The organism is Streptomyces sp. NBC_00986, assembly GCF_045162565.1.
Classification (GTDB): domain Bacteria; phylum Actinomycetota; class Actinomycetes; order Streptomycetales; family Streptomycetaceae; genus Streptomyces.
The window spans coordinates 7746993-7862335 of the sequence record NZ_CP108733.1 but is presented as its reverse complement, the minus strand read 5'-3'; the positions used below and the strand labels follow the sequence as shown (position 1 = coordinate 7862335).

Here is a 115343-nt window from a genome sequence, read left to right as displayed (position 1 = left end):
ACCCTCGTACGCCATCGACACGGTGACCGGTGAGTGCCAGCCGGGGACCGTGCGGGAGGCGGAGAGGTCGATGCCCTCGCCCTGCGCGAGCGCGTCCCAGCAGTACTCGCCGTAGTGGTCGTCGCCGAAGGCCGCGGCGAGCGAGGTCCGCAGGCCGAGCCGGGCCAGCGCGGTCGCCATGTTGGCGACGCCGCCCGGGCTCGACCCCATCCCGCGTGCCCAGGACTCGGTGCCGCGCACCGGCGCGGATTCGAGCCCGGTGAAGATGATGTCGAGGAAGACGGTGCCGGTGAGGTACACGTCCCAGGGCGGATCGTCCGCCGCGCGCAGCCCGGCCAGCGGGTCGACCCCGCAGGACGGCCCTTCGCTGCGGGACGACGGTCCCTTTCCGGTGGACGCGTTGGACGCGGTCACGGTGCGCTCCCTGACGTGATACGGATCAGGCCAGTGTGCACCACCACGCGCGCGTGGGGGCGGCTCCCGCTCCGGGACCACCCGCCACACCGGTACCGGGCAACCGCAGGTCCGGGCTCTACGGTGCCTGCCGCCCCCGGTGACGGCCCGGGCACCGGTGCCGTACCGGGCGCGTCCGGATCCGGCCGCTACCAGCGCGGCATCGACGGCGTGACCCACTCCGGGTCCGTGATCCGCATCGCCGCCGCGTCGTCGCGTTCGCGCAGCGCACCGTCGTCGTCGAGCCAGCGCCGGTGCAGGAACTCCAGCTTGGCGCGGTCGAGTTCGACGCCGAGGCCCGGGGCGTCGGAGACGGTGACCTTGGCGTCGGTGAAGGTGAGGCGTTCGGTGAGGACGTCCTCCGACTGCCAGGGGTAGTGGGAGTCGCAGGCGTGATGGAGGTTCGGGACGGTCGACGCGACGTGGGTCATCGCGGCGAGGCTGATCCCGAGGTGGGTGTTGGAGTGCATGGAGATGCCGACGCCGAACGTGCGGCAGATGGCGGCCAGTTGCTGGGTGTTGCGCAGCCCGCCCCAGTAGTGGTGGTCGGAGAGCACGACCTGTACGGCGTCCTTCGTGAAGGCCTCTTCGATCTCCGCGAACGTCGTCACACACATGTTGGTGGCGAGCGGCACATCGGTCCCCGCGGACACCTCGGCCATCGCGGGGGTACCCAGGGCCGGGTCCTCCAGGTATTCGAGGACGTCCCCCAGCTCCTTCGCCACCTTCAGCGAAGTCTCCACGGACCAGGCGCCGTTGGGGTCGAGGCGCAGGGGGTGGTCGGGGAAGGCCGCGGCCAACGCCCGTACGGCGGCGATCTCCTCGTCCGGCGGGAAGACCCCACCCTTGAGCTTGAACGAGGTGAAGCCGTACCGCTCCTTGAACTTCCGTGCCTGCTCGACGACTCCGGCCGGGTCGATCGCGGCGCCCCAGTCGTCCTTCTCGCTCGCCACGCCCTCTGGGTGGTCGGCCCACTTGTAGAACAGGTACGCGCTGTACTCGACCGCATCCCTCAACTTGCCTCCGAGCAGGGCGTGTACGGGCAGCCCGAGCGTCTTGCCGAGGGCGTCGAGGCAGGCGACCTCGAAGGCGGAGACGACGGACAGGCGCAGCTTGTCGGCGGTCTGGACACCGCGCAGCCCGCCGACGTCGACCTGCGCGGAGACCCGCGAACTGTCGACGGCCAGCTCGTCGGCGACCGTGAACAGGCCGTTCAGGTCGCTGACTTGACGGCCGATCAGCTTCTCGGCGAAGGGGCGGGCCAGTTCCAGGTACTTGGTGTCGCCGTAGGTCTCGCCGAGGCCGGTGATCCCGTCGGCCGTCTCGATCTCGACGATCAGGCGCGGGGTGTAGGGCTGGTGAACGCCCTGGGTGTTCAGCAGGGGCGGGTCTGCTACCAGGATCGGGGTCAGGCGGACGTCGGCGATGGTGAGGTTCACAGCGCGGCTCCTACGAGGTCGAGTCCGGTGGTGAGCAGGGTGGCGAGTTCGGCCAGGTCCGCGGCCGAGGGGTCGGTGAGCGGGGCGCGCACAGGTCCCACCGGCTGGCCGCGCAGCCGGGCCGCCGCCTTGACCAGCGACACGGCGTATCCCGGTACGCGGTCGCGGAGTTCGACGAGCGGGACGTAGAAATCGCGCAGCAGCCGCTCGATGGTCTTGTCGTCGCCGTGCCCGTTGTCTCCGTCGTGCAACGCGGTGAAGAAGGCGTTCGCGATCTCGGGGGCGAAGGCGTGGACGGCGGAGGAGTAGGCGGGGACGCCGACGGTGGCATAGGCGCGGGCCTGGATCTCGGCGGTCGAGGCGCCGTTGAAGAAGAGGAAGCCCTCGGGGGCGGCGAGCGTGAGGCGTTGCAGGCGGTCGAGGTCGCTGTGGCCGTCCTTGAGGCCGATGACGCCGGGGATCGCCGCGATCCGCTTCAACGAGCTTGCGGTGAAGGCGACTTGGCCGCGCTGGTAGGCGATGAGCGGGAGCCGGGTGCGGGCGGCGAGTTGCTCGAGCTGCGCCACCAGACCGTCCTGCGGGGCGGCGACGAGGTAGTGCGGCAGGACGAGGAGCGCGTCGGCGCCCGCCTCCTCCGCGATGCGCGCGAAACGGGCCGCCTGCGCCCAGCCGTAGCCGACACCGGCGACGACGGGGACGCGGCCGGCCGCCTCCTCGACGGCGATGGTGACGACCGTGCGGTACTCGTCCTCGTCGAGCGAGAAGAACTCGCCGGTACCACAGGCGGGGAACACGGCGCCGGGGGCGGTGGCGATCCGGGCCGCGACATGGGTGCGGAAGCCGACGGGGTCGAGGGAGCCGTCGTCGTGGAAGGAGGTGAGCGGGAAGGAGAGCACGCCGCCCGCCATCCCGTCCCGGAGCCTGCGCACCACGGTCTCCGTGTCGCCGTTCACTGTGCCATCTCCCCATGTAGACGTCATCCACGTATGAAGACAGAGATTAGATACGCGAACCTCGACCGTCAATGGGGCCGTCGCGTCTCCGGTGCCCCTCGCTACCATCGGCGCATGTCAGAGCCCGGTGGCGTCCGCGAGGTGAAGTCCGCCGCCCGTACGGTCGAGCTGCTCGAACTGCTCGCCGCGCGCGGCGACCGTCCCGCGCGCCTCCAGGAACTCGCCGACGAGCTGGGCGTGCCGCGCAGCTCGATGTACGCCCTCCTCCAGACCCTGATCGCGCACGGCTGGGTCCGCACGGACATCACCGGTTCGCTCTACGGCATCGGCATCCACGCCCTGCTCACCGGCACGACCTATCTGGACTCCGACCCGCGCGTGAGGGTCGTACGGCCGTATCTCGACGAGGCGTCCCAGGCGCTCGGCGAGACGATCCATCTGGGGCGGCTGGACGGACGGGACGTGGCGTATCTGGCGACGCGGGAGTCGCACGAGTACCTACGGACCATCAGCAGGGTGGGGCGACGGCTGCCGGCCCACGTCGGTGCCCTGGGCAAGGCGCTGCTCGCCGAACGGCCGGACGCCGAGCTGCCGACCGGGCCGTACGAGGCGGCGACCCCCAACACCCACACCTCCCGGGACGCGTTGGCCGCGGACCTCGCGGGTGTCCGTGCCCGGGGCTACTCGGTCGACCGCGAGGAGGGCGTCCTCGGGATCGTCGGGTTCGGCTTCGCGCTGCGGTACGACAACCCGCCGCTGGACGCGATCAGCTGCTCGGTGCCGGTGGCTCGGCTTACGCCGGAGCACGAAGGGCAGATCGTTGCCGTGATGCGGGAGATCCGGGCGAAGATCGAGGGTGCGTCGTCGCCTGCGGCTGGCGGATCGGTGCATTGGCGTTAGCGCCGGTTGAGTTGACGCCCTGTGTTGGCGTGGGCGTCTTCTGGGGGCTGCGCCCCCAGACCCCCGCATCGGCCCTGAAGGGGCCTCGTCCTCAAACGCCGGACGGGCTGAGTATTGCCGACCTGCACCGAGAAGCACCGAAGCGGGCTTGGTATAGCTGACCTGGGTAAAGAGGCGCCGTACAGACCGGATGACGCCCCCCGGCACCACAAATTCGGCGCTCGTTTACCCGGCTCCCCCGACCCCAAACTGAACGTGCCCCAGATCACACCCCCCGCCCTTCTTTCGTGAACCGCGTGCTTGATACAAATTGGCCGCGCGTTCCTGTCCGTCGACGGTCGTCGCCCAATCCCCTTTTTGAGCCGCTTCTTTCGCATGCCCTGGGAACGCCCGTGTTCGCCCGCACCACCACGCCCTGGCCCCTCGTTGCCCTTTTCACGGCCGGGTATCTGGCCCCCTACCTCCTCCCCACCACCGTCGGCAGGCTCGACGCGGGGCTGCCGCTGTCCGCCACGCAGGCCGGTGCCGTCGGCAGTGCGCTGCTGCTGAGTTCGGCCGCGGCGGGGTTTCTGCTCGCCTCGCGCGTCGACCGGGTCGGGCCGCGCACCCTCGCGCGGATCGGCCTTGCCCTCGCCGTCCTCGGGTACGGCTCGGCCGCCCTCACCCACGCCGTCCCCGCGGTCATCGTGGGCGCGGTGGTCGGCGGCTTCGGATCGGGTACGGCCACCACGGTCGCCGCGTCCGGGATCGCCGCCGAGCGGGACCCCCATCGCGCTTCCACGCTCGGTCTGTTGTGCGTGTCGGCGCTCGCGGGTGCCGTCTATCTGACCGTCCCGCACCTCGGCGCGGGCCACGGCCAGCCGCTCGCCGCGATCGCCCTCACCGCACTCGCCGTATGGCCACTGACCGGACGCCTCCCGATCCGTACGGCGAGAGGACACGCGCGCGTGGAGACCGCCGGGCTCCCCCACCGCCGCGCCGGACTGGTGCTCGCCGGCACCCTGCTGTGCTGGTCCCTCGCCCAGAACTCCCTCTGGGGCGTCAGCGGCCGCATCGGCATCGACCAGGCCCACCTCTCCGAGGTCACCGTCGGCGCGGTCTTCGCGATCGCGCTCGGCACGGGGCTGGTGGGCGTGATCGGCGCCGGCGCGCTCGGGGCCCGGCTGGGGCGTGCGGTACCGATCGGCGCGGGGACGGCGCTCATCGCGGGCTGCATCGTGCTCAGCGCGTCCGCGCACGACCTGAGGACGTTCGCGACCGGCGAGATCGCCTGGAACACCCTCTACCCGATCGTCCTGTCCTACGTCCTCGGCCTCGCCGCCTCCCTTGATCCGCGCGGGCGTTGGGCCGTCCTCGTCGGCTCGGCCTCGTCGCTGGGTACGGCGGCGGGGCCCCTGGTCGGCAGTCTGCTGTCGGCGCGGGCCGGGTTCCCGGCGATGGGCGCGATCCTCGCGGTGGGGCTCGTCGTCATCGCGGTACCGATGACCGGAGTCGCGCTCCACACCGGCGGCCGGTTGCTGGTGCCGGGCACGGTCCGGCGGCGCGGGGGCACCCCGGCCGCCGTCATCGCCTCGTCGACCGGCTCCCCCGAGCAACCGGTCGTCGAGATCCCCCTGGACACCGCGGCCGTACCGGCGCAGGGCGCCTACGACACGGCAGGCCCCCGGCAGGCGGCCACAGCAACCGGCGGCTGACCAGCACACCGACACAGGCCCAAGCCCCCCCCCAGGGGCGCGGGGAACTGCGCGACCAGCCCCCACCGGCCCGCAGGTCACCAACTACCTACGAGAACTCGTACGCCTCCACCTCGGCCAGATATCGAACCCGCCGCTCCTCGTCATCCTCCAAGAAGGACGCCACAAAGGAGTTCCGGGCCAGCTCACGCAGCCTCTCCTCGGTCAAGCCAAGGGCCTCCCGCACCGCGTCGAAGTTGTCGCCCGCGTACCCGCCGAAGTACGCCGGGTCATCGGAGTTCACCGTGCAGAGCAGCCCCGCGTCCAGCATCGCCGGCAGCGGGTGCTCGGCAAGGACGTCCACCGCTCGCAACCGGACGTTCGACAGGGGACAGAGCGTCAGCGGAATCCGGTCCCGCACCAACCGCGCCACCAACTCCTCGTCCTCCATGCACCGCAGCCCGTGGTCGATCCGCTCGACCCCCAGAACATCCAACGCCTCGGTGATGTAGGCCGGCGGACCCTCCTCACCCGCATGCGCGACCCGCCGTAGACCCAGCGCGGCGGCGGCCTCGTAGACCTCGCGGAACTTCACCGGCGGGTGGCCGACCTCGGCCGAGTCGAGGCCGATGCCGGTGATGCGGTCGAGGTACGGCTTGGCCGCGTCCAGGGTTTCCAGGGCCGAGTCGGCGGACTCGTCGCGCAGGAAGCACAGGATCAGCCGGGTGGAGATGCCGTGGTTGGTCTCGCTGCTGCCCAGCGCCCGCCACAGGCCCTCCACCACCGTGCCCATGTCCACGCCCCGCGCGATGTGCGCCTGCGGGTCGAAGAAGATCTCCGCGTGCCGTACGCCCTGCGCGGCGGCGCGGGCGAGATAGGCGTTGGCGAGGTCCTCGAAGTCCCGCTCGGTGCGCAGGACGGCCATCAGCTCGTAGTAGAGGTTCAGGAAGGTCTGGAGGTCCTCGAAGAGGTACGCCTTCCGGAGTTCCTCGGTGTCCGCGTACGGCAGCTCTACGCCGTTGCGGGCCGCGAGCGCGAAGGCCAGCTCGGGTTCCAGGGTGCCTTCGATGTGCAGGTGCAGTTCGGCTTTGGGAATGGGCATCGAAGTATCGTACGGGTGTTTTATCGCCGTTTCGGAACCGGCACCCTGAGTAGATCGTGCGCCACGGTCAGCTCCCCCTCGAACCCCGCCGCCCGCGCCTGCCGCTCGAACTCCTCCGGCTCGGAGTAACGCTGGCTGAAGTGCGTGAGGACCAGATGCCGTACGCCTGCCTCCTGCGCCACCCTCGCCGCCTGCCCGGCCGTCAAGTGGCCATGGTCCACGGCCAGTTGCTCGTCCTCGTCCAGGAACGTCGACTCGATGGCCAGCAGGTCGCAGCCCTCCGCCAGGGCGTGCACCCCGTCACAGAGGCGGGTGTCCATGACGAACGCGAAACGCTGGCCGTGCCGTACCTCACTGACGTCGTCGAGGGTCACCTCGCCGATCGTCCCCTCGCGCTGGATGCGGCCCACGTCCGGGCCCTTGATGCCGTGCGCGGCGAGGCGGTCGGGGAGCATGCGGCGGCCGTCGGGTTCGGTGAGGCGGTAGCCGTAGGACTCGACGGGGTGGGAGAGCTTGTGGGTCTCCAGGGTGTAGGAGGGGGTGGTGGCGAGTACGCCGTCCTCCGACACCGGGGACTCCGTGATGCCGACCGTCTCGCGGTACGCCGTCGCGTAGCGCAGGCGGTCGAAGAAGCGCTGGCCCGACTTCGGGTAGTGCGCGGTGACCGGGTGCGGGACACGGTCCAGGTTGATGCGCTGGATGACGCCCGCGAGGCCGAGGGAGTGGTCGCCGTGGAAGTGGGTGACGCAGATCCGGTTCAGGTCGTGCGCGGCCACCCCGGCGCGCAGCATCTGACGCTGGGTGCCCTCACCGGGGTCGAAGAGGATGCCCTCGCCGTCCCAGCGGAGGAGGTAGCCGTTGTGGTTGCGGTGGCGGGTGGGGACCTGGCTTGCGGTGCCGAGGACCACGAACTCGCGTACGGACATGGCTGGTTATCCGGGCGGCCACTGCATGCCGCGGCCGCCCATGACGTGGGCGTGGGCGTGGAACACGGTCTGGCCCACGCCGCTGCCGGTGTTGAAGATGACGCGGTAGCTGTCGAGCTTCTCGTCGGTCGCCACCTCGCCGGCTTCGCGCAGTACGTCTGCGGCGATTGCCGGTTCGGCGGCGGCGAGGGAGGCGGCGTCGGGGTAGTGGACCCTGGGGATCACCAGGACGTGGGTCGGGGCCTGGGGGTTGATGTCCCGGAAGGCGACTGTGGTGGCTGTCTCTCGGATGATCGTCGCCGGGATGTGGCCTGCGACGATCTTGCAGAACAGGCAGTCGTCCTGTGGGTCCCCTGACATGGACGTTCCCTCCGAGGCTGGGGGTGCTTTTACGCGTGCATCGTATCGTCGTTGGGTGCGGGTGCTCTGTGGCTGGTCGCGCAGTTCCCCGCGCCCCTAGGTGGGCAAGACTGGGGGTGTTTTAGCCGGTTCGGTCTCCAACGCCTCCAGCGCCAAACGGATTGCCTCGTCCAGCTGGGTGTCTCTTCCCGCCGCGTAGTCCTGAGGCCGCTGCACCACCTCTACGTCCGGATCGACGCCGTGGTTCTCGACCCCCCACCCGTAACCCTCAAGCCAGAACGCGTACTTGGGCTGGGTGATCAACGTGCCGTCGACCAACCGATACCTGCTGTCGATGCCGATCACGCCGCCCCAGGTGCGGGTGCCGACGACCGGGCCGATCCCGAGTGCCTTGATCGCCGCGTTGACGATGTCGCCGTCGGAGCCGGAGAACTCGTTGGCTACGGCGACCACGGGGCCGCGGGGTGCGTCCTCGGGGTAGCTGTAGGGGCGCATGCCGCGGGGGAGGTCCCAGCCGACGATGCGGCGGGCCAACTTCTCGACGACCAACTGGGAGGTGTGGCCGCCGCGGTTTTCGCGGACGTCGACCACCAGGCCCTCTCGGGCCACCTCCACGCGCAGGTCGCGGTGGATCTGGGCCCAGCCGGGGGCCTGCATGTCGGGGACGTGGAGGTAGCCGAGGCGGCCGTTGGATTTTTCGTGGACGTAGGCGCGGCGGTCGGCGACCCAGGCGTGGTAGTAGAGGGGTTCCTCGTCCGCCAGGGGGATGACGACCGCGTGGCGGGGGTCGCCGCCGCCTGCCGGGGAGATGGTCAGCTCGATCGGTTTGCCCGCCGTGCCGACGAGGAGGGGGGCGGGGCCCGTCACCGGGTCCACGGGCTGGCCGGCCACCGCGAGGATCGCGTCTCCCGCGCGGACTGCCACGCCGGGGGCGGCGAGCGGGGCGCGGGCGTGCGGGTCGGAGGTCTCCGAGGGCAGGATGCGGTCGATGCGCCAACTGCCGTCCTCGTGACGGGAGATGTCGGCGCCGAGCAGGCCCTGGCGCTCGCCGTGGCCGTGGCCGCCGCGCGGGGTGACGTAGGCGTGCGAGGTGCCGAGTTCGCCGTGCACCTCCCAGAGGAGGTCGACCATGTCGTCGTGGGTGGCCACGCGGTCGAGGATCGGGCGGTAGCGGTCGAGGACGCCGGTCCAGTCGACGCCGCTCATGTCCTCGCGCCAGAAGTTGTCGCGCATGATGCGGCCGGTCTCGTCGAACATCTGGCGCCACTCGGCGGCCGGGTCGACGGTCTGGCGGATGCGGGACAGGTCGACGTTGATGTTCGTGTCGCTGTCGTCGTCCTCGGAGGAGGCCCGGCGGTCGCTCGGGACGACGCGGAGTTTGTGGTCGGTCCAGAGCAGGACTCGCTTGCCGTCGCCGCTCACCTCGAAGTGGTCGGCGTCCCCGGCGAGGTGCTCGATGCGCTGCTGGGCGAGGTCGTAGCGCTCCAACTCCGTTTTGGGGTCCGGGTCTTCGGGGGTCGCGCGGGTGGCGCCGAGGACTCCCTGCACCGGGTGGCGCAGCCACAGGACGCCGTCCTTGGCCGTGCGGAGGTTGGAGTAGCGGCCGGCCTCCACCGGGAAGGCGACGATGCGGTCGGCCAGGCCTTCGAGGTCGACGCGGGTGGTGGGGCGGCCCTCACTGTCGGGGGTCTCCTCCTTGTCCGGGGCCTCGAAGGGGCGGCCGTGCCGCTGCGGTCCGAACGGGGACGGGGTCGTCGCGGCGAGGGTGATCAGGTGCGGGCGGTCGCCGACCACGAAGGCCAGGTCGAAGACGTGCTCGTCGTAGACCGGGTCGAAGGAGCGGGTGGAGAGGAACACCAGGTGCTTGCCGTCGAGGGTGAAGGCGGGGGCGTAGTCCTGGAAGCGGAGCGGGGTCGCCTCGGTGACCGACAGGTCCGTGGTGTTGGCGAGCTTCAACTGGCGTAGCGGGCGCGGGCCCGGGTGCGACCAGGCGAGCCAGGCCGAGTCCGGGGAGAAGGCCAGGCCCGACGCGTCGCCGTCCTCGCTGCGGTCGACCTCGCGGACCTCGCCGGTCTCGCGCTCGACGAGGAGGACGCGTCCGTCGTGCGACCCTACGGCGACCCGGCTGCCGTCGGGGGCCACGGTGAGGGCGAGGACGCGGCCGAGCTGTCCGGCGGCGAGCCTGCGTGGGGTGGCGCCGGGGGCGAGGCCCGTCGCGGGGGCGAACTCCAGGGCGTCGTCGCCCTCGGCGTCCGTCACCCACACCACCCACTCCTCGCCGTCCGTGCGGAAGGTGCGGGGCAGCCGGGCGCGGACGCCGGGGGTGGCGGCGAGCGCGCGGGCCGGGCCGGAGCGGTGGGTGACCCAGTGGACGGCGCCGCGTACGGCGACCGCGCTGCCGCGTGCGGTGTGGTCGGGGGACGCGGATCCGAACCAGCGGGCCGCGGGCACCGGGAACGGCTGCTGGTCGATGCGCTGGCCGCCGAGCCGGATGTCGAGGCGGCGGGGCTCGGTGCCGTCCAGGTCGTCGAGGAGCCAGAGTTCACCGGCGGAGGAGTAGACGATCCGGGTGCCGTCACCGGACGCGTGCCGGGCGTAGAAGCCGTCGAGGGGGGTGTGGCGGCGGAGGTCCGAGCCGTCCGCGAGGGAGGAGTACAGGGCGCCGGTGCCCTCGTGGTCGGAGAGGAACGCGATCCGCTCCCCCGCCCACACCGGGTACTCGATGTTGCCGTCCAACTCCTCGTGCAGGCGCGTGAATTCGCCGTCGCCGTCGCGGTCGATCCACAGCTTGCCCGCCGTACCGCCCCGGTAGCGCTTCCACCAGGCGGCCTCGCGGCCCATGGGCGCCGAGAGGAGGACCGTCCCCGGCTCACCGTGGGCGACGTCGCCCACCCAGCCGTACGGGAGGGTCGTCGCCGGTCCGCCGTCCAGCGGGACCGAACGGGCCCAGTTGCGGCGGAGGTTGGCCTGGCCGTGGGTGCTGAGCGCGAGGACCTGGCCGTCCTGTGTCCAGCCGCGCACCTGGGTGCGTGAACTGCCCCAGTACGTCAGGCGCTTGGCGGGTCCGCCGTCGACCGGGGCGATGTGCACCTCGGGGGCGCCGTCGCGGGTGGAGGTCCAGGCGACGGTGGCGCCGTCGGGCGAGATGCGGGGGTGGGTCACCGGCACGTTCTCCGCGCTGACCCGCCAGGCCCGGCCGCCGCTGTCGAGGGACGCCAGCCACACGTCGTCCTCGGCGGTGAAGGCGACCAACTCGCCGTGCAGGTGCGGGAAGCGGAGATAGGCCTGGGCTGCGGACGCTGAGGGCTGAGTCACCTGATCAGGTTATGCATCGGCGCTATCCGCCGACAGCCCTTTGGATCACTTGCCTTCGACAGGCCAGCAGGTCGGGTCGCCCTTGCACCAGATCGTCTTGGTGACCGTGACGGTCGGTCCCGGGCCGTAAGTCAGCGTCGGATTGGGGTTGTTCACGGACGACGGCGTCGCCGCGTTGCAGTCGCCGAGCCCCGTCACGTGGAAGACCTGCTTGCCGGCGACCTTGCCGACCAGGTCGCCGCGCACACACGCGCCGTCGACGGCCCGGGTGACCTTGCCGGTGACGGTGATGTCCCGGTTGTCGCTGGTCTGCCCCTGGCAGTCGACACTGACGACCGTGGTCTCGGTCGGTGAGGGCGTCTTCCCGGGCGTGTAGGCCTTGTTGTTGCTGCCGTAGTTGCCCGTGCAGGTCAGCCAACGCACGCTCACATGGTCCCGCTTGAGCTCCGCGGTCGCCGTCTTGTCCGTCGTGTACGCGACGGTCGCCGAGCTGAGATCGCCGGGCTGGCACGCGACGGCCCCGCCCACGGCGACCACCGCGAGCCCCGCCACAGCGGCCACCCGCCGCCCGCGCGGCCGAAGCAGGTTCCGTCTCAACACCCTCATGGGCGGCAGCCTGTCACCGTCCGGGCGCACACGGAAGAGCGCATACGGCCACCCGCGCGCCGGGGGCGCAATTCCCCGGCGGACAGCCTCAGCCGCGCAGCAGCAGCCACTCCTGAAGCTCCACCACATTGCCCTCGGGGTCCTTGAGATGGGCGACCCGCATCCGGTCCGTCATCGGCGCGGGCCCGTGCAGCAGCTCCGCGCCCCGGGCGGTGATCTGCCCGCAGTACCCGTCCAGGTCGTCCACCCGCAGCACCACCAGCGAGCGGTGCCCGGTCGCCAAGTCCCCCAGCTCACCCAGGACTTGGGCCATCATCGCCCGGTCCTGCAGAGCGATCCCGGCGGACCCGAGGGAGGGGGAGAACTTCTCGTACGGTCCCTCGGCCGCCCCCGACTGGGGCTTCAGGCCGAGGACTTCGGCGTAGAAGCGGTAGCAGGCGGCGAAGTCGGTGACAAGCAGCCGTACTTGGGCGAGTTCCACGGCGATCCCCCCTGGTTCAGGACCAGCGTCCGGTACGGCCCAGGAGCAGGGCGGTCGCCGCGGTCCCGGCCGTCGATGTACGCAGCACGCTACGCCCGAGCCGGTAGGCCTTCGCCCCCGCGTCCTCGAAGAGCGCCAACTCCTCGGGGGAGACGCCTCCTTCGGGGCCCACGACCAGCACGATCTCGCCCTCGGCGGGGAGTTCGGCGGTGGCCAGGGGCTCGCTGCCGTAGTCGCGGTCCTCGTGGAGGACGGCGGCGAAGTCGGCTTTGGCCAGAAGTGCCGCAACCTGTTTGCTCGTTGCCGCGTCCGCGACCTCCGGGAAGCGCAGCCGGCGGGACTGCTTGCCGGCCTCGCGTGCGGTGGCGCGCCACTTGGCCAGGGCCTTGAGACCCCGGTCGCCCTTCCACTGCGTGATGCAACGGGAGGCCGCCCAGGGGACGATCGCGTCGACGCCGGTCTCGGTCATCGTCTCCACGGCCAGCTCGCCGCGGTCGCCCTTGGGGAGGGCCTGGACGACGGTGATGCGGGGCGTGGGCTCCGACTCGGCGGGGAAATCGTGGAGTTCGACGATCAGGCGGTCCTTGCCCTCGGCCCTGAGGACGACACCGGAGGCGCCCCGGCCCTGTCCGTCCGTGAGCACGACGTCCTCGCCGGGCTGCAGCCGCCGTACGGAGACGGCGTGCCGTCCCTCGGGGCCGGCCACCTCGGCGATGGAGCCGGGGCCCACACCCTCCAGGGACTCGACGACGAACACCGGCGCGGTCATCGGAGGTCGCCCCCGGACGACAACGCTGTCCGGGCGGAGGCGAGTTCGGCGACCAGGACCTCGACCAGCTGGCCGGCGGGCAGTTCGCGGGCCATGCGGTGGCCCTGTCCGGCCCACAGGGCCATGCCCTGCGGGTCGCCGGACGCGGCGGCCTTCTTGCGGAGCGGGGAGGTCAGGTGGTGGATCTCCGGGTACGCGGCGGGGGCGTACGGGCCGTGCTCGCGCATGAAGCGGTTGACCAGGCCGCGGGCCGGGCGGCCGGAGAAGGCGCGGGTCAACTCGGTACGGGTGAACAGGGGGTTGGTGAGCGCCTGCTTGTGCAGCGCGTGGGCGCCGGACTCGGGGGCGGCGAGGAACGCCGTGCCGAGCTGGGCCGCGCTCGCGCCCGCCGCGAGGGCCGCGGCGATCTGGCTGCCGCGCATCAGACCGCCGGCGGCGACTATCGGGAGGTTCACGGTCTCGCGGATCTGGGCGACGAGGGAGAGCAGGCCGAGGCTCGCGCCGTCGTTCTCCGGGAGGTCGCGGTGGGTGCCCTGGTGGCCGCCGGCCTCGACGCCCTGCGCGATCACCGCGTCGGCACCGGCCCGCTCCACGGCGAGGGCCTCCTCGACGGTGGTGACGGTGACGAGGGTGAAGGTGCCGGCCCGGCGCAGCGCGTCCAGCACCTCCGGCGTCGGGATCCCGAAGTGGAAGGAGGCCACCGGCACCGGGTTGTCGAGCAGGACGGACAGCTTGGCGTCGTAACCGTCCTCACGGCCGCTGTCCGGGTCGCCGAGCTCCGTGTCGTACCACTGGGCCTCGCCGGCCAGCTGGTGGGCGTAGACGTCGACCGCGGCCTTGTCCGCGTACTCCGGCTGCGGCATGAAGAGGTTCACGCCGAAGGGGCGGGCCGTCAGGCTCCGCAGCTGCTTGATCTCCTGGTACATGCCGTCGGCCGTTTTGTACCCGGCGGCGAGGAATCCCAGCCCGCCGGCCTCGGCCACGGCGGCCGCGAGACGCGGGACGGAGACACCGCCCGCCATCGGGGCCTGCACGATCGGATGAGGGAAGAGATCGGTCAGTGCGGAGGACATGACGGCATGTTGTCACGTCCTCCGAACAAGTCCGAATCCGGCCTTGGCGCTGGCACATGCCAGTACTTTCAGCCGGTTCGGCCGGGGAGGGCGAGGCCGTTCGGACCGGAGCCGGCTCAAAGAGAGGGTCCGGGGGCGGCTGCCCCCGGACCCTCTCAGCGACCGTTGAAAGCGTCCTTGAGGCGCGAGAACAGCCCCTGCTGACCCGGCTGGAACGTCCCCGTGGGCCGCTCCTCGCCGCGCAGCTTGGCCAGTTCGCGCAGCAGGCGTTCCTGCTCCACGTCCAGCTTGGTCGGGGTGGTGACCTCGACGTGGACGATGAGGTCGCCCCGGCCGCCGCCGCGCAGATGTGTGATGCCGCGGGTGTGCAGCGGGATCGACTGGCCGGACTGGGTGCCCGGCCTGATGTCGACCTCCTCCATGCCGTCGAGCGTCTCCAAGGGCACCTTCGTGCCCAGGGCCGCCGCCGTCATCGGAAGGGTGACCGTGCAGTGCAGGTCGTCGCCGCGGCGCTGGAACATCGCGTGCGGCAGCTCGTGGATCTCGACGTACAGGTCTCCGGCGGGGCCGCCACCGGGGCCGACCTCGCCCTCGCCCGCTAGCTGGATCCGCGTGCCGTTGTCCACGCCCGCCGGGATCTTGACGGTGAGCGTGCGCCGCGAGCGGACGCGGCCGTCGCCGGCGCACTCCGGGCACGGCGTCGGCACGACCGTGCCGAAGCCCTGGCACTGGGGGCAGGGGCGGGACGTCATGACCTGGCCCAGGAAGGACCGGGTCACCTGCGAGACCTCACCGCGCCCGCGACACATGTCACAGGTCTGCGCGGAGGTGCCGGGGGCCGCGCCCTCGCCGTTGCAGGTGTTGCAGACGACGGCCGTGTCGACCTGGATGTCCTTCGTGGTGCCGAAGGCAGCCTCGTCGAGCTCGATCTCCAGCCGGATCATGGCGTCCTGGCCACGGCGGGTGCGCGAGCGCGGTCCGCGCTGCGACGCCGTACCGAAGAACGCGTCCATGATGTCCGAGAAGTTCCCGAAGCCACCGGCCCCGAAGCCCGCGCCCGCGCCGCCGGCCTGCGAGAGGGGGTCGCCGCCGAGGTCGTAGACCTGCTTCTTCTGCGGGTCCGAGAGCACCTCGTAAGCGGCGTTGATCTCCTTGAACCGCTCCTGGGTCTTCGGATCCGGATTCACGTCCGGGTGCAGCTCGCGCGCGAGCCTACGGAAGGCCTTCTTGATCTCATCCTGCGACGCGTCGCGACGCACGCCGAGAACGGCGTAGTAGTCCGTGGCCACTTAGGACTCCGCCAGGATCTGTCCGACGTACCGTGCCACTGCGCGTACCGCTCCCATCGTTCCCGGGTAATCCATGCGGGTCGGTCCGACCACGCCTAGCTTGGCGACTGCCTCGCCGCCCGAACCGTAGCCGACCGACACCACCGACGTGGAGTTGAGTCCCTCGTAGGCGTTCTCATGACCGATCCGTACGGTCATGCCCGAATCCCCCGCCTCACCAAGCAACTTGAGGAGGACGACCTGCTCCTCGAGTGCTTCCAGGATGGGGCGGATGGTGAGGGGAAAGTCATGTCCGAAGCGGGTGAGATTGGCGGTGCCGCCGATCATCAGCCGCTCCTCGGTCTCCTCGACGAGGGTCTCCAGGAGGGTGGAGAGCACCGTCGCGACCGTGCCGCGGTCCTCGGCCTCGAAGGCCTCCGGCAGGTCCTGCACGAGCAGCGGTACGTCGGCGAAGCGGCGGGCCGCGACCCGGCTGTTGAGCCGCGCGCGTAGATCCGCGAGCGAGCTCTCCCCGAAGGGCGCCGGGCAGTCGACCATGCGCTGCTCGACCCGCCCGGTGTCGGTGATCAGCACGAGCATCACGCGCGCGGGAGCCAGCGACAGCAGCTCCACGTGCCGGACGGTCGAGCGGGTCAGGGACGGGTACTGCACGACGGCGACCTGCCGGGTGAGCTGCGCGAGCAGCCGTACCGTGCGGCCGACGACGTCGTCGAGGTCGACCGCGCCGTCGAGGAAGTTCTGGATGGCCTTGCGCTCGGGGCCGGTCATCGGCTTGACGCCGGCGAGCTTGTCGACGAAGAGCCGGTAGCCCTTGTCGGTCGGGATGCGCCCGGCACTCGTGTGCGGCTGGGCGATGTAACCCTCGTCCTCCAGGGCCGCCATGTCGTTGCGCACGGTCGCCGGGGAGACGCCGAGGCTGTGCCGCTCGGTGAGCGCCTTGGACCCCACCGGCTCCTCGGTGCCGACATAGTCCTGGACGATGGCGCGCAGCACCTGAAGCCTGCGTTCGCTGAGCATCGCGCACACCTCCAGTTCTGGTCGCCGTTTTGGTACCGGGCTGCCCTTTCCTGGCACTCTGTGCGCGTGAGTGCCAGCGTTCCCCGGCCCAGTGTACGGCCGTGAGGTACACCCCGGGCAAGGCCGGTCCTGCGATGTCACGCCCTGAGTGCCGTCACCGTTAGCGTCGCCGTATGAGGGTGACTTGGGAAGAGGCGGGGTGGGAGCGGCTGGCGGACGGGGTGGGCCGGTGCCGGCTGCCTGGCTGGGACTGCACGGTCGGGCTGGTCGTGGGGGCGGGCTCGGCGCTGATGATCGACGCCGGGTCGAGCCTGGCGGAGGGCGCGCGGTTGCACACGGAGGCGCGGGCGCTCGCCGGTCACGCTGTGACCCATCTCGCGCTCACCCACGCCCATTTCGACCACGTCTTCGGAGCGGCGGTGTTCGCGGACGCGGAGGTGTACGGCGCGGTGGGCGTGGAGCGGGTGTTGACGCGTGAGCGGGAGGCGCTGCGTAAGGACGCCGTTGAAAACGGGCTCCACGCGCGTGTGGCCGACGAGGCCGTAGCCGCCCTGACGTACCCGCGTCACCTGGTGCCGGACGAGCAGACACTCTCCCTGGGCGGCGACCGACAGGCCCTGCTCGCGAATGTCGGCCCCGGACACACGGCCCACGACCTCGCCGTCCTGGTCCCCGGCTCCCGGCCGGTCGTGTTCTGCGGCGATCTGGTCGAGGAGTCCGGCGAACCACAGGCGGGCCCCGACGCCGTACCGCCCCACTGGCCTGCGGCGCTCGACCGTCTCCTCGCCCTGGGCGGGGAGGACGCGCTGTACGTGCCCGGTCACGGAACGGTGGTGGACGCGGGGTTCGTGCGGGCCCAACGGGACGCGTTGGCAACGCGTTTCGGCGTGTCGTGACGGCCGTCGCCCCGGTTCTCCTATCGTCATCCGAATGCGCCAGTACTCCGCCGATCTGACCCCGCCGTGGAAGAAGCCCAAGCCGGCCCCCGAGGTCCCCGCGGAGGCGGGCCTGGTGGTCGAGGAGCCGGGCACCGGTTTCTGCGGCGCGGTGATCCGCTGCGAGGCCGGCACGGTCACCCTGGAGGACCGCTTCGGCAAACACCGGGTGTTCCCGATGGAACCGAGGGGCTTCCTGCTGGAGGGCCGCGTGGTGACCCTGGTGAAGCCCGTATCGAGTCCCCTACGGCCCACTCGTACGGCATCCGGTTCGGTGGCCGTCCCGGGTGCACGCGCGCGTGTGGCTCGCGCCGGGCGGATCTACGTCGAGGGCCGGCACGACGCCGAGCTCGTCGAGCGGGTGTGGGGCGACGACCTGCGTATCGAGGGCGTGGTGGTCGAGTACCTGGAGGGCGTCGACGACCTCCCGTCGATCGTCGCGGAGTTCGATCCCGGCCCGGACGCGCGGTTGGGCATCCTGGTGGACCACCTGGTGCCGGGCACCAAGGAGTGGCGCATCGCCCAGTCGGTCACCAGCGAGCACGCGCTCGTCGTGGGCCACCCGTACATCGACATCTGGGAGGCCGTGAAACCGTCCTCCGTGGGCATCACCGCATGGCCCCGCGTCCCACACGGGCAGGACTGGAAGACGGGCGTGTGCCGTTCCCTGGGTTGGCCGGAAAACACCGGTGCGGTGTGGCAGGCGATTCTGGCCAAGGTGGGGTCTTACAAGGACCTGGAGCCGGAACTGCTGGGGCGGGTGGAGGAGTTGATCGACTTCGTCACGGTCGGCGGTGAGGCCTGACTCCGGGAAGCGTGCCGAACCCACTGGTATCCAACTCGACGTCGAGCAGGTCCAAGGGCACGGGGTCGCCGAACTTGGTGATGCGTTGCACCTGATAGTCGGCCGCGTCACCCACACCTTGGGGTTCGGTGAGCAGCACGCATTGGGCCATGACCGGGTCAACGATCAGATAGGCCGGTACTTTGCCCGCGGCGTAGACCGAGCGCTTGACGCCGTAGTCCCGGTCGACGCTGGTCTTGGAGACGACCTCGACCACCAAGGTGATCAGCCGACACGGCAGCAGGCGCCCTGACTCCGGGCTGACGCCACGCTCCAGCACGACCAAGTCCGGTACCGGCTCGCTGGCTTCGTCGATGATGTCAACGTCCTGAGTCTGCAGCCGCTCCCAACGCCGATGCGGGATCTGGTCCTGCACCTCCGCGACGATCCGGTTGTGCACCAGATCAGGGCTGGACATCATCACGACTTCCCCCCGGAGAAGCTCCGCCTTGATGCCGTCGGGAGGCTCGAACCCCGCGAAGAACTCGGCCATCCCACGCTCATCCACAGCGGTCATCTCCGTGGTCCTCCACATCCGCCGCGTTCTGTCGACGGCAGCCTAGGAACCAGCGTAAGGACCGAACCGACGTTCCGCACTGATTCACTCCCCCGGGTGAATCAGTCCACCAAGTCCCTGACCACGGCGTCGGCCAGCAACCGCCCCCGCAACGTAAGCACCGCACGCCCCGCCTCATACGGCCCCGCCTCCAGCAGCCCCTCCCCCAGCGCCCGGCGCGAAGCCGCGAGCCCCTCCGGGCGGAGCAGGTCCAGCGGTGCGCCCTCGCGGAGTCGTAGCTCCAGGAGGATGCGTTCTACGCGGCGGTCCTCCTCGGAGAGGATTTCCCGCCCCGCGCCCGGTGAGCGGCCCGCCGCCAGTGCCCCCGCGTACGCGCCCGGGTGCTTCACGTTCCACCACCGGACCCCGCCGACGTGCGAGTGGGCTCCGGGGCCCGCGCCCCACCAGTCGGCGCCGCGCCAGTAGAGCTCGTTGTGGAGACAACGGCCGGAATTCGACGTTGCCCAGTTCGAGACCTCGTACCAGTCGAAGCCCGCCGCCGACATCACCTCGTCGGCGATCAGGTAGCGGTCGGCGTGGACGTCGTCGTCCGTCATGGGGACCTCGCCGCGGCGGATGCGGCGGGCGAGCTGGGTGCCCTCCTCGACGATCAGGGCGTAGGCGCTGATGTGGTCGGGGCCCGCGCCGAGGGCGGAGTCGAGGGAGGCGCGCCAGTCGTCGTCCGTCTCGCCGGGGGTGCCGTAGATCAGGTCGAGGTTGACGTGGTCGAAGCCGGCCGCGCGGGCCTCCGCGACGCAGGCCTCGGGGCGGCCGGGGGTGTGGGTGCGGTCGAGGATCTTCAGTACGTGCTGTTTCGCGCTCTGCATGCCGAAGGAGACGCGGTTGAAGCCGCCGTCGCGGAGGGCCGCGAGGTAGGCGGGGTCCACCGACTCCGGGTTCGCCTCCGTCGTGATCTCCGCGTCCGGTGCCAGGCCGAACTCGTCCCGGACCGCGCCCAGCATCCGTACGAGATCGCCCGCCGCGAGCAGCGTGGGGGTGCCGCCGCCGACGAAGACCGTGCGGACCGGGCGGGGGTCGTCGCCTAGGACCTTGCGGGCCAGGCGGATCTCGTCGATCAGGGTGTCCGCGTAGTTGTCGCGGGAGGCCAGCACTCCGCCCGTGCCGCGCAGCTCGGTCGCCGTGTAGGTGTTGAAGTCGCAGTAGCCGCAGCGGGTCGCGCAGTACGGGACGTGCAGATAGAACCCGAGGGGGCGGTCGGCGGCCCCGGCGAGCGCCTGTGCGGGCAGGGAGCCGTCTTCGGGGACGGGTTCGCCGTCGGGGAGTGCGGAAGGCATGTCCTCCATTGTCCAGCACCGGTACGGCTACCTACTCCGCCTGTTCCGCCTGGAGCACCAGCAGCGCCATGTCGTCCTCCGGCGGGCGGCCGCCGAACTCGTGGACGAGGCGTTTGATGCGCTCCGCGATCAGCTCGGCGCTCAGCCCCGCGCACCCGGCGAGCGCGGTCGCCAGCCCGTCGCCGTCGTCGAACTGGACCGACCCCGAGCGCCGCTCGGTCACCCCGTCCGTGACGCACAACAGGCTGTCGCCGGGCCGGAGTTCGAAGGTCTCGCTGGTGTACGTCACGTCCTCGATGACCCCGAGGAGGGTCTGCGGGCGGGCTGCCGTGCCGACGCTGCCGTCCGGGCCGAGGAGGAGGGGCAGCGGGTGGCCGGCGGAGGCGAGGGTGCAGCGGACGCCGCCGTCGAAGGGGACCAGCTCGCCGTAGAGGAGGGAGAGGAAGCGGGGGCCGTCGCCGACCGGGCCCGGCATGCCGCCCGCGGCCACGAGGGCGTGGGCGGCCGCGTCGGCGGCCTCGGTGGCGTCGTCGAGGAGGAGCTGGTTGAGCCGGTCGAGGACGTCGCCGACGCCGTAGCCCTCGCGGGCGAGGAGCCGTAGCCAGGGGCGGGCCAGGCCGATCACCACGGCGGCCTCGGGGCCCTTGCCCTGGACGTCGCCGAGGGCGAAGCACCAGCGGCCGTCGCCGGCGGGGAAGAGGTCGTAGAAGTCGCCGCTGGGGCCGCCCTTGTCGCACGGTTCGTAGACGAGGGCGCTGTGCACGCCCGGGATCTCGGCGACCGCGCCGGGGAGCAGGCCGCGCTGGAGTACGCGGCTGATGGTGGCCTGGCGGGCGTACTGGCGGGCCGCGCCGATGGCGAGCGCGACGCGGCGGCTGAGGTCCTCGACCAGGCCGGTGACCTCGTCGGGGAAGCGGGGCAGCCCGGACCGTCCGATGACCAGCGTGCCGAGCGGACGGCCGCCCGCGATCAGGCGGTACGACAGTGCCGCGCCGTGGGTGCCGTGCGGGCCGAGCGCGTCGGCGGGCCAGGGGTAGGACACGGGCCGCAGGGTGTCCGGCGGCCGGGGCGGGTCCTTCTCCAGGGCGACGCGCAGCTCCTCGATGCGGTTCTCGCTGCCGTGCCAGACGCGGGCGAGGCGCGGCCCGGTGCCGGTCCCGGCGCCCTCGCCCCAGCCTCCGCCGCGGCCCATCGCCTCGTCCTCCAGCCATACGGCGCACCAGTCGGCCAGCCTCGGCACGATCAGCTGTCCGGCGAGCGCGGCGACGAGGTCCTCGTCGAGCTGTCCGGCGAGGAGGTCGGAGGCCTCGGCGAGGAAGGAGAGGGCGCCGCGGCCGAGCCAGTCCCGGTCGCGTTCGGCGCGCTGGGGTTCTGGGGCGAGGTTCTCGGCGACGCGGAGGCCTCGTTCACCGGCGTAGGTCTCCAACTCCTCGGCGGCCGGGGTGCCTTCGGCGGGCAGGCGGGCCCAGACGGTCTTGACGCCGGTGCGATAGGTGACGCCCCAGGCCTCGGCGAGCGTGGAGACGAGGCGCAGGCCGCGGCCGAACTCCGGTGTCTCGTAAGCCGGTTCGGCGTTGTTGTCGCGTGGGGCGCGGGAGGGGTGGTGGTCGGCGACCTCGACGACGATCGAGTCCGTCTCCTCGAGGCGGCACACCAACTCGACGTCCGTGCCCGCGTGCACGACGGCGTTGGTGACGAGTTCACTGACGACGACCATCGCGTCGTCGGCCAGCCGGTCGGTGAGCTTCTCGGTGCCGGGCAGGCCGAGTTCGGCCCACTCACGGAGTGCGGAGCGCACCAGGCCGCGGGCGGAACCGGGCGCGAGGGGGCTGCCGGAGAGCGTGGCGCGTACCGTCGTACGCCGGTCCGCGCCGTGGTGCGCGGGCGCATCGGGAGCAAGCCAAGTGGTCTCCCGTTGCGTCGGTATGGCCCCCATGCGCAGCTCCCCGAGCAGTTCGGACGAATACGCCTCGATCGATGCGGACAGAGTGACAGACTGACCGCGCGCATAAGCGCCGAGTTACCGAAGTGGGCCGCCATGAGTGAGAACAGTGCTACGCGTGTGCTCGAAGACGGTCACAAAGACGACTGGATTCGAGCATCCGATCTCCGTCCGCTGCTCGCCGTGATGACGGCCGCCCGCGACGGCGACTTCACGAAGGCGCCGGAGACGGGCCACGGCATGGTGGCCGAACTGACCGCCGCCTTCAACCAGATCATGGACCGCAGCACCCACTTCAACTCCGAGACGCAGCGCGTCAGGCGGGAGCTGATCCGCCACGGCCGCCTGGACGAGCGTCTCTCGGCCAGCCCCGGCCAGGGCGGCTGGACCTCCCGCGTCAACGACGTCAACCAGCTCCTCGACGCCCTGGTCGCCCCGGCGGCCAACGCGACCCGGGTCCTGGACGCGGTGGCGGGCGGCGACCTGACCCAGCGCGTCGATCTGCACGACGGCAGCAGGCAGTTGCGCGGTGATCTACGGCATCTGGGCCGGGCCGTGAACAAGATGGTGGACCAACTCTCCCTGTTCACCGGCGAGGTGACCCGGGTGGCCCGCGAGGTCGGCACCGAGGGCAGACTCGGCGGCCGGGCCAAGGTGACGCGGCTGTCCGGCAGTTGGCGCGATGTGACCGAGGCGGTCAACACGATGGCGTCCCGGCTGACCGCGCAGGTGCGGGACATCGCCCTGGTGACGACGGCGGTGGCGCGCGGCGACCTGACGCGTACGGTCACCGTCGAGGCGACCGGCGAGCTGCTCGAACTCAAGCTCACCGTGAACACGATGGTCGACCAGCTCTCCGCCTTCGCGGACGAGGTGACGCGTGTCGCCCGCGAGGTGGGCACCGAGGGGCAGTTGGGCGGTCGCGCGCAGGTGCGGGGCGTGTCCGGGGTCTGGAAGGACCTCACCGACAACGTCAACTTCATGGCTTCGAACCTGACTTCACAGGTCCGCAACATCGCCCAGGTGACGACCGCCGTGGCGAACGGCGACCTGTCACAGAAGATCACCGTCGACGCGCAGGGCGAGATCCTGGAGTTGAAGTCGACCATCAACACGATGGTGGACCAGCTCTCCGCTTTCGCCGACGAGGTCACGCGCGTGGCCCGAGAGGTCGGCACCGAGGGCAACTTGGGCGGGCGCGCGCAAGTGCGAGGCGTCTCCGGCGTCTGGAAGGACCTCACCGACAACGTCAACTTCATGGCGGACAACCTGACTTCACAGGTCAGGAACATCGCCCTCGTGTCCACCGCCGTCGCGCAGGGCGACCTCGGTAAGAAGATCACGGTGGAGGCCAAGGGCGAGATCCTGGAGTTGAAGTCCACGATCAACACGATGGTCGACCAGCTCTCCGCCTTCGCCGACGAGGTCACACGCGTCGCCCGCGAGGTCGGCACGGAGGGCAACCTCGGCGGTCAGGCGCAGGTGCGGGGCGTCAGCGGGGTCTGGAAGGACCTGACGGACAACGTCAACTTCATGGCCCTGAACCTGACTTCGCAGGTGCGGAACATCGCTCAGGTGACGACCGCCGTGGCCAACGGCGACCTGTCGAAGAAGATCACCGTCGACGCCCGCGGGGAGATCCTCGAACTCAAGGACACCGTCAACACGATGGTGGAGCAGCTGCGCGCCTTCGCCGACGAGGTGACCCGGGTGGCCCGCGAGGTCGGCACCGACGGCCGACTCGGCGGCCGCGCCCAGGTGTTGGGCGTCTCCGGTGTCTGGCGCGACCTGACCGACAACGTCAACTACATGGCCGACAACCTGACTTCGCAGGTGCGGAACATCGCCCAGGTCGCGACGGCGGTGGCACAGGGCGACCTGTCGAAGAAGATCGACGTGGACGCGCGCGGCGAGATCCTGGAGCTGAAGACCACCATCAACACGATGGTCGACACCCTCTCCTCCTTCTCCTCCGAGGTCACCCGGGTGGCCCGCGAGGTCGGTTCCGAGGGCCAACTCGGCGGCCAGGCACGGGTGGAGGGCGTCTACGGCACCTGGAAGCGCCTGACGACCAACGTGAACGAACTCGCGCTCAACCTCACCACCCAGGTGCGCGCGATCGCCGAGGTGGCCTCGGCGGTGGCCCAGGGCGACATGTCCCGCTCGATCACGGTGGAGACCCAGGGCGAGGTCACCGAGCTCAAGGACAACATCAACCTGATGGTGGCCAACCTCCGCGAGACGACCCGCGCGAAGGACTGGCTGGAGTCCAACCTGGCCCGCCTCGCCGCGCTGATGCAGGGACACCGGGACCTGATGGAGGTCGCCGACCTGATCCTGCGCGAGCTGACACCGCTGGTGAACGCGCAGTACGGGGCGTTCTTCCTGGCCGATCCCGACGAGGACAGCCTGCGAACGGCCATCCCCGCCAAGGGACTTGCGTTCATCGCCGGGTACGGGTCGGCGCAGGCCGCGACCGTGGACACGGGCGCCATGCCGGTGCACGGGCTGGTGCGGCAGGCGGCGCGGGAGAAGAAGCGGATCCTGGTGGAGGAGGCCCCGCCGGACTACATCAAGATCAACAGCGGGCTCGGGGAAGCCGCCCCGGCGAGCGTGGTCATCATCCCGATCATCTTCGAGGACAAGCTCCTCGGCGTCATCGAACTGGCCTCGTTCTCCCGCTTCTCCGACGTCCACCTGGCCTTCTTCGACCAGTTCGTGAACACCATCGGCGTCGCGATCAACACCATCATCGCCAACTCCCGCACGGAGTCCCTGCTCGGCCAGTCCCAGCGGCTGGCCACGCAGTTGCAGGAACGTTCGGACGAACTCCAGAAGCAGCAGGCCGAGTTGCAGCGGTCCAACGCCGAACTGGAGGAGAAGGCAGCCCTGTTGGCGACCTCCTCGCAGTACAAGTCGGAGTTCCTGGCGAACATGAGCCATGAGCTGCGGACCCCGCTCAACTCCCTGCTGATCCTGGCCCGGCTGCTCTCCGACAACCCGGACGGCCGACTCTCCGACCAGGAAGTGCAGTTCGCGACCACGATCCACCGCTCCGGCTCGGATCTTCTCCAGCTCATCAACGACATCCTCGACCTGTCGAAGATCGAGGCCGGCCGCATGGACGTACGCCCGAAGCGGCTCCCGCTCATCAAGCTCCTCGACTACGTCCACGCCACGTTCCGCCCGCTCACCCTGGACCGGGGGCTCTCCTTCGAGGTGTCGGTCGGCGAGGACGTACCGCGCGAACTGTGGTCGGACGAGCAGCGGCTCCAGCAGATCCTGCGCAACCTCCTTTCCAACGCGATCAAGTTCACCGCCACCGGCCGGGTCGAACTCCGCGTCAACCGGGTCAAGGACCCCGAGCACCGCTACTCCGACGACAGCGACGAGGTCATCGTGTTCGCCGTCTCCGACACCGGGATCGGCATCGCCGCCGAGAAACTCCCGGTGATCTTCGAGGCGTTCCAGCAGGCCGACGGCACGACCAACCGCAAGTACGGCGGTACAGGGCTCGGGTTGTCCATCAGCCGTGAGATCGCGGGCCTGTTGGGCGGCCGTATCGTCGCCGAGAGCGAGCCGGGGCGGGGGTCCACCTTCACCCTCTACGTCCCCGTCGTCAGCCCCGGGCACGCGGCGGGCGGCGCGCCGCTCACCGAGGACCTCGAACTGCCGCTGCTGCACGAGCAGTTGTCCAGCGAGCCGTACACCTCGACCGAGGTGGACGACTCGTGGCCGACGCCCACGAAGCTGGAGGCGTGGAAGGCCGGGCGGGCGGGTCAAGTGCTGCCCGGGCGGCGGGTGTTGATCGTGGACGACGACATCCGCAACGTCTTCGCGCTCACCCATGTGCTGGGGCGGGTCGGGATGCCGGTGCTCTACGCGGAGAACGGCCGCGAGGGCATCGAGACGCTGGAGCGCAATCCCGACGTCGAACTCGTGCTGATGGACATCATGATGCCGGAGATGGACGGGTACGAGACCATCGCCGCCATCCGCCGCGCCCCGCGCTGGACCGGACTGCCCATCGTCGCGCTCACCGCGAAGGCGATGCCGGGCGACCGGGAGAAGTCCATCGCTCGGGGCGCCAACGACTACGTACCCAAGCCGGTGGATGTCGATCAGCTGCTGACCGTCGTCTGCGCGCTGCTGGATCCCGAGGGCGGGGCCGGGGCCGCGGTCGGGGACATCACGGTGGCGGATCCGGGTACTTCAGGTTCAGGTACTTCAGGTTCAGGTACTTCAGGCGAGACGGCGGCACCGCCGACGACTGAGTGAGGCACAGCCATCATGAGCGCTGAGGCAACGACCCACGAGAGTGCCGGCATCCTCCTGGTCGACGACATGGAGGACAACCTGGTCGCGCTGGAGGCCGTCCTGGGGTCCCTCAACGAGCCGCTGGTACGGGCTCGTTCGGGCGAGGAGGCGATGAAGGCGCTGCTGCGGCAGCGGTTCGCGGTGGTTCTGCTGGACATCCGGATGCCGGGCATGGACGGGTTCGAGACCGCGGCCAACATCAAGCGGCTCGATCAGACCAAGGACGTGCCGATCATCTTTCTGACCGGCACGGATGCTGATGCGGGGTATGCGTTTCGTGGCTATGCCACGGGTGCCGCCGACTACTTGACCAAGCCGTTCGACCCCTGGGTGCTGCGGGCCAAGGTGAGCGTGTTTCTCGAACTGCACCGTAAGAACCAGTTGTTGGAACGGATGCTGGCGCGGGAGCAGGGGCAGTTCGATGAACTGGCGTTGCGGCTCAAGGAAGTTGAGGCGCGGATGGCTGCGAGTGCAGTGGATGAGGTGCGGGAACTTCGGTACCAGGTGCGGGAGATGGGGCAGCTGGTGCGGGACATGCGGCGGCACTAGGCGGCCCGTTGGGTGCGTTGTTGGGTGCGGGTTCGGTGGGGGCTGGGCGCCCACGCGGCGGAGCCGCAAATAGACACAGCCCCGCGCTCCTGATGGCCCGCGGCCCCTTCGGGGCGCGGGCCATCAATATGGTTACGCCTCGCGTGAGCCCGCGTACATCTCGTCGATCAGGTGCTTGTACTCCCGTTCCACCACCGGGCGCTTGAGCTTGAGGCTCGGGGTGATCTCGCCGTGTTCCACGTCGAGGTCGCGCGGGAGGAGGCGGAACTTCTTGATGGTCTGCCAGCGCTGGAGGCCCTCGTTGAGTTCCTTGACGTAGGCCTCGATCATGGCGACCGTCGCGGGGGCGGCCACGACCTCGGCGTAGGACTTGCCCTCCAGGCCGTTGTCCTTGGCCCACTCCAGGATGGACGGTTCGTCGAGGGAGATGAGGGCGGTGCAGAAGTTCCGGTCGGCGCCGTGCACCAGGATGTTGGAGACGTAGGGGCAGACGGCCTTGAACTGGCCCTCGACCTCGGCCGGCGCGATGTACTTGCCGCCGGAGGTCTTGATCAGGTCCTTCTTGCGGTCCGTGATGCGGAGGTAGCCGTCGGGGGACAGCTCGCCGATGTCGCCGGTGTGGAACCAGCCGTCCGACTCCAGGACTTCGGCGGTCTTCTCGGGCAGGCCGTGGTAGCCCTCCATGATGCCGGGGCCGCGCAGCAGGATCTCGCCGTCGTCCGCGATGCGCACCTCCGTGCCGGGCAGCGGCTTGCCGACCGTGCCGGTGCGGTAGGCCTCGCCGGGGTTCACGAAGGAGGCCGCGGAGGACTCGGTCAGGCCGTAGCCCTCAAGGATGTGGATGCCGGCGCCGGCGAAGAAGTAGCCGATGTCGGGCGCGAGCGCGGCCGATCCGGAGACGCACGCGCGCAGCTTGCCGCCGAAGGCCTCGCGGATCTTCGCGTAGACCAGCGCGTCGGCGACCTTGTGCTTGGCGGCGAGACCGAAGGGCGCGGTGGCCGTGCCGGTGCGGCGGAAGTTGTCCTGGGTGACCTTGGCGTACTCGCGGGCGACCTCGGCGGCCCACTGGAAGATCTTGTACTTGGAGGCACCGCCTGCGCGTGCCTTGGCCGCGACACCGTTGTAGACCTTCTCGAAGATGCGCGGGACGGCCGCCATGTACGTCGGCTGTACGACCGGCAGGTTCTCGATGATCTTGTCGACGCGGCCGTCGACGGCGGTGACGTGCCCGATCTCGATGTGCCCGGAGGTGAGCACCTTGCCGAAGACGTGGGCGAGCGGGAGCCAGAGGTACTGCACGTCGTCGGGGCCGAGCAGTCCGGTCGCGGCGATGGCCTTCGCCAGGTACGACCAGTTGTCGTGCGGGAGGCGGACACCCTTGGGGCGGCCGGTCGTACCCGAGGTGTAGATGATCGTCGCGAGCTGGTCCTTGGTGATGGCCGCGACCCGCTCCTTGATCAGGTCCGGGTTCTTCTCCAGGTACGCGGCGCCGCGCTGCTCCAGCTCGGCGAGGGTGAGCACCCAGTCGCCCTCTTCAACTCCGGTGTCCACGCCGGTCGGGTCGATGACCACCACGTGCGTCAGCTCTGGCAGCTCGGCGCGCTTCTCCCGCGCCTTGGCGAGCTGGGCCGCGTCCTCCGCGATGAGGACCTTGCTGCCGGAGTCGGCGAGGATGAAGGTCGACTCGTCGGCGTTGGTCTGCGGGTACACCGTGGTGGTGGCGGCGCCGGCGCAGAGGATGCCCAGGTCGGCGAGGATCCACTCGACGCGGGTGGCGGAGGCGAGCGCGACGCGCTCCTCGGGCTGTACGCCCAGTTCGATCAGACCGGCCGCGATCGCGAAGACCTGCTCGGCGGCCTGCGCCCAGGTCAGCGACTTCCAGTCGTCGGGGCCCTCACCGGAGGCCGCCGGCACCGGGTAGCGGTAGGCCTCGGCATCCGGCGTGGCCGCCACGCGCTCCAGGAAGAGGCCCGCCACGGACGGCGGACGGTTCTCGATCAGGGTCTGTGTGTCGCTCACGACATCCTCCGGGGCCCGCGACAGTGCGGCTACTGGCTCATTGCTGCGGCGGTTGACTCAATGCGGCTGGTGGCTCATGCGGCTGTTGTTTAACTCACGAGTAACTATGGAGCAGTGATCAGAGTAAGCCGCGACCGGCCGGTGCGTAAGGGGCGGTGGACGGTCACTTCGAACAGAGCCATGACCACTTCGTACAGAGCCAAGACATAGGGCCCGCGGCGCCGAAGCGCAACGGGCCCTGTGAATCGTCTGGCTATCGTCCGGAATTTCGGTGTACGGGGCCGCTACTTCTTGCCCTTGGCTCCGCCGCCGCTGTCGTCGCTGGACAGCACCGCGATGAAGGCCTCCTGGGGAACCTCCACGGAACCCACCATCTTCATCCGCTTCTTGCCCTCCTTCTGCTTCTCCAGCAGCTTCCGCTTACGGGAGATGTCACCGCCGTAGCACTTGGCGAGGACGTCCTTGCGGATGGCGCGGATGGTCTCGCGGGCGATGACCCGGGAGCCGATGGCGGCCTGGATGGGCACCTCGAAGGCCTGCCTCGGGATGAGCTCCCGCAGCTTGGCGACCAGCCGCACGCCGTACGCGTACGCCGCGTCCTTGTGCGTGATCGCCGAGAAGGCGTCCACCTTGTCGCCGTGCAGCAGGATGTCCACCTTGACCAGGCTGGACGTCACCTCGCCGGTGGGCTCGTAGTCGAGCGAGGCGTAGCCGCGGGTCTTGGACTTCAGCTGGTCGAAGAAGTCGAAGACGATCTCCGCGAGGGGGAGCGTGTAGCGGATCTCGACGCGGTCCTCGGAGAGGTAGTCCATGCCGAGCAGGGTGCCGCGCCGGGTCTGGCACAGCTCCATGATCGCGCCGATGAACTCCGACGGCGCGAGGATCGTCGCGCGGACGACGGGCTCGTAGACCTTGTCGATCTTCCCCTCGGGGAACTCGCTCGGGTTGGTGACGACGTGCTCGCTGCCGTCCTCCATCTCGACCCGGTACACCACGTTCGGTGCGGTCGCGATGAGGTCGAGCCCGAACTCGCGCTCCAGCCGCTCCCGGATCACGTCCAGGTGCAGCAGCCCGAGGAAGCCGACGCGGAAGCCGAAGCCCAGCGCCGCCGAGGTCTCCGGCTCGTAGACGAGCGCGGCGTCGTTGAGCTGGAGCTTGTCGAGGGCCTCGCGCAGCTCCGGGTAGTCGGACCCGTCCAGCGGATACAGGCCCGAGAAGACCATCGGCTTCGGGTCCTTGTACCCGCCGAGCGCCTCGGTCGCGCCCTTGTGCAGGGTGGTGATCGTGTCACCGACCTTGGACTGGCGGACGTCCTTCACGCCGGTGATCAGATAGCCGACCTCGCCGACCCCGAGCCCGTCCGCGCCGAGCATCTCCGGCGAGTTCGTCCCGATCTCCAGCAGCTCGTGCGTGGCGTTCGTGGACATCATCCGGATCTTCTCGCGCTTGGTGAGCTGTCCGTCGATGACCCTGATGTACGTCACGACACCGCGGTAGGAGTCGTAGACCGAGTCGAAGATCATGGCGCGGGCGGGCGCGTCCGCGTTCCCGACGGGCGCCGGGATCTCCTTGACGACCTTGTTCAGCAGCGCGTCGACACCGATACCGGTCTTCGCGGACACCCGCAGCACGTCGTCGGGCTCGCACCCGACGAGGTTGGCCAGCTCCTCGGCGAACTTCTCGGGCTGCGCGGCCGGCAGGTCGATCTTGTTCAGTACGGGGATGATCGTGAGGTCGTTCTCCATCGCCAGGTAGAGGTTGGCGAGGGTCTGGGCCTCGATGCCCTGGGCGGCGTCCACGAGCAGCACGGTGCCCTCGCAGGCGGCGAGCGACCGCGAGACCTCGTACGTGAAGTCGACGTGTCCCGGGGTGTCGATCATGTTGAGGATGTGGGTACTGCCCTGGTCGTCCCCGAGGGTCGGGGCCCACGGCAGACGCACAGCCTGGGACTTGATCGTGATGCCACGCTCGCGCTCGATGTCCATGCGGTCGAGGTACTGAGCACGCATCTGCCGGCTGTCGACCACTCCGGTCAGCTGGAGCATCCGGTCGGCGAGCGTGGACTTGCCGTGGTCGATGTGCGCGATGATGCAGAAATTGCGGATCAGCGCCGGGTCGGTACGGCTCGGCTCGGGCACATGGCTGGGGATCGCGGGCACGCAGGGTCCTGATTCTTGAGGCGTCCGCAGTGTCTGCGGTCTCGGGTCGGATCGATACGTAGCTTCCATCGTCCCACGCGCGAGAGGTGCGGTCCGGTTTGGGACGGTGCGGGTGGGTGGGGGTGGGGGTTTGGGGGGCCGTTTTGGGGCCGGTATTGGGGCCGGTTCGGGGTGAGCTGGGGTGGGATTGGGGTGGGATTGGGGCTCTGGGGCTGGTCGGGAAGTTGCTCGGGTGGACTGGGGGCTTCTCGGGGAGTGGCTCGGGTAGAGCCTGGCCCTGCGGGCTACTCGGAGGTCGGCTTGGGCGGGCCCGGGGCTGCTCGGGGAGTAGGCCCGGGAGGCTTAGGGGCATCTCGGGAAGTGGCTCGGGTAGAGCCTGGGCCTGCGGGCTACTCGGAGGTCGGCTTGGGCGGGCCCGGGGCTTCTCGGGGAGTAGGCCCGGGAGGCTTAGGGGCATCTCGGGGAGCGGTTCAGGTAGGCCTGCGGGCAGTCGGAGGCCGGCTTGGGCCGGCCCGGGGCTGCTCAAGGAGTAGGCCGGGAAGGCTTAGGGGCTTCCGGGGGGCCGGTTTCGGGTAAGCGCGGGTTACTCGGAGGTCGGCGTAGGTGAGCTCGGGATTGCCCGGAGAGCAGGCCCGGGGACCTGGGGCTTCCCGTGGGGTGATTCGGGTAGGGCCGGGGCTGCCTGCGGAGTGAGTTTGGGGGCCCGGCCAGCCCGGGAGGGTGGGGCCCGGGAGGGTAGGGCCCGGGAGGGTAGGGCCCGGGAGGGTAGGGCCCGGGAGGGTAGGGCCCGGGGCAGCCCGCGGGGTTTGAGGAAGTAGTTCGGGTGGGTCTGGGGGCTCCTCGGAAAGTGACTCGGGTAGACCTGCGGGCCACTCGGAGGTCGGCTCAGGTGGGATCGGGGCTACTCGGGAAGTGGCTCGGGTAGGTCCCAGGTTGCTCGGGTAGGTCCCGGGTTGCTCGGGTAGGTCCCGGGTTGCTCGGGACGTGCGCCGGGGAGGTCTGGGGGGCCACTCGGAGGCCGGCTCGGGTAGGTCCGGGGTTGCTTGGGGACTGAGCCGGGGAGGCCTGGGGGCTTCTCGCGGGAGCGGTTCGGTCAGGTCTGGGGACCTGCTCGGGGTCGGCTGGGCTCGGCAGGCAAGGGGTGTCGTCCGGTTTGTCGCGGCATGGGGCGGTCGTCGATAGCCCTCGGCGGCCAGTTTGGGTGGGCCGGTGGGCGGCTGGTAACCTGGGTGGCTGTGCCTCATCCCTGACCGGTATCTCCGCTCGGTGCGAGACACACCCCAAGGAAAATCATCGGCCCGGGACCCGTGCGGCCCCGTGCCAGAACCTGCAAAGGCTCATTCGTGGCGAACATCAAGTCCCAGATCAAGCGGATCAAGACCAACGAGAAGGCTCGGCTGCGCAACAAGGCCGTCAAGTCCTCCCTGAAGACCGCGATCCGCAAGGCCCGCGAAGCCGCTACCGCGGGTGACGTCGAGAAGGCCACCGAGTACCAGCGCGCTGCCGCGCGTCAGCTCGACAAGGCCGTCGCGAAGGGCGTCATCCACAAGAACCAGGCCGCCAACAAGAAGTCGGCGCTTGCTTCCAAGGTCACCGCGCTCAAGGGCTGATCCTCCGCACTTGCCTCGGCCCGCGCTCGCGCGGACCGGACCAGTAGCAATCCACCGTGAGGACAACGTCGAGCCCTCTACCTCGATTCACGGACAGACATCGTGGTCGCCACGCCACGTACAGTGCCCCCGGACCCACTTCGGGGGCATTGCTGTTTCTCGGGGCGCCTGCGCCGCTTGCGAGTCGAGGCGGAGCCGAGGTCAGGCCTGGCCCCGGGACCGAGCGGCCCGGGCGATCGCGACGACCGCCTTCTCCAACGCGTACTCCGGATCGTCCCCCCCGCCCTTCACTCCCGCGTCCGCCTCGGCCACCGCCCGCAGCGCGACGGAGACCGCGTCCGGTGTCCACCCCCGCATCTGCTGCCGTACCCGGTCGATCTTCCACGGCGGCATCCCCAGCTCACGCGCCAGATCCGCCGGCCGTCCCCCACGCGCGGACGACAGCTTCCCGATCGCCCGCACCCCCTGCGCCAACGCGCTGGTGATCAGCACCGGCGCCACCCCGGTGGACAACGACCACCGCAACGCCTCCAGCGCGTCCGCCGCCCGCCCCTCCACGGCCCGGTCCGCGACCGTGAAGCTCGACGCCTCGGCCCGCCCCGTGTAGTACCGCCCGACGACCGCCTCGTCGATGGTCCCCTCGATATCGGCGACCAACTGGGAGACAGCGGACGCCAGTTCCCGCAGATCACTGCCGAGAGAGTCGACCAGCGCCTGGCAGGCCTCCGGCGTGGCGGATCTCCCGGTCGCCCGGAACTCACCCCGCACGAACGCCAACCGGTCCGCCGGCTTCGTCATCTTCGGGCAGGCCACCTCCCGCGCCCCCACCTTGCGCGCGGCATCGAGCAGCCCTTTGCCCTTGGCCCCACCGGCGTGCAACAGCACCAGCGTGATCTCCTCGGCGGGCGCGCCGAGATACGCCTTCACGTCCTTGATCGTGTCCGCGGACAGATCCTGCGCATTGCGTACGACCACGACCTTGCGCTCCGCGAAGAGCGACGGGCTGGTCAACTCGGCGAGCGTGCCGGGCTGCAGCTGGTCCGAAGTCAGGTCACGTACGTCCGTGTCGGCGTCGGAGGCCCGAGCAGCGGCCACCACCTCCCGCACGGCACGGTCGAGCAGGAGGTCCTCCTGGCCCACGGCAAGCGTCACCGGGGCGAGAGGGTCGTCATTCGCAGTCTTCCTGGCCATCTCGTAAAGCATCGCACGCGCCACTGACAACGCGTCCCGCGTGCCGGGTCGGGTGGGGGTGCCGGTGCGGGTGTCTTGCGTCGGCACCGACGGGTGCCGGTGCGGGGTGGGCGGCGTGCCGGGGGGCGCGGGGTGGGGCGGCGCGCCGGGGGGGGGCGGCGCGCCGGGCGGGCAGGGCGCGAAGGTACGAGGGTGCGAGTCCGACAGCGGATTCGGCCGCTGCTGCGGCTCCTCCGCTACGGCTCCTCGCGCCAGCCGTCCCACTCCCCCGCGAAGGCGTCCAGCTCCGCGGGGTCGAGCCGCCCGTCCTCGTCCCGCAGAACGAGCAGCCACTGCGCGTCCTCGGCATCGTCCTCACCGGCCAGCGCGTCCCGCACCAGCCGCGGTTCCTCGTCGAGCGCGAACCGCTCCCCGAGCACCTCCGCCGCCTCCTGAGCCGCGTCACGGTCGGGCAGCACCAGCACATGTCTCACATCACTCACAGGGACATTTTCTACCCCTGCCCCCGCACCTCCGGAACCGACCCCAGCTCGATCCCGAACCACTCCCGGTACGCCCCCAACACCTCCTCGTCCGTCGTCAGTTCATGTACGTCCCGCGTCCCCTCCCCACTGGTCGTCGTGAGAGTCCGGCCGGCGAGCGTGATCCTCCCGCCGTCCTCCAGGAGCCGTGAACAGACGAGTGACTGGGTGAAATGCGAGGCCGGTGACGTGCTGTGCCACCACGCCCCGGCCACGAAGTCACCGAGCACCCGGGGCCGCACCTCCAGGCGGTACTCGGGCCCTCCGTTCCGCATCACGTCCAGGTCGGTCACCTCCTCCGAAACCGCTCCCGCTCCGGATGCCCCGCCCCGCACCCCGGCCGCATCCGGTCCCGACCCGACGACCCTGAACGTGCCGCCGGGATCCTTCTGTTCACCCCGCTCCTCGAAGGCCAGCGGATAGTGACTGTGCGTCCCGAAGCCCACGTCGGCCAGCCACACGCCCCCGTCCACCGTCCGCACCCGCAGCGCGAGATGGTCGTACGGAATCCCCGTCCGCCCCTCGTCCCCGTACACCCGCGCCGCGAGCAGCGTGACGTCGAAGCCCAGCGCGGTGAGCAACGCGCCGAACAGTCCGTTCAGTTCGTAGCAGAACCCGCCCCTGCCCGCGCCCACCACCTTGTCCAGCAGCCGGTTCTCCTCCAGCACGATCTCCTCTCCCAGATGGATCGACAGATTCTCGAACGGCACGGTCTGCAGATGGCGCAGATGCAACTCGCGGAGGACATCGACGGTGGGCGACGCCGGGTGCTGGGCTCCCAGCCGGCGGAGGTAGGCATCAACCTGTGCGGGATTCATGTCCTCAGTCTCGCGCCACCCGCAGCCCGTCTCCTTCCCCGCTCACCGCCAACGCCCCGTCCATATCCGTCCGGAGGACCACCGCCCCCATGGCCCGCAGCGCCGCGACCGTGCTGGGGGCAGGGTGCCCATAGCTGTTGTTCTCTCCACAGGAGATCAACGCCAGCCGAGGCGCCACCCTGCGTATCAGGTCCGGATCTTGAAAAGCCGAGCCATGATGGGCGACTTTGAGAACGTCGACGCCTCCCAGCAAAGCGGCCGCCGGTGACCTCAACAGCTCCTGCTGGGCCGGGGGTTCGAGGTCCCCGAGCAACAGCAGTCGCAGCCCGGCCGTCCGTACCAGCAGGGTGACGCTCGCGTCGTTCGGCCCGTCCGGGTCCGATGCCGGGCGCGGTGGGGGCCACAGCACCTGCCAGGCGAGCGGACCGGTGCGTCGCTGTTCCCCGGCCACGGCCCGGGTGATCGGGATGTGCCGTTCCGCCGCCGCTCTCCGTACGGACTCGACCTGGTCCGCCGGCTCCTCGAAGGACGTCGTCTCGATCGCGCCCACCGAGCGGCCCCGCAGCACACCGGGCAACCCCGCTACGTGGTCGGCATGGAAGTGGGTGAGGACGACGAGCGGGATCCTGGTGATGCCGAGCGTGCGCAGGCACTGGTCGACCAGCTTCGGATCGGGCCCGGCGTCGACGACCACGCCGGTGCCCTTGCCCGCCGCGAGGACCGTCGCATCGCCCTGCCCGACATCTTCTCTGTCAAGTCGTGCGTGTTGAGAAACGTAGAAGATGCAACGAAGACCTCACTCTCCCAGCAATCCGAACTGGGGAGCGAGGCCTTCGCCGACTAGGGGCTACTGCGGGCAAAGCGTCACCACGGAAGCTGGGTCGTCTTGGCGATGAACGGAATGGCCATCACCACCCACATGGCCGCTGTGAGGTAGAAGTAGTGGCTCTTCTGCTTGATGGTAGTGATCATTTCGCGCAGCTCGCGTCGGCGACGGCGAGACTTCTTGAATGTCCCCCTCTGCGCCTGGCGCATGAGTGCGATCCGGATTCGGGTCACGGTGAAGTGCCACATCACGGTGCGTTCCTGCTCCAACCCGCATGCCGACAGGAAGATGTACAGCCATTCCGTGGTGGGGAGCTGGTTCCCGCTGAGGACCTGCGCGAAGGTGGTGTCGGAGATGGGGAAGTGCTGGCGGCTGCGCTCTTCGAGTGCCTGGATCGACAGGTTCTTGTCGTCCACGAGCTCGTTCATCAGCTCGATGACGTCCTCGGGCGTCGTGCACAGCGCGAGCGCCGTGTGCATGTGGTCGGCCGAGGTGACGGAGCTGACCCGCTTGTCACGGCGTTCGAATCGACTGGCCTGCTGAACAAGTGCAAGCAGACCATCGGGCGGCAACGCCATGCTTGTTGCCGGCTGGTTGGCAGAGTCGGAAGCCCGTCTCAAGAGGGGAACGATGTTGGTGAGGCGCGGCAGCTGGTGCTCGCCGGTGTCCTCGGACGCACTGCTGCCCTTCACGTCGCGGGACGCGGCCCGGTGGGCGCGCTTCCAACGCTCCATGTCGCCCTTGTAGCCGCAGCCCATGACGAACGCCGCAGTCAACTCCCAGGATGGAACCTTCTTGCCGGCGGTGGCGCCCGAGAGCGCGGCGGTGGAGTAGCCGGTCTTCGTGGCCAGCGCTTGGATGGTCAGAGTGCTGTCCCGACGGATGTTGCGCATCTCGGTCACAAGGGACTTAAAGGACAGGGGGATGTCGGCGGGGAGTTCTTTCTCCGGACGCGCCACGGCGCTGCTCCTTCTGACGGATCAGAGTCTGTTCGTGCTGGTTCGTCCTGGGCCTGAGCTGTGCCCGCCCGGGGATGATCCCGGGCGGGCACAGCTCAGCGGGGCCTCAAGGACCTGGAGGTGCCACAAGTGCTCTCGGTCAGGAGGCGCCGTGGCCCTCTTCCTTCACGTGGCGCTCATTGCGCTCGCGGCGCTCGATCCGTCGGCGTGCGGCTCGCTGACGCTTACGGTGCCGAGGGTGCTTGACGTCCCGGATCTGCATGTCGCCCGCAACGGGCGGCTGCGGAGCAGGGGCCGACGGGGTGGTTTTGGCCGTCGCGTCCGCCGTGTCCGGGGAGGGGGTCTCGACGTTGATGATGTCGTTGGACACTACGACCGCGCCCGCCGCCTCCGTCGAGATGTTCGTCGTCTCGACGATGCTGTTGGAGTCCGCCGAGGAGTCCTCGATCCCGGCCGTCTCCGTCCCCGAGGAACCGCCGTCGGCGATGTCGTAGGAGGTGAGGCGGAACGTCTGGAAGAGGAGGTTGCCGACCGCGGTGGCGACACTGCCACCGACGCGGACGGACTCATCGGGGCCCAGCCCGAAGTGGGCTGCCGTCATTCCTGCGGCGACACCGGTCGCGCTGGAGATCGCGGCAGCCGCGGCGGCGCGTTTCTTCTTACCCATGTGGGTAGTTCCCATCCGCGCCCGACCCTTCGGCCTGGCGCTGGTGAAGGCGTCCCCGCCCTGGCTGGACGGGGACTCATTGGCGTGGGTGACTTGGACTGGCTCCGCGTGACTGTGTGTCACGCGGTCGTACTGCGGCACTCGTTGGAGAAGCGACGGCCGCTGCAAACGACCGTCACATGAGCGCTACGGAACCATCATGCCCTAGCGGATCCGCGCGTGGATGGCGAGACAGGAGAGCCCATCCGACGGACAACGATATCGCCCGTGCGACGAGGCGCCGACGGTTGAACGTGCAACATGTGAAGTACACGAAAACGCCCATCGACCGTTCAGGTGTGATCCAGTTTGATCAGCTTTGGTCGAACGCTCGATCCAGCTCGAACAGAGGTCCCGCGGCGCCCCAAAAGGCCCGATTAGTTAGATCACAAGGGCGAGTGACGAACCTCTCCGCCCGGCACTGAACAACAGCGCCGCCTGATCCGTATGTCAGGACGTACCAGCTCAGACGTGGGTTCATTCCGGAAGCTCCAGGTCAGGAGTTGTCCACAAGGTTTGTTACCTTCAACATGGCTACTATGAATAGGGCAAGAAACGCGCTTTCTACCCCATTGACTCCCCATGGTGCGCAACCATGGGGACACCGGCCGGTGCAGACCGGCCCCATCCGAGGCGTCAACTCACTGGCGTGGGTGCACCTTGGGCTGGCCTCCCGACTGCAAACGGGAGGCCAGAGGCTTCCGCTCCAAGCGAGCGATGAACGAGCGGCCCCTCATTCGGAGGGGTCGCCGCGGGGTGAAGAACTCGATCACCGACCACCAGGCCTCGACCGCGCAGGTGTGACGCATACCACCGCTTCGAGTCGACCAAGGTTGAGCGATCGAACCTTCGGCACTACCCATGTAGGTTTCGCGCCGACGCAAACCGGGTGACCCACAGTGCCTGACGGAGATCTACTGCCGATGCCAAACTTTCGCCCGGCGAGTGAGCAGTAGTCCCGAGTTGAAGCGAAGCGACTCCGGCCTGACCCCGCTCGGAGTCAAGCCGGAGTCGTTGGTCAGCGGCGCGGCAGCAAGGAGTTGAGCCGGGTGAACAGCTGATCGGCGCGGGCGATGGTGGTGGTGCCGATCTGGGGAGTGAGCGACACCTGCTCGTGGAGGAGGACAGCGGCCGGCTTGTAGTGGTTGAACCTGCCTCCGGCGATCGCTCGTTTCTTGAACACCGCTTCAATCTGACGGACGACGCGCGGGTCGTTCGCGTTGAGGTCTGCTGCGGTGATCGGAGGGGTGAGCTCCGCTGAGTAGGCGCGGTTGACGAGCTCCAGGTAGAAGTCGCGGTCGAACAGGTCCTCGACGTCCGCGTCGCCCGTGCCGGTGAACTCGCTGATCTCGACGAGTCCGTTCCTGGCGAGCTGTCCGTTGTCCCGGAGCCGTTGCACTGCGCCGACGTCCTTGGTGCTGGAGTCGACGAGCACCGCGACGTTCAGCTTGTTCGCGCCGAGGAGCGTCACGAAGGTGGAGAGCTTGCCCGCGCCTCCGATGGGTGTCTTGACCCAGCGGGGGTCGAGTCCCGTGGAGCCGTTCGCCTCGGCGATGTCCGTCAGGACGTCCAGATAGATCAGGTCACTCGGGCCTTCGAGGAGCAGGATGTGCTCGCCCACGAAGAGCGTCTGCGTCATCTCGATGCCCATCGCCGTCAGGAGCGGGAAGGCCGTGTCCTCGTCGGCCTTGAAGATCTCCGAGGAGACCTTCGCTCCGCCGCGCTCCAGGTCGATGACCGTCCTGACCCTCTGGAGGTTTCCGGGGTCGACCATGAATGGCGAGTGCGTGGTGTAGATGACCTGATGCTTGGGGGCCAGCCGCTCGTCGATCAAGCGGAGGAGGTCCCCCTGGGCTCGGCCGTGGAGGGAGAGGCCCGGCTCGTCCAGCAGCAGGATCAGGTTCGTGGTGCCTGCGTCCTCCAGCTCGTTGAAGTAGGCCAGGAAGGAAAAGAACCAGACGAAACCGCGGGACCGGTCATCGAAGGGAACCGAGGCCCGGTGGCGGGTGTTGAAGACGCGGACCTGGAGGATCGGCCCCTCGTGGAAGGGCGGCTGGGCCCCGGCTTCGGGGGTGAGGACCTCCAGCCGGACTTCCAGCTCCTTGTTCTGCGACCAGTAGTCGAAGACCTCGTCCGAGATGACGTTGCCCGCGTTCTCCAGCTCGCGGATGAGCCGTTCGTGCTGGCCAGAGTCCTGGAACTCCTCCGGCGAGACTCCGGCGATGTCCAGCAGGCTCAGCAGGGCGCGCTCGCCTCGCTTGAGGTCTCCCGCTTCCCGTCGCCGGACCAGATCGGGCAGCGAGACCTTGCCCGGCATCGTGTCGTAGTCCGCGAAGTAGACGAACTTCGGCATGAACGGGCTGGCGTACTGGTCGATCAGGTGCAGCCCGAGCTTGCCGTCCGGCCAGCTGCGGAGGCGGTCGGCCAGTGCAGTCGCATCGGCCATGGGCTCGTCCAGCGCGGCGAGAGCGTCGAGAAGCTCCGCGATCGTCTTCGTGCCGCCGATGACCTTGGCGGCCGCGGCCGGGAGGTCCAGGGCGGCGCGCAGGTGCTTGACGACCTCGGCCTCGTCGTAGGAGAACGTGAAGGTCGTGGACTCGTCCCGGTAGCCGATGACGACCTCGAACTCGGGGCTCTCCATAGCCTTCGGGCCGAGCTCCTCCGCGATGGTCTTCATCTCGGTGTCGTCGAAGCGGAACGTCGCCCGGACCACGGGAATCTTCTGGTCGGCCGGGAGCTGCTTGCGCTGCCGGGTCTTGCGGGCGGGATAGTCGACCACCTCGTCGAAGCTGGCCGGCTCGACGGGGTTGAGCCGGAACAGCCCCTGGAGGAGGGTCGTCTTGCCCGACTCGTTCTTCCCGACGAGACAGGTGACGTCCTCCTCTACATCCAATATGTCGGAGTCCTCGACGGACCTGTAGTCGGTGATCTGGGCCTTGATGAGTTGCACTTTGCCTTGGGGTCCTTCCTCGATTCCCGCGAGGAGACCCGGAGTGTCATGTCGAGAGGCGATGATCACAACGACATGACACGGGGTGCCTTCGGCGTTGCGTTCGAGGTATGTTCCAGACGCCAATCAGGAGTAACCCCGGTGCCCGTCGACCTCGACGGTGCCGGGGTCCTCTTTGAGCCAGATCTGAGGGTAACGCCCGCCACTGACAGTGCCGTACGAATTGTCTCCGAGCTCGCTCACCGCTCCGGTGGCCGCGGCTGGGTCGGCAGGACACGGAGGTTGTCCGCCCGCTCGACCAGCTGGAGCCGGATCTGTCGATTCTCCATCTGCGCTTGGTGAAGCGCCCGGACAAGGATCTCGTTGGCCACCTTGAGTTCGTTGATCTCCTTGACGTCGTCGGCATGCTGTTCCTTGAGTTTCACTACCCGGGCTCGGAGCCGTTTTTCGCTGTCGGGAATCCCTCCCCGGGCGCGGACGCGCGCGTAGAACTCGTTCTTCAGGTCCTGGTGTCGTTGGGTAAGGGCATTGCGGGGAACACCGGCCTCGGTCGCGAGGGCGACGACGGTCAGGGCTCCGTTGGAATGGATGGGCGAGCCGCTGAGGATGCGGTCGATGGCTCCGCGGATGCGGTCGCGTTCGTCGATGGCGGGGGTCATGCGGATGCCTCCGGCAAAGTGATGCGGTCGCGGTGGTGCTTCTCGGCGAGGTCTCGGAGCCGTTGGGCCCTGGCCTGCAATCGGTGAACCAGCGGGACTGGGACTAGATCGACGCACTGCTTCTCCAGGACCTCGGCCATGGAGATGAGCTGGTCGGCGTGATGGTCGGTCCGGGTGACGTTCGCGCAGGTGGGCTCGCAGCGGTCCAGGCGGGGTGCATCAGAACGGTCGACGAGCCGGTGGCAGAGGGCCTTCTCGCGGTTGTAGACACACATCAGGTAGGCGTGCGGGTTGTCGTGGACGGCCAGGGAGGTGTCTTCCAGGACCGCGCGGGCGGCGCGGACGGTGAAGATGGTGCCGGCGAAGGCGGGGGCCTGGCTGGCGGCGTGGATCGCCCGTCGTGCGGCGGGTCCGGAAACGCCGACGCCGTCGGCAAGGTCGGTATGGAGCGTGGTGAGGGTGTCTGCCGTGGCGCGGGCGGTCTCGACGTCGAGGAGCTGGTGAATGCCGTCCCTGCTGCGGGAGGCGTATCCGGAACTGACCGAAGTACGCAGATGGCCGTACTGGATCGCGAGGGCGACCAGCCCGCCGGGGCGACGGGCGATGTGCCAGGCAAGGGTTCTCCTGAAGCGCCCCGTTCCGATCGCTCCGTTCGGATCCGCGGGGACGGTCTCATATGGGCGGCCAAGGGCTTTTGCCAGATCAGAGGCCCAGACAGCAAATTCTTCGACCCGGCTCCGCCAGGATCTGAAGGTCACCGAGCCGACGAAGCTGCGCGTGGAGTTGAAGTCGTGGGCTGTGCCGTCGAAGAGCAGTGAGCTATCGCCGACGATGCGCTCCAGGACGCGAATGGCGCTGACCACCGGGGCGATGGCCACCCAGGGGACATCGCGGAGCTCGCCCGCGGAGCGGTGGTTACCGTTCTCGTCAGTGGCCGTCTTGTAGACGTTTCCGTGGATGAGGTAGCGTCCGGATTCAGGATCCGGGCAGCACCCGGTCCGCAGCCCGAGAACCTCTTGAGGACGCATCCCCGTCAAGTACGACAGGACGATGAAGGCGGCGGTGCCCAGGTGCCGCATCAGGGCCAGGGCCTCGGTGAAGTCCAGCACGGGCTTCCAGGGCTTCCCGTCGACCAGGCCGGTGACGGGGATGGCCAGCGGGCATCCGCCGGGGTTGTCCAGCATGTACTGGCTCAGCCCCAGCCCTCCGGGTCGGCTGGCGACGACGGCGTTAGTCTGACTTTGAGGGGCGCCGTTGATGCCGGCGATGTAGGTGAGGGCGAACCGTCGGCCGCCGGGTTTGTCGTGGGTGGGGATGGGCTGGCCCCTCTCAATCAGGCCCGTGAAGTAGGTCTTGAGCTGGGCCCGTGCTGCGGGCGTCGCCTTCGCCTGGGCAACTCGCGCGGTCAGACGCCGGTTCTCGGTCCAGGCCGCGAGGATGTCGTCGGCGAAGTCTTCGACCACCCGCAGGGCCCAGATGAGCAGGGGCCCCATGGTGTCGGGTGAAATCGGCTCCGTGCCGTTCTCCCCGCCAAGGGATGTCGCCGCCGGAAGGTAGTCGTCCTGGCCTTCACGGTTCCAGGGAGGTTCGGCGATGCCGCGCGGGAGTACGCAGCCTTCGTCGAAGGCCCAGAGCCGGGTCAACGCGGTCAGGCGTTGGCCCGTGGTCGATCGTCCGACGCCCGGCTGGAGGCTCAGCCGCAGGCCGTAGTCGTGGAAGACCTCCTCGGTGCAGCCGTCCAGACCGGTGATGCCGCGCTTGTCGAGCCAATGCGCGAAGTGCCTCCAGGCCAGGGAGGCCTGGTAGATCGCGCTCGGGCTCTGCCGAGTCCGCCACGAAGGGACCTTGCCGACCAGGAACGTGTCGGGCAACGCGCGGTTGACCATGTGCCAGGCGATGAGCCGGAACTCCTCGCGGGTGCCGTCCGGGAATTCCGTCCAGTGGATCGTGTGGCGAGGCGCGCTGGGGTTGTCGATCAGCGGTGCCATCGGCCAGGAAGGGGCGCCGTAACGGTTGACGGTGCCGTGATAGCCGGCCACGACCAGCACGGACTCGATCGAGGGGCTGTCCGGGCCCGGGACCAGGGGCAGTTCGGTGTACGCAGTCGTCACAGGTCGTAGTGTCCGTTCAGGAGATGGTCGACGACCTCTCGGTCCTCAGCAGTGGCCTCGGCGAGCCTTACCGTCCAGAGGACCGTCCCCAGACGGCCCTTGAGGTCTTCCAGCCGGGCGTGAGCATCGGACCAGTCCGCGTCCCAGCGGCCGGGATCCAAGACCGTGCGCAGGCTTTCCAGTGCAAGGTGCAGGTAGGCGAGCCGGGCGTGATGACCAGGGTGGACCCGGGCGTTCGGGCAGGCTGTGCAGAGCAGGAACGACGCCCCGCAGCCCGAACCCGACGGGGTGAAGAAGCTGTTGTCGTACTCCGCGCAGCCCGCCGTCGCGGTCTGTCGCTCGTCTGCCTCCGGGCCGTCGCTGAGCCGGGCCCGGAACACCGTCCGGCGGGCAGCTTCCAGCGCTGCGGTCGCGCCGTCCGCGATCACCGGGCCTGCTGCCTCCTGAACCTGGGGTTCATTCATGACGTAGACGCGGTCGTGAGTGTCCTGGGTGTTCTGCCCCGGCTCACGCCGGTGCAGGACGTTGACGGTCTTGCGGGTGCGCCGCATCGGCGATCCCGCCAGCCCGACTTCGATGGCCCAGTGGGTGCCGGCGCTCCTCGCCAATCCGAAGGCGAACGGCCCGACTCGGGGCGTCTCCGGGTCGACGCGTCCCTTGCTGGCGTATCTCTCGTGCCAGCCCAGCAGACGGTCCGGACCTGATCCGACAGCGGCGACGAACGCGCGGGCGTGAGCAGTCGCCTCCAGTGCCTCGGTGATCAGACGGCCCGGAGAATCAGCGCCGAAGTCGGTGAGGTTGCGCGTCTCGAAGTGCTGGCCGCCGCCGCGGCGCCGTTTCTCCAGTTCCAGCCGATAGACCGGGAATCCGCCGCCTTCCCCAGAATCCGGGGTCGCCCGGGGCACCGGCAGCTCGGCGACCGTCGTGGCGTTCAGCCCCTGCTCGGCCACCAGCAGCACCGCGAGCGAGGTGCACTCCATCCGGCTCAAGTAGAGCCGCTGCCAGGTCACTTCCGGCTTCGCGCCGCCCAACGCCAACCGGTAACGGTTGACCACCACCATCTTGCCGCTGACCTGCGGATAGCGGGGAATGTGCCCGGTCCGGGCGAGACTGTCCAAGGCCTCCCCGACCAGCCAGTCCCGGCAGCCCGGCTCGAAGGCCCCGTTCCGCCATGCCTCCAGATGCTGGGTGTTCTCCCGGATCCGCAGCAGCGCGGCCCGGAACATCCGTCGCGCCGTGACACGGATCTCGGTGAACTCCCCCGGCTGGTAGGCCTTCTCCTGGGCCTTCACCTTCAGCAGCCGTTTGGCCATGCCGTCCCGGACAGGCTGCGGGAGCCGTTCGTTGCGCAGCAGGAAGTTCGACAGCGTCTTGACCTGCCGGTATCCGGTATTGGTGGCTGGCCTGCTGAGCCGCCAGGACGACCACAGGGCCGCGGTGATCTCGTCGATATCTCCCGGCGGGTTCTCCTGCTCGGACAGGAACTTCGCGAACGCCCGCACCAGGACCCAGATGTTGAACCCGGTGTCGGCGGAATCCCAGCCGCCGCCGGGGGCGCATCGCGCGGCGAACGTGGCCGCCAAGGACCGCTGCAAGGCGTGAGCCACCGGCAGCACCCCGAAGTCGTAGTTGCGGACGACGCCCCGCTTGTCGCGGTGGCAGATCCGCAGGCCGTCCTCGGCCAGGACGACGGGCCGGTGGTGGGGTCCGGCAGGCAAGGACGCCTTGCGCCCGCGCCGGCTCACGAACCCACCACCAGCTTCTCGTCTAGGTCCTGGATGCCTTCGCTCTCCTGAGCGAGACGGGACAGCAACGTGGTCACCCGATGCTGCGTGACCGCGACACTCACCGCCTCATCCAGCGGGTCCGGATCAGCCAGCAGGGAGCGAAGTTGCAGGTCAGACACGGGCGCAAGGTAAATCGACCGTGTCGTCTCAAGCTCTGAGTGACCCAACAGGTCCTGCACCATCCGCCACGGATCCCCGTAGAGGAGACGGAAATCCCGGCGTTCCTCCGCCGTCAGCCCCATCCGCAGGTCAACGACGTGGTGCAGCACGACAAGCATGTAGAGGGCCATCGAGTGTCGGCACATATGCGGCGTGCAGAACGGCGGCTCCGCCACCACCCCCGCCAGAACGTCCTGGCACCGTTGCGACGCGGCCCGAAAGACGTTCTCCCAGGACTGCGGACGAAACGGCAGACCCGATTCGCTCAACCACAGCCACAACGGCTCCGGCCCGGCCGGCCCCTCGGTGAACAGCGTCATCCGTTCCTCGACCGTGGCATCGCTAAGCGCAGTTTCCCCGATGACGCCGTCCTGGTCGACCCAGTGCAGCACCCGCTTGCGCAGCCCGGTGATCCGGGTCACCAGCTTCCGCTCGGGCAGGCTGTCGTACCGACCCTTGGCCTGCGCGCGCCGTACTGCTGCAGCTCGCGTCGACTCCTCGTAGCCCTCGACCAGGCCCACCACCGGGGCCGCGGCGTAGTATGTCCTCGCCTTCTTCGACTTGGTGACCTCCTTCGCCAGCCGACCCGAGTAGTAGCGGCGGGACTGCAAGGCCGAGCGCGGTATCTCGATTGTCAGCAGCGAGCCGGCCTCCGTCAGCCGCATCCCGGAGGAGAACAGCAGCTCGGCGAAGGCCACATTGCGGTCCTCCATCCGCCCCGCCCACCCCGGCGTGGGCAGACCCTCGGCGGTGTAGCCCCGCAGGCCCACCTCCACCCACAGCCGGAAAGCCCGCGGGGTCAGCCAGTGCACGTTGCTGGACCTGGAGTTCTTCGAGCGGGCCTCCGGCACCTCGACCAGCTGCCCATGTCGGTCGCCGACCGTCCGCATCACGATCGGGTTGACCGCCATCAGCTCCTTGCGGACCGCCCACGCGTACAGCCGCGTGAACGCCGCGAGCCCACGATCCCACCGCGAGCCCCCGATCCTCCGGGGATTGCGTGCTGACCGTGTCCGCCAGTCCTCGAAGTCCCACAGATCATCCGCGGTCGCTTTGTTCCAGGTCTTCCCTCGTGCCCACAGGAAATCGAAGAGAAGGCAGTAGTCGTCCGTGTAGTTCCGCTTGGTCTCTGGAGCCAGCCGTACGAATGACGAACGGCACAGGTACAGGCTCAGCCATTCATCAATCCGGTAGTCCGGCGACAGCAGGATGGGATCTCCAACATGGATCCCGACCCGCTCCTCCCGCTCAGACAGGTCCCCATACCCCGTCAATACTGACACCCCGTCGGGTACTGCGACCGAATGCCTCGGCACCCAGTAAACCTGCCAACTCGCCACTGGCCAGCCCTTGTTCGATCCGCTTCAACACGTAGATCAAACAGGGAAGTCGGTACACATCGCGAATCTCCAACCCGGCGGCGGCCACCCCGTGATCACCCGGGTCAACGGCGCCGGTGCCACCACGATCAGCAGCAGCGACAACCCGCAGACACCGCACAACCAGGGGTGCTTCAACAGCCGCCGCCCGACCAGCACCAAGGCCGCGACAGCGAGCGCGAGCAACAGTGCCCCGGTCCAACTGCCCGGCCAGTCCACTCCCCCACCGGGCAGCGCCGCGCCGGTCCGAGCGACGTCCGCGATCCAGCCGGCAGGCCAACTCGCGCCCCAGGCCAGGACCTTGGCCACCGGCATCGCCAACGGTGCCGTCGCCAGCGCCGCGAAGCCCAGCACCGTGGCCGGTGCGACGGCGATCTCCGCGAGCAGATTGCACGGCACCGCCACCAGACTGACCCTCGCCGACAACACGGCCACGACCGGCGCGCACAACGCCTGCGCGGCGGCAGCGGCGGCCAACGCCTCGGCCAGCCGCGGCGGAACCCGGTGCCGACGCAGCATCTCGCACCAGCGCGGCGCGAGCGTGAGCAGGGCACCGGTGGCCAGCACGGAGAGCAGGAAGCCGTAACTCCGGGCCAGCCACGGGTCGTAGAGCACCAGCAGCAGTACGGCCGTCGCCAGCGCCGGGATCAGTGATCTGCGGCGCCCGGTCGCCAGGGCGAGCAGCGCGACGGCACCGCAGGCGGCGGCCCGCAGCACGCTCGGGTCGGGGCGGCACACGACGACGAACCCGAGCGTGAGCACCCCGCCGAGCAGTGCGGTCGCCCGGAGGGAGATGCCCAAGCGCGGTGCCAGGCCCCGGCGTTCGATGTGCTGGGCGAGACCGGGCGGCCCGATGAGGAGGGCGAGCAGGATGGTGAGGTTGCTTCCGGAGACGGCGAGGGTGTGCGCGAGGTCCGTATCCTTGAACGCCTCGTCCAACTCGGGTGTGATCCGCGCGGTGTCCCCGACGACCAGCCCCGGCAGCAACGCCCGCGCGTCCGCCGGCAACCCTTCGGTCGCCGCACGCAACCCGGCCCGCAACCGCCCCGCGAACCGCTGCGCTCCGGACGGTTCTTCCACCACTTCCGGCACGGGCTGGTTCCGCACCCGCAGCACGGCCGCGACCCGGTCGCCGCTCGTCAGCGAGGGCGCCAACCGCGCGGTCACCTTCACCCGCGTCGACGGAAGCAGCCCGAGCCAGGGCGAACGCTCCGGCCCACCGGAACCCCCTGCCCGGCCCCCTCCCTTGGAAGACGAACCCGGGTCGACGATCAACAGCACCGGCGCCCGCGTCTCCACGACCGTCCCGTCCAACTCCTCGACCCGCCGCACCTCGGCGTCGGCCAGCACGGAGACCGGAGCCGCGTGATCCCCGCTGATCCGGGGCCGGGTCAACCGCGGATCGGAACCGACCTCCACCTCCGCGGTCACGGTCGCGTACTCCCGCGCCAGCTCGGGTACCGGCCCACGCCGCAGATCCGCCCCGTGCAGCCCGGCGGAAGCGGCAGCCGCGGCGATGGAAAGGAGCAGGGCGGCGATCGAGACCCGGGGCCATGCGGCCTGCCGCCATGGGAGTGCGGGGCGAACATCTTCCGGTGAAACGCCTTCCAGCGAGAGGTCGGCGTCCGGCTGTGACGAGGTGCGGCTGCCGCCTGCCCTGTCCCGCCGCCGTGTCACCAGCAGCAGCACGAGTGCCACGGTCAGCGAGGCGACGGCGACTCCTGTGACCCAGGCCGGCGACGCGTCCAGCGCCAGTGCCGCCGTCGCCCAGGCCGCGAGCGCGGGCGGTACGAGTCGTAGGTCCGTCGGTCCTTCCTGTTGGGGGTGTGCGGCACCCCGCCGACTCCCGGAGTCGGCGTGCACGGTTCGGCGGGCCGGTGAGGAGATGTGGGTCATGGCTGTACCAGGTCCCGCAGGTCGGCGAAGCGGCGGTCTCCGATGCCGTTGACCTGACGCAGCTCGTCCACCGAGCGGAAACCGCCGTGCTGGGTGCGGTAGTCGATGATGTGCTGGGCCAGCACCGGTCCCACGCCGGGCAGGGTGTTGAGCTGATCCGCGGTGGCCGTGTTGAGGGAGATCGGGGCAGTCGGAGCGGCTCCCGCAGCCGAGCCACCTGCCCCCGCCGTGTTCGCGCCGCCCGCACCAGGCACCGCCGCGGGGGCCGGACCGCCAACGACGATCTGCTCCCCGTCCACAAGGAACCGAGCCCGGTTGAGCCCTTCGGTGTTCGTGCCCGGACGCACCCCACCCGCCGCCCGCAACGCATCGGTCACCCGCGAACCGGCCGGAAGCCGATGAACCCCGGGCTCCCGGACCTTGCCACTGACGTCCACGACGATCTCGGTACCGGCAGCACCCGAAGCGCCCTGCGCTCCGACCGACGAGGCACGCGGCTCGGCCCCCTTCCCCACAGCACCGCCCTCACGGCCGCCCTTGCCTCCAACCCCATCTCCGTAGGGAGCGGCCGCCCCCACCACCTCCGGAGCACGCACCGGCTGGGTCCGGCCCACCCAGAAGTGCTGTACGGCGAAGACCGCAGCGACCACGAGCAGCACGCCGAGCGCGACCACGTTGCGCCGCTCCAGCCCACACCGCGTCTGCACCCACACCGGCATCCGCTCCCGCAGAGCCGCCCCGGCCCTCCCACGCCAGGCCCCGGCAGCACGATCCCGCCCGATGCCGACCTCGCCGGTGCCGCTGAACTCCCCAGTGTCTCCGGCCACTTCGGCCCCTCCGACGTACAACAAACCGTCAGGCTCCAGGGCAGCACGCACCGGCGAACCCACCCGGACCACCCGCTGCTCCGGCTCCCGAGCAGTCCACGGACCGGCATCAACAGGAGCAGGAAACCGAAGCCCCGCCGCCCTGACCTCCGGCGGCACAGACGGCACAGGCTGAGCAGCCTGCCCCCTCGCCTCAACTGCCGGCAGAGCAGGAGGCTCTACAGCCTCACCCCCGCTCCGCCCTCCACCCGGCGGCCCATTCCCCAACTCCCCCCGCTCCCCGGCACGTTCACCAGGTTCGCCAAAGAGCAGTTCCGCCCGTCGCCGAAGTTCCTCCGCCGAAGCCTGACGATGTGCCCGCCCCCGTGCAGGCGCGCGGCGCTGCCGAGTTCGGCCGTCGGAGGACGGGGCGCGGCCCGGGCCGCTGGTCGCAGTCGCTGTGTGTGAGCGTGATCGAAGTGCCATGCGCCGAGGATCGGACATTCCGCAACTTCGCGATGATCTTGGTCAATTCCCGGGGACGACGGCCCAGTTGTGGATAACTCCGTCACCCACACGAGTGTCACTCGCCCAAGGCGCCAGCCCGCGAACCACCCCTCGCCGGCGCCGCCCCGGCAAACCCCGTCACCGAGGCGAAACCACAGCCCCCAACAACCCAGGCCCGGTATGCGCCCCGATCACCGCCCCGACCTCGCTCACATGCAGATCGGCCAGCCCCGGCACCCGCGCCCGCAACCGGTCCGCGAGCGCCGACGCCCGATCGGGCGCGGAGAGATGGTGGACGGCGATGTCGACCTGCGCACTGCCCGCCCGGTCCGCCGCGAGTTCCTCAAGGCGGGCGATCGCCTTCGACGCCGTCCGTACCTTCTCGAGGAGTTCGATGCGCCCGCCCTCCAGCTGGAGCAGCGGCTTCACGGCGAGCGCGGAGCCCAACAGGGCCTGTGCCGCGCCGATGCGGCCGCCCCGGCGCAGATAGTCGAGGGTGTCGACGTAGAAGTAGGCGGAGGTGCCGGCGGCCCGCTTCTCCGCGGCGGTGACCGCCTCGTCCACCGTGCCGCCGGCCTCCGCCGTCTCGGCCGCGGCGAGTGCGCAGAAGCCGAGCGCCATCGCGACCATCCCGGTGTCCACGACCCGCACCGGCACCGGTGCCTCGCGCGCGGCGACGACCGCCGCGTCGTAGGTGCCCGAGAGTTCGGCGGAGAGGTGGAGGGAGACGATGCCGGTGGCGCCGGATTCGGCGACCTTGCGGTAGGTCTCCGCGAAGAGCCGGGGGCTGGGGCGCGAGGTGGTGACCGGGCGGCGCTTCTGCAGGGCCTGGGCCAGGGAGCGGGTGGAGATCTCGGTGCCCTCTTCGAGCGCCCGGTCGCCGAGGACCACGGTCAGCGGCACCGCTGTGATGCCGTGGCGCTCCATCGTCAGCGGCGGCAGGTAGGCCGTTGAATCGGTGACGATCGCGACATGGCGGGACATGAGCTGGAGGTTACCTGCCGTAGCGGCCGGGCGGCAGCCCGACCCCTTTCACCTGGGCCGGAACCGGCCGGATCACCACACGTCGCACACGTACACCGTGCCGCCCGGTCAAGTCGTGCTCTCGGGGCGGGGTTTCTTCTGCCAGGGGTAGCTGGGGCGCCGTCCCGGCGGGGTGATGGCGGACGGGGCGGGCTCCTCGTCGGCGGGGCGGGAGCGCGGGGGCTCCGGCCAGGTCTGCCGGCCGGCTGCGGCGTCGGCGGGCGGGGGGTCGGGCCACGGCGGTGTCGTGTGCTCCGACTTCGTCCAGTGGCGGAGGGCGCCGGCCTCCATGTCTATCTGGGCGCTCAGGGTGTCCAGGTCGTCCTCCGCGAAGCGGCCGGCGCGGTCCCGGGCCGCCCAGCGCAGTGAGTCCGCCGACTTCGTGATGCGCTCGGTGCGCTCGCGCAGGGCGGGCAGCCGCTCGGTGAGTGTCTTACGGTCCGGCTCCGACTCCAGGCGCCTGAGCTCGCCGTCGAGTTCACGGCCGTGCGCGCTGAGCCGCTCGAAGAGGCCCAGGGACTCCTTGAGGGACTCGTCCTCGGGCACGCCCGCGCGCAGCGCGTCCTGGGTCGCGCGCATCGACGTCCGCAGTGCGAGCCGGAGTTGAGCCACCTGTCCCTGCGGGCCGGGCTGGGCGAAGGACTTGGCGCGCAGGGTGTGGTCCTCGACCGAGCGGCGGGCCTGCGCGACCGTACGGTCGACGCCGCGCTTGGCCGCACCGACCGCCTTGATCGCCGCATAGCTGCCCACGACCACGAACAGCAGGAAGAGAAGGGCGAAGACTGTGATCACGGCTTCCAACGCTCCTCCACCGGCTCCTGGGCGGCACATGCCGCGCCGCTCTTCAACGGTAAACGCTACGGGCAGGTCCGGAGTTCCACAGGAACCCTGGACCTGCCCGTAGGGGACTACCCCGAGACAGCCGCCCCGACCCCGGCGAAGGGCCTCGCAGAACTACGCCGGAACGATGTTGACCAGCTTCGGCGCCCGCACGATGACCTTGCGGATGCCCGCGCCCTCCAGCGCGGCGACGACCTTCTCGTCGGCCAGCGCGACCTTCTCCAGTTCGGCGTCGGAGATCGTCGGCGAGACCTCCAGGCGGGCCTTGACCTTGCCCTTGATCTGCACGACGCAGGTCACGCTCTCGTCCACGACGTACGCCGGGTCGGCGACCGGGAAGTCCTGGTGGACGACCGTGTCGGTGCGGCCCAGCTTGCGCCACAGCTCCTCGGCGACGTGCGGGGCCAGCGGCGCGATCAGCAGCACCAGCGACTCGGCGACCGGGCGCGGCAGGGCGCCGCCCACCTTGGTCAGGTAGTTGTTCAGCTCGGTGACCTTGGCGATCGCCGTGTTGAACCGCAGGCCCGCCAGGTCCTGGCGCACCCCGTCGATCGCCTTGTGCAGCGCACGCAGCGTGTCCTCGTCGGGCTCGGTGTCGACGACCGTGACCTCACCGGTCGTCTCGTCGACGACGTTGCGCCACAGCCGCTGCAGCAGCCGGTACTGGCCCACCACCGCGCGCGTGTCCCACGGCCGGGACACGTCCAGCGGGCCCATGGCCATCTCGTACAGGCGCAGGGTGTCGGCGCCGTACTCGTCGCAGATCTCGTCCGGAGTGACCGCGTTCTTCAGGGACTTACCCATCTTGCCCAGCAGCCGGGAGACCTTCTCGCCCTGGTAGTAGTAGGCGCCGTCGCGCTCCTCCACCTCGGCGGCCGGCACCGGGAAGCCGCGGCTGTCCCGGTAGACGTAGGCCTGGATCATGCCCTGGTTGAACAGCTTGTGGAACGGCTCCGGGGACGAGATGTGCCCCAGGTCGAACAGCACCTTGGACCAGAAGCGCGCGTACAGCAGGTGCAGTACGGCGTGCTCGGCGCCGCCGACGTACAGGTCGACGCCGCCGTGCGGCATGCCCGCGCGGGGGCCCATCCAGTACTGCTCGATGGCCGGGTCGACCAGCTTCTGGTCGTTGTGCGGGTCCAGGTAGCGCAGCTCGTACCAGCAGGAACCGGCCCAGTTCGGCATGGTGTTGGTCTCGCGGCGGTACTTCTGCGGGCCGCGGCCGTCGCCCAGGTCCAGGGTGACGGCGACCCAGTCCTCGTTGCGGGACAGGGGCGTCTCCGGGGACGTGTCGGCGTCGTCCGGGTCGAAGGTGCGCGGCGAGTAGTCCTCGACCTCCGGCAGCTCCAGGGGCAGCATCGACTCGGGCAGCGAGTGCGCGATGCCGTCCTCGTCGTAGACGATCGGGAAGGGCTCTCCCCAGTAGCGCTGGCGGCTGAACAGCCAGTCGCGCAGGCGGAAGTTGACGGTGCCCTCGCCGATGCCCTTGCGGGCCAGCCACTCCGTGATGCGGGCCTTGGCCTCGGCGACGGGCAGTCCGTCCAGGGAGATGTCGTCGTTCGAGGAGTTGATGATCTTCGCGTCGTACGACCCGAAGGCGTCCTCCCACGTGGACGTGTCCGTCCCGCGGCCGTCGGTCGGCTCGACGATGCAGGTGATCGGCAGCTCGAAGGCGCGCGCGAAGTCGAAGTCGCGCTGGTCGCCCGCCGGGACGGCCATGATCGCGCCGGTGCCGTAGCCCATCAGTACGTAGTCGGCGATGAAGACGGGCAGCCGCTCGCCGTTGACCGGGTTGGTCGCGAACGCGCCGGTGAAGACACCGGTCTTCTCCTTGGCCTCGGTCTGCCGCTCCACGTCGGACTTGGTGCCTGCCTGCGCGCGGTAGGCGGCGACGGCCTCCGCCGGGGTGGCGTGGCCGCCGGTCCACGCGTCGCGCGTGCCCTCGGGCCAGGCGTCCGGGGTGAACGTGTCGACCAGGGGGTGCTCGGGTGCCAGCACCATGTAGGTCGCGCCGAACAGGGTGTCGGGGCGGGTGGTGAAGACGGTGATGTTCTCGCCGTCCACGGGGAAGTCGACGCGGGCGCCCTCGGAGCGGCCGATCCAGTTGCGCTGCTGCAGCTTGATGGCCTCGGGCCAGTCCAGCTCCTCCAGGTCCGCCAGCAGCCGGTCGGCGTAGGCGGTGATGCGCATGTTCCACTGGCGCAGCTTGGCCTTGAAGACGGGGAAGTTGCCGCGCTCGGAACGGCCGTCGGCGGTGACCTCCTCGTTGGCCAGCACGGTGCCCAGGCCCGGACACCAGTTGACGGGCGCGTCGGAGGCGTAGGCCAGGCGGAACTCGCCCAGGACGTCGGCACGTTCGGTGGCGCTCAGCTCGGGCCACGCGCGCGTGTGCCCCGGTACGGCACGCTCACCGGTCTCGAACTGGGCGATCAGTTCGGCGATCGGGCGGGCCTTGTCGGCCTCGTCGTCGTACCAGGAGTTGAAGATCTGCAGGAAGATCCACTGGGTCCACTTGTAGTACTCGGGGTCGATCGTGGCGAACGACCGGCGCTTGTCGTGGCCCAGGCCCAGCGCGCGCAGCTGGGACTTCATGTTGGTGATGGCGGCCAGAGTGGTGATCCTGGGGTGCTCGCCGGTCTGGACGGCGTGCTGCTCGGCCGGCAGGCCGAAGGCGTCGAAGCCCAGGGTGTGCAGCACGTTGTGGCCGGTCATCCGCTGGAACCGGGCGAAGACATCGGTGGCGATGTAGCCCAGGGGGTGGCCGACGTGCAGGCCCGCACCGGAGGGGTACGGGAACATGTCCATGATGAACTTCTTGGGGCGGGCGGCCAGTTCGGGGTCGCCGGCCAGGTCACCGGTCGGGTTCGGCGCCTCGTAGGTGCCCTCGGCATCCCAGAAGTCCTGCCAGCGTGCTTCGATGTCCGCGGCCATCGCGGCCGTGTAGCGGTGCGGGGCGACCACCTCGGCGGCGGCAGCGGGGTTCGTCTCGCTCATGATCCTCAAAGCTCCATCGATCGTCTCTGCCAGCGGCTGCGACATTCAGGGTGTGACATCCACCAAATGAAAAATCCCCTCGCACAGGAGGGGGCGCCGCACTGATTCCGACCTCACCGTTCACCGGTGGTCGGGACTGATCAGCGCGGCTCGCTAAGCAGAAGGCGTACGGCACGCATGGCGTCAGAGTACCGCAGCCCTTGAGCACAACGCGACGCGCTTCCGTATCACCCTTGGCACCCTGTCCACACCGGCGTGGACTGACCCCGGTTCAAGGATTACCTTCGCGTACCACCCACTACGGGACATCACAGCAAGCGCATTGTCGTTTGATAACAACGCAATAACTCAAACCTCGTACCCACCGGTATGGAGCCACTTAGAGTTCGGCAGCGGGACCGCTTTCCCGATACTGCTCGGAGTTGCCCCCATGAACGCTCGTCGTAGTACCAGTTCGCTCCCCAAGCCGGGCCGCTCGGCCTACGGCGTGGTGAGCCTCGTCGTCCTGATCTTCATACCCGTGTTCGTGCTGGCCGGAGGCAGCCAGGTACAGGACTTCCTCAACTTCGGTGCGGGCGTTCTGTCGCTCGTCTCCCTCTCCTGCTCGGTGATCTGGGGGCTCGTCGCCCAGGACCGGGTCATCCTCAACATCCGCCAGCGGATCGTGGCGCAGGGCATCCACCGGGTGACCGCCGTCGGCTCGATCGCGTTCCTCGTGGTGCACATCACGGTCAAGCTGGCGCTCGACCACACCGTCCTGATCGCCGCGCTGATCCCCTTCAGCCTCGGCGTGAAGGGCAGCGCCGGGCTCATCGGCCTCGGCTCCCTGGGCGGCCTGCTCATGATCTTCGTGGGCATCACCGGCGCCCTGCGCAACCAGTTCGCGTCCCCCGCGCCGGTCGCCGCCCGCTGGCGCGCGATGCACATGCTGGCCTACCCGGCCTGGTGCGCGGCGCTGGTCCACGGCCTGTTCGCGGGCCGCGCGGCGAAGCCGTTCTTCATGATCTCGTACGAGCTGTGCCTGGTCGGGGTCGCCGCGGCCCTCGCCCTGCGCTCGGCGCCGCGCCCGTTCAAGCGCAAGTTCGCCAACAAGGTCGCCATGCTCCTGGGCAACGAGGAGCGGCCGGGTCTCGACGAACTCGACGCGAGCCGGGGCCGCGCGGCCGAGTCCGCGCTGCCGGGCTTCGAGAACCGGCGTCCGGCCGAGGGCCGACGGGCCGCGCGGCAGCCCTCGTTCACCGAGACCGGGTCGGTCCCGCGCGTGGACCCCGCCGGCGCGTACGAGACGAGGTCCATGACCCCGGAGGTCGACACGAACAGTTTCGCGGCCGCCTACCGCACCGCCACGCCGGAGTCCACCGGTCAGATGCCGTACGTCACCGACCAGACCTCGCGGATGAACGTGCCGATGGACATGCAGAACACGCAGGCGGTCCCGCGCGCGGACAGCGGCGGCAGCACCTCCGGGAGCTGGCCGGTCCCGTCGCCGCCGCCGGTCGGCGAGGCGCCCCCGTCGGCCTACGACCCGCTCCAGGACACCGGGTACAACATCCCGACGTACAACAACAACGCGAACACGGGCGGGTACGGCGAGGGATACGTGTACGACACCGGTGAGTCGAACGGTGCCTCCGGTACGTACAACCCCAATGACACGTACAACAGCGGTCCCGCCACTGATCAAACGCCCAACGCTTCGTACGACTTCGACGCGCAGGGCGGCTCGGGCGAACCTTGGAACACGCCTTCCGGAGGCTACAGGTGAACGAGGCCCTGCCCGACGTCCCAGAAGTCCGCGTCGTCGGGCTTCCTCAGCTCACGTCAGGCTTCGACCTTGTCGAGAGACTCGACCTGCCCATGCACCTGAAGGTGCACGGGCCGCTCGAACCGATGGGCGGGGAGCAGCTCGCGAAGCTCTCCGAGGCCATCAACCTGAAGGGCCGCGGCGGCGCGGGCTTCCCCTTCCACAAGAAGCTGCGGTCGGTCGCCGAGGCGGCGATCAAACGCGGTGTACGACCGGTCGTCGTCGTCAACGGCAGTGAGGACGAGCCGGCCTGCCGCAAGGACACGGTGCTCATCAACCGTGCCCCGCACCTCATCCTGGACGGCGCCCTCCTGGTCGCCGAGGCCCTGGGTGCCCGCACGCTCGTGGTGGGGGTCACCCGTGAGTCGACGCAGCGCTCCATGGAGGCCGCGCTCTCGGAACGCGGCCTGAGCAACACCCGCCGCTCGGCCCTGAAGGCGTTCGTCCAGCGCAACCCGGTCCGCATGGTCACCGGCGCCGCGGCGTCGCTGATCCGCTCGATCGACGGCGGCCCGGCGATCCCGCCCGGCCGCAAGGTCAGCGCCTCCCAGAACGGCGTCGGCGGCGTCCCGACCCTGCTGTCGAACGCCGAGACGTTCGCCCAACTCGCCATCGCCGCCCGCATCGGCCCCGAGCGCTACGGCAACACCGGCCTCTACGACGAGCCCGGCACCGTCATGCTCACGGTCTCCGGGGCGGTCGCGCGCCCCATGGTGATCGAGGTCCCCACCGGTGTACCGCTGCGCTACGTCCTGCAGTTGGCCGGCGCCCCGCCGGTCCCCCAGGGTGTGCTGACGGGCGGTTACCACGGCAAGTGGATCGACGCGGCGACGGTCAACGAGGCGATCGTCTCCCGCAACTCCCTGGACGCGGTGGGCGGTGCGCTCGGCGCGGGCGCCATCATGCCGATCACCCAGGAGACCTGCCCCCTGGGCGAGTCGCTGCGCGTGGCCCAGTGGCTGGCCGACGAGAGCGCGGGACAGTGCGGTCCCTGCTACCTCGGTCTGCCCGCCGCCGCGCGCGGCATGGAGGACATCCTCAACGGCGGCGGCCCGGCCGCCCTGGAGGCGCTCAAGCAGGTCGCCAAGGCCGTGAAGCGGCGCGGCGCGTGCTCGCACCCGGACGGCTCCGCGATGTTCCTGGAGTCGACCATCAAGGCGTTCACGGACGACCTCGCCGCCCACGTCCTCGGAAACGGCTGCGGAAGGCCCGTGGAGGGCGTTCTGCCGCTCTTCGAGGGCGGCCAGCTCCCGGCGGGCATCACCAGCGGCGCGGAGCCGGAGGACAACGGTCCCAGCCGTCAGAAGATCTACGTCGACTGGACGCTGTGCCGGGGCCACGGTCTGTGCGCGGACATCCTTCCCGAGGTCTTCGAACTCGGCGCCGACGGCTTCCCCACCGTCGCGCAGGCCCAGGTGCCGCGCTACGCGGAGGCGAAGGCGCTCCGCGCGGTGCGCCGTTGCCCCGCGCTCGCGCTACGCCTGGAGGAGGAGACCGCGCGGGACAAGGGACCGTCCCGCAACCTGCCGGTCCTCTCCCAGGGCCGTGGCCGGCGGGCCCTCGGCCGCTGAGCACACGGACAGCGGGCCGCCCTCTTCTTAAGAAGGGTGCGGCCCGCTGTTCCATGAACGGCATCAACTGCCCCTGAACACACCGAAGGCGGGTCATCCTGTGGGATGACCCGCCTTCGACTTCTGTGGAGCTAAGGAGAATTGAACTCCTGACCTCCTGCATGCCATGCAGGCGCTCTACCAACTGAGCTATAGCCCCGTGCCGTGTCCTACCGGGTCTCCCCGGCGGCGACGCCAACATTACCGGTGGACCCTCTGGACCACCAAATCGTTTCCGTCCCCGCCACCGTGACCGTGATCGCCGGGACCTCCTCGCGGGGTCCCGGCCGGGGTCAAGCGGTGACGAAGGAATAGAACCGTTTCAACGTGCAGTGCTCTTCCAGGAGTCGACCGTAGATCGGCTCGCCCTCGAGTTCGCGGTACGTCTCGATCGGGTCGCCTTTTATGATCAGCGCCCGCGCGCACTCCTCGCACCAGTACTGGTAGTCGGGATTCACCGGTTCCATGTCACGGACGATCGGCGTACCACTGCCGCACCAGTCGCACTTTCGCCTGTGTGCACCCATCGATCAGCTCCAGCTGTGGCCGCAGGCCGTGCACACGTAGGAAACTCCGCCGTTGTCACCGAGGACTTGGGCCACGTGGGCGGAACCGCAGGAAGGGCAGCTCAGGCGGGTGATCGTATCCCGTATCAACGCCGCATCGAAGAGGTGGTCGACCTCCTCGATGATGCTCGCAGGCATCGCTACTCCCTCCCGTCGGGCCGCGCCCCCTTCCGGCCGTTTGATTCTGCCACGGCCGGACCAATACGGTCAGCGACGCCTCAGTACCAGTCCGGACACGGCCCCCACCGCGGCCGTCCCCGCCAGCGCGAACATGCACGCCAAAAGCGCCTCCGCAGAGGTATACGCCCCCGGGGCCCCAAGTGACTCAAGCCGGTTCAAGAACAGTGTGCCGAAAACCGCGACCCCGAGCAGCTGACCCAGCTGCGCGACCGTGGACAGCAGACCGCTGGCGTCCGCCGCGTCCTCGGGCCGCACCGTCGCGAGGGCCCGGGTCAGCGTCGGACTGAAGGCGAGCGCGAGCCCGGCCCCCACGCCGACGTACGCCACGTACAGTACGGCCCCGCCGCGGTCGCCGCCTTCGAACGCCAGCCCGACTCCCAGGACGGACGGCATCGCGATCACGAATCCGAGCGGGGTCAGCGCCCGCTGCCAGGCCGCCGGCCACCTGCGCCAGGTCAGGCCGACCACCCCGAAGACGACCGCGGTCGGCGCGAAGGAGAGACCGGCGCGCAGCGCGCTGAAGCCGAGGCCGCCCTGGACGTGCAGGGTGAGCGCGAACAGGAAACCGGCGTTGACGGCCATCACGGCCAGGATCCGGAAGACGGCGAGACCCATGCCCGGGTGACGCAGCACACGCGGTGCGATCAGCGGGGCTCCCCCGCGCCGGGCGAGCCGGGACTCGTACACACAGAACGACACGAAGAGAACGGCCGCCGCGATCAGCGACAGCCACGACCACAACGGCCAGCCCTCCTCCTGCCCCAGCACCAGCGGCACCGTCAGCAGCGAGACCGCCGAGGCGAGCAGCACCAACCCCGGCACGTCGAAGGCCCGCGCGCGCTCCGGCTCCGCCCTGCCGTCCCGCGGCAGCACGCGCCTGCCGAGGAACAGGAGTACGACGCCCACGGGCACGTTGACGAGGAACACCGGCCGCCAGCTCGTCCCGAACAGGTCGGCGCTGACAAGGATGCCGCCGAGGATCTGTCCGGCCGCGGCGCCGACGGCGATGACCGCCGAGTAGACGCCGAGCGCCCGCATCCGGGCCTCGCCGACGAAGTGCCGCTGGATCAGGCTGAGCACCTGCGGGATCATCAGCGCCGAGCCGGAGCCCTGGATCAGGCGGAACACGATCAACTCGGTCGAGCCCTGCGCCAGGCCGCAGGCGAGCGAGGCGGCGGTGAAGAGAGCGAGCCCGGCGAGGTGGACCCGGGCGTGACCGAGCCGGTCGCCGAGCCGGGCACCGGTGATCAGCAGCACCGAGTACGTGATGGTGTAGCCGGCGATCACGAGCTGCAAGTCGGCGCCGGACGCGTGGAGTTCGGTGCCGATGGTGGGGGCGGCGACGTTCACGATGAACACGTCGAGCAGCGCCATGAACAGGGCCGCGAGCAGCACCGCGAGCATCGGCCCACGGCGATTGTCAGTGCCAGGGTCTTTACTGGTGGCAGGAGTTGGAACGGGTGCGGAATCCGGTTCCGTACGGGGTGTTGTCGTCATGCGGTCGAGCGTGGGGGCGCTCCGGTACGGGTGCCGAGAGCCCGCTGATGCTGGTACTGGCAGCACCTGGCAGGGACCAAGTCGGGCGTCGAGTATGGGGGATGTGACGATGGGGATGGGGACGACACAGCGCCGCCGGCCCGAGCTGGCCGCGTTTCTGCGCACTAGGCGCGCCAGGGTGACACCGCGTGACGTCGGCATGCCGCCGGGCTTCCGACGGCGTACGCCGGGACTGCGCCGCGAGGAGGTCGCGCAGCTCTCCGGTGTGGGCGTCACCTGGTACACGTGGCTCGAACAGGGGCGCCCGATCAACGCGTCCGCGCAGGTGCTGGACGCCGTGGCGCGCACGCTCCGGCTCGACGCGCCGGAGCGGGAGCATCTGTACCACCTGGCCGAGGTGCCGTACGCGCCTCCTCCGGAAGCGATCGCGCAGACGGTGGGACCGGAGATCCAGGGCATCCTCGACGCCCTGGAGCCACGTCCGGCGGTGGTCTACAACTCGCGGTACGACATCCTCGCCACCAACTCCCCCTACCGGACGGTGTTCTGGCTGGATCCACTGCCGCCGGGCCCGATGCCGAACGCGTTGTGGAAGCTGTTCACGGTCCCGGAGGAGGAGTGTCCGCTGCTGTACCGGGAGACGGAGCTGCCGGTGATGGTGGCGACGTTGCGCTCGGCCTACGGAGTGCACACCGGCGAGCCCGCCTGGGAGGAGTTCATACGCGGGCTGTCGGCGGCGAGTCCGCTCTTCGCGCGGCTGTGGAAGAGCGGGGACGTGGCGGAGCCGGGGCGGCGGGTGAAGACGTTCCGGCACGAGGAGGTGGGCGAGATGCGGATGACCTCGGTGTCGTTGTCGGTCAACGGCATGCCGGAGTGCCGGATCGTGGTCTACACCCCGGCCGACGAGGAGACTCGGCTCCGCGCGGAGGCGCTGACAGCGACGAAAAAATCCCACCCCTGAAAGGGATGGGATCTCATCGATTCGATCGTGGACGACTCTCGATCTTTGACAACTCAAGAGTGTCGATCTGTGGAGCTAAGGAGAATTGAACTCCTGACCTCCTGCATGCCATGCAGGCGCTCTACCAACTGAGCTATAGCCCCGTGTGTTCTTCCCGCTCGGCGGGCGAACAAGAAGAACTTTAGCCTGCGACCTGCCGGAAAGTGAAATCCGGGGTCGGGGCCCTGGAGGGCCGCTCAGTCGTCGTCGCCGAGCACCGGTTCCGGGAGCGTGCCGGCGTTGTGTTCCAGCAGGCGCCAGCCGCGGGCGCCCTCGCCGAGCACGGACCAGCAGCAGTTGGAGAGGCCGCCGAGACTCTCCCAGTGCTGGGACTCCAGACCGAGGAGACGTCCGATGGTGGTGCGGATCGTGCCGCCGTGGCTGACCACCACGAGGGTGCCGTCCTCGGGCAGCTTCTCGGCGTGCCGCAGCACGACGGGAGCGGCCCGGTCGGCGACCTCGGTCTCCAGCTCGCCGCCGCCGCGGCGCACCGGCTCCCCGCGCTTCCACGCGGCGTACTCCTCACCGTGGCGGGCGATGATCTCCTCGTGCGTCAGCCCCTGCCAGACGCCCGCGTAGGTCTCCCGCAGGCCCTCGTCGTGGGTGATGTCGAGGTCGGTGAGGGCGGCCAGCTCGGCGGCCGTGTTCGCCGCCCGCTTCAGGTCGGAGGCGACGATCGCGTCCGGCTTGAGGGACGCCAGCAGCCGGGCGGCGCGACGGGCCTGGCCGATGCCCGTCTCGGTGAGCTCGACGTCCGTGGTGCCCTGGAAGCGGCGCTCCACGTTCCACGCGGTCTGGCCGTGCCGCCACAGGATGACGCGTCGGCCCCGGCCCGCCTTGCGGCCGTCGGCCCCGGCGGTCACCGCACCTCCCCGAACTCGGAGGCGTCCTCCTCGGCCTGCAGCTTGGCGTGCTCGGCAGCCTTGCCGCGGGTGGCCTTGGCCTCGACCGGGAGATCCAGCTCGGGGCAGTCCTTCCACAACCGCTCCAGGGCGTAGAAGACACGCTCCTCGCTGTGCTGGACGTGGACGACGATGTCGACGTAGTCGAGCAGGATCCAGCGGGCGTCGCGGTCGCCCTCGCGGCGCACCGGCTTGGCGCCGAGTTCCTTGTTGAGCCGCTCCTCGATCTCGTCGACGATCGACTTGACCTGACGGTCGTTGGGAGCGGAGGCCAACAGGAAGGCGTCCGTGATCGACAGCACATCGCTGACGTCGTAGGCGATGATGTCGTGCGCGAGCTTGTCGGCGGCCGCCTGGGCGGCGGCGGAGATGAGCTCGATGGAGCGGTCAGTGGCGGTCACTACGCGGCTTTCGGTCGGCGGTCAACAGACCTCAAGGGTCTCACGGACCGCGGACGGCACCCCACGTGAATAACGGATCATGCCCCGGAAGCCGGTCGGGACACCGGCTCCGGCCTCCGGGGCATGCTCTCCGTCACGACGACACGGCTACGGCGTCATGACGCCGACGACGGCTTGTAGTCCGTACCGAGGACCACCGAGACATCCGCGTTCGCGGCGACTGTGCCCTTGGTCACGGTGCTGGTGGGCAGGCCCAGGGTCTTGGCGACCTCGGTGGCGTTCTCCTTGTCGGCCGCGTCGGAGTACGTGATCTTGGACGTGGCCGAGCTCCCGGACGCCGTGCCGGCCTCCAGGAAGGTGAAGCCGCCGTTGAGGAGGACGACGCGGGCCTTCTCGGTGTCGTCCTTGACGCCGGTGGCGTTCTGGACGGCGACACGGACCGCCGACCCCTCGTCGGGGCTCTTCGCGGTGCCGCCCAGGATGTCCTTGACGACGCTGGCGGAGGCCTGCGCGGTCAGGGTGCCGTCGTTCTGGACGGGCAGCAGGGCCGTCTTGTAGTCGCCGCTCTTGGCGAGGTCGGCGAGCTTCGCGAGGAAGGTCCCGAGGTCCTTGTCGGTGAGCGGCGGGTCCAGGATCTGGGCCAGGGTCTGCACGGTGGTGGTCGCCGCCGTCGGGTCGGAGGTCAGCTGGCGCAGCACGCCCTGCATGACCTGGCCGAACCGCTCCAGCTGGGCGTTCTGGGCCTCGCCGGAGGCGCGGTAGGTGGCGTAGGCGACGGCCATCTTGCCGCTGAGGGTCTGGTCCTTGCCCTTGTGGACGAGGGGCGCGGCGTTCTTCTTCGTGGCGTCCGGGTCGGGCACGTCGGCGTTGGTGTCGAGGTCGATGTTGCCGACGAGGTCGACCAGGTTCTGCAGGTAGGGGGTGTCCAGCCGCCAGGTGCCCTCGATGTCGGTGCCGAGGACCGTGTTGAGCTGGTCGACGGTCCCGGAGGTGCCGTCGTCGTCGACCGACTTGGCCAGGGTCGTCGTGTTGCCGTCGTCGTCCGTGAGGGCGAGGGAGTTGGGCAGCAGCACGGTGGTGCCCTGCTTCAGGGTGGTGTTGTCGACGAGCAGCACCGAAGAGGTGCCGCCCTTCGAGGTGTTGTGCAGGTGGACGACGATCACGTCGCGGTTCTGGGCGCCCGCGGCCGTCGTGGTGGCCGACTTCGAGGATGACGAGGACACTCCGGGGAGCTTCCCGGCGTACCAGAGGTAGCCGACACCGCCGGATGCGACCAGGGCGAGGACCACGACGAGGGCGACCATGCGGCCGCGGGCGCGGCGCTTGGCCTCCTCGCGGCGCTCGGTGCGGTTCTCGGTGAAGTTCAGCCAGTCGATGACGTCTTCGGAGTCGTCGGTCGGCTCCTCCACGAAGGCGAACTGCTCGGTGCGGTAGTCCCGTTCACCCGCCTCCGGGGCCTTCGGGGCTTCCGTGTCCTCGGCCGGGCCGCCCTGCTGTGGGATGTAGGCGGTCTGCTCGGCGACCCGGGGCTGCTGTCCGCTGCTCGCGGTCTGCCCGTAGGGGTCGTAGGCCGTAGTCGTCCCGGTGGCGTACGGGTCGTAGCCGGACTGGGGCGCCTGCCGACCCATGTCGTAAGGGGCCGCGGCCTGTTGAGAACCGGTGTCGTAGGACGACGGGGTCTGCGGCTGGGTACCCGTGTCGTACGGGGGCGGCTGCTGCTGGGTGCCGGTCGTGTACGGGTCGTAGGCGTAGCCCTGCTGTTGCTGCTGCCCGTACGGGTCGTACGGCTGCTGCTGCGGGGGCTGTTGGGTCTGCTGGGCCGGGACCTGACGGTAGACAGGCTGGTTGTACTCGTCGTAGCCGACGAGTTCGTACTGGTCGCCGCCGTACCCGGCGTCGTATCGGTCGTTCACCGGTGCCCCTCTCGGCTCACTCGCCGCGGTACAGCTCGCGCTTGTCGATGTAGCGCACGACTCCGTCGGGCACCAGGTACCAGACGGGGTCTCCCTTCGCGACTCTCGCACGGCAGTCTGTTGAGGAGATGGCCAGCGCGGGAACCTCGATCAGCGAGACGCCGCCCTCCGGGAGGCCCGGGTCGGTCAGCGTGTGGCCGGGGCGGGTGACCCCGATGAAGTGCGCGAGGGAGAACAGCTCCTCCGCGTCCCGCCAGGTCAGGATCGCGCCGAGGGCGTCGGCGCCGGTGATGAAGAAGAGATCCGCGTCGGGGTTGATCGCGCGCAGGTCACGCAGGGTGTCCGTGGTGTAGGTGGGTCCGCCGCGGTCGATGTCGATACGGCTCACCGAGAACTGGGGGTTCTCGGCGGTCGCGATGACCGTCATCAGGTAGCGGTCCTCGGCCAGGGCGACCTTGCGGTCGGTCTTCTGCCACGGCTGGCCGGTCGGGACGAAGATCACCTCGTCCAGGTGGAACTGCGCGGCGACCTCGCTGGCCGCCACGAGGTGCCCGTGGTGGATCGGATCGAACGTTCCGCCCATGACGCCGAGACGGCGCTTGCCGGGGTTCGACGGGCCGTTGTTGCGCGGGCCGTTCGCCATTCGGATCTCCGTGCCGCGCGTCGTGTCGTTCGCCGGACCGGTAGGCATGTCCTGCTCTCCCATGCGTGCAGACCCTACCGGCCCGGTGTGAAGGCCCCGAGACCCGTCCGGCGGACAGAACGGACAGACCCTAGCGGTCGCGGTTGAAGCGGGTGGTGATCCACAGCAGGAGCATCAGGACGATGAACGCGCCGCCACCGGTGATGATCGGCTGGAGGCTCTCGTGGTTGCCCCCGCCCTCCCCCTCGGCGGCAAGAGTGACCAACTGGGCAGCAGTGCCGTGGATGCTCATCTTCAGCAGAACCTATCCGGTGTGGGCGGGATAAAGATGTCGGCCCATGGTAAGCGGGCACCCCGGCGACGATCACGCCGACTCCGCCATTGGAAGCCGACGGGCAGCCGACCGGAACCCGATGGGCGACCGACCTGGACGCGGCAGGGAACTCGACGGGCGTCTCAGTCGTCCTTCTGTTTGTACCCGCGCAGCAGGAACCACGCGGTCAGGATGCAGCCGAAGAACATGACGATCAGTACGACCTTGAGCAGGTCCCCCGATCCTTGCCGGGGGGCGGCGTTCGCGGCCTCTGCGAGCCAGGCGGCTGCGGAATGGGGCTCCATGCGTTGACTCCTTCGCTGTACTGCCCGTCCACGGTATCTCCGCCTAGGCTGGGCTCTGCTTCGGGGGCACTCAGGGCACACACACGCACTTGGGGGAACCACATGTCCGAAGACGGCCACGAGGAGAACGGGCACGAGAACGTGCCGAGCAGGCAGCGCAGGCGCTTCCCCGGGATCTCCTCGCGTGCTTACGAGCACCCGGCCGACCGCTCCGCCCTGGTGGCGCTGCGCAAGCTGACCGGGTTCGACACGGTGTTCAAGGCGCTGAGCGGGCTGCTTCCAGAGCGCAGTCTGCGGCTGCTGTTCCTGTCCGACTCGGTGCGCGTGTCGGACCAGCAGTTCGCGCACCTCAACGACATGCTGCGGGACGCCTGTTACATCCTGGACCTGGAGAAGGTCCCGCCGATGTACGTCACCCAGGACCCGCAGCCCAACGCGATGTGCATCGGCCTGGACGAGCCGATCATCGTCGTCACCACCGGCCTCGTCGAGCTGCTCGACGAGGAGGAGATGCGGGCCGTCGTCGGCCACGAGGTGGGCCACGCGCTGTCCGGTCACTCCGTGTACCGCACGATCCTGCTGTTCCTGACCAACCTGGCCCTGAAGGTCGCCTGGATCCCGCTGGGCAACCTCGCGATCCTGGCGATCGTGACGGCGCTGCGCGAGTGGTTCCGCAAGTCGGAGCTGTCCGCCGACCGCGCGGGTCTGCTGGTCGGCCAGGACCTGCGGGCCTCGATGCGCGGCCTGATGAAGATCGCGGGCGGCAACCATCTGCACGAGATGAACGTGGACGCCTTCCTCAAGCAGGCCGAGGAGTTCGAGTCGGGTGGCGACCTGCGCGACTCGGTGCTGAAGATCCTGAACGTGCTGCCCCGCTCCCACCCGTTCACCACCGTGCGGGCGGCCGAGCTGAAGAAGTGGGCCGAGTCCCGCGACTACCAGCGAATCATGGACGGGCACTACCCGCGGCGCAGCGAGGACAAGGACACCTCGGTCACGGACTCGTTCCGCGAGTCGGCGGCGAGCTACGCGAGCAACGTCAAGAACTCCAAGGACCCGCTGATGAAGCTGGTCAGCGACTTCGCCGGCGGCGCGGGCGACCTCGGCGGCCGGGTGCGGCGCGGCTTCGGCGGCTTCGCGAGCTCCACCCCGCAGGACGGACCGCCGTCGGACTCGGCCAACGGCACGGAGCAGCCGCCGACGGACGACACACCGCCGCGCGACTGAGGACCGGCAGAGCCTTCCGGACGGGGCCGGCCTCGCGACCGCGACGGGGCCGGCCTCGCTCACGTACGGCGTCAGGCACGGCGACCTCTGCGACCTCGACGGCTGCGGGCGACGGCGGCCTCCTCTGCCTAGGCGGCAACAGCGACAAAACCCCCTGCTGGGCCCGGCCACCCGCACGGAAATTCAGGAAACTCACACCTTCGGCTGCGCGCTCGTCGCCAGCGTCCCGCACAGCGCCGTCGCGCTGCCCGTCGCGTACGGGTCCGTGCCGGCCGGGCCGCCCGCCTTGGCGGTCTGGCCGGCGAGCAGGGGGCGTAGATACGTCACGGAGTCCTCGGCGCAGGACAAGGGCCCGGCCTGGACGTAGGAGACGACGAGCTGGGCCTGGTGCATGCGCAGGTCGTCGCGGTCGAAGCGGAAGTGCAGTTCGCGGCGGACGGTGAACAGGGACACCTGGGCTGCCTTGTCGCCGGAGCCGGCCGAGGCCGTCGTGCCGGTGGGCCGCAGCGCGTAGACGAAGGTTCCGTCGGCGGTGACTTCGAGGGTGGACGAGTCGGTCTCGGTGGCCTCCAGGGTGCCCTGGACGCGGATCTTGCGGTCGGCCAGCTGGACCCGTGACGGGTCGAAACGAACCAGCCATCCGGTGGGTTCGTGCCGGCCGTCGGCGGTCGGGTGCTCGAAACTCTGGTCGAACTGGTCGAGTTGGTCCGGGTCGACGAGGACGCGCGCGGGGCGGATCTGTCCGCCGGTGAGGACCGCCGGGTAGAGCGAGGACTCCACGATGTAGTCCTTGGCGGTGCTCAGGGCGGCGATGACCTGGCTGTCCGAGAAGTGCGTGGTGCGCCGCGCGGCCGGCAGCGGTACGCCCTCGGCGCCGACGCCGAACTGCGCGGCGGGGCTGTGCGCGTAGAGGTCCTCGGCGTCGGCCGCCCCCGGCACCGCGCCCTGGGGGGACAGCGGGATGACGGTCATCCGCAGTGGTTCGACGGGCTGCTGGGCCGTGGGGGTGGTGTAGGGGTGCCGTACGCCCATGTAGATCGCGGTGCCGAAGGCGACGGCGATCAGCATGACCAGGATCAGGGCCTGGCGGGAGAGACCGCGGCGCAGGGCCGGGCGGCGGCGGACGGCGGGGGCGTGGTCGGCCAGGCGCTCCTGCGCGGAGAACTCCTGGAGGCGGGCAGCGCGGACGAACGACTCGTCGAAGACGACGGATCGGTACTCGTCCTCACCACCACCGGGAGCGCCCTCGGGCATCCCCTCGGGTGGGTCTCCTGGACCGCCCATACTTTCAGAGTAGGTCTCCGGAGCCTCAGGTAAACGCCCTGCTACACGACAAGTTCTGACAGGTTCTCACCGAGCCCGTCACAGCTCGCTCAGGGCGTGCGCGGTACGGCGGACAGCGGTGGCTGGGAGTTGTCGGCGGAAGCGGAGGGCGCCGCCGCCGTGCCCTGTTCCACACCGGTGGAGGCCGGGGGCGGGACGCGGTCCCTGCCGCCCGAGGACGCGCCGCGGTAGACCGCCGAGAAAGCCAGGGCGACCATGCCGATGCCCATCACGAGGGCGAGCAGCCAGGCGACGGGGCGGTGCCAGCGGACCTGTTTGCCGTAGGTCCCCGGGGCGCCGTAGCGGCCCTCGACGAGATCGGCGTCGTCCAGGTCGTCGAGTTCCGGATCATGGCCGAATTCGCGTCCGTAGGCGTCCTCGAACGGATCGTCGTCGCCTCGTCCGCGTCTGCCGTGCTGCGCGCGGCGGGCTTCGGCCTCGGAGGCCTCCGCTCTCGCCTGCGCGGCGGCAAGGAGGCGCTCGACGGCGGTCGGTTCGTGTACTACGGCCGCCCGTATGAAGGCCTCGTCGAAGACCACGGATGCGAACTCTTCGTCCGACATTCCGCGGTCGTGGTCGTCGTCGGGCTCCCAGCCGTCGGGAAACGGCCTGCCCCCCACGTCCTCCGGCACCTCTCCAGAGTAGACCTGGGGGGTCAATTTGGGCAGACGGTAGGGAAATTCATCCGTTGACTGAGACGACTCTCCCCCGACGAGGCGTTATGCCCACCGCATATGCCGAACGGCGGGCTCTCAGCGACGGATGTGCCCGTCGCCCGTGACGATGTACTTGGTGCTCGTCAGCTCCGGCAGGCCCATCGGGCCCCGTGCGTGCAGCTTCTGGGTGGAGATGCCGATCTCCGCGCCGAAGCCGAACTGACTGCCGTCCGTGAAGCGCGTGGAGGCGTTCACGGCGACGGTGGTGGAGTCGACCAGCTGGGTGAAGCGGCGGGCGGCCTGCTGGGAGCTGGTGACGATCGCCTCGGTGTGGCCGGAGCTCCACAGCCGGATGTGCTGGACGGCCTTGTCGAGCGAGTCGACGACAGCTGCGGCGATGTCGTAGGAGAGGTACTCGGTGTCCCAGTCCTCCGGCGTGGCCTCGACGACCGTGGCCTCCGAGTCCTTGGCGTAGGCGAGGACGCGCTCGTCGGCGTGGACGGTGACGCCGGCCTCGGCGAGGGCGTCCAGGGCGCGCGGCAGGAACTCGGGGGCGATGTCCTGGTGGACGAGGAGGGTCTCGGCGGCGTTGCAGACGCTGGGCCGCTGGGCCTTGGAGTTGATCAGGATGTCGATCGCCATGTCGAGGTCGGCGTCCGCGTCGACATAGACGTGGCAGTTGCCGACGCCGGTCTCGATCACGGGGACGGTCGACTCGCTGACGACGGTCTGGATCAGGGAGGCGCCGCCGCGGGGGATCAGCACGTCGACGAGACCCCGGGCGCGCATCAGCTCGCGGACGCTCTCGCGGTTCTCGCCGGGCACCAACTGCACGGCGTCGGCGGGCAGTCCGGCGCCGCCGACGGCGTCGCGGATGACGCGCACGAGGGCGGTGTTGGATTCGTACGCGGAGGCCGAGCCGCGCAACAGCACCGCGTTGCCGGACTTGAGGCAGAGCGCGGCCGCGTCCACGGTCACGTTCGGGCGGGCCTCGTAGATGATGCCGACGACGCCGAGGGGGACGCGGACCTGGCGCAGGTCGATGCCGTTCGGGAGGGTCGAGCCGCGGACGACCTCACCGACCGGGTCGGGCAGCGCGACGACGTCCCGTACGTCCGAGGCGATGGCCCGTACGCGCTCGGGCGTGAGCGTCAGCCGGTCGATGACCGTCTCGCTGGTGCCGGCGGCGCGGGCCTTGGCGATGTCCTTGGCGTTGGCCTCGACGATCTCGCTCGTACGGACCTCCAGCGCGTCCGCGATGGCGAGCAGCGCGTCGTCCTTCTCGGCGCGCGGCAGCGGCGCGAGGTCTGCGGCGGCGGACTTGGCGCGGTACGCGGCCTGCGTGACCGGGGACAGGGAGTCGTACGGCGAGAGCGTGGTCATGAGGGAAGGGTAGTGCGCCCTGCGAGGGCGTCCACCGGCTATCCCAAACCGCGAGACAGGCACGGAAGGCCCCGAAGACGGCTCAAACCAGACGTCAGAACGGATGGACGCCGACCGGGGTCGCGGGCAGCGGGCCGTACCCCTCGGAGATGCGCTGGTGGTAGGTCTCGCGGTCGATGACCTCCAGGCCGACGATCTCCCACGGCGGCAGCTTCGCGGTCTGGCGGTGCTCGCCCCACAGGCGCAGCGCCACGGCGGCCGCGTCGTGCAGGTCGCGGGCCTCTTCCCAGTAGCGGATCTCCGCGTGGTCGTTGGCGTAGCGGCTGGTCAGCAGAAAGGGGTGGTCGTGGGCGAGCTGTTCCAGACCGCGCCGCACCTCCTTCAGCGGGGCCTCGCCGCCGGAGACGCTGAGGGTGACATGCCACAGCCGGGGCAGGTCCTTGGGTTCCTCGCCCTCGTACCGGGCGCCGGCCGCGACGCTCGTCAGCGTGCGTTCCTCGCCGGGCGCGCGGGAGGTGGTACCACCGCGGGACGCCGCCGCCCCAGGGCGCACTCGTCTCACGACGGCCTCCTTACGCAATGGTCGAGCTGCGGTGCTCGCGCGGAATTTGTCCCCGAGACAAAGTTGAGCAGGCCGGAGGCGTCCGCGTGGCGCTTTTACGGAAGGTCCACCGCGGGGAGGCGGACGTTTCGGTTGTTTTACGGGTGCAGGATCACCAGGTCGTCCCTGTGTACGACTTCCCTCTCGTACGACGGTCCCAGCTCCCGCGCCAGTTCCCTGGTGGAGCGGCCGATCAGCTGGGGGATCTCCTTGGCGTCGAAGTTGACGAGACCCCGCGCCACCGCGAGCCCTTCGCCGTCCCGGAGTTCGACGGGGTCGCCCGCGCTGAACTCGCCCTCGACGGCGGCGATTCCGGCCGGCAGGAGTGACATCCGGCGCTGGACGACCGCGCGCACGGCACCGTCGTCGAGCGTCAACGAGCCCTGGGGCGTGGACGCGTGCTGCAGCCAGAGCAGCCGGTCGGCGGACCGCTTCCCGGTGGCGTGGAAGTACGTTCCCGTGTCGCCGCCGGTGAGCGCGTCGGCCGCGTGGACCGCGCTGGTCAGTACGACGGGGATGCCCGCGGCGGCGGCGATCCGCGCGGCCTCGACCTTCGTGACCATGCCGCCGGTGCCGAGACCGGCCTTGCCCGCGCTGCCGATCTCGACGTGCGCGAGGTCCTGCGGCCCCCGGACTTCCGCTATCCGCGAGGTGCCCGGCTTGCTCGGGTCGCCGTCGTAGACGCCGTCGATGTCCGAGAGCAGGACCAGCAGGTCGGCGTGGACGAGGTGGGCGACGAGGGCGGCGAGCCGGTCGTTGTCGCCGAAGCGGATCTCGTCCGTGGCGACGGTGTCGTTCTCGTTGACGATCGGGAGGGCGCCCATGGCGAGGAGTTTGTCGAGGGTGCGGGATGCGTTGCGGTGGTGCGAGCGGCGGCTCATGTCGTCGGAGGTGAGCAGCACTTGGCCGACGCGGATGCCGTAGCGGGCGAAGGAGGCGGTGTACCGGGCGACGAGGAGGCCCTGGCCGACGCTGGCGGCGGCCTGCTGGCGGGCCAGGTCCTTGGGGCGGCGGCGCAGGCCCAGCGGGGCGAGTCCGGCGGCGATGGCGCCGGAGGAGACGAGGACGACCTCTTTCTCTCCACCGCTGCGGCTCTTGGCGAGGACGTCGACGAGTGCGTCGACCCGGTCGGCGTCCAGGCCGCCGGCCGCGGTGGTCAGCGAGGAGGAACCCACCTTGACGACGATCCTGCGGGCCTCGGTCACGGCCTGCCTTGCCCCTGCCACGTGCGCGGTCCCCTCGGGTAGGTCGGGGTGGCAATCTACGCGAACCGGGTTGCCCTGTGCACGTTGGTCCAGGTCGCGGACAGACGGGTCGAGTTCCGGGTGCGGGCGCGTCGTGGCTGGTCGCGCAGTTCCCCGCGCCCCTTAAAAACTCGGGCCGACCGGTGTCTTTTGCGGCTCCGCCGCGTCGGCGCGACCTGAGAACGCAGGTCGGGCCGGGTCTTTTAGGGGCCCGGGACTGTATCGATTTGCGGCTCCGCCGCGTGGGCGCGACCTGAAGACGCAGGTCGGCCCGGGTCTTTTAGGGGCCCGGGACTGTATCGATTTGCGGCTCCGCCGCGTGGACGCGACCTGAAGACGCAGGTCGGCCCGGGTCTTTTTAGGGGCGCGGGGAACTGCGCGACCAGCCCCACCGGGCTGCACCCGACCGACTACCGACCCGCCCTCAACATCCGACGCGCTTTCCTCATCACCCGGCGGAGGAGAACCGCCCCCTCCCGGTACCCCTCCACCCCACGCGCCTCCCGGGGTTCCGCCAAGTAAAGGGAGTCAGGGAGCCCGGCCGACGCGGAGCGGAAGTGGGGATACGCCAGGTACACACGCCGGCCGCCCCTCTCCAGGACTGCGTCAGGACGCTTCTTCGACTTGATGAACTCGACCACGTCCAGGAGGAGTTCGGGGCGTTCCTCGGCAACCAGGTGCAGGCGCAGCCGTTCGTTGACCTTGAGGCGGAGGGCCACCTCGGGGGTCCAGTGCGCCGCCATCAACGGCTTGGCCAACTCGAACTTGTGGCGCCGTACCCGCTCGCTGTCCCCCACGTACTTCGGGCCGAACTGCGGCAACAGGGTGACCAGGAACGGCCGGACCATCAGCTTGTCGCGTTCCACGCCCGGCGGGACCATCTCCGCGATGAGGTTCATCAGGGCGCGCGCGGAGTCGAAGCGGAGGGTGTAACTCCCGCTCTTCGTCACGTGTTTGCCGTCGTCCCGGCCCACCAGGTAGTAGCAGGTGTGGTCGGCGATCACGGAGACGCCGTCGGCCCGGAGATACGCCTCCATCGTGAACAGCGCGTCCTCGCCGGTGAACAGCGACTCGTCGAACCGCATGCTGTGCCGCTCCAACAGCGCCCGCCGGAACAGCTTCTGGGCGCTCAGCGTGAACTTGATGTTGGAGTGGAAGACGTCGGTGCGCTCCAGCGTCTCGACCCAAGCCGCCTTGGGCGGGACCCTGTTGATGCCCTCGACCTTGCCGAGCACCACGTCGGTGCCGTTGCGGTCGGCCATCGCGACCATGCGCTCCAGCGCCTCCGGGGCGAGCCGGTCGTCGGCGTCGAGGAAGAAGACGTAGCGCCCGCTCGCCTTGCCGAGGCCGACGTTGCGCGGGGAGCTGGGGCCGCCGGAGTTCGCCTGGTGGATCACCGTGACGTGGGTCGCGGCGCGGGCCGCGAACTCCTCCAGGTACTCCCCCGTGCCGTCCGTCGAACCGTCATCCACGGCGATGACCTCGATGCGGGCCGCGTCCAGCGTCTGCGCCTCGACCGAGCGCAGGCACTCGACCAGGTACGGCATCGCCTCGTACGCCCCGACGACCACGGTCACATCAGGCTGCGTCACGGTCACGCGCCCCCCCTTTGTCCATTGAACCGCCATCTACAAGACGGCCGACCGAGTGGATCGGTTGTCCTCCGTCAGCAGGGGATACGCAAAAGAGCCCGGTTTTCGAGGATCACTCCCCAAAAACCGGGCTCTTCTTGACCAAGTTCTGACTCGTGCAGGTCAGCCGACCGTGGGGTCCGCCGACAGATGCGCCTCGGGTGAAGGCGGACTCGCCGCCTCACCGCTCGCCGCCGCCCGCTCCTGGCCGACGTTCCGCGTCTCGGACTTGAGCGCGAGGTTCTCCACCGCGGTGTTGAACTGCTCGATGGACGTGGGCTCGTCGGGACCGAGCAGGTACTCCTTGAGTTCCTTGCGGTCCTCGGCCATCGGGTCGGCGTCCGGGGTGCGGACCGCCGCGAGCAACTCGCCCAGTTCCGACGCCTTGTTGGAGAGGATCACGGCCGCGCGCACCGCCGTGTTCTGCCGCTTGAACTCCTCCACGCCCAGCTTCGCCGAGTCCGTCACCGCGTACGGCTTGCCGCTCGCGATGAAGTCGGAGACCACGCTGGAGATGTCGGAGACCATCGCGTCGGACACGTTGAAGCAATCGTACAGGCGCGGCTCGGCGCCCGAGATGACCCGGTGCTCGAAGGTGCCGACGGAGGTCCAGTACGCGTCGTTCCACTCGGCGCGCAGCCGGGCGATCTCCTCGTACTTGGCCAGGTCGACCACGCCGTCGCGGGTCAGCTCGGCCTCGTCACCCTTGTCGGCGGGGCCGCCGGAGAGTTCGCTGATCCGGGCCTCGATGCGGGCCAGGTCGGCCTTGGCCTTGGTCCGGGCGGTCGCGTCGGCCTGGAAGCGCGGGTCGCTCGCGCGCTCGATGGCGGCCTTCTCGACCAGCGCCGTGACCTTGCGGTGCGCGGAGCCGGCCGCGGGGCTGACCGTGCCGGTGAAGGGGTGCGGCTTGTACAGGACGCGGACCGGCGGGTCGGCCTTGAGCAGCTTCTTCACGATGTTCTCGCCGGCCAGCAGGAGGGAGGTGTTGCCGGGGTCGTTGTCCCAGCCCTCCCAGGTCGGCGCGTAGAGCACGGTCGGGATACGGCCCTCGGGGACGCCCTGCCAGGTCTGGATCGGGGCGAGTTGGGGGCGGCCGACCTCGACGATGTCGTCGTCGCGGACACCGACGTCGGCGATGGCGTAGCGGTCGCGGCCCGCGCGGCCGGCGGTCCACACCTCGTCGTAGACCTTGCTGAAGGGGTTGACGCTGGCCAGCTTGTCGCTGTCGCCGTGGCCGATGAAGACGTGCTTCATGGTGGGGACGCGCAGCAGGTGGATGTTCTTGCCGACGTTGGCCGCGTACAGCGCGACGCGCACGCTCGACAGGTCCATGTTCATCAGGTGCACACCGCCGGGCACGCAGATGACGGGGGCCTTGGTGGGGGCGAGGTTCTGCAGTATGACGCGCTCGCGGAGCAGGACCAGCGGCCGGGTGTCCAGCTGCTCCATGGTCTCCAGCCACATGTTGACCTGGTACGCCGAGTCCTTGGAGCCGGAGAAGCAGAGCACCGTCTGCGGCTTGTACTCGTGCAGCCAGTCGTCGACGGCCGCGAGGATGACCTCGGGCGTCGGCGGGATCTTCGTACCCCTTATGTACGGCAGCAGCGCGGCGACGTAGAGGGTGCCCAGGAACAGGGTGACGCCGATACCGACGAAGGCGGCGACGGCCGAGTCCAGCTGGGCGGAGATCAGCAGGCCGACGACGGCGAACAGGTCGAGGTGGAGCATCTTCTCGGCGGAGCGCTCCAGCAGGCCGAACTTCGGGGCGTCCGGGATGTGGATGCGGGAGCCGAGGTCGACGTTGCGGGTGGCGACCGGCATCCGGCGGCGGTTGCGGATCAGCGTGACGACCGCGCCGTGCGGGGCCTGGAGGCCGTAGAAGGCGATGAAACAGGCGATCGCGCCGTAGAAGATCAGGTGGTCGGAGAGGTCCATGCGGGCCAGCAGCAGGATCAGCAGCAGCTGGCGGATCAGGAAGCGGATGGAGAGGCCCGCTCTGACCTTGCTGAGGCGATTGATCAGGTAGCTGGCCTGGCGGTGGAGGTAGTGGTCCGCGACGTACGTCACGACGGCCGCGGCGGCGAAGGCGGGGACGCTCGGGATGAGGGCGGCCACCATGAGGGCCGGGTATCCCAGCACCATGAGGACGGCGGCGGCCAGCTCAGCCGCGCTGCCCACCCGGGCCACGCGAATAGCGGTGGAAATCACTGATAAACCTGCTCTTGGGGGTTTCGAGTAATTTACCGGAGCTCAGAGTCAGGCTTGATTAAACGCCGTCCTGGACGTCCAGGACCGAGGCGAGGGCGGCCTCGAAGCCGGAGGCCCTGGCCGCGCCGGCCGTCGGGTCCTGCTGGCGGACGTCGATGACATGGCCGGTCAGCTCGGACAGCAGTACGTCGAGCGAGGTACGGGCCACGGCCTCGGAGGACAGCAGCGTGCCGGTGGGCTCCTGGCCGAAGGCCTTGGTGCGCATCGGGGTGGCGGTGCGCTCCGGGTTGATGCAGTTCACGCGGATGCCGTCGCCGGCCCACTCGTCCGACAGGGCCTGCGTGAGGTTGACCATGGCGGCCTTGGTCGAGGAGTAGAGGCTGTACTCGGCACGGCCGCGCGTGTAGCTGCTGGACGTGTAGAGCAGCAGCTGGCCCTTGGTCTCGGCCAGGTACTTGTACGCGGAACGGGCGATCTGCACGGGCGCCAGGTAGTTGACCTTCAGCGCTTCCTCGATCGTCGCGTTGTCCGTCTCGGCCAGCTTGCCGATGCGCAGCACGCCCGCGGTGTTGATGACGTAGTCGATGCGCCCGGTCTCGCCGTACGCCTTGGACAGCGCGTCGTCGACCTCCTCGGGGTTCTCGACGTGCGTGCCGGTGGTCGACCGGCCCAGCGCGTACACCGTGGCGCCGTAGCCCTCGGCGACCTCGGCGATGTCCTTGCCGATGCCGTACGAACCGCCGAAGACGACCAGCGTCTTGCCGGTGAGCAGCTCGCGGTAGGCGGCCTCGTCGACCTGCTCGGGCGCGGCCGTGGAGGCGAGCTGGAAGAGCTTGTCGGCGATGAAGACGTCGACGGGCTGGGTGACCTTCATGTTGTACTCGTCGCCCGCGACGACGTGGATCGGCACGTCCGGCAGGTACTTGAGCACGACCGAACAGTCGTCCGTGGCCTGGAAGTTGGGGTCACCGGCGGCGACCTCGTAGGCGCGGCGGATCGTGGACAGCTTGAACGCCTGGGGCGTCTGGCCGCGGCGCAGCCGGGAGCGGTCCGGGATCTCGGTGATGAACTCGCCGTCGTCGCCGTGGGTGCGGGTCACGATGATGGTGTCGGCGGACGGGATGGCCACGTCCACGGCCTGGAAGCGCTCCAGGGCGATCACACAGTCGTCGATCACGCGCCGCGAGAGCAGGGGGCGCACGGCGTCGTGGAAGAGGACGTTGCGGTCCTCGCCCTCGGCCAGGCCCTCACCGAGCGCGGCGATGGCGCGCTCGGTGGTCTCGTTGCGCGTGGAGCCGCCCTCGATGATCCGGGTGACCTTCTGGAAGCCGGCCTTGGCGACGATCTTCTCGATGTCCGGGACGTAACCCGGCGCCATCAGGACGATGATGTCGTCGATCGAGTCGGCGTTCTCGAAGGTGGTCAGGGTGTGCTCGATGACTGCCTTGCCGGCGATCTTCAGCAGCTGCTTGGGGATCGAGAGACCCACCCGCTGGCCGGTACCGCCGGCCAGGATCACTGCGGTGGTGCGGGGCTTGGCTATGTGCGACACAGGTGACCTTGACCTACCTCGGGACAACGGGGGAACTCGCAAATGGTCCCACTCGCGGTTACCGCAGTGCAAGGCGAGTGACCTCCACCGCATAGGTGCGCGACACCTGTCATTCATCTTGCACTGCTGGTAACCGGGTGATGACGCGTTCAGCGGCGACGGAGCTTCTTCAGACAACGGTGTCCGAGAACACGCACGAGTTCCTTCGACGACGTCTGGTGAACCGTCCGCGCCTTCGCCGGCGCACTGTGCCGCACGGGCGCCGACGCGGCCGCCGCGAGCGCCCCGTAGAGCGCCTGCGCGGCCACTTCGGGCGCGATCCGCGGCACCCCGGCCGCCTTCCCCGCGCCCCCCGACGCGGCCTCGGGTACGGCCGACAGCAGTGCCGTGTCCCCTACGACCCGTACGCCCGTGGCGGCGATCGTCCCGGCCATCTCGGCGCCGATCGCACCCGCGGCCTCGACCGCCCACTGGGGCGTGGTGATCTTCACGTCCTGCGGGGTCGGGCTGCACGCATTCTTCATATGCATGACCGCGCCGTTGCGCACGAGCTTGGAATACAGCTCGTCGGGGAGTCCATTGCCGCGGAATTCCACGTTGAGCTTCCGCAGCATTTCGGTCTCGGCGAGGGTAAGAGAACGGTTGGCCGCGTCCGGAACCGGTTGCAGGAGATTCGCGGGCAAGCCGAGCAGCGTCTCGAAGGTGCGCAACAGTCCGTCCCGGTCGCTGTCGTCGACCACGACGACGGTGACGCGCTCGGGACCGACGACCCGGGCCCAGCGCTCGACCAGCCGGTCGTGCCGGTGCCGCCGCCAGAAGCTGGGGTTGGGCTGCTCGTACGGCGCCTTGCGGAGCATGTGCTCCAGCCAGTTGTCGTAGCCCATGCGCAGGCCGTTCTGCACGTACTGCTGCCACTGCGAGGGCATGATCCGCGCCAGCGGGCGCAGGGTGATCAGGATGTGCACGCGCTCGCCGCCGAGCTGTTCCACGATCCTGGCCAGGGTCTCGTCGTCCTGGGCGTCGGCGAAGAACTCGCTGCTGATCACCGAGGTGCGGTCGCCGGTGGCGCGCACGGCGTCGAGGAGGCGCGTCCAGTGTTTGTCGGTGGGCACTGTGTCGCCCATCATCGCGGGCCGTGCGCAGGCGGCGAGGGCCGCTTCCATCGGGTGCCTGCTGTGCGCGGGGAAGTCGACGCCGTGCTCGGGCATCGTGTCCTTCGCGGCGAAGAGCGCGCCCTGGATGGCGGTGGTCCCGGTCTTGTGCGGGCCGATGTGCAGCAGCCGGGTCCCGACGGGCAGCGCTTCCTTAATACAATCCGTCTCCATGGTTAACGGACGGTAAGAGTTGTTCCTGAGTTTGCCCTGAGAGGAGCCTGGGACGCAGATGAGTCCCAGGCTCCGGTCACACAGGGGTCATGTTTCCAAAAAGTGTGACACTTTCACGAAAAGTGTCACACTTTTTCCACCCCGGGTCGGCCCGCCTCCACCCGGAGCGAGGCGTACGTGCTCGGTGTCGCCGCGGGCTTGAGCACGGTGTCCACGACCCTCACCTTCGCGTCGATGCCGTCCTTGCGGATGTCGAACAGGTGGTAGCCGCGGTGGGCGTCGATCACCTTCCAGTGCGGGTTGTCCGCCATCAGCGGGTCCCACTGGGCGTGGAAGGCGGCCTGGTCCTGGTCTCCGTTGCTGGAGATGGACGTCCCCACGAACTCGGCGCCGACGACGTCGGAGTCCGGATCGGTGAAGTCCTCCTTCAGATCGCTGATCATCGTGAGGTGCCGGTCGCCGCTGAGGACCACGGGGTTGCGGACGGACTTGAAGTCCTCCAGCAGGGCGTTGCGTTCGACCTGGTAGCCGTCCCAGGCGTCGTAGAACCACTGCTTGCCCGCGCCGAGCAGGATGTCCGTCTCGGCCATCATGATCTGCGAGGCGATGACGTTCCAGCGGGCGGGCGAGTGCCGCAGCCCGTGCAGCAGCCACGCCTTCTGCTCGGCGCCCATCATCGTCATCGACGGGTCCTCGGCGCCGGCCTGGGTGGTCGCCTGGTCGCTGCGGAACTGCCGGGTGTCGAGGACGTTGAGCCGCATCAGCCGGCCGAACTCGAGCCGCCGGTACATCTGGATGTGCGGCCCGTTCGGTACGGCGGTCGCGCGCACCGGCATGTGCTCGTAGTACGCCTGGAAGGCCGCGGTCAGCCGCGCGACGAACGCGTCGTGCGACTGCTTGTCGGGGTCCTGCGGGACCTCTCCCGCCCAGTCGTTGTCGACCTCGTGGTCGTCGAAGGTCACGACCCAGGGGGTGTTGGCGTGCATGGCCAGCAGATCCGGGTCGGTGCGGTACTGCGCGTACCGATTGCGGTACTGCACCAGGCTGTACGGCTCCCCGGTCCCCTCGTGCCGACGAGCTCCCCCGGCCGCCGGTGCCGACTCGTAGATGTAGTCGCCGACGAAGAGCACGAAGTCGGGGTCCTGGGCCAGCATGTCGGCGTACGGCGTGAAGTAGCCGTTCTGCCAGTTCTGGCAGGAGGCGAGCGCGACGCGGAGCCGGCCGCCGGAGCTGTTCGCGTGGGGCGCGGTGCGGGTGCGGCCGGTGGCGGAGATCTGCCCGCTGACGCGGAAGCGGTACCAGTAGTCACGGCCGGGCCGCAGCCCCCGTACATCCACGTGAACGCTGTGCCCGTACTCGGGCCGGGCGGGGGCAATCCCGCGGCGCAGGGTCTTTCTGAACCGCGCGTCCTCGGCGATTTCCCACTCCACGGGAACTACCCGATCAGGCATTCCACCCCCGTTGAGCGGGTCCGGGGCGAGCCGCGTCCACAGCACGATGCCGTCGGGCAGCGGGTCCCCGGAGGAGATACCGAGGCTGAACACCCCGTCGGGCAACGGCGTTTCGGCAGCCTGGGCGGAGGTGGGCAGCCAGAGCTGAGCGGAAGCGGCGGCCCCGAGCACCGCCGCACCGGCCGCGAGAAAACGTCGTCGATCGGGTGATACGGCTCCGGTCATCGGTGAACTCCCTTGCGACGTTGGCCTCTTGGGTCACTTGGAAGCCTCACAGTGCGCGGAGTCCCGCCCGTTGAACAGTAAGTATCGCGTCCATGACAAATGAGCGCACAGCAAGAGACCCGTTACTCCGAGAGCAACGGGTCTCAGCCACTTTGGTCACGGCGGCGAATGATCTTCACGCCTGACGGACGATCACCGGCGCGCAGGAGGCGCCGGCCGGGTCGATCAGAACGGCTTGAAGTCGTTGAACTCCTGGGTCGCCTCGTCCCGCTCCGCCTGGTTGTCGCGGCGGCGCTGTGCCGCCGGGCGCGGGGCCTCGAAGCGGTGGTCCTCGCCGCGGCGGCCGAGCATCTCCGCGCCGGCCATCACCGTCGGCTCCCAGTCGAAGACGACCGCGTTGTCCTCGGGGCCGATCGCGACGCCGTCGCCGGAGCGGGCGCCCGCCTTCATCAGGGACTGCTCCACGCCGAGGCGGTTGAGGCGGTCGGCGAGGTAGCCGACGGCCTCGTCATTGCTGAAGTCGGTCTGGCGGACCCAGCGTTCGGGCTTCTCGCCGCGCACGCGGAAGAGGCCGTCCTCCTCCTGTACGACCGTGAAGCCGCTGTCGTCGACCGCCTTCGGGCGGATGACGATCCGGGTCGCCTCCTCCTGCGGCTTGGCCGCACGCGCCGCGGCGATCACCTCGGCGAGCCCGAAGGAGAGCTCGCGGAGTCCCGTGTGCGCTACCGCCGACACCTCGAAGACGCGGTAGCCGCGCGCCTCCAGGTCGGGCCGCACCATCTCGGCCAGGTCCTTGCCGTCCGGTACGTCGATCTTGTTCAGGACGACCATGCGCGGACGCCGGTCGAGGCCGCCGTACTGCTTCAGCTCCTCCTCGATCGTGTCGAGATCGGAGATCGGGTCGCGCTCGGACTCCAGCGTCGCCGTGTCCAGGACGTGCACCAGCACGCTGCAGCGCTCCACGTGGCGCAGGAACTCCAGGCCGAGGCCCTTGCCCTGGCTCGCACCCGGGATCAGACCGGGCACGTCGGCGATCGTGTAGACCGTGTCGCCGGCCGTCACCACGCCGAGGTTCGGGACCAGCGTCGTGAACGGGTAGTCGGCGATCTTCGGCTTGGCCGCGCTCAGCACGGAGATCAGCGAGGACTTGCCGGCGCTCGGGTAGCCGACCAGGGCCACGTCGGCGACCGTCTTGAGCTCCAGGACGATGTCCTGGAGGCCACCGGGGACGCCGAGGAGCGCGAAACCCGGGGCCTTGCGGCGGGCCGAGGCCAGCGCCGCGTTGCCGAGGCCGCCCCGGCCACCCTGCGCGGCGATGTACGACGTGCCGTGGCCGACCAGGTCGGCGAGCACATTGCCCGCGCCGTCGAGCACGACCGTGCCGTCCGGCACCGGCAGGACCAGGTCCGTACCGTCCTTGCCGGAGCGGTTGCCGCCCTCACCGGGCTTGCCGTTGGTGGCCTTGCGGTGCGGGGAGTGGTGGTAGTCGAGCAGCGTGGTCACGGACTGGTCGACGATGAGGATGACATCCCCACCCCTTCCGCCGTTGCCGCCGTCCGGGCCGCCGAGCGGCTTGAACTTCTCACGGTGGACGGAGGCACAGCCGTGGCCTCCGTTACCCGCGGCGACATGCAGCTCGACGCGGTCCACGAAGGTGGTCATGGGATGTGCCTCCAGTTACGTACAAGAAAGTCTTGTGGCTACAGCCAGGTGCTGTCAGCCAGGTGTTGCCCTACCAGTAGAAACACGCGAAAGGCGGACCCGCTTCCCGTACGGGAAGTGAGGTCCGCCTCGCGAAAGCTTCCGTTCAGGTGCCTCAGGCGACCGGAACGATGTTCACGACCTTGCGGCCACGGTGCGTACCGAACTCCACCGCACCGGCGTTCAGCGCGAACAGCGTGTCGTCGCCGCCACGGCCGACGCCCGAACCGGGGTGGAAGTGGGTACCGCGCTGGCGGACCAGGATCTCACCAGCGTTGACGACCTGACCGCCGAAGCGCTTCACGCCGAGCCGCTGGGCATTGGAGTCGCGACCGTTCCGGGTGGACGATGCGCCCTTCTTGTGTGCCATCTCTCCTCAGTCCCTTACTTCGCAGCCGCGGGGATCTCAGTGACCTTGATCGCCGTGTACTGCTGGCGGTGGCCCTGACGACGGCGGTAACCGGTCTTGTTCTTGTACCGAAGGATGTCGATCTTGACGCCCTTGTGGTGGTCCACGATCTCGGCCTGGACCTTGATGCCGGCCAGTACCCACGGGTCGCTGGTCACAGCGTCGCCGTCGACAACGAGCAGGGTCGAGAGCTCGACCGTGTCGCCAACCTTGGCAGTGGAAATCTTGTCAACCTCAACGATGTCGCCGACAGCAACCTTGTGCTGGCGACCACCGCTGCGCACGATGGCGTACACGCTGATCTCACTCTCTAGCTCAGGGACGGCACCCCCGCAGTCCAGCCGCCCTGCGGAGCAGACGGCCTCTCCCGGCGGAACACGCCCGGGAGGAAGAGGTTTACGGGGATGTGGCGTGTCACCAGTGGACACGCCGACAGTCAAGGTTACGGGGCCGCAGCCGAACGGGTCAAACCGGGCCCGGTGGGGAGTGCGACTGGTCACATGGACCAGCCGCACCCGCCCGGGGTTCAGCCCTCGTCGGTGGAGGCGGTGACGGAGGACGGGTTCGTCTGCTCCGCCGCCGCGGTCTTCTTCGACGTGGTCTTGGCGGCCTTCTTGGCCGTCGTCTTCTTGGCGGCCGTCTTCTTGGCCGCGGTCTTGGTGGCCGCCGTCTTCTTGGCGACCGCCTTCTTCGCCGGAGCCTTCTTGGCGGCCTTGCGAGCAGCCGTCTTCTTGGCCGGAGCGTCCGCCTCGACCTCGGCGACCGGCGCTTCCTCCACCACGGCCGACGGTACGACCGTCACGGCCGCCTCCTCGGACGCGGTGGGCGCGGTCGCCTTGCGCACGGCACGACGCCGGGGGCGGGCCGGAGCCGCGCTCTCGACGGGCGCCTCGGCCTGCTCGACCGGAGCCGCAGCAGGAACCGGCGTCTCGACGACCACCGGAGCGGCCTCGGTGACCGTCACCACGGCGGCCTCCTCGGACCCGGCCGGCGAACCGGCGGGTGCGGTCGCCTTACGGGTCGCACGACGGCGCGTACGCCCCTTGGGCGCCGCATCGTCGACCACCGGAGCCTCGTCGACCACAGGCGCTTCGACAGCGACCGGAGCCTCGACGACCGGGTCCTCCACGGCAACGGGCTCGGCCTGCACGACGGCGGCCGGCTCGGCCTCCTCACGCACCTCGCGCGACTGCCGCTCGCCCCTCGGCGCACCGGCCGGAGCCGACGCCCGCCGGCTCGTCCGGCGCCGCGAACGCCCACCACGGGTGGCCGCGGCCTCCGCCTCGGCGGCGCTGCTGTACAGGTCCTCGTCGGGCCGGAACTCGGGCTCGGCGAAGGGCACCGGCGTGGCGACCTCGGCGGCCACCTCGGCCTCGGTCTCGACCTCGTCGTCGGCCACATCGTGCTCGTGGTCGTGCTCGTGCGTGTCGTGGACGTCCTGCCCGTTCCCGTCACCACCGCGCCCGCGCCGCTTGCGCTTGCCGCCGCCACCGACCGAGGTCGGCTGCTCCATGTGCACGATGACACCGCGGCCGTTGCAGTGGACGCAGGTCTCGGAGAAGGACTCAAGGAGGCCCTGTCCGACGCGCTTGCGGGTCATCTGGACCAGGCCCAGCGAGGTGACCTCGGCGACCTGGTGCTTCGTACGGTCGCGGCCCAGGCATTCGAGCAGGCGCCGCAGGACCAGGTCCCGGTTGGACTCCAGGACCATGTCGATGAAGTCGATGACGACGATGCCGCCCAGGTCGCGCAGCCGCAGCTGGCGCACGATCTCCTCGGCCGCCTCCAGGTTGTTCCTGGTCACGGTCTCTTCGAGGTTGCCGCCCTGACCGGTGAACTTGCCGGTGTTGACGTCGATCACGATCATCGCTTCGGTCTTGTCGATGACCAGCGAACCGCCGCTGGGCAGCCAGACCTTGCGGTCCAGCGCCTTCATCAGCTGCTCGTCGATGCGGTACGTCGCGAAGACGTCGACCTCGGAGGTCCAGCGGGAGAGCCGGTCGGCGAGGTCGGGGGCGACGTGCGCGACGTAGCCGTGGATGGTGTCCCACGCCTCGTCACCGCTGACGATGACCTTGGTGAAGTCCTCGTTGAAGATGTCGCGCACGACGCGGACGGTCATGTCCGGCTCTCCGTAGAGCAGGGTCGGCGCGTTCGAGCCGCCGCCGCTCTTCGCCTTCTTCTGGATGTCCTCCCACTGCGCCTGGAGCCGCTCGACGTCACGGCGCAGCTCGTCCTCGCTCGCGCCCTCGGCGGCGGTGCGCACGATGACGCCCGCGTCCTCGGGGACGATCTTCTTGAGGATGGTCTTCAGCCGGGCCCGCTCGGTGTCGGGCAGCTTGCGGCTGATGCCGGTCATGGAGCCCTCGGGGACGTACACGAGGTAGCGCCCCGGCAGGGAGACCTGGCTGGTCAGACGCGCGCCCTTGTGCCCGATCGGGTCCTTGGTGACCTGCACGAGGACCGACTGGCCGGACTTGAGGGCGGACTCGATGCGGCGCGGCCCGTTGGCCATGCCGAGCGCCTCGAAGTTGACCTCACCGGCGTACAGGACGGCGTTGCGCCCCTTGCCGATGTCGATGAACGCGGCCTCCATGGAGGGCAGCACGTTCTGGACCTTGCCCAGGTAGACGTTGCCGACGTACGAGGTCGACTGCTCCTTGTTGACGTAGTGCTCGACGAGCACGCCGTCCTCCAGGACGCCGATCTGTGTGCGCTCACCGCTCTGCCGGACGACCATCACGCGCTCGACGGCCTCGCGGCGGGCCAGGAACTCCGCCTCGGTGATGATCGGGACGCGCCGACGCCCCTGCTCGCGGCCTTCCCGGCGGCGCTGCTTCTTGGCCTCGAGACGCGTCGAGCCCTTGATGGACTGCACCTCGTCGCTGGGGTGCTCGTCCTTCTTGGCGCGCGGCTCGCGGACCTTGACGACGGTGCGCTCGGGGTCGTCCGACGACGCGGGCGACTCGCTCTCGCCGCCCGAGTCACCGGCGCGACGACGCCGACGGCGCCGGCGACGGCTGCTGCTCGACCCTGAACCGCCCTGGTCGTCGTCCGCCTCCTCGGCGTCCTCCTCGACCTGCTCGGCGGTGTCCTCGGAGTCCTGCGCTACCTGCTCGGCGGCGTACTCCTCGCTGTCGTCGCCGTCGTCCTCACCGGTGGCGGACTCGCCACGGCGACGACGCCGGCCACCACGCCGACGGCGGCGGCGCGAACCGGTCTCCTCGGCCTCGTCACCGTCGGCGGAGTCCTCGGCCTCGTCGGCCTCTTCGGGCTCCTCCTCCACGACGACGGCCTCGACGACGGCGGGCGCCTCGGGCTCGGGCTCGGCCTCGAAGGCGGCACCGCGACGACGACGCCGGCGACGCCCGCCGGTCTCCTCCTCGACGACCTCGGCCACGACGAGCTCCGCTACGACGACGACCTCTTCCTCGTCGTCCTCCACGGCCTCGGCGGCCGCGGCAGCGGCGGCCCGCTCCGGGGTCTGGAACATCGGCTCGGTGAAGACGGGCGCCTGGAACACGGCCACCGCGGGCCGCCTCGGCCGACGCGGTCCGTCCTCCTCCTCGGCGCTGTTCCCGTTCTTGGGCGCGGGCGCGGAGAACCCTCCGGCGGCGGTCCGCACGGCCCGGCGCCGGCGACGCGGTCCGGAGTCCTCGGCGGGAGCCTCGGCAGGGGTGTTCGTCTCCGCAGTGTTCTCGTCGTTCACAGGGGCCTCCTCGCCCACGGGCGTCCCGGCAGGCGCGGACACACGGCGCGTGGCGCGACGACGGCTCCGACGCGGCCCGGCATCCTCATCGGACGCGGCAGCCGCGGAACCTTCGGTCACTTCTTCGGTCACTGCGATGGCTTCAACGCTCTCGGCGGCCTCGGGCGCACCGGTGGGTGCGGACACCTTCCGGGTGGCACGCCGGCGCGTACGCCCGGCGGGCGCGGCAGCCTCTTCCTCCACGACGGCCACGGCGGCGGGCGCCTCGGCGGCGACAGGCGCGGCCTCGGGCTCCTCCACCGGCTCGGCCACGGCAGCCGGGGCAACGGTCTCGGGCGCGGTCACCCGGCGCGTGGCCCGACGGCGGCTGCGGCGCGGAGCGGCATCCTCGTCGGACACGGCAGGCGCCGGGTCCTCCTCAACGGCGGCAGGCGCGGCGGCGGCAACGGCCGGCACCACGATCTCGGCCGCCTCGGGCACCTCGCTCGCCTCGGGCGTACCGGCGGGCGCGGACACCCGCCGGGTGGCACGCCGACGAGGACGCCCGGCAGGCGCCGCCTCGTCCGCCACAGGCGTCTCTACGGCAGCCGGTGCCTCTACGGCAGCGGGCGCATCGACGCTCTCGTCGGCCCCGCTCTTCTCTTCTGCTTCGCTCACCTCGGCCGGTATGGCCGGAGCGCTGTTCTCGACCGCGCCCTCGGCGCCGGTCGGCGGTCCCGCTGGGCGAGACGCGGCGCGGCGCCTACGGCGCGGCGGCAGCGTGTCGCTCGGGGTGTTCAGTTCGGAACCCTCTGCGGGTTCGGTCGGTTCGAGCATGCGGGCGTTTCTCCCGTCAGGCTCCCGGGCGCCGCGCCTGGTCCGGCAGGGATGCCGGTGACGTCCGCGGCTCGCGCGTTGCGCGGTGCCGCCGTCCGGGGCGCGGGCGCCGCACGGGAGCTCTCTGTGTCCTGTCTCGCCGGTTCCGTACGCCCAGATGCGGACGGCCTGGCGAAAGTCTTGTGGTCGGTGCGCTGCCCGACCCAGGTGGCTCCCGAGTCCGAGGGCGGCGCTACGACATCGGTCCCTACGCGGAACCTTCCCTACGCCGGCGCCTTCGCGGCGGCAGCTTCGGCGACCGTGGAATTTCCGGTCACTGCTGCCTCGCGGTCGGGCGCGAGCGGGTCGGTCACCGTGCCGGTCTCTTCATCGAACAGCCCCTGCGCCAGCCTGGTCACCGCTGCGGCGACCGGCGGCGCCAGGTCGGCCACGGCGCGAAGACCGGACAGGACGTCGTCGGGTCGAACGGCAGGCGTCACGTGCCGAACAACCAGCCGCAGTATCGCACAGGCCTGGTCGGTAGGCCTATCAGCCTGTGGACGTAGCGTCTCAAGACTGGCTACGGCGGAGCGGGCGTCGAACGTCCGCATGCCGTTCTTGGCCATGCGCTGGACCTCGACGCTCTCGGCCGCGTTGAACGCGGCCACCGCGCGCTCGGCGTCCTCGGGCGCCACCCCGTCGAGCCGCAGCTCCCACACGGAAGCCGTGAGCCGGTCGGCGAGCCCGGAGGTCCGGGCCTCGACCGCGTCGACGATGTCGAGGCCGACAGGCATCGATTCGTCGAGCAGCTCGCGCAGTTTGTCGGGGTCGCGCTCGGCGGTGAGCGCGATCTCCAGGTATTCCGCCTCACTGCCCGTGCCGGTGGGTGCGGCATTGGCGTACGACACCTTCGGATGCGGCGTGAACCCCGCCGAGTACGCCATCGGCACCTCGGCGCGGCGCAGCGCACGCTCGAAGGCGCGCTGGAAGTCTCGGTGGCTGGTGAACCGGAGGCGGCCGCGCTTGGTGTAGCGCAGTCGGATGCGCTGCACCGCGGGTGCGGGCGGCGGGCCTTCGGGCTGTCGCTTGCCCAGTGTCCTAGTCCTTCGTGAGAACGGTCGTACTTCTACCAAGAGTACGTGTGTCGTCGCCCATCGGTTCCCGCAGCTCCACCGGCTCCGGCTGCCGGGGCTCGCCGAAAACCATCCGCCGGAAGTCGGCACGGGCCTGCCGGGCGGACTCGCGCGCGGCGGTCAGCACCTGCCGGGTGACCCGTCCCACAGCCCGCGCGGCCTCTGCGGCGGGCCGCAGCACCAGGTCCCGTACGACGTGTCCGACCGGGGTGAGGATCGTCCGGTACACCCAGCTCACGGGCTCGACGAAGATCCACCGGAAGAGGGTCCCGAGCACCCGCCCCACGGCGAGCGAGATGTGCCCGGCGATCCGCCAGGCGTGCCCGAGGGCGTCCCACACCTCCCGCCCGACGACCGCGAGCACACGCCCGACGGGTGTCAGCACCCAGCGCCAGAGGCCGATCGCGGGCAGCACGAGCAGAATCCGGGCAGCCCAGTACAGGACGAAACCGATCCCGGTACCGACCGCCCGCACGAGCCACATGAACCCCCGCCCGCACCAGGCGATCGCGTGCCCGACCGGCGTGAGGACCCAGGCGTACAGCCACCCGGCGGGCACGACGAGCAGATACCGCCCGAGCCAGGCCACGCCGGCGGCCACCCCGCCGACGACCCACGCCACGCCGGCGGCCACCCCGTTCAGCACCCACGCGCACGCGTGCCCGACGGGAGTGAGCACGCGCGCGTAGACCCACGCCAGCCCGCTCCCGACCTGCCGGGCGATCCGGGCGAGGCCGTGCCCGACCGGGGTGAGCACGTACCGGTACAACCAGACGAGCGGCACGACGAGAAGGAGGTTGGTGAGCCAGCCGAGCGCCTTGGCGAGGGGCACGACGACGTACCGCCACAGCGCCACCCACGGCCACACGAACACCGCGCGTGCCAGCGGCCGCAGCACGGTCCGGTAGAGGAACCGTCCGCCGACCACCAGCCCGTCCCACACCAGCCGCACCGGCACGACCAGCACGAGCACGACGATCCGCACCGGGACGCGGATCGCGACGGCGAGACATCCCTCGGGCGACTGCGGGGACGGCCGCGCGGGCGGCTTCTCGAATTTCCTGGGGGCGTCCATACCGGGCAAGACGCCTCAGCTCCCCGTCCGGGTCCGGATCCAGTACCGCAATTTCCCGTCCCGCGCGTCCTCGAACTTCCCGTCGGCGGCCTCGATCACCTTGCGGGACGCGATGTTGGCGGCATCACAGGTCACGAGGACCGGATCCAGGCCGAGCGCCCGAGCGTACGGCAGCACGTCACGGAGCATCGCGGTCGCGTGCCCGCGGCGCCGGGCGCCCGGCCGGACGCCGTAGCCGATGTGGCCGCCGTAGTCGAGGAGCCACTGGGTGAGGCGGTGCCGTATCTGGATGCGGCCGAGGTAGGTGTCGCCGTCGACGTACCAGTACCAGGTGCTCGGCACGAAGCCCTCGGGCCGGCGCCCGTCCTCCGACTCCTCCTCGCGCACCGACTCCACGTACCGCGCGAACCCCGCCGACTGCCGCCAGGTGCTGCCGTGTTCCCGCAGTTCGCGCGCGAGGGTGCCGCCGAAGAAGTCGTCCTCGACGAGGTGCTCGTGCACGGCGTCCAGGAAGGAGACCCGGAACCGGGCGTCGGGCAGGATCAGTTGAGGCATCGGTCAAGGGTAGGGGTCGCTGCGGGAGACCCGGGCGTGCAGGAGCCGGGGCGAGGGGGCGAAGCCGCGGCGGGCGTACGCCGGGATCGCCCGGGGCGAGGAGTGGACGGTGACGCGTTCGAGCCCGAGGTCCTGAGCGCGGGCCGGCACCGCTTCCACCAGCCGTCCGCCGACACCGCCGTCGCGCTCGCCGGGGATCACGTACACGCACTGCAGATCGCCGCTGGCCGGCCGCAGGGCCTGCGGACCCGGCACCCGCTGGACCACGGCCGGCCACGCCGTCCCGATGAGCACGCCGTCCCGTACGACGACCATGCACCGGTGCGAACTCCCGTTCTCCGCGGCCCAGTCGACGAAGTGCCGGACGAACTCCTCGCGGGTGGTGACGGGTTGATCCCCGTTCTCGAGAATCCAGCGCCACCGGAGTCCCGCGACGACGTCCAGCTCGGCGGGTTCGGCGGGGCGGATCGTGATGTCGTCCACCCGTGCATTGTGCGGCAGTTCAGCGGTCGTCGGCAGGGGGCGCCAGCAGCGCGTCGACGATCTCCCTTAGTGGCGCGGCCAGTTGGGCGGCGGTCGCGTCCCGCAGAGGGCGCAGGCCTACGGCGGACCGCACGACGGCGACGCCGACACCGAGCGCGACGAGGAGTTCGGCGCGCAGCAGGCGTTCGTCGTCCTCCCCCGCCGGGCCCTCGCCGGACGCTTCGAGGATCTGGCGGCTGAACTCGTCCAGGGCCTTGCGGCGCAGGGCGTCCACGCGTTCGTCGCCGGAGCCGCGCAGCAGCATCAGGACGGGGTGTTCGCCGAACTCCGGCCAGGCACCGGCGGACAGTTGGTGACTGAGTGCCTCGGCGAGACCGGCCCGGTCGTGCGGGAACTCCTCATCCCGGCCCAGGAACCGGGGAGTCGAGGCCAGGGCCGCCTTGAACAATCCCTCCTTCGAGTCGAAGTACCGCTTGATGAGCGCCAGGTTGACCCCGACGTCGGCGGCGACGTCCCGCAACGTCGTGCGGTCGTACCCGAGTCGGGTGAACCGACTGCTCGCGGCCTCCAAGAGCGCCTGCCGGGTCGCCGCAGCGTCCCGCCGTCGGCGCCCGTCGGCCTCATCCACGTCACCCGCCACCAGGCGACCTCCCTCGACCAGCTCAAGTAATCACTCGTTGACATGACTACAGGGCATGGTTACGTTAGGCAAGTAATCACCTGATGACTTAGCCCGCCCCTCCCCTGTCACGTCCCCCGTACGAAAGGACCCCGGTGTCCCAGCAAGCCCTCCTCGTCATGGACGTCCAGCGCGTGATCGTGGACCGTTACCCCGACCCGGATTACCTGCCGCGCCTGCGCAAGGCGATCGAGACGGCCCGTGCGAACGGCGTCCGCGTGATCTACGTGACCGTCGGCTTCCGCCCCGGCGCCCCGGAGATCAGCCCCCGGAACAAGCTCTTCGGCAGGCTCGCGGGTGTCACCCTGCCGGCGGCCGCCGCCCAGGCCAACGAGATTCACCCGGACGTAGCCCCCGGCCCCGACGACATCCTCGTCACCAAGCGCCGCGTCAGCGCGTTCGCGGGCAGCGACCTCGACATGGTGCTGCGGGCGAACGACATCGACCACCTGGTCCTGACGGGCATCGCCACCAGCGGCGTCGTCCTGTCCACCCTCCGCCAGGCCGCCGACCTGGACTTCACCCTCACCGTCCTGTCCGACGCCTGCCTCGACAACGACCCGGAGGTCCACCGCGTCCTCACGGAGAAGGTGTTCCCGATGCAGGCGGAGGTGACGACGGTGGCGGACTGGGTGGCCGCGCACTGAACTCCCCTGATCTCTACCGGACTTCAGCCCTGCGCCGTAGGCCTGACCACGATCTCGTTGACGTCGACCTCGGCGGGCTGGTTGACGGCGTAGACGATCGCCTCGCCGATCGCGGTGGCCGGGATCGCGATGCCCATCATGTCCTCGGCGACCGCGCGCATGCCCAAGTCGCCGATGCCGTCGGTCAGTTCGGTGCGGGTGAAGCCGGGACTGACCACGGTGACGCGCAAATCGCGGCTCTCCTGCCGCAGGCCTTCGGAGATGGCGCGGACCGCGTACTTGGTGGCGCAGTAGACGGCCGCGGTGGGGTCGACGCGGTGCCCGGCGACGGAGGCGACGTTCACGATGTGCCCCGCGCCCTGCTCGCGCATGACGGGCAGCACCGCGGCGATACCGTGCAGCACACCGCGGATGTTCACGTCGATCATGCGGTTCCACTCGTCGACCTTCAGGGCCTCCAGCATCGCCAGGGGCATCACCCCCGCGTTGTTGACGAGCACGTCGACCCGGCCGTACGACTCCCGCGCGGCCCGGACGAAGTCCCGCACGCTCTCCAGGCCGGTCACGTCCAGCTCGCGGTGGTCGGCCGTGCCGCCGTCCGCCCGGATCTCCTTGACGACGGCGGCGAGGCGGTCGGTGCGCCGGGCGCCGAGGAACACCCGGTGCCCCGCCGCGGCCAGCAGCCGGGCCGCGGCCTCGCCGATACCGCTGCTCGCGCCGGTGATCAGGACGGCCTTGGACGGGACGGTGGTGGTCATGTGCAACCCCTTGGAGGAAAGCCGATCGCGCGGCGGTGATCCACCGCGTCTTCCGTGCTTTCCGAGCATCGGCGGGATCGGCCCGATGAGGCAGGACGCGGCTTCCGGGGTGTGCCACTCCTAGGAAGCGGGAGCGGAGAAGCGGGACCGCCGTAGGCTTTTGGAATGGACGGCATGGACGGTACGGACGGCTACGCGCTCGGTGACTTCCTGCGGGCGCGGCGGTCCCGGCTGACGCCCGCCGAGGTGGGTTTTCCCAGTTCCGGGCCGCGCCGGGTGGCCGGGCTGCGGCGCGAGGAGGTCGCCGTGCTGGCCGGGGTCAGCGCCGACTACTACGCCCGGCTGGAGCAAGGCCGCGAGCGCAGCCCCTCCGGCCAGGTGGTCGACGCCATCGCCCGCGCCCTGCGCCTCGACACGGACGCCCGCTGGCACGCGTACCGCCTGGCCGGCCTGGTCCCGAGGCCCGTCCCCGCCGAGCCGTCCGACGAGGTGGACCCGGCGCTGCTCCAGCTGATGCACGCGTTCCCTACGGCGGCGGCGTACGTCATCAACCGGCGCCTGGAGGTCCTCGCGTCGAACGCACTCGCCGACGCGCTCCTCGCGCCCCTGGGCGACCGCCGCAGAATGGTCCGCTCACTGTTCCTGGACCCGGCGGCCCGGGACCTGTTCGCCGACTGGGAGCACGTGGCCCGCTGCTCCGCAGAGGCGCTGCGCCTGGCGACGGGCCACGACCGGGACGACCGCGAACTCGGCTCGCTGATCGCCGAACTCCTCGGCGGGAGCGAGGAGTTCGCGACGTTCTGGCAGGACCACAGCGTCAGCCGCCCCGGCCGCCAGTCCAAGACCTTCGACCACCCGGCCGTGGGCCGCATCACCCTCACGTACCAGACGTTCGACGTGCAGAGCGCCCCCGGCCAGTGCCTCCTGGTCGGCACGGCGGAGCCGGACACGGAGGACGCGGCGGCACTGGCCCGGCTGGCGTCCACGCACGCGGCCGGAACCCCCAAGGCATCCCTGCCGTAAGCGAGTCAGTGCCCGGCGAGCCAGTCCGTGTAGTGGGTGGCGGCGATACGGGCGCCGTCCGGGGCGGTGAGGACGTCACCGGGGGCGGCGGCGAACATGCCCGCGGCGTCATCGGTGACCACGGAACCCGCGCCGCCCTTGGCGGTGAGGGTGAGCCGGCCGAGTTCGTCGAGCGGATAGACGTCCGGTCCTGCGATGTTGAGGACGCCGTTCAGCGGAGCGCCCGCGGCGACCTCGGCGACGACACCGGCGACCTCCGCGGCGGCGATCGGCTGGATCGGCGTACGCGGCAGCCGGACGGTGTCGCCGTCGGTGGTCATGGCGAGGGTCGCGCCCATGAACTCCATGAACTGCGTGGCACGGACGATGGAGTACGGGACCGCCCCGCCCTTGAGGAGGTCCTCCTGGAGGACCTTCGCCCGGTAGTAGTCCAGCCCCGGCACCTGGTCCACGCCGACGATGGACAGGATGACGAAGTGTCCGACCCCGCCCTTCTCGCTCGCGGCGAGCAGGTTGTCCATCGACGTCTGGAAGAAGCCGATCGAGGCGTCGTCGAAGGTCGGTGAGTTCGTCAGGTTGACGACGGCGTCGGCACCCGAGACGGCCTCCTCCAGCCCCTCACCGCTGATGATGTCCACGCCGGTGGACTGCGAGTGCGGGACGGCCTGATGCCCGGCCGCGTTGAGGTTCCTCACGACCTGCGACCCGATCAGCCCGGTACCGCCGATGACTGCGATCTTCATGACCTACGCCTTCCGTAGATGACTGACGTCCGATATGTACCGTCGCCCGATCGCGACGGCACCCCGAGACCAAACTCGGACACTTTCTATCCGAGATAATACCCGGACAATAGATGTCCGAGTCAATCGGCTTCTGAGTAAAATGAGTGGGTGAAGATGTCCGGCGGAGTCGAGTGGGCCCTGCACTGCTGCGTTGTCCTGACCTCGACCCAGGCCCCGGTCCCGGCCGCCCGCCTGGCCCAGTTCCACGACGTGTCCCCGACCTACCTCGCCAAACAGCTCCAGGCCCTCTCCCGCTCCGGCCTGGTCAGATCGGTCCAAGGAAAGTCGGGCGGCTACGTCCTGACCCGCTCCCCGGCCTCGATCACGGTCCTCGACGTCGTAGAGGCGATCGACGGCCCCGACCCGGCCTTCGTCTGCACGGAGATCCGCCAACGCGGCCCGATGGCCACCCCGCCCGAGGCCTGTACGACGCCGTGCGCGATCGCCCGCACGATGGCGGCGGCCGAGTCGGCCCGCCGGGAAGCCCTCCGCTCCGTCACGATCGCCGACCTGGCCCGCGACGTGGAGTCGGACTCCGGGGAGGGGACGCTGGCGGGGGTCGGTGTGTGGCTGACGTCGGACTGACCCTCACGGCGAGCGGGTCGGCATATCGCCTACTTCTTCCTGCTCCTGGCCGCCTTGCCCGCCCGGGAGGCCTTCGGCCTGCGTGCGGGGTTCGACGGTCGGGGGACCGCGGCAGCGTGCGGGGCGGAGAACTCCCGGTCGGTCACGGTCTGACGGCGGATGGCGGTGGGCAGGTCCGGCAGGGCCAGCAACTGGTCGCACGCTTCGACCGAGGCCGCGAACTCGCCCACCCAGTAGGCGGTGATCGAGAACTCGAAGAGGAGCCCCCATCCCCTGGACCAAGGTGACGCGGCAGCCGTCCCCGGGGGCCGTCAACGGCGGGGTGTGACCAACCACTTGCCAAGGGTGCCCGGAGGTCCGCCGACCGACCTCCGGGCAACCCCGTGGCACACCGACCGATGAGTTCCGGAGCCCGACGAGGTCTACCCCCGCACAAGGGCACAGCCACGCCCACAAGCTCCGTGAGGAACGAGGAACCATGACGACCACCGACGCCCTGCCCCCCGTCGTGGACACCGCGACGTGGGAAACCCGGCTCGCAACCCTCCGCGCCCGCGAAAAGGCCGCGACCCGGGAACTCGACGCCATCGCCGCCGAGCGGCGCCGCCTGCCGATGGTCGAGATGCCCGACTACACGCTCGACGGCGCGGACGGTCCCGTCCGCCTGGCCGAAGTCTTCGACGGCAAGCGGCAGTTGATCGTCTACAACCACATGTGGTTCGCCGGAAAGGAATGGCAGTGCCCGGGCTGCACCGGGTTCACCTCGCAGTACACGCGCCTGGAGTTCCTGGACAGCTACGACGCCCGGTTCGTCATCGTCACCCAGGGCCCGATCGACGAGGCGCTCGCCTACAAGGAGCGGGTCGGCAACCGGATGTCCTGGTACTCGACCGCGAACAGCCCGTTCGGTGCCGATGTCGGCGCCCCGCCCGACGGCGGATTCGCGGTCAACGTGTTCCTGCGCGACGGCGACACCGTCTACCGCACCTGGCACACCAACGGCCGGGGCACCGAGCAGCTCAGCCACAGCTTCGCCCTGATCGACCTCCTGCCGTACGGCCGCCAGGAGGAATGGCAGGACTCACCCGAGGGCTGGCCCCAGTCGCCCACCTACAGCCGATGGGCGGGGTCCAAGGAGATCGCCGCGGCCTACGGCCCCTCGGACCCCGTCAGCTGACCGACGCGCTCAGTGCGTGTGCCCGCTCCCCGCAGGCTGCTTCACCGTCAGCGGGAGCAACTTCTTGCCCGTGGGGCCGATCTGGATGGACGTGTCCATCTGCGGGCACACCCCGCAGTCGAAGCACGGCGTCCACCGGCAGTCCTCGACCTCTGTCTCGTCGAGGGAGTCCTGCCAGTCCTCCCAGAGCCAGTCCTTGTCGAGGCCGGAGTCGAGGTGGTCCCAGGGGAGGACCTCCTCGTAGGTCTTCTCGCGGGTGGTGTACCAGTCGACGTCGACACCGAAGGCGGGCAGCGTCTTCTCGGCGCAGCGCATCCAGCGGTCGTAGGAGAAGTGCTCGCGCCAGCCGTCGAAGCGGCCGCCGTCCTCGTAGACCGCGCGGATGACCGCGCCGATGCGGCGGTCGCCGCGGGAGAGCAGGCCCTCGACGATGCCCGGCTTGCCGTCGTGGTAGCGGAAGCCGATCGAGCGGCCGTACTTCTTGTCGCCGCGGATCTTGTCGCGGAGCTTCGTGAGGCGGGCGTCCGTCTCCGCCGCCGAGAGCTGCGGGGCCCACTGGAACGGCGTGTGGGGCTTGGGGACGAAGCCGCCGATCGAGACCGTGCAGCGGATGTCGTTCTGGCCGGAGACCTTGCGGCCCTCGGCGATCACCCTCGTCGCCATGTCGGCGATCTGCAGGACGTCCTCGTCGGTCTCCGTCGGGAGCCCGCACATGAAGTACAGCTTCACCTGGCGCCAGCCGTTGCCGTACGCCGTGGAGACCGTGCGGATCAGGTCCTCTTCCGAGACCATCTTGTTGATGACCTTGCGGAGGCGCTCAGAGCCGCCCTCCGGCGCGAAGGTGAGCCCCGAGCGCCGGCCGTTCCTCGTCAGCTCGTTCGCCAGGTCCACGTTGAACGCGTCCACGCGGGTCGACGGGAGGGAGAGACCGACCTTGTCGTCCGTGTAGCGGTCCGCCAGGCCCTTCGCGATCTCGCCGATCTCCGAGTGGTCCGCCGACGACAACGACAGCAGGCCCACCTCCTCGAAGCCCGTCGCCTTGAGGCCCTTCTCGACCATCTCGCCGATGCCCGTGATCGACCGCTCGCGCACCGGGCGCGTGATCATGCCCGCCTGGCAGAAACGGCAGCCGCGCGTGCAGCCGCGGAAGATCTCGACCGACATGCGTTCGTGGACGGTCTCGGCCAGGGGGACCAACGGCTGCTTCGGGTACGGCCATTCGTCGAGGTCCATGACGGTGTGCTTGCTCACCCGCCACGGGACACCCGACTTGTTCGGGACCACGCGCGCGATGCGGTGGTCCGGCAGGTACTCGACGTCGTAGAACGCCGGGATGTACACCGAGCCCGTCTTCGCCAGGCGGAAGAGGACCTCCTCGCGGCCGCCGGGACGGCCCTCCGCCTTCCAGGCTCGGATGATCTTCGTCATGTCGAGTACGGCCTGTTCGCCGTCGCCGATGATCACCGCGTCGATGAAGTCCGCGATCGGCTCGGGGTTGAAGGCCGCATGGCCGCCCGCCAGCACGATCGGGTCGTCGAGCGTCCGGTCCTTCGACTCCAGCGGGATGCCCGCCAGGTCCAGGGCCGTGAGCATGTTCGTGTAGCCGAGCTCGGTGGAGAAGCTCAGGCCGAAGACGTCGAACGCGCCCACCGGGCGGTGGCTGTCGACCGTGAACTGCGGGACCTTGTGCTCCCGCATCAGCGCCTCCAGGTCCGGCCACACGCTGTACGTGCGCTCGGCGAGGACGCCCTCCTGCTCGTTCAGGACCTCGTAGAGGATCATGACGCCCTGGTTGGGCAGGCCGACCTCGTACGCGTCCGGGTACATCAGCGCCCAGCGGACATCGCACGACTCCCACGGCTTGACCGTGGAGTTGAGCTCGCCGCCGACGTACTGGATCGGCTTCTGCACATGCGGGAGCAGGGCTTCGAGCTGCGGAAACACGGACTCTGCGGCCGCAGCGACTTCGGCAGGCATCTCGCGAACCTTCGTGAGCGGGACTGAACGGACGGGTGACCATCCAGACTAACGCGATCCCGGGCCTCACCCGTACGCACCAGCCGTCACACCTGGACGGACCCCTCCGCCACGATCCCCTCCCACGCCTCCGGCAACGCCGCCTCCACCCCGGCCGCCCGCTGCTCCTCGCGCCCGTACAGCACCCCGTACGTGAACGAGCTCTCCCCCGCCGCGTGCGCCACCGCGGACAGTTCCCGCAGGGTCACCCGGACCATCACGCTGTCCTGGTGCTCACCGAGCAGGCTGGTCAGCGACTTCATCGACTTGGCGAGCGCCCGGGCCGGAGTACCGAGAGCCGGTGTCGCCGCCTCCGCCGCGTACCGGGTGCGCTTGGCCTTCTTGCGGGCCTCGTGCAGGGCGAGGTCGCGGTCCGGTCCTGGCGGCGCCTCGATCGCCTCCGCCACGAGCGCGGAGACCTTTCCGAAGTCCTTGCGTACGGCCTTGCCGACCGCCTTCTCCGGCTTGCCGGCCGCGTCCTTCAGGAGAGGCGGCTCGGCGATCACCCGGTCCAGGGTGTCGAGGAGCGCGAGATACCGCTGGGAGTCCAGGACGCCGATCAGCCGGCTGCGTGATCCGCCGTGCCGGGCGTTCGCCCAGGTGTCCAGGCGGGTGCGGATCGGGCCGGAGACCAGGGCGGGGGGCAGTTCGCCGAGGACAGTCGCCAGCCGCTCGGTCATGACCTCGCGGTCCCGGTCGACCCCCAACTCCCCTGCCAGCCACTTCAGTTCCTCGCCGACCGGGTCCGTGATCGTACGGTCGAGGACCTTGCCGTACGAGCGGAACGTGCTGCGCATCCGGCGGGTGGCGACCCGCATCCGGTGCACCGAGTCGTACGCGTCCTGCCGTACGGCCGGGTCGAGTTCGAGGATCGCGTCGCGCTGGGCGCGGGCGTAGGCGAGGACGTGGTCGCCGGCGGTGACCGGAGCCGCGGGCTCCGCGGGGACGGGCGGCGTCTTGCGCTTCTTCTTTCCCGGCCCCGCCGGGCGCGTCTCCGCCAGTGCCCGCGCCAGCTTGGAGGACGACGAGGACGGCCGTACGCCCGCCTTGCGGAGCCGCCTCTCCACCTTGTCGAGGAACACCGGGTCGCCGTCGTCGGCGAGTTCGACCTCGATCTCGGTCCACTGAGCGGTGCCGCCGCCCTCGGTGAGGCGTTCCGCGCGCACGGCGTCCACGCTGACCTCGGCGAGGAGCTTGCCCTGGGCGTCCACGAGGTGGCGTACGTCGCGCTCGGAGCGCAGGCGGACGGCGGGCAGCAACTCGGCCTCGCGGACGCGGGAGCGGACCAGCGCGGCGAGGGTGCTCGGCACGGTGTCGGAGAGCGGTTCCCGGATCTCGTCGCGGACACCGGGCGCGACCGGCACCTTCAGGTGCCAGCCCGCGTCGGAGCCGCCGGTGCGGCGGCGCAGGGTGAGCGATGCGGCGGCGAGGCGTTCGTCGGCCGTGTCGTAGTACACGGCGTCCAGACTCATGACGCCCTTGTCGATGACGGCCTTCACCCCGGCGACGCCGGTCAGGTCGGGCAGACCACTCTCGTCGGACTCGTACTTACGCTCGATCTCCCGCTTTGTGTCCGCCATGACCTGAATCTAGTTGCTGACCGGCCGGGATGGCAGGGTGCGTCCCAAATGAACCCCCGGGAAACCCAGGCGAATACGGAGGTGGCGGCCGGGCGAAGGCACGGTTCAAGCGGACATGGGCCGCTGCACCCGGATCGACTGGAGCAGCCCCACCGCGAGCCACACGGCGAACATCGATGTGCCGCCGTAGGACACAAAGGGCAGGGGCAGACCGGTGACCGGCATGATGCCGAGGGTCATGCCGACGTTCTCGAAGGCCTGGAAGGCGAACCAGGCGACGATCCCGGCGGCGACGATCGTGCCGTAGAGCTCGGTCGAGTCGCGGGCGATGCGGCAGGCGCGCCACAGGACCACGCCGAGGAGGACGAGGATCAGGCCCGCGCCGACGAAGCCCAACTCCTCGCCCGCGACGGTGAAGACGAAGTCTGTTTGTTGTTCCGGGACGAACTGGCCTGTTGTCTGCGAGCCGTGGAACAAGCCTTCGCCGGTGAGGCCGCCGGAGCCGATTGCGATGCGGGCCTGGTTGGTGTTGTAGCCGACGCCGGCCGGGTCGAGGCTCGGGTTGGCGAAGGCGGCGAAGCGGGCGATCTGGTACTCGTCCAGGAAGTGCAGCTGCCACACGGCGATCGCGCCCAGGGTGCCCGCGCCGAGCAGGCCGAAGACCCAGCGGTTGGACGCGCCGGAGGCCAGCAGGACGCCGAGCACGATGATGACCATGACCATGACCGAGCCGAGGTCGGGCATCAGCATGACGATCATCATCGGGACCGAGGCGAGGCCCAGGGCCTGGAGGACCGTGCGGTGGTCGGGATAGGGCTTGTCGCCCGCGTCGACCCGGGCGGCGAGGATCATCGCCATGCCCAGGATGATCGTGATCTTCACGAACTCCGAGGGCTGGAGCGAGAAGCCGCCGCCGAGCACGATCCAGGAGTGCGCGCCGTTGACCGTGGAGCCCAGCGGGGTCAGCACCAGCAGGATGCCGAACACCGAGGCGCCATACAGGAACGGGACGACGACGCGCAGGGTGCGGTGGCCGACCCAGATGACGCCGATCATCAGGGCGATGCCGATGCCGGTGTTCATCAGGTGCCGGATCAGGAAGTAGTACTGGTCGCCCTGGTTGATCTCGGTGCGGTTGCGGGTCGCCGAGAAGACGAGCAGCGAGCCGATCAGGGACAGGCCGATCGCCGACAGCAGTATCGGCCAGTCCAGCCGGCGGGCCAGCGAGTCACGGGCGAAGACCCGTGTCCAGCCGGCCCGGTCGGGCCCGTATCCGGAGACGGAGAAGCTGTTGCCGGTCATGTGAGCATCCTCCGGCTACCCCTTCTGCGCGGACGCCTACGGGTGTTGCTGTTGGTGGACGGTGAGGGCGCGATGGCCGGCTGCTGGGTGTCGTCCGCGGGCGTGACGCCGCCCTCGGTCGCCTTCTCCTGCTGCTTCTCCAGCTCCTTGGCCGGGTCGGCGGTGATCTTCGGGGAGGCGATCGTGCCGTCGGCGCGGACCTTCGGGAGGCTCGTCTGCGGCGTGGGCAGCATCGCCTTCTTCTTGTCGATGGAGCCGTCGGCCTGGACGCCGTACATCGCGTTGTAGATGTTGCGCACGGCCTCACCGGAGGCGCCGGAACCCGTACCGGCCTGCGCGATCGTCATGACGACCGTGTAGTCCTTGGTGTAGGTGGCGAACCAGGAGGTGGTCTGCTTGCCGTAGACCTCCGCCGTACCCGTCTTGGCGTGCAGCTCGATCTTGTCCTGGGGCCAGCCCTGGAACTTCCAGGCCGCGGTACCGCTGGTGACCACGCCCGCGAGGGCCTTGTCGATGCCCTTGTGCGTGGCCGCGCTGATCGGCAGCTTGGCCTTCACCTTCGGCTTGATCTCCTGGACCGTCTTGCCGTCGGCGCTGACGATCGCCTTGCCGATGGTGGGGACGTACTCGGTGCCGCCGTTGGCGAGGGCGCCGTAGATCATGGCCTCCTGGATCGGCGTGACGAGGGTGTCGCCCTGGCCGATGGAGTAGTTGATCGAGTCGCCCTCGCGCATCTTGTTGCCTTCGAGGCAGTTCTCGTACGCGATCTGCTGGACGTACGTGCCGCCCTTCTTGCCGGTCTTGCACCAGTAGGCCTTGTTGGCCTCGTAGGTCTCCTGCTTCCACTTGCGGTCCGGGATCCGGCCGGTGACCTCGTTCGGAAGGTCGACGCCGGTGACCTTGCCGAGGCCGAACTGGTGGGCCGCCTTGTAGAAGTAGTCCTTCGGCTCACCCTTCTTCGGGTTGATGCCGCCGTCCTTCTTCCACTGGGCGTCGGCGAGACCGTAGAAGACGGTGTCGCAGGAGACCTCCAGCGCGCGGCCCAGCGAGATGGGGCCGAAGTTCTCGCCCTCGAAGTTCTTGAAGACCTGGCCGCCCACCGAGTACGAACTGGTGCAGGGGTAGCCGCCGTCCCAGGTGTAGCCGGCCTCGACCGCGGCGGCCGTGGAGACCACCTTGAACGTCGAACCGGGCGCCGACTGACCCTGTATGGCCCTGTTGAGCAGCGGGTAGTCGGAGTTCTTGCCGGTGAGCTGCTTGTAGTCCTTGGCGGAGATGCCGCCGACCCAGACGTTCGGGTCGTACGTCGGCGCGGACGCCATGGCGACGATGCGGCCGGTCTTGGCCTCCATCACGACCACGGCACCGGAGTCGGCCTTGTAGTTCTCGCCGGTGATCTTGTCGTACTGCTGACGGGCCGCCTTCATCGCCTTGTCGAGCTGGTACTCGGCGACGCGCTGCACCCGGGCGTCGATGCTGGTGACGAGGTTCGAACCGGGCTGCGGCGCATCGGACTTGGCCTTGCCGATCACGCGGCCGAGGTTGTCGACCTCGTAGCGGGTGACGCCGGCCTTGCCGCGCAGCTCCTTGTCGTACTCGCGCTCCAGGCCCGAGCGGCCGACCTGGTCGGAGCGCAGATACGGCGAGTCGCTGTCCTTGGCCTGGGTGATCTCGTCGTCGGTGACCGGCGAGAGGTAGCCGAGGACCTGGGCCGCGTTCGCGTCACCGGGAGCCGCGTAACGCCGGACGGCCTCGGGCTCGGCGGTGATGCCGGGGAAGTCCTCGGCGCGCTCGCGGATCTGCAGGGCCTGCTTGGCGGTGGCCTCGTCGGTGATCGGGATGGGCTGGTAGGGCGAGCCGTTCCAGCAGGGCTGCGGGGTCTTCGCGTCGCACAGCCGGACCTTCTGGATGACGTCCGCGGGCTTCAGGCCCAGCACGCCGGCCAGCTTGGTGAGAACGGCCTTGCCGTCGTCCGCCTGCTTCAGCAGGTCGGTGCGGGAGGCGGAGACCACGAGCCGGGTCTCGTTGTCGGCGAGGGGCACACCGCGCGCGTCCAGTATCGAACCGCGCACCGCGGGGTCGACGACCTGCTGGACGTGGTTGCCGGACGCTTCCTTCTGGTAGGCGGAGCCCTCACGGATCTGCAGGTACCAGAGGCGCCCGCCGAGGGTGCCGAGGAGGGAGAGGACGAGAATCTGGATGACGACGAGCCTGATCTGAACCCGTGGAGTCCGACCGGTCTCGGGAATGTTAGTCATGGGCGAAGCCCATCCCTTTGAGGGTGGTGGTGGGAGACGGGTGGGCGTTGGTCACTTGTGCTGCCTCCCCCTCTCAGTGCGTGTACACGATGCGTGTATGAGTCATATACGACGGACCTGTGAGTCCGTGGCCCAACTCCCCGGTGGTCAAAGCCTCTTGACCCCCTTGATACGTCCCGCCCGGGCCACGCGGGCGCGAGCGGACTTCATCTTCAGGCCGCCGCGCTGGCCGCCGATCTTCAGGCCGGTGCCGGAGGAGAGCCAACCCGACGAGATGTCGGCCGACTTGGCGGCGTTGGTCTCCGCGAGCGGGTCGTTGTCGGCGCGCCGGGCCAGCGCCATGATCCCGGGGACGACGAACGGGGCGAGCAGCAGGTCGTACAGCGAGGCCGTGAACAGCAGGCTGCCCAGGCCGACATGGCGGGCGGCGGTGTCGCCGACGAGGGCGCCGACACCGGCGTAGAGCAGGGTGGCGCCGATCGCGGCGGCGACCACGACGGCCATCGGGCCGGTGGCCGACTTCAGGCGGCCGTTCTCCGGCTTGGCCAGGCCCGCGAGGTAGCCGATGACGCACAGGACGAGGGCGTAGCGGCCGGCCGCGTGGTCGGCGGGCGGGGCCAGGTCGGCGAGGAGGCCCGCGCCGAAGCCGATGAGGGCGCCCGTGACATGGCCGTAGACCATGGCGAGGCCGAGGACCGTGAGGAGGAGCAGGTCGGGGACGGCGCCCGGGAGGTGGAGGCGGGCGAGGACGCTCACCTGGATCACGAGGGCGACGACGACCAGCGGCACGGAGAGCAGGATCCGGTTGACACGCATGGGGAAGGGCTCCTACTGCTGTTGCTGGCCGTCGACCGGCGCGTTCGCGGACGGGGTGACCGTGACGGTCACCGTCGGGATCGGGGTCGGCTTGGGCTTCGCCGGCAGGACCGTGTCACGCGGGTCCTTCTTCGGGGCCTCCACGACCACGCCGACGATGTCGAGCTTGGTGAAGTTCACGTACGGCGTGACGTACAGCGTGCGGGTCAGGCCGCCGCCGGAGGGGTCGACGCGGGAGACGACACCGACCGGGACGCCGGGCACGAACGGCTTGTCGCCCTGCGAGCCGAAGGTGACGAGCCGGTCGCCCTTCTGCACCTCGGCCTTGCCGTTGAGGAGTTCGACGCGCAGCGGGCCGTCGCCCTCGCCGGAGGCGAAGCCGAGTTCGTCGCTGCCCTCCATACGAGTGCCGACGGTGAAGTCGGGGTCGTTGGCGAGGAGGACGGTGGAGGCGTCCGGGCCGACGGTCGTCACACGCCCGACCAGTCCGTTGCCGTTCAGGACGGTCATGTCGCGCTTGATGCCGTCGTTGGCGCCGACGTCGATGGTGATCGTCCAGGAGAAGCTCTGGGCGGCTCCTATCCCGATGACCTGGGCGCCTTTGATGCCGTACTGGCCCTCGCCGGCCACCTTCAGCATCTTGTCGAGCTGGGTCAGGCGGCTGCGGTTGCGGTCGTCGCTGCCGAGCTTCGCCTTGAGGGCCGCGTTCTCCTTCTCCAGGACCGCGAGCCGGTCGTGCCGCTCACCGGAGTCGCGGACCGCGGAGACCGCGTCACCGACCGGGTCGACGGCGGACGACACGCCGTTCTCGATCGGGCCGAACACGGTGGCCGCGGCCCGGCGGGCTCCGTCGACCGGCGAGTCCTGCCCTCCCCGGATGTCCACCGTGATCAACGCGAACGCTACGGCGATCAGCAGCACCAGGAGCAGCCGGCTCTCTCGTGTGTCCCTCACGTGCGGCGGCCGTGCCTTCCTCATAGAAATGTGCAGAGGTTCAGGTATGCAGGTGTTGTACGAGCGGGAGTTGTCCGTGCGGATGGATACGGAGGCTTATGACGGAGCCTATGCCTCCGTATCAACGATCCGCCGCACGAGAGGAGATCATCCCGTACGGCGGAATCGAAGCGTTACGTCATCTGCGCGGCTGGGCGTCGAGGACCTGCTGCAGCGCCTCGAACTCCTCCACACACTTGCCGGAGCCGAGCGCCACGCTGTCGAGCGGGTCCTCGGCGATGTGGATCGGCATGCCGGTCTCCCGGCGCAGCCGCTCGTCGAGACCCTTCAGCAGGGCTCCGCCGCCGGTCAGAACGATTCCTCGGTCCATGATGTCGCCGGACAGCTCCGGCGGGCACTTGTCGAGGGTCGTCTTCACCGCGTCGACGATCGCGTTGACGGGCTCTTCGATCGCCTTGCGGACTTCGCCGGCGGAGATGACAACGGTCTTGGGCAGACCGGAGACCAGGTCCCGGCCGCGGATTTCGGTGTGCTGGTCGTCGTCGAGGTCGTACGCGGAACCGATCGTGATCTTGATCTGCTCAGCCGTCCGCTCACCCAGAAGGAGCGAGTACTCCTTCTTGATGTGCTGGATGATCGCGTTGTCCAACTCGTCGCCCGCGACGCGGATGGACTGGGCGGTGACGATGCCACCGAGCGAGATGACCGCGACCTCCGTGGTGCCGCCGCCGATGTCCACCACCATGTTGCCCGTGGCCTCGTGGACCGGCAGGCCGGAACCGATGGCCGCGGCCATGGGCTCCTCGATGATGTGCACCTGGCGGGCGCCGGCCTGGGACGACGCCTCGATGACGGCACGGCGCTCGACGCCCGTGATGCCCGAGGGCACACAGACGACGACGCGGGGGCGGGCCAGATAGCGCCGCTTGTGGATCTTCAGGATGAAGTAGCGGAGCATGCGCTCGGTGATCTCGAAGTCGGCGATGACACCGTCCTTCAGCGGACGTACGGCAACGATGTTGCCGGGCGTGCGCCCGATCATCTTCTTGGCTTCGGAGCCGACCGCGAGAATGCCACCGGTGTTGGTGTTGATCGCGACGACGGACGGCTCGTTGAGTACGATCCCGCGACCCCTGACGTACACCAGCGTGTTGGCGGTCCCGAGGTCGACAGCCATGTCACGGCCGATGAACGACATTGAGTTCCCCATCAGGATTCGTCTGGCCTTCCTGGGAGCTTTTGAGGGCTTTTCAGGTCGGCGAAGTGGGTGCTGTGACGTGAAGGCTTCCATCGTAGACGCGCCATCACGAACACTGCGCGAGGGTCTTCGCCATTGTCAGCATGTGAGGCGCGGCCTCGCTTGTGGAGACGGCCCAACGGGGGCACTCGTTCCCCCGATCGGCACGCATATGCCAAGAGACGGCCGGAAAAACACGGCCGCCCCTGGTCAGGCATGTGGGTTACTGATGGAGATTCAGCCGCGCCCGGGGAAGAAGATCTTCACCTCGCGTTCGGCGGACTCCTCCGAGTCCGAGGCGTGGATCAGGTTCTCCCGGACGATGACTCCGAAGTCGCCGCGGATGGAGCCCGGCGCGGCGGCGATCGGGTCGGTCGGACCGGCCAGCTGGCGTACGCCCTCGATGACCCGGTCGCCCTCGACGATCAGGGCGAGCACCGGGCCGGAGGCCATGAACTCCATCAGCGGCTCGTAGAACGGCTTGCCCTTGTGCTCGCCGTAGTGCTGCTCCAGGGTGTCCTGGTCCAGGGTGCGCAGCTCCAGCGCGGTGATCTGCCAGCCGGCCTTGCGCTCGATGCGGCTGATGATCTCGCCGGTCAGGCCACGACGTACGGCGTCGGGCTTGAGCAGGACGAGGGTGCGCTGGGTCACGACAGGACTCCTTCTGATCATGATGGTGCGGGACGGCTCACGGTCGTGTCACGGTCGTCTCACGACAAGGCCGAGGCTACAGGGCGTGTCCATGCGTCCATTACGCAGCGTCAGGTGTAGTGGAGTCGGTCTGCGCGGCCTGCGCCGCGAACCGCGCCTTCGCCTCGTCGATCTTCCGACCGTAGTGGACCGAGGCCCACCACAGGGCCGCGAAGATCGCCCCGAGGAAGAACATCGACGGTACGACGAGGCCCGACGCGATCAGCGCGATCTGGAGCGCCCAGCCGAGCGCGATGCCGGCCGGCCGGGTCACCACGCCGCACAGCGCGACGGACAGGAACATCGCGATCCCGCACACCGTCCACACGGTGGAGGTGGCCAGGTCCGGGTCCTTCATGGCCACGAGCCCGGCGAAACCGATCACGAAGAACTCGCCGATCAGCGTGGAAGAACAGAGCGTACGCACGGAAGGTCAGCCCCTCCCCAGGAGCAGTCGGGCCTCACCCACGGTGATGACGGAACCGGTGACGAGCACACCGCCGCCCGCGAACTCGCCGTCCTCCTCGGCCAGCGTGATCGCGGCCTCCAGCGCGTCGGGCAGCCGCGGCTCGACCTGCACGCGCTCGTCGCCGAACACCTCGACGGCGATGCCGGCCAGCTCGTCCACGTCCATCGCGCGGTGACTGGAGTTCTGCGTGACGACGACCTCGGCGAACATCGGCTCGAACGCTTCGAGCAGCCCGCGCACGTTCTTGTCGCCGCTGGCGCCCACGACCCCGATCAGCTTGCTGAAGTCGAACGCCTCCGCCACGGCCTCGGCGGTCGCACGGGCGCCCGCCGGGTTGTGCGCCGCGTCCAGCACGACGGTCGGCGACCGCCGCACCACCTCCAGCCGCCCGGGCGAGGTGACCGACGCGAAGGCCTTCCGCACGGTGTCGATCGCGAGCGGATCGGGCCGCTGCGCCCCCACCCCGAAGAACGCTTCCACGGCGGCGAGCGCCACGGCGGCGTTGTGCGCCTGGTACGGGCCGTGCAGGGGGAGGTAGATCTCCTCGTACTCGCCGCCGAGCCCGCGGAGGTTGATGAGCTGTCCGCCGACCGCGACGTTCCGGGACACGACCCCGAATTCGAGACCCTCCCGGGCCACGGTCGCGTCCACCTCGACGGCCTTCTTCAGCAGCACCTGCGCCGCGTCCACCGGCTGCTGCGCCAGGATCACGGTCGCGTCCTGCTTGACGATGCCGGCCTTCTCGGTGGCGATCTCGCCCGTCGTCCCGCCGAGGCGCTCGGTGTGGTCGAGATCGATGGGGGTGACCACGGCGACGGCTGCGTCGATGACGTTGGTGGCGTCCCAGCTGCCGCCCATGCCGACCTCTACGACGGCCACGTCGACCGGCGCGTCCGCGAACGCGGCGTACGCCATGCCCGTGAGCACCTCGAAGAACGACAGGCGGAACTCCTGCTGTGCGTCGACCATCTCGATGTACGGCTTGATGTCCTCGTACGTCTCGATGAAGCGCTCGGCGGAGATCGGGGCGCCGTCGAGGCTGATGCGTTCGGTGATCGACTGAACGTGGGGGGAGGTGTAACGGCCGGTGCGCAGTTCGAAGGCGCCGAGGAGCGCCTCGATCATGCGGGCCGTGGAGGTCTTGCCGTTCGTTCCCGTGATGTGGATCGAGGGGTACGAGCGTTGGGGGTCGCCCAGGACGTCCATCAGCGCGGCGATGCGGCTGACCGACGGCTCCAGCTTGGTCTCGCCCCAGCGGGTGGCGAGGTCGGCCTCTACGGCGCGGAGGGCTTTGTCCAGGGCGGGGTCTTCCGGACGGCCCGGGACGTCTGCCTGGGGGGCGCCGGTGCCTTGGGCTCGTAGGGTGCGGCTGCCGGCCTCGATGACCGCGAGGTCGGGGTCGCGGTCGGTCTCGGCCTCGATGATCTCGTCGAACGGGTCGCTGTCAGTCACGTGGGTCAGTCTACGGAGGTTGGGGTGGTCTTTCGTCTGCGGGCCCGGTGGGGGCTGGTCGCGCAGTTCCCCGCGCCCCTTGGGTACGGGAGGGCGCCCGGCGCTGAAAGGGCCCCGGGCGCCCCAAAGGCAGGCGAAGGGCCCCGGTGCTGAATACACACCGGGGCCCCACCTGACCACAAACCCCTACGCCTCCGGCAAGCCGTCCAGCTGGGCCTTGATGCGGGTGATGTCCTCGTCCGCCTTGGAGAGGCGGCCGCGGATCTTGTCGACCACGTTGTCCGGGGCCTTGGCCAGGAACGCCTCGTTGCCGAGCTTCGCCTCAGCCTGCTGGCGCTCCTTCTCCGCCGCCGCCAGATCCTTCGCGAGGCGCTTCCGCTCCGCCGCAATGTCGATCGTGCCGGAGAGGTCGAGGGCGACCGTGGCACCGCCGACCGGGAGGGTCGCCGTGGCCGCGAAGGCGTCGCCCTCGGGCTGGAGGCGGAGGAGCTGGCGGATGGCGGCCTCGTGGGGGGCCAGGGCCGTGCCGTCCAGGGTGAGGCGGGCCGGGACGCGCTGGCCGGGCTGGAGGCCCTGGTCGGCGCGGAAACGGCGGACCTCGGTGATGACCTGCTGGAGGGTCTCGATCTCCTTCTCGGCCGGTGCGTCACGGAAGCCGGAGTCCTTCGGCCAGTCCGCGATGACGATCGACTCGCCGCCCGTGAGGGTCGTCCAGAGCGTCTCCGTGACGAACGGGACGATCGGGTGCAGCAACTTCAGGGTGACGTCCAGGACTTCACCGAGGACGCGCTTGGAGACCTCGGCCGGTTCGCCGCCCGCCATGAACGTCGTCTTGGACAACTCGACGTACCAGTCGAAGACTTCGTCCCACGCGAAGTGGAACAGCGCGTCGGAGAGCTTCGCGAACTGGTAGTCCTCGTAGAGCGCGTCGACTTCGGCGACCGTGGAGTTGAGGCGGGACAGGATCCAGCGGTCGGTCGCCGACAGGCGGTCGGCGTCCGGGAGTTCGCCCTCGATCGTCGCGCCGTTCATGAGCGCGAAGCGGGTCGCGTTCCAGAGCTTGTTGGCGAAGTTGCGCGAACCCTGGACCCAGTCCTCGCCGATCGGGACGTCGACGCCCGGGTTGGCGCCGCGCGCGAGGGTGAAACGAAGCGCGTCGGAGCCGTACTTGTCCATCCAGTCGAGCGGATTGACCGCGTTCCCGAAGGACTTGGACATCTTCTTGCCGAACTGGTCGCGGACCATGCCATGCAGGGCGATGGTGTGGAACGGCGGGGTGCCGTCCATCGCGTAGAGGCCGAACATCATCATCCGGGCGACCCAGAAGAAGAGGATGTCGTAGCCGGTGACCAGGACGGAGTTCGGGTAGAACTTCGCGAGCGACTCGGTCTGTTCGGGCCAGCCGAGGGTGGAGAAGGGCCACAGGCCGGAGGAGAACCAGGTGTCGAGGACATCGGTGTCCTGGTGCCAGCCCTCGCCGGTCGGGGCCTCGTCGTCGGGGCCGACACAGACGACCTCGCCGTTCGGGCCGTACCAGACCGGGATGCGGTGGCCCCACCACAACTGCCGTGAGATGCACCAGTCGTGGAGGTTGTCGACCCAGTCGAAGTAGCGCTTCTCCATCTCCTGGGGGTGGATCTTGACCCGGCCGTCACGGACCGCGTCGCCGGCCGCCTTCGCGAGCGGGGCGACCTTGACCCACCACTGCATGGACAGCCGCGGCTCGATGGTCGTCTTGCAGCGCGAGCAGTGGCCGACCGAGTGGACGTACGGCCGCTTCTCGGCGACGATCCGGCCCTCGGCGCGCAGGGCGGCGACGATCGCGGAGCGGGCTTCGAGGCGGTCCTGGCCCTGGAAGGGGCCGGGGACGGTGATGACGGCGTGCTCGTCCATGACCGTGATGGCCGGGAGGTCGTGCCGCTGGCCGATCTCGAAGTCGTTCGGGTCGTGGGCCGGGGTGACCTTGACGGCACCCGTGCCGAACTCGGGGTCGACGTGCTCGTCCGCGACGACCGGGATGGAACGGTCGGTCAGCGGCAGCTTGATGAGCTTGCCGACGAGGTGCTTGTAGCGCTCGTCCGACGGGTGAACGGCGACGGCCGTGTCACCGAGCATGGTCTCGGCGCGAGTTGTGGCGACGACGATGGTCTCGTCCCCGTCGCCGTACTTCATGGAGACGAGCTCGCCGTCGTCGTCCTGGTACTCGACCTCGATGTCGGAGATCGCGGTGAGACAGCGCGGGCACCAGTTGATGATGCGCTCGGCGCGGTAGATCAACTCGTCGTCGTAGAGCCGCTTGAAGATGGTCTGGACGGACTGGGAAAGGCCCTCGTCCATGGTGAAGCGCTCGCGCGACCACGCGACACCGTCGCCGAGGCGGCGCATCTGGCCGGAGATCTGCCCGCCGGACTCGCCCTTCCACTGCCAGACGCGCTCGACGAACGCCTCACGGCCCAGGTCGTGGCGGGACTTGCCCTCCTTGCCCAGCTCGCGCTCGACGACGTTCTGCGTGGCGATGCCGGCGTGGTCCATGCCGGGCTGCCACAACGTCTCGTACCCCTGCATGCGCTTGCGGCGCGTGAGGGCGTCGATGAGCGTGTGCTCGAAGGCGTGCCCGAGGTGCAGGCTGCCCGTGACGTTCGGCGGCGGGATGACGATCGTGTACGGCGGCTTCTCGCTCTTCGCGTCGGCCTCGAAGTAACCCCGCTCCACCCAGCGCTCGTACAGCGGCCCCTCTACATCGGCCGGCGCGTACTGGGTCGGCAGTTCGGAGTCGGGCGCTGATGGCTGCTGCTGAGCGTTCTCGGTCACGGGCCCAGTTTAGGGGTGTCGCGGCGGTGTCCCGAAACGCGTTTGTTCTGTAACGGTGCGCCCCCCGATGCTCTGCGCTTCCTGTGACTGGGCCAGGATGTCGGGATCACATAAACATCTGGAGGGGAACCCAGAAATGAGCTACAACCAGCCGGGCCCGTACGGCGGGCAGCCCCAGCAGCCCGGTCCGTACGGTCAGCCGGGCCCCTACGGCCAGCCTCCCCAGCAGGCGCCGCAGGGCGCCCCCCAGCCCGGCTACGGCTACCCCCAGCAGGCTCCCCCCGCCCAGCCCGGCTACGGCTATCCGGCACAGCAGCCCCCGCAGGGCGTCCCGCCGCAGGGCCCCTACGGACAGCCGCAGCCGCCGTACGGCCAGCAGGCGCCCTATGGCCAACCTCCTTACGGGCAGCCCCCGTACGGCGTTCCGCAGCCGCCGCCCGGCGGGAAGAAGAAGACCGGGCTCATCATCGGCGCGGTGGCGGTCGTGGCCGCGATCGGCGTGGGTGTGTACTTCGTGCTCGGCTACACCGGGTCGTCCGGTCTCGCGGACGACGGTCCGCACAAGCTGACGACACCGGCGAAGGTGCTCGGCGACTACAACCGGGCCACCAAGGATGGCGACACCAGCGACAGCGGCTCGTCGACCGTGAAGGACCTGGAGAAGAGCGGCGTCAAGAACGGCACCGCCGTCTTCGGCGCCTACACCACGGCCGACCTGAGCGGCTACAACCCGAGCGACCCCTCCACCGCGCCCAGCGCGGCGGAGCTGCTCACGGCCAAGGGCATCTCGCTCATCGGCGCCTACGGCAAGATCGCCGATCCGCAGAAGGCCCTGGACGCGTTCTTCGCGGACATCCAGAAGGACGTCAACCAGAGCGGCTCCTCCAGCAGTTCGTCGGGCGGCAGCAAGCTGGTCGGGGACCCCGAGTCGGTCGACGTCAACGGCGCGGTCATGAAGTGCCAGGCGGCCAAGGGCACCAACCAGGTGACCAAGAAGACACAGACCGACTGGTTCTGCGCCTGGGCCGACTACAGCACCATCGCGATGGTCTCCCCCGGTGACAACACGGCCGATGTGTCCAAGGACACCGCCGTCTCCATGACGACCAAGCTCCGCAAGGAAGTCCGGGTGAAGACCTGACCCCGGAGGCCCGGAGGCCTCGACCACGAAGGGCGCCCGGTCAGTTGACTGACCGGGCGCCCTTCGTGTCGTACAAGGAAGCAGTCGTAGCGGCTACGCCGTCTTCTGCTCGCCCGGGCCGCGGCCGCGTGCGTCGCGCGGGATCAGGGTCGGGTTGACGTTCGACAGGACGACGTCCGCCGTGATGACGACCCGGGCCACGTCCTTGCGGGACGGGACCTCGTACATGACGCCCTGGAGGACTTCCTCCATGATGGCGCGCAGGCCGCGCGCGCCGGTCTGGCGGAGGATCGCCTGGTCGGCGATGGCCTCGAGGGCCTCGCGCTCGAAGTCCAGCTCCACGCCGTCGAGTTCGAAGAGGCGCTCGTACTGCTTGACGAGTGCGTTGCGCGGCTCGATGAGGATCTGGAGCAGGGCCTCGCGGTCCAGGTTGTGGACCGAGGTGATGACGGGCAGCCGGCCGATGAACTCGGGGATCATGCCGAACTTCACCAGGTCCTCGGGCATGACGTCCTCGAACTGGTCCTTGGCCTGCAGCTCCCGCTTCGAGCGGATCGTCGCGCCGAAGCCGATGCCCTTCGCGCCGGCCCTGGACTCGATGAGCTTCTCCAGGCCCGAGAAGGCGCCGCCCACGATGAACAGGACGTTCGTCGTGTCGATCTGGATGAACTCCTGGTGCGGGTGCTTACGGCCGCCCTGCGGCGGGACCGAGGCCGTGGTGCCCTCCAGGATCTTCAACAGGGCCTGCTGGACGCCCTCGCCGGACACATCGCGCGTGATCGACGGGTTCTCGCTCTTGCGGGCGACCTTGTCGATCTCGTCGATGTAGATGATGCCCGTCTCGGCCTTCTTGACGTCGTAGTCGGCGGCCTGGATGAGCTTCAGCAGGATGTTCTCGACGTCCTCGCCGACATAGCCCGCCTCCGTGAGCGCGGTCGCGTCGGCGATCGCGAACGGCACGTTCAACATGCGGGCCAGGGTCTGTGCGAGGAGGGTCTTGCCCGAGCCCGTGGGGCCGAGCAGGAGGATGTTGGACTTCGCCAACTCGATGGCGTCCTCGCGGCTCTGGCCGCCGCCGTTCTCACCGGCCTGGACGCGCTTGTAGTGGTTGTACACCGCGACCGAGAGTGCCTTCTTCGCCGACTCCTGGCCGACCACGTACCCCTCGAGGAACTCGTAGATCTCGCGGGGCTTGGGAAGTTCCTCCCAGCGGACCTCGCTCGTCTCCGCGAGTTCTTCCTCGATGATCTCGTTGCAGAGGTCGATGCACTCGTCGCAGATGTACACACCGGGCCCTGCGATGAGCTTCTTGACCTGCTTCTGGCTCTTGCCGCAGAACGAGCACTTGAGCAGATCGCCGCCGTCACCGATGCGTGCCACGGTGTGCTTCCCCTTCGCCTGGGAGACGCCTAGGTCCAGCGACTCCTGGTGCTGCCTTATGTCCGACGGTACCTTGCCGGGCCCCCCGTTCGGGCCCCCCTTGGCACGGTTCACTTCCACGTGGACCGTGCCGAGGGGTGGTGGACGATACAGGTCCGGGTCAGCGGACGTCGGCGTTGTTCATCTTCCGGGTGGAGATGATCTGGTCGATCAGGCCGTACGCCAGGGCGTCCTCGGCCGTGAGGATCTTGTCGCGCTCGATGTCCTCGCGGATCTTGTCCAGCGGGGTCGTCGAGTGCTTGGCCAGCATGTCCTCCAGCTGGGCACGCATGCGGAGGATCTCGTTGGCCGCGATCTCGAGGTCGGAGACCTGGCCCCGGCCCGTCTCGCTGTACGGCTGGTGGATCAGCACGCGCGCGTTCGGCAGCGCCATGCGCTTGCCCGGCGTACCGGCCGCCAGCAGGACGGCGGCGGCGGACGCGGCCTGGCCCATGCAGACCGTCTGGACGTCCGGCTTCACGAACTGCATCGTGTCGTAGATCGCGGTCAGCGCGGTGAAGGAGCCACCGGGGCTGTTGATGTAGATCGAGATGTCGCGGTCGGGGTCCATCGACTCCAGGCACAGCAGCTGCGCCATGACGTCGTTGGCCGACGCGTCGTCGATCTGGACACCGAGGAAGATCACGCGCTCCTCGAAGAGCTTCGCGTACGGGTCGTACTCACGGACACCCTGCGAGGTGCGCTCGACGAAACGCGGGATCACGTAACGGGACTCGGCGGCGGGAGCCGTGTATTCGGCGCGTGCGCGGTCGTACAGGCCGGTGCCGGGGAAGTCGTTCACTGTCTCTCTCCTAGGGGCTGAGGCGGTCGGCTGGGGGCTGTCTGGGGCCTCAGGCCCCGGTACCGCCGCCGCCCGGCATACCGGCGGCCGTGGGAATCACGTCGTCGATGAGGCCGTACTCCTTGGCCTCGAGCGCGTCGAACCAGCGGTCGCGGTCCGAGTCGCGGGTGATCTGCTCGATGCTCTGGCCCGTGTGCTGGGACGTGAG

Annotated in this window: 93 protein-coding genes, 2 tRNA genes and 2 pseudogenes (2 of these 97 cut by a window edge); 16 read left to right on the top strand and 81 right to left on the bottom strand. The window is 69.7% G+C overall.

Annotated elements, in window-relative coordinates; genetic code table 11:
- From OG504_RS35150 to OG504_RS35140, 3 genes are all read right to left on the bottom strand, one after another.
- Positions 1 to 414 carry the 5' end (the start) of a carbohydrate kinase family protein gene (locus tag OG504_RS35150; RefSeq protein WP_405993395.1) on the bottom strand. 747 nt of this gene lie to the left of the window's left edge, so 414 of the gene's 1161 nt are visible here — the first part of the coding sequence; its start codon is at positions 412 to 414; the stop codon falls past the left edge of the window.
- A gap of 188 nt (positions 415 to 602) precedes the next feature.
- Positions 603 to 1892, bottom strand: coding sequence for a glucarate dehydratase family protein (locus tag OG504_RS35145; protein WP_405993394.1), 1290 nt, complete (start codon positions 1890 to 1892; stop codon positions 603 to 605).
- On the bottom strand, positions 1889 to 2872 hold the full coding sequence (locus OG504_RS35140) for a 5-dehydro-4-deoxyglucarate dehydratase (RefSeq protein WP_405993393.1): 984 nt from the start codon (positions 2870 to 2872) through the stop codon (positions 1889 to 1891). The genes OG504_RS35145 and OG504_RS35140 overlap by 4 nt, the downstream gene beginning before the upstream one ends.
- An 87-nt stretch (positions 2873 to 2959) precedes the next feature.
- On the opposite strand from OG504_RS35140, the gene OG504_RS35135 reads away from it, so the two are divergent.
- Positions 2960 to 3745, top strand: a complete 786-nt coding sequence (locus tag OG504_RS35135; protein ID WP_405993392.1) for an IclR family transcriptional regulator — start codon at positions 2960 to 2962, stop codon at positions 3743 to 3745.
- Between the two features lie 392 nt (positions 3746 to 4137).
- Positions 4138 to 5439 (top strand): MFS transporter, encoded by a 1302-nt coding sequence (locus OG504_RS35130; RefSeq protein ID WP_405993391.1) that lies wholly within the window; start codon positions 4138 to 4140, stop codon positions 5437 to 5439.
- Between the two features lie 88 nt (positions 5440 to 5527).
- On the opposite strand, the gene OG504_RS35125 is transcribed toward OG504_RS35130, so the two are convergent.
- The 10 genes from OG504_RS35125 to hrcA form a co-directional block, all read right to left on the bottom strand.
- Entirely contained in the window at positions 5528 to 6520 is a 993-nt protein-coding gene (locus OG504_RS35125; protein WP_405993390.1) for an adenosine deaminase, read from the bottom strand.
- Positions 6521 to 6540: 20 nt separating this feature from the next.
- The gene (locus OG504_RS35120; protein WP_405993389.1) at positions 6541 to 7446 is read right to left on the bottom strand and encodes a ribonuclease Z; all 906 of its coding nucleotides are present in this window, start codon (positions 7444 to 7446) and stop codon (positions 6541 to 6543) included.
- A 6-nt stretch (positions 7447 to 7452) separates the two neighbouring features.
- Positions 7453 to 7806, bottom strand: coding sequence for a histidine triad nucleotide-binding protein (locus OG504_RS35115; RefSeq protein ID WP_363097291.1), 354 nt, complete (start codon positions 7804 to 7806; stop codon positions 7453 to 7455).
- A gap of 96 nt (positions 7807 to 7902) precedes the next feature.
- Entirely contained in the window at positions 7903 to 11121 is a 3219-nt protein-coding gene (locus tag OG504_RS35110; protein WP_405993388.1) for a S41 family peptidase, read from the bottom strand.
- A 45-nt stretch (positions 11122 to 11166) separates the two neighbouring features.
- The gene (locus OG504_RS35105) at positions 11167 to 11727 is read right to left on the bottom strand and encodes a hypothetical protein (protein ID WP_405993387.1); all 561 of its coding nucleotides are present in this window, start codon (positions 11725 to 11727) and stop codon (positions 11167 to 11169) included.
- A gap of 88 nt (positions 11728 to 11815) precedes the next feature.
- Positions 11816 to 12208, bottom strand: a complete 393-nt coding sequence (locus OG504_RS35100; protein ID WP_266856603.1) for a VOC family protein — start codon at positions 12206 to 12208, stop codon at positions 11816 to 11818.
- Positions 12209 to 12224: 16 nt separating this feature from the next.
- Positions 12225 to 12977 carry a 16S rRNA (uracil(1498)-N(3))-methyltransferase gene (locus tag OG504_RS35095; protein WP_405993386.1) on the bottom strand — a complete coding sequence of 251 codons (753 nt, stop codon included), beginning with the start codon at positions 12975 to 12977 and terminating at the stop codon, positions 12225 to 12227.
- Positions 12974 to 14050, bottom strand: coding sequence for a nitronate monooxygenase (locus OG504_RS35090; protein ID WP_405993385.1), 1077 nt, complete (start codon positions 14048 to 14050; stop codon positions 12974 to 12976). The genes OG504_RS35095 and OG504_RS35090 overlap by 4 nt, the downstream gene beginning before the upstream one ends.
- A gap of 155 nt (positions 14051 to 14205) precedes the next feature.
- A complete protein-coding gene (gene dnaJ, locus OG504_RS35085) occupies positions 14206 to 15339 on the bottom strand; it encodes a molecular chaperone DnaJ (RefSeq protein ID WP_405993384.1) in 1134 nt (377 codons plus the stop codon).
- Positions 15340 to 16356: a heat-inducible transcriptional repressor HrcA gene (hrcA, locus tag OG504_RS35080; RefSeq protein WP_033285942.1), complete on the bottom strand. Its 1017-nt coding sequence runs from the start codon at positions 16354 to 16356 to the stop codon at positions 15340 to 15342. It lies immediately after the preceding gene.
- A gap of 173 nt (positions 16357 to 16529) precedes the next feature.
- Between hrcA and OG504_RS35075 the strand changes: the two genes are divergently transcribed.
- Together OG504_RS35075 and OG504_RS35070 are read left to right on the top strand one after the other, a co-directional pair.
- Positions 16530 to 17252, top strand: a complete 723-nt coding sequence (locus OG504_RS35075; protein ID WP_405993383.1) for an MBL fold metallo-hydrolase — start codon at positions 16530 to 16532, stop codon at positions 17250 to 17252.
- A gap of 34 nt (positions 17253 to 17286) precedes the next feature.
- On the top strand, positions 17287 to 18096 hold the full coding sequence (locus tag OG504_RS35070) for a DUF3097 domain-containing protein (RefSeq protein WP_405993382.1): 810 nt from the start codon (positions 17287 to 17289) through the stop codon (positions 18094 to 18096).
- Here the strand turns inward: OG504_RS35070 and OG504_RS35065 are convergent.
- The 3 genes from OG504_RS35065 to OG504_RS35055 all read right to left on the bottom strand — a co-directional run bounded on the left by OG504_RS35065 (position 18074) and on the right by OG504_RS35055 (position 21922).
- Positions 18074 to 18652 (bottom strand): Uma2 family endonuclease, encoded by a 579-nt coding sequence (locus tag OG504_RS35065; protein ID WP_405993381.1) that lies wholly within the window; start codon positions 18650 to 18652, stop codon positions 18074 to 18076. The two genes, OG504_RS35070 and OG504_RS35065, sit on opposite strands and share 23 nt — an antisense overlap.
- 101 nt (positions 18653 to 18753) lie before the next feature.
- Positions 18754 to 19986 (bottom strand): radical SAM family heme chaperone HemW, encoded by a 1233-nt coding sequence (gene hemW, locus OG504_RS35060; protein ID WP_405993380.1) that lies wholly within the window; start codon positions 19984 to 19986, stop codon positions 18754 to 18756.
- A 31-nt stretch (positions 19987 to 20017) separates the two neighbouring features.
- Positions 20018 to 21922, bottom strand: coding sequence for a SpoIIE family protein phosphatase (locus OG504_RS35055; protein ID WP_405993379.1), 1905 nt, complete (start codon positions 21920 to 21922; stop codon positions 20018 to 20020).
- A 102-nt stretch (positions 21923 to 22024) separates the two neighbouring features.
- Here OG504_RS35055 and OG504_RS35050 point away from each other — a divergent pair, with 102 nt between their 5' ends.
- Both OG504_RS35050 and OG504_RS35045 read left to right on the top strand, forming a co-directional pair.
- Positions 22025 to 26206 carry a HAMP domain-containing protein gene (locus OG504_RS35050; protein ID WP_405993378.1) on the top strand — a complete coding sequence of 1394 codons (4182 nt, stop codon included), beginning with the start codon at positions 22025 to 22027 and terminating at the stop codon, positions 26204 to 26206.
- 12 nt (positions 26207 to 26218) lie between these two features.
- Positions 26219 to 26794 carry a two-component system response regulator gene (locus OG504_RS35045; protein ID WP_405993377.1) on the top strand — a complete coding sequence of 192 codons (576 nt, stop codon included), beginning with the start codon at positions 26219 to 26221 and terminating at the stop codon, positions 26792 to 26794.
- A gap of 132 nt (positions 26795 to 26926) precedes the next feature.
- Here OG504_RS35045 and OG504_RS35040 read toward each other — a convergent pair whose 3' ends face one another.
- Positions 26927 to 28813 carry an AMP-dependent synthetase/ligase gene (locus OG504_RS35040; protein WP_405993376.1) on the bottom strand — a complete coding sequence of 629 codons (1887 nt, stop codon included), beginning with the start codon at positions 28811 to 28813 and terminating at the stop codon, positions 26927 to 26929.
- A 284-nt stretch (positions 28814 to 29097) separates the two neighbouring features.
- Positions 29098 to 30972, bottom strand: coding sequence for a translation elongation factor 4 (lepA, locus tag OG504_RS35035; RefSeq protein WP_405993375.1), 1875 nt, complete (start codon positions 30970 to 30972; stop codon positions 29098 to 29100).
- Positions 30973 to 32315: 1343 nt separating this feature from the next.
- Here lepA and rpsT point away from each other — a divergent pair.
- Positions 32316 to 32582, top strand: a complete 267-nt coding sequence (rpsT, locus tag OG504_RS35030) for a 30S ribosomal protein S20 (RefSeq protein WP_329249620.1) — start codon at positions 32316 to 32318, stop codon at positions 32580 to 32582.
- Positions 32583 to 32783: 201 nt separating this feature from the next.
- Here the strand turns inward: rpsT and holA are convergent, their stop codons facing one another.
- The 16 genes and pseudogenes from holA to leuS form a co-directional block, all read right to left on the bottom strand.
- Complete coding sequence (gene holA, locus OG504_RS35025; RefSeq protein WP_405993374.1) at positions 32784 to 33773, bottom strand: DNA polymerase III subunit delta; 990 nt, start codon at positions 33771 to 33773, stop codon at positions 32784 to 32786.
- A 236-nt stretch (positions 33774 to 34009) separates the two neighbouring features.
- Positions 34010 to 34255: a hypothetical protein gene (locus OG504_RS35020; protein ID WP_033285933.1), complete on the bottom strand. Its 246-nt coding sequence runs from the start codon at positions 34253 to 34255 to the stop codon at positions 34010 to 34012.
- 11 nt (positions 34256 to 34266) lie between these two features.
- On the bottom strand, positions 34267 to 35112 hold the full coding sequence (locus tag OG504_RS35015) for an arylamine N-acetyltransferase (protein ID WP_405993373.1): 846 nt from the start codon (positions 35110 to 35112) through the stop codon (positions 34267 to 34269).
- Positions 35113 to 35116: 4 nt separating this feature from the next.
- Positions 35117 to 35857: pseudogene (locus OG504_RS35010) on the bottom strand (ComEC/Rec2 family competence protein); the annotation flags it as partial.
- 119 nt (positions 35858 to 35976) lie between these two features.
- Positions 35977 to 36897 (bottom strand): hypothetical protein, encoded by a 921-nt coding sequence (locus OG504_RS35005; protein ID WP_405993372.1) that lies wholly within the window; start codon positions 36895 to 36897, stop codon positions 35977 to 35979.
- 139 nt (positions 36898 to 37036) lie between these two features.
- Complete coding sequence (locus OG504_RS35000) at positions 37037 to 37564, bottom strand: hypothetical protein (protein ID WP_405993371.1); 528 nt, start codon at positions 37562 to 37564, stop codon at positions 37037 to 37039.
- A gap of 1057 nt (positions 37565 to 38621) precedes the next feature.
- Positions 38622 to 40553, bottom strand: coding sequence for an AAA family ATPase (locus OG504_RS34995; protein WP_405993370.1), 1932 nt, complete (start codon positions 40551 to 40553; stop codon positions 38622 to 38624).
- A gap of 239 nt (positions 40554 to 40792) precedes the next feature.
- Positions 40793 to 41212 carry a hypothetical protein gene (locus OG504_RS34990; protein ID WP_405993369.1) on the bottom strand — a complete coding sequence of 140 codons (420 nt, stop codon included), beginning with the start codon at positions 41210 to 41212 and terminating at the stop codon, positions 40793 to 40795.
- A complete protein-coding gene (locus OG504_RS34985) occupies positions 41209 to 43323 on the bottom strand; it encodes an integrase (protein WP_405993368.1) in 2115 nt (704 codons plus the stop codon). Before OG504_RS34985 ends, OG504_RS34990 begins: the two co-directional genes overlap by 4 nt.
- On the bottom strand, positions 43320 to 45068 hold the full coding sequence (locus OG504_RS34980) for a hypothetical protein (protein ID WP_405993367.1): 1749 nt from the start codon (positions 45066 to 45068) through the stop codon (positions 43320 to 43322). Before OG504_RS34980 ends, OG504_RS34985 begins: the two co-directional genes overlap by 4 nt.
- The gene (locus OG504_RS34975; protein WP_405993366.1) at positions 45065 to 46543 is read right to left on the bottom strand and encodes an integrase; all 1479 of its coding nucleotides are present in this window, start codon (positions 46541 to 46543) and stop codon (positions 45065 to 45067) included. Before OG504_RS34975 ends, OG504_RS34980 begins: the two co-directional genes overlap by 4 nt.
- Positions 46544 to 46663: 120 nt before the next feature.
- Positions 46664 to 48544 (bottom strand): annotated as a pseudogene (locus tag OG504_RS34970) (ComEC/Rec2 family competence protein); the annotation flags it as partial.
- Positions 48541 to 49836 (bottom strand): helix-hairpin-helix domain-containing protein, encoded by a 1296-nt coding sequence (locus OG504_RS34965; RefSeq protein WP_405993365.1) that lies wholly within the window; start codon positions 49834 to 49836, stop codon positions 48541 to 48543. The gene OG504_RS34965 and the pseudogene OG504_RS34970, both read right to left, overlap by 4 nt.
- A gap of 159 nt (positions 49837 to 49995) precedes the next feature.
- Positions 49996 to 50841 (bottom strand): DegV family protein, encoded by an 846-nt coding sequence (locus tag OG504_RS34960; protein ID WP_405993364.1) that lies wholly within the window; start codon positions 50839 to 50841, stop codon positions 49996 to 49998.
- Positions 50842 to 50949: 108 nt separating this feature from the next.
- Entirely contained in the window at positions 50950 to 51681 is a 732-nt protein-coding gene (locus OG504_RS34955) for a hypothetical protein (RefSeq protein ID WP_405993363.1), read from the bottom strand.
- Between the two features lie 153 nt (positions 51682 to 51834).
- Entirely contained in the window at positions 51835 to 54714 is a 2880-nt protein-coding gene (gene leuS / locus OG504_RS34950) for a leucine--tRNA ligase (protein ID WP_405993362.1), read from the bottom strand.
- A gap of 430 nt (positions 54715 to 55144) precedes the next feature.
- Between leuS and OG504_RS34945 the strand changes: the two genes are divergently transcribed.
- Entirely contained in the window at positions 55145 to 56479 is a 1335-nt protein-coding gene (locus OG504_RS34945; protein ID WP_405993361.1) for a cytochrome b/b6 domain-containing protein, read from the top strand.
- A complete protein-coding gene (locus tag OG504_RS34940; RefSeq protein WP_405993360.1) occupies positions 56476 to 58089 on the top strand; it encodes an NADH-ubiquinone oxidoreductase-F iron-sulfur binding region domain-containing protein in 1614 nt (537 codons plus the stop codon). The genes OG504_RS34945 and OG504_RS34940 overlap by 4 nt, the downstream gene beginning before the upstream one ends.
- Positions 58090 to 58215: 126 nt before the next feature.
- Here OG504_RS34940 and OG504_RS34935 read toward each other — a convergent pair.
- The 4 genes from OG504_RS34935 to OG504_RS34920 all read right to left on the bottom strand — a co-directional run bounded on the left by OG504_RS34935 (position 58216) and on the right by OG504_RS34920 (position 60278).
- Positions 58216 to 58288, bottom strand: a tRNA-Ala gene (locus OG504_RS34935).
- Positions 58289 to 58421: 133 nt separating this feature from the next.
- Positions 58422 to 58655 carry a hypothetical protein gene (locus OG504_RS34930; RefSeq protein ID WP_003976229.1) on the bottom strand — a complete coding sequence of 78 codons (234 nt, stop codon included), beginning with the start codon at positions 58653 to 58655 and terminating at the stop codon, positions 58422 to 58424.
- 3 nt (positions 58656 to 58658) lie between these two features.
- Positions 58659 to 58832 carry a hypothetical protein gene (locus OG504_RS34925; RefSeq protein WP_019063265.1) on the bottom strand — a complete coding sequence of 58 codons (174 nt, stop codon included), beginning with the start codon at positions 58830 to 58832 and terminating at the stop codon, positions 58659 to 58661.
- 69 nt (positions 58833 to 58901) lie between these two features.
- Positions 58902 to 60278: an MFS transporter gene (locus OG504_RS34920; protein ID WP_405993359.1), complete on the bottom strand. Its 1377-nt coding sequence runs from the start codon at positions 60276 to 60278 to the stop codon at positions 58902 to 58904.
- A 208-nt stretch (positions 60279 to 60486) separates the two neighbouring features.
- On the opposite strand from OG504_RS34920, the gene OG504_RS34915 reads away from it, so the two are divergent.
- Positions 60487 to 61332 carry a helix-turn-helix transcriptional regulator gene (locus OG504_RS34915; protein WP_405993358.1) on the top strand — a complete coding sequence of 282 codons (846 nt, stop codon included), beginning with the start codon at positions 60487 to 60489 and terminating at the stop codon, positions 61330 to 61332.
- Between the two features lie 70 nt (positions 61333 to 61402).
- On the opposite strand, the gene OG504_RS34910 is transcribed toward OG504_RS34915, so the two are convergent.
- The 7 genes from OG504_RS34910 to OG504_RS34880 all read right to left on the bottom strand — a co-directional run bounded on the left by OG504_RS34910 (position 61403) and on the right by OG504_RS34880 (position 65848).
- Positions 61403 to 61475: transfer RNA gene (locus tag OG504_RS34910), tRNA-Ala, on the bottom strand.
- Positions 61476 to 61568: 93 nt separating this feature from the next.
- On the bottom strand, positions 61569 to 62234 hold the full coding sequence (locus OG504_RS34905; RefSeq protein ID WP_033285926.1) for a histidine phosphatase family protein: 666 nt from the start codon (positions 62232 to 62234) through the stop codon (positions 61569 to 61571).
- Complete coding sequence (gene rsfS / locus OG504_RS34900; RefSeq protein ID WP_405993357.1) at positions 62231 to 62674, bottom strand: ribosome silencing factor; 444 nt, start codon at positions 62672 to 62674, stop codon at positions 62231 to 62233. Before rsfS ends, OG504_RS34905 begins: the two co-directional genes overlap by 4 nt.
- Positions 62675 to 62829: 155 nt before the next feature.
- Positions 62830 to 64587 (bottom strand): LCP family protein, encoded by a 1758-nt coding sequence (locus OG504_RS34895; RefSeq protein ID WP_405993356.1) that lies wholly within the window; start codon positions 64585 to 64587, stop codon positions 62830 to 62832.
- A gap of 16 nt (positions 64588 to 64603) precedes the next feature.
- Positions 64604 to 65293 carry a nicotinate-nucleotide adenylyltransferase gene (nadD, locus tag OG504_RS34890; RefSeq protein ID WP_078652786.1) on the bottom strand — a complete coding sequence of 230 codons (690 nt, stop codon included), beginning with the start codon at positions 65291 to 65293 and terminating at the stop codon, positions 64604 to 64606.
- 67 nt (positions 65294 to 65360) lie between these two features.
- Complete coding sequence (locus OG504_RS34885) at positions 65361 to 65522, bottom strand: hypothetical protein (protein ID WP_033285922.1); 162 nt, start codon at positions 65520 to 65522, stop codon at positions 65361 to 65363.
- A 164-nt stretch (positions 65523 to 65686) separates the two neighbouring features.
- Positions 65687 to 65848 carry a hypothetical protein gene (locus OG504_RS34880; protein ID WP_327404136.1) on the bottom strand — a complete coding sequence of 54 codons (162 nt, stop codon included), beginning with the start codon at positions 65846 to 65848 and terminating at the stop codon, positions 65687 to 65689.
- A 102-nt stretch (positions 65849 to 65950) separates the two neighbouring features.
- Between OG504_RS34880 and OG504_RS34875 the strand changes: the two genes are divergently transcribed.
- Positions 65951 to 67075, top strand: coding sequence for a M48 family metallopeptidase (locus OG504_RS34875; RefSeq protein ID WP_405993355.1), 1125 nt, complete (start codon positions 65951 to 65953; stop codon positions 67073 to 67075).
- 192 nt (positions 67076 to 67267) lie between these two features.
- Here the strand turns inward: OG504_RS34875 and OG504_RS34870 are convergent, their stop codons facing one another.
- The 19 genes from OG504_RS34870 to OG504_RS34780 all read right to left on the bottom strand — a co-directional run bounded on the left by OG504_RS34870 (position 67268) and on the right by OG504_RS34780 (position 91174).
- Positions 67268 to 68359 carry a hypothetical protein gene (locus OG504_RS34870; RefSeq protein ID WP_405993354.1) on the bottom strand — a complete coding sequence of 364 codons (1092 nt, stop codon included), beginning with the start codon at positions 68357 to 68359 and terminating at the stop codon, positions 67268 to 67270.
- An 89-nt stretch (positions 68360 to 68448) separates the two neighbouring features.
- Positions 68449 to 69057, bottom strand: coding sequence for a hypothetical protein (locus tag OG504_RS34865; protein WP_318016291.1), 609 nt, complete (start codon positions 69055 to 69057; stop codon positions 68449 to 68451).
- A gap of 93 nt (positions 69058 to 69150) precedes the next feature.
- Entirely contained in the window at positions 69151 to 70437 is a 1287-nt protein-coding gene (locus OG504_RS34860; RefSeq protein ID WP_033285917.1) for a glutamate-5-semialdehyde dehydrogenase, read from the bottom strand.
- A gap of 94 nt (positions 70438 to 70531) precedes the next feature.
- Positions 70532 to 70990 (bottom strand): hypothetical protein, encoded by a 459-nt coding sequence (locus OG504_RS34855; RefSeq protein ID WP_033285916.1) that lies wholly within the window; start codon positions 70988 to 70990, stop codon positions 70532 to 70534.
- Positions 70991 to 71136: 146 nt separating this feature from the next.
- Positions 71137 to 72243, bottom strand: a complete 1107-nt coding sequence (gene proB / locus OG504_RS34850; RefSeq protein ID WP_405996513.1) for a glutamate 5-kinase — start codon at positions 72241 to 72243, stop codon at positions 71137 to 71139.
- Positions 72244 to 72692: 449 nt separating this feature from the next.
- Entirely contained in the window at positions 72693 to 73880 is a 1188-nt protein-coding gene (locus tag OG504_RS34845; RefSeq protein WP_405993353.1) for a glycosyltransferase family 2 protein, read from the bottom strand.
- A gap of 156 nt (positions 73881 to 74036) precedes the next feature.
- On the bottom strand, positions 74037 to 76121 hold the full coding sequence (locus OG504_RS34840; protein WP_405993352.1) for a hypothetical protein: 2085 nt from the start codon (positions 76119 to 76121) through the stop codon (positions 74037 to 74039).
- Positions 76122 to 76179: 58 nt separating this feature from the next.
- Entirely contained in the window at positions 76180 to 77673 is a 1494-nt protein-coding gene (locus OG504_RS34835) for an SDR family NAD(P)-dependent oxidoreductase (RefSeq protein WP_405839946.1), read from the bottom strand.
- A 149-nt stretch (positions 77674 to 77822) separates the two neighbouring features.
- A complete protein-coding gene (locus OG504_RS34830) occupies positions 77823 to 78998 on the bottom strand; it encodes a hypothetical protein (RefSeq protein ID WP_405993351.1) in 1176 nt (391 codons plus the stop codon).
- A gap of 125 nt (positions 78999 to 79123) precedes the next feature.
- The gene (locus OG504_RS34825) at positions 79124 to 80674 is read right to left on the bottom strand and encodes an alkaline phosphatase D family protein (protein WP_405993350.1); all 1551 of its coding nucleotides are present in this window, start codon (positions 80672 to 80674) and stop codon (positions 79124 to 79126) included.
- Positions 80675 to 80899: 225 nt separating this feature from the next.
- Positions 80900 to 82336, bottom strand: coding sequence for a GTPase ObgE (gene obgE / locus OG504_RS34820; protein ID WP_405993349.1), 1437 nt, complete (start codon positions 82334 to 82336; stop codon positions 80900 to 80902).
- 154 nt (positions 82337 to 82490) lie between these two features.
- Positions 82491 to 82745: a 50S ribosomal protein L27 gene (rpmA, locus tag OG504_RS34815; protein ID WP_019063244.1), complete on the bottom strand. Its 255-nt coding sequence runs from the start codon at positions 82743 to 82745 to the stop codon at positions 82491 to 82493.
- A gap of 14 nt (positions 82746 to 82759) precedes the next feature.
- On the bottom strand, positions 82760 to 83080 hold the full coding sequence (rplU, locus tag OG504_RS34810; protein WP_006374708.1) for a 50S ribosomal protein L21: 321 nt from the start codon (positions 83078 to 83080) through the stop codon (positions 82760 to 82762).
- A 230-nt stretch (positions 83081 to 83310) separates the two neighbouring features.
- Entirely contained in the window at positions 83311 to 87309 is a 3999-nt protein-coding gene (locus tag OG504_RS34805; RefSeq protein WP_405993348.1) for an Rne/Rng family ribonuclease, read from the bottom strand.
- Between the two features lie 263 nt (positions 87310 to 87572).
- Positions 87573 to 88340: a TIGR03936 family radical SAM-associated protein gene (locus OG504_RS34800; RefSeq protein WP_405993347.1), complete on the bottom strand. Its 768-nt coding sequence runs from the start codon at positions 88338 to 88340 to the stop codon at positions 87573 to 87575.
- A gap of 46 nt (positions 88341 to 88386) precedes the next feature.
- Positions 88387 to 89496 (bottom strand): hypothetical protein, encoded by a 1110-nt coding sequence (locus OG504_RS34795; protein ID WP_405993346.1) that lies wholly within the window; start codon positions 89494 to 89496, stop codon positions 88387 to 88389.
- A 15-nt stretch (positions 89497 to 89511) separates the two neighbouring features.
- Positions 89512 to 90051 (bottom strand): GNAT family N-acetyltransferase, encoded by a 540-nt coding sequence (locus OG504_RS34790; RefSeq protein ID WP_405993345.1) that lies wholly within the window; start codon positions 90049 to 90051, stop codon positions 89512 to 89514.
- A 3-nt stretch (positions 90052 to 90054) separates the two neighbouring features.
- On the bottom strand, positions 90055 to 90534 hold the full coding sequence (locus OG504_RS34785; protein ID WP_405993344.1) for a GNAT family N-acetyltransferase: 480 nt from the start codon (positions 90532 to 90534) through the stop codon (positions 90055 to 90057).
- A 19-nt stretch (positions 90535 to 90553) separates the two neighbouring features.
- The gene (locus OG504_RS34780; RefSeq protein ID WP_405993343.1) at positions 90554 to 91174 is read right to left on the bottom strand and encodes a TetR/AcrR family transcriptional regulator; all 621 of its coding nucleotides are present in this window, start codon (positions 91172 to 91174) and stop codon (positions 90554 to 90556) included.
- A gap of 134 nt (positions 91175 to 91308) precedes the next feature.
- On the opposite strand from OG504_RS34780, the gene OG504_RS34775 reads away from it, so the two are divergent.
- Positions 91309 to 91860, top strand: a complete 552-nt coding sequence (locus tag OG504_RS34775) for a cysteine hydrolase family protein (RefSeq protein WP_405993342.1) — start codon at positions 91309 to 91311, stop codon at positions 91858 to 91860.
- A 23-nt stretch (positions 91861 to 91883) separates the two neighbouring features.
- Here the strand turns inward: OG504_RS34775 and OG504_RS34770 are convergent, their stop codons facing one another.
- The gene (locus tag OG504_RS34770; protein ID WP_405993341.1) at positions 91884 to 92618 is read right to left on the bottom strand and encodes an SDR family oxidoreductase; all 735 of its coding nucleotides are present in this window, start codon (positions 92616 to 92618) and stop codon (positions 91884 to 91886) included.
- 174 nt (positions 92619 to 92792) lie between these two features.
- On the opposite strand from OG504_RS34770, the gene OG504_RS34765 reads away from it, so the two are divergent.
- On the top strand, positions 92793 to 93641 hold the full coding sequence (locus tag OG504_RS34765) for a helix-turn-helix transcriptional regulator (protein WP_405996512.1): 849 nt from the start codon (positions 92793 to 92795) through the stop codon (positions 93639 to 93641).
- Between the two features lie 5 nt (positions 93642 to 93646).
- On the opposite strand, the gene OG504_RS34760 is transcribed toward OG504_RS34765, so the two are convergent.
- Positions 93647 to 94384 carry an SDR family oxidoreductase gene (locus OG504_RS34760; RefSeq protein WP_405993340.1) on the bottom strand — a complete coding sequence of 246 codons (738 nt, stop codon included), beginning with the start codon at positions 94382 to 94384 and terminating at the stop codon, positions 93647 to 93649.
- A 156-nt stretch (positions 94385 to 94540) separates the two neighbouring features.
- On the opposite strand from OG504_RS34760, the gene OG504_RS34755 reads away from it, so the two are divergent.
- A complete protein-coding gene (locus tag OG504_RS34755; RefSeq protein WP_405996511.1) occupies positions 94541 to 95011 on the top strand; it encodes an RrF2 family transcriptional regulator in 471 nt (156 codons plus the stop codon).
- A 29-nt stretch (positions 95012 to 95040) separates the two neighbouring features.
- Here OG504_RS34755 and OG504_RS34750 read toward each other — a convergent pair whose 3' ends face one another.
- On the bottom strand, positions 95041 to 95241 hold the full coding sequence (locus OG504_RS34750) for a hypothetical protein (RefSeq protein ID WP_405993339.1): 201 nt from the start codon (positions 95239 to 95241) through the stop codon (positions 95041 to 95043).
- 248 nt (positions 95242 to 95489) lie between these two features.
- Here OG504_RS34750 and OG504_RS34745 point away from each other — a divergent pair, with 248 nt between their 5' ends.
- Positions 95490 to 96188, top strand: a complete 699-nt coding sequence (locus OG504_RS34745; protein ID WP_405993338.1) for a DUF899 domain-containing protein — start codon at positions 95490 to 95492, stop codon at positions 96186 to 96188.
- 9 nt (positions 96189 to 96197) lie between these two features.
- On the opposite strand, the gene OG504_RS34740 is transcribed toward OG504_RS34745, so the two are convergent.
- The 11 genes from OG504_RS34740 to OG504_RS34690 all read right to left on the bottom strand — a co-directional run bounded on the left by OG504_RS34740 (position 96198) and on the right by OG504_RS34690 (position 111773).
- Positions 96198 to 98165, bottom strand: coding sequence for a TIGR03960 family B12-binding radical SAM protein (locus OG504_RS34740; RefSeq protein WP_405993337.1), 1968 nt, complete (start codon positions 98163 to 98165; stop codon positions 96198 to 96200).
- A gap of 86 nt (positions 98166 to 98251) precedes the next feature.
- On the bottom strand, positions 98252 to 99784 hold the full coding sequence (locus tag OG504_RS34735; RefSeq protein WP_405993336.1) for a CHAD domain-containing protein: 1533 nt from the start codon (positions 99782 to 99784) through the stop codon (positions 98252 to 98254).
- Positions 99785 to 99889: 105 nt separating this feature from the next.
- Positions 99890 to 101086 carry a rod shape-determining protein RodA gene (gene rodA / locus OG504_RS34730; RefSeq protein ID WP_366437186.1) on the bottom strand — a complete coding sequence of 399 codons (1197 nt, stop codon included), beginning with the start codon at positions 101084 to 101086 and terminating at the stop codon, positions 99890 to 99892.
- Positions 101083 to 103344, bottom strand: coding sequence for a penicillin-binding protein 2 (gene mrdA / locus OG504_RS34725; RefSeq protein ID WP_405993335.1), 2262 nt, complete (start codon positions 103342 to 103344; stop codon positions 101083 to 101085). Before mrdA ends, rodA begins: the two co-directional genes overlap by 4 nt.
- Positions 103345 to 103491: 147 nt before the next feature.
- Entirely contained in the window at positions 103492 to 104160 is a 669-nt protein-coding gene (gene mreD, locus OG504_RS34720) for a rod shape-determining protein MreD (RefSeq protein WP_405993334.1), read from the bottom strand.
- Positions 104161 to 104172: 12 nt separating this feature from the next.
- The gene (mreC, locus tag OG504_RS34715; protein ID WP_405993333.1) at positions 104173 to 105114 is read right to left on the bottom strand and encodes a rod shape-determining protein MreC; all 942 of its coding nucleotides are present in this window, start codon (positions 105112 to 105114) and stop codon (positions 104173 to 104175) included.
- A gap of 178 nt (positions 105115 to 105292) precedes the next feature.
- Positions 105293 to 106312, bottom strand: a complete 1020-nt coding sequence (locus OG504_RS34710; protein ID WP_019065566.1) for a rod shape-determining protein — start codon at positions 106310 to 106312, stop codon at positions 105293 to 105295.
- 276 nt (positions 106313 to 106588) lie between these two features.
- Positions 106589 to 107002 carry a nucleoside-diphosphate kinase gene (gene ndk, locus OG504_RS34705; protein ID WP_033285892.1) on the bottom strand — a complete coding sequence of 138 codons (414 nt, stop codon included), beginning with the start codon at positions 107000 to 107002 and terminating at the stop codon, positions 106589 to 106591.
- Positions 107003 to 107102: 100 nt separating this feature from the next.
- The gene (locus OG504_RS34700) at positions 107103 to 107468 is read right to left on the bottom strand and encodes a DUF4233 domain-containing protein (protein ID WP_405993332.1); all 366 of its coding nucleotides are present in this window, start codon (positions 107466 to 107468) and stop codon (positions 107103 to 107105) included.
- Positions 107469 to 107474: 6 nt separating this feature from the next.
- Positions 107475 to 108962 carry a bifunctional folylpolyglutamate synthase/dihydrofolate synthase gene (locus OG504_RS34695; RefSeq protein ID WP_405993331.1) on the bottom strand — a complete coding sequence of 496 codons (1488 nt, stop codon included), beginning with the start codon at positions 108960 to 108962 and terminating at the stop codon, positions 107475 to 107477.
- A 186-nt stretch (positions 108963 to 109148) separates the two neighbouring features.
- Positions 109149 to 111773, bottom strand: coding sequence for a valine--tRNA ligase (locus tag OG504_RS34690; protein WP_405993330.1), 2625 nt, complete (start codon positions 111771 to 111773; stop codon positions 109149 to 109151).
- A gap of 136 nt (positions 111774 to 111909) precedes the next feature.
- Between OG504_RS34690 and OG504_RS34685 the strand changes: the two genes are divergently transcribed.
- Positions 111910 to 112914 carry a hypothetical protein gene (locus OG504_RS34685; protein WP_405993329.1) on the top strand — a complete coding sequence of 335 codons (1005 nt, stop codon included), beginning with the start codon at positions 111910 to 111912 and terminating at the stop codon, positions 112912 to 112914.
- 93 nt (positions 112915 to 113007) lie between these two features.
- On the opposite strand, the gene clpX is transcribed toward OG504_RS34685, so the two are convergent.
- The 3 genes from clpX to OG504_RS34670 form a co-directional block, all read right to left on the bottom strand.
- Positions 113008 to 114294, bottom strand: coding sequence for an ATP-dependent Clp protease ATP-binding subunit ClpX (gene clpX / locus OG504_RS34680; RefSeq protein WP_033285988.1), 1287 nt, complete (start codon positions 114292 to 114294; stop codon positions 113008 to 113010).
- Positions 114295 to 114454: 160 nt separating this feature from the next.
- On the bottom strand, positions 114455 to 115135 hold the full coding sequence (locus OG504_RS34675; protein WP_405839990.1) for an ATP-dependent Clp protease proteolytic subunit: 681 nt from the start codon (positions 115133 to 115135) through the stop codon (positions 114455 to 114457).
- Positions 115136 to 115184: 49 nt separating this feature from the next.
- A protein-coding gene (locus tag OG504_RS34670) for an ATP-dependent Clp protease proteolytic subunit (protein WP_033285987.1) crosses the window boundary here: on the bottom strand, positions 115185 to 115343 show its 3' end. It continues 444 nt past the right edge of the window; only the last 159 of its 603 coding nucleotides appear in the window; its start codon lies beyond the right edge, outside the window; the stop codon is at positions 115185 to 115187.

What these genes read in the sequence shown, in the direction of transcription:
- OG504_RS34990 (WP_405993369.1), bottom strand. Translation starts at nt 41,212, where the DNA reads ATGACCCCCGCCATCGACGAACGCGACCGCATCCGCGGAGCCATCGAC.
- OG504_RS35045 (WP_405993377.1), top strand. Translation starts at nt 26,219, where the DNA reads ATGAGCGCTGAGGCAACGACCCACGAGAGTGCCGGCATCCTCCTGGTC.
- OG504_RS34825 (WP_405993350.1), bottom strand. Translation starts at nt 80,674, where the DNA reads ATGACCGGAGCCGTATCACCCGATCGACGACGTTTTCTCGCGGCCGGT.
- OG504_RS34915 (WP_405993358.1), top strand. Translation starts at nt 60,487, where the DNA reads ATGGGGACGACACAGCGCCGCCGGCCCGAGCTGGCCGCGTTTCTGCGC.
- OG504_RS34930 (WP_003976229.1), bottom strand. Translation starts at nt 58,655, where the DNA reads ATGGGTGCACACAGGCGAAAGTGCGACTGGTGCGGCAGTGGTACGCCG.
- mrdA (WP_405993335.1), bottom strand. Translation starts at nt 103,344, where the DNA reads ATGACTAACATTCCCGAGACCGGTCGGACTCCACGGGTTCAGATCAGG.
- OG504_RS35105 (WP_405993387.1), bottom strand. Translation starts at nt 11,727, where the DNA reads ATGAGGGTGTTGAGACGGAACCTGCTTCGGCCGCGCGGGCGGCGGGTG.
- OG504_RS34805 (WP_405993348.1), bottom strand. Translation starts at nt 87,309, where the DNA reads ATGCTCGAACCGACCGAACCCGCAGAGGGTTCCGAACTGAACACCCCG.
- hrcA (WP_033285942.1), bottom strand. Translation starts at nt 16,356, where the DNA reads ATGCTCAGCGAACGCAGGCTTCAGGTGCTGCGCGCCATCGTCCAGGAC.
- OG504_RS34745 (WP_405993338.1), top strand. Translation starts at nt 95,490, where the DNA reads ATGACGACCACCGACGCCCTGCCCCCCGTCGTGGACACCGCGACGTGG.
- OG504_RS35090 (WP_405993385.1), bottom strand. Translation starts at nt 14,050, where the DNA reads ATGTCCTCCGCACTGACCGATCTCTTCCCTCATCCGATCGTGCAGGCC.
- OG504_RS34740 (WP_405993337.1), bottom strand. Translation starts at nt 98,165, where the DNA reads ATGCCTGCCGAAGTCGCTGCGGCCGCAGAGTCCGTGTTTCCGCAGCTC.
- OG504_RS34795 (WP_405993346.1), bottom strand. Translation starts at nt 89,496, where the DNA reads ATGGACGCCCCCAGGAAATTCGAGAAGCCGCCCGCGCGGCCGTCCCCG.
- OG504_RS35000 (WP_405993371.1), bottom strand. Translation starts at nt 37,564, where the DNA reads ATGGGTAAGAAGAAACGCGCCGCCGCGGCTGCCGCGATCTCCAGCGCG.
- OG504_RS35115 (WP_363097291.1), bottom strand. Translation starts at nt 7,806, where the DNA reads ATGTCAGGGGACCCACAGGACGACTGCCTGTTCTGCAAGATCGTCGCA.
- OG504_RS35095 (WP_405993386.1), bottom strand. Translation starts at nt 12,977, where the DNA reads ATGACCGCGCCGGTGTTCGTCGTCGAGTCCCTGGAGGGTGTGGGCCCC.
- OG504_RS34875 (WP_405993355.1), top strand. Translation starts at nt 65,951, where the DNA reads ATGTCCGAAGACGGCCACGAGGAGAACGGGCACGAGAACGTGCCGAGC.
- OG504_RS34685 (WP_405993329.1), top strand. Translation starts at nt 111,910, where the DNA reads ATGAGCTACAACCAGCCGGGCCCGTACGGCGGGCAGCCCCAGCAGCCC.
- OG504_RS34765 (WP_405996512.1), top strand. Translation starts at nt 92,793, where the DNA reads ATGGACGGTACGGACGGCTACGCGCTCGGTGACTTCCTGCGGGCGCGG.
- leuS (WP_405993362.1), bottom strand. Translation starts at nt 54,714, where the DNA reads ATGAGCGAGACGAACCCCGCTGCCGCCGCCGAGGTGGTCGCCCCGCAC.
- OG504_RS34830 (WP_405993351.1), bottom strand. Translation starts at nt 78,998, where the DNA reads ATGGAGACGGATTGTATTAAGGAAGCGCTGCCCGTCGGGACCCGGCTG.
- OG504_RS34755 (WP_405996511.1), top strand. Translation starts at nt 94,541, where the DNA reads ATGTCCGGCGGAGTCGAGTGGGCCCTGCACTGCTGCGTTGTCCTGACC.
- obgE (WP_405993349.1), bottom strand. Translation starts at nt 82,336, where the DNA reads ATGACCACCTTCGTGGACCGCGTCGAGCTGCATGTCGCCGCGGGTAAC.
- OG504_RS35125 (WP_405993390.1), bottom strand. Translation starts at nt 6,520, where the DNA reads ATGCCCATTCCCAAAGCCGAACTGCACCTGCACATCGAAGGCACCCTG.
- OG504_RS34885 (WP_033285922.1), bottom strand. Translation starts at nt 65,522, where the DNA reads ATGAGCATCCACGGCACTGCTGCCCAGTTGGTCACTCTTGCCGCCGAG.
- rodA (WP_366437186.1), bottom strand. Translation starts at nt 101,086, where the DNA reads ATGACCGGCAACAGCTTCTCCGTCTCCGGATACGGGCCCGACCGGGCC.
- OG504_RS35015 (WP_405993373.1), bottom strand. Translation starts at nt 35,112, where the DNA reads ATGAATCCCGCACAGGTTGATGCCTACCTCCGCCGGCTGGGAGCCCAG.
- OG504_RS34920 (WP_405993359.1), bottom strand. Translation starts at nt 60,278, where the DNA reads ATGCTCGCGGTGCTGCTCGCGGCCCTGTTCATGGCGCTGCTCGACGTG.
- OG504_RS34945 (WP_405993361.1), top strand. Translation starts at nt 55,145, where the DNA reads ATGAACGCTCGTCGTAGTACCAGTTCGCTCCCCAAGCCGGGCCGCTCG.
- OG504_RS34960 (WP_405993364.1), bottom strand. Translation starts at nt 50,841, where the DNA reads ATGTCCCGCCATGTCGCGATCGTCACCGATTCAACGGCCTACCTGCCG.
- OG504_RS34760 (WP_405993340.1), bottom strand. Translation starts at nt 94,384, where the DNA reads ATGAAGATCGCAGTCATCGGCGGTACCGGGCTGATCGGGTCGCAGGTC.
- OG504_RS35135 (WP_405993392.1), top strand. Translation starts at nt 2,960, where the DNA reads ATGTCAGAGCCCGGTGGCGTCCGCGAGGTGAAGTCCGCCGCCCGTACG.
- OG504_RS35075 (WP_405993383.1), top strand. Translation starts at nt 16,530, where the DNA reads ATGAGGGTGACTTGGGAAGAGGCGGGGTGGGAGCGGCTGGCGGACGGG.
- OG504_RS34860 (WP_033285917.1), bottom strand. Translation starts at nt 70,437, where the DNA reads ATGACCACGCTCTCGCCGTACGACTCCCTGTCCCCGGTCACGCAGGCC.
- nadD (WP_078652786.1), bottom strand. Translation starts at nt 65,293, where the DNA reads ATGGGAGAGCAGGACATGCCTACCGGTCCGGCGAACGACACGACGCGC.
- OG504_RS35140 (WP_405993393.1), bottom strand. Translation starts at nt 2,872, where the DNA reads ATGACGTCTACATGGGGAGATGGCACAGTGAACGGCGACACGGAGACC.
- OG504_RS35070 (WP_405993382.1), top strand. Translation starts at nt 17,287, where the DNA reads ATGCGCCAGTACTCCGCCGATCTGACCCCGCCGTGGAAGAAGCCCAAG.
- OG504_RS35055 (WP_405993379.1), bottom strand. Translation starts at nt 21,922, where the DNA reads ATGGGGGCCATACCGACGCAACGGGAGACCACTTGGCTTGCTCCCGAT.
- rpmA (WP_019063244.1), bottom strand. Translation starts at nt 82,745, where the DNA reads ATGGCACACAAGAAGGGCGCATCGTCCACCCGGAACGGTCGCGACTCC.
- mreD (WP_405993334.1), bottom strand. Translation starts at nt 104,160, where the DNA reads ATGCGTGTCAACCGGATCCTGCTCTCCGTGCCGCTGGTCGTCGTCGCC.
- holA (WP_405993374.1), bottom strand. Translation starts at nt 33,773, where the DNA reads ATGGCCAGGAAGACTGCGAATGACGACCCTCTCGCCCCGGTGACGCTT.
- OG504_RS34735 (WP_405993336.1), bottom strand. Translation starts at nt 99,784, where the DNA reads ATGGCGGACACAAAGCGGGAGATCGAGCGTAAGTACGAGTCCGACGAG.
- OG504_RS35120 (WP_405993389.1), bottom strand. Translation starts at nt 7,446, where the DNA reads ATGTCCGTACGCGAGTTCGTGGTCCTCGGCACCGCAAGCCAGGTCCCC.
- OG504_RS35050 (WP_405993378.1), top strand. Translation starts at nt 22,025, where the DNA reads ATGAGTGAGAACAGTGCTACGCGTGTGCTCGAAGACGGTCACAAAGAC.
- OG504_RS35065 (WP_405993381.1), bottom strand. Translation starts at nt 18,652, where the DNA reads ATGACCGCTGTGGATGAGCGTGGGATGGCCGAGTTCTTCGCGGGGTTC.
- OG504_RS34880 (WP_327404136.1), bottom strand. Translation starts at nt 65,848, where the DNA reads ATGGAGCCCCATTCCGCAGCCGCCTGGCTCGCAGAGGCCGCGAACGCC.
- OG504_RS34710 (WP_019065566.1), bottom strand. Translation starts at nt 106,312, where the DNA reads ATGTCGTTCATCGGCCGTGACATGGCTGTCGACCTCGGGACCGCCAAC.
- hemW (WP_405993380.1), bottom strand. Translation starts at nt 19,986, where the DNA reads ATGCCTTCCGCACTCCCCGACGGCGAACCCGTCCCCGAAGACGGCTCC.
- OG504_RS34870 (WP_405993354.1), bottom strand. Translation starts at nt 68,359, where the DNA reads ATGGGCGGTCCAGGAGACCCACCCGAGGGGATGCCCGAGGGCGCTCCC.
- OG504_RS34925 (WP_019063265.1), bottom strand. Translation starts at nt 58,832, where the DNA reads ATGCCTGCGAGCATCATCGAGGAGGTCGACCACCTCTTCGATGCGGCG.
- OG504_RS34790 (WP_405993345.1), bottom strand. Translation starts at nt 90,051, where the DNA reads ATGCCTCAACTGATCCTGCCCGACGCCCGGTTCCGGGTCTCCTTCCTG.
- OG504_RS34770 (WP_405993341.1), bottom strand. Translation starts at nt 92,618, where the DNA reads ATGACCACCACCGTCCCGTCCAAGGCCGTCCTGATCACCGGCGCGAGC.
- OG504_RS34965 (WP_405993365.1), bottom strand. Translation starts at nt 49,836, where the DNA reads ATGGCACTTCGATCACGCTCACACACAGCGACTGCGACCAGCGGCCCG.